Consider the following 115343-nt stretch of genomic DNA (forward strand, 5'->3'; position numbering starts at 1 on the left):
CGCCACCGCCGCCGCGGTTGAAATTACTGTTACCCTTGTTGTCGCGTCTTTCTGAATGTACAGGCAACTCAATTTTTCCGATCACTTTAGGACCGGTGAGTTTTTCGGCCTGTATATTTTCAATAACGGCTGTACCACCGTTATCCTCCTGGTCTGATGCAATGTCTGCTGCAACTTCGTCCATATGCTGTGCGGCCGGTTTCTGTGCGGTTTGTTCTTTCGCTTCTGCCGGTTCTTTGGTTTTTTCCTGAGCAGCTGCCGGTTTTTCGGCTGCCGGCGCTTGTTTCTCTTCCACAGCGGGGACAGCAGGTTTTTCAGCAGCAGGTGCCGTTGTTTTTACTTCTTGTACTGGTTGTTGTACGTTTTGTACTGGCTGAACGGGTTGCTGCGGTTTCGCTTCAGGCTGGGCAGGTTTGGCTGCTTCTACCGGAGGCTGTTGCTGCTGTGCAACGGGTTGCGGTTGTGCCTGCACTTGCGGAATAGCTTCTTTCGGCTGGTCCTTCTCGCTGGCGGTAGGTTCCGGTTGTTTTGCAACAACTGGTTTCTCCTCCTGTTCCGGCTTTTTGAATGATGCCGGTGGTGCAGGAGGTCTTTTAGGTTTATTCAGTGCATCCAGGTCGATAGTGGCCACGATTTTCGGACCATTGATCCTGGGCGCGTCTGTTTTTATAACTTCCGGAGCTTCCGGTTGTGTTTGCACAGGCGGCGTTTTCTCAGCAACAGGCTGTTGAGGAGCTACGACGGGTTCTTTAGGAGCCTCTTCTGTTTTGACAACAGGTTTTTCTTCCGCCACTGGTACCGGTTTAGGCTCGGGTTTAGGTTCAGGCTTAGGCTCCGGTTTTGGTTCGGGCTTAGGCTCTGCTTTTGGCTCAGGCCTTGGTTCTGGTTTTGGTTCGGGCTTAGGCGCTTCAACTGCGACCGCGGGTGTGGGTTCCTCTTTAGGAGTTGCTTCTTTCTTCTTGGCTGCTGCCTCTGCTTCTTCCTTCTCTTTCTTCTTCATTGCATCTAACACACTTCCTTTAGGCAGGGCTATCTGATCGCTTTTGCGTTTGTTAGCCTTGTCCTGCTGGAACTCGGACTGCAATGCTGCATACATCTGGGACGTAAGACGGGCATTGGGTGAGCCAAAGCCCCCCATGTCATAGCCCTTATTAGCAAGGAAATCGATCAACGTTTCCTTACCAATATTGAACTCCTTCGCTGCAGCCAGCAATCGTGGCGTGTTGTTTGTTACTTCAGGCATATTGTAATCTCGGGCCTCCCCATTTTTCCCGTTAGTTAAACGGGACTCCTTTTTAACAATTAACAATAACTAAAAATACTTTCTGTCGAGCAAGCCCACATCCCGGGGAAGTTGTGGTGTGAACCTACTCTTTATCAAATTCTTCCTGTAGTATTCTTCTTACCTCGCTTACAGTTTCCTCTTCAAGATCTGAGCGGCGTACCAGTTCCTCTACAGTCAGGTCAAGTACACTGCGGGCAGTGTCACAACCAATACGTTTGAGTTCATCCAGTACCCATTCTTCGATTTCATCGGAGAATTCTCCCAGGTCAATGTCATATTCAGCCTGTTCCTGTTCTTCGTCACGGAAGACATCAATCTCATAACCGGTCAATTCGCAGGCCAGTTTAATATTGACACCTTTTTTACCGATTGCCAGGGACACCTGATCTGCCTTGAGGAAAACAGAAGCATATTTATTCTCATTATCCACTTCCATACGGCTGATCCTTGCGGGCGTCAATGCACGCTGGATCAACAATTGTATATTAGAGGTATAGTTGATGATATCTATGTTTTCGTTACGCAGCTCCCGCACAATCCCATGAATACGACTTCCCTTCATACCAACGCAGGCGCCGACAGGGTCAATGCGGTCGTCATAGGATTCAACAGCCACTTTAGCTCTTTCTCCAGGTTCGCGTACGATTTTCTTGATTACGATTAGGCCGTCAAAGATCTCGGGAACTTCAATTTCCAGCAATTTAGCCAGGAAGGTCGGATGGGTGCGGGAAAGAATGATAAGCGGAGCATTATTCTTCATCTCCACTTTTTTCACTACTGCCCTTACATTTTCCCCTTTCTTGAAATAATCGGTAGGAATTTGTTCAGATTTAGGTAAAATTAACTCATTCCTTTCATCATCAAGCAATAAAACTTCTTTTTTCCATACCTGGTACACTTCACCCGTTACAATTTCCCCAACACGGTCAGCATATTTCTTTACAAGAATGTTCTTTTTAAGGTCGCCGATACGGGCGGAAAGCGTCTGCTTTGCAGCCAGGATGGCCCTGCGGCCGAAATCCATGATCTCCACTTCCTCATAAAGGTCTTCCCCTACCTGATAGTCTGGTTCAACTAAAATGGCTTCCGAATAAGCAATCTGGGCATTATCATCTTCCACCTCACCATCTGTTACAATGGTGCGGCGGCGTAAAATTTCCAAGTCACCTTTCTCAGTATTTACAATCACGTCAAAGTTCTCATCAGAGCCATACTTTTTACGGAGAAGAGTTTTGAACACGTCTTCCAACACTTTCATCAACGTCGGACGGTCAATGTTTTCCGCCTCCTTAAACTCCGTGAATGACTCAATCAGGTTAATACTAGCCATGTTTCGGTTATATTATTATATTTTAAAACACGATGCACACCTTCGTGTGCTTTATTTCATTTAAATTTATTTCAGTTGTTTTTTTCTCTTTTTTCTTGCCAATCAGCTCCTCAATCGTCACCTTTTCTTCCGTAACGGCCAGTAGGGTACCTTCTTTTTCGGAATTATCCAATAAAGTAACAGCAACTTTACGACCAATGTTCTTAACGTATTGACGGTGAAGTTTCAGCGGCTCGTCCAGTCCGGGAGAGGATACTTCCAGGGAAAAATCGTTGTCTGGGAACAAATTGGCACCTTCAAGCCTGGTGTACAGGTTCCGGTTAAATGCGACCAGTTTATCTACCGGTACGCCATTATCTCCGTCTACAAAGAGTTTTATGTTATTTGTGGGCTTTATCCGCACATCTACTACAAAGTACTCCGGATAAGGGGCAAGCATTTCTGCTGCCAGGTCCCGGATGTTTATTATTACTTGTTCATTTGCCATAAAAAAACGAGAAGGGGACCGCTCAGTCCCCTTCGTTAGTATCATTTTCCTATGCAAAATTAGGATTTTATTTTGATCCAAGAACATTTTCTTTAACTTGTATGAAATAATTTCAAGAGAGAAAACGCCCTGCCCGCACAGATTTCGAAAAATAATAATAACTGCACCCCTGATACGAAACATGCAAATTAAAGCATACATACAACAAGTTAATATAGAGCTGATCGTGTGGCCAACAGCCTTGTTGCTTCTTTTTTTTATGGATCCATATCAGGACGCCAAAGCAAGTTTCTGTATCTTGAAAAGAATGGGCATACCCTGGTGCCCGGGATGTGGCCTGGGACATTCTATTCATTTTCTGTTACACGGAGAATGGCGCGCCTCCCTGAAAAGCCATCCTCTGGGCCCGTTCGCTGTATTGATGTTTACATACCGGACTTTCCAGCTCGCCAGACTGCAATGGCAATCTTTTGCGGAACTTAAAAACCACTATACATGACAGATTTTATCAGCTTACCGGGTATTGAACAGGAAGAGCTTCTATGGCTGCAGGAACTTACCCGCGACTACTCCATTGAAACCCGTCAGCGTTTCCTGGCCATTTATGAAGGACGGAGAAAAGATCCCCAGGTTATCCTCATCTGCTGCCTCGTTGGATTGATCGGTCCCGCAGGTATTCACCGCTTCCTGATCAATCAGATAGGTATGGGAATATTATATATTTTGACTGTCGGCTTATGTTGGATCGGTACTATTGTTGATGCAGTCAATTATCGTAAATTGACCTGGGAGTATAACAAAAAGGCGGCCCTTGAGAGCGCGGCATTGTTAGGTCTATAACCAGGTTGATCTGCTTTTCCGGGCTGTTAAAGAAAACCTAAAGCCCGAATTTTCTCGGTCCTGAAAGCAGATTAACCGCTAAATTTGTTCCATGATACTGAAATACGCATTTTTAGCATTTGTGTTCTGGTTGCTGTACAAATTTGTATTTGACTTCATTGTGCCGGTATATCAGTCAACCAAACATGTACGCCGACAGATGGGAGATATCCAGGAGCATCTCCGCCGTCAATACCAGCAACAGGAACAAGCCCAGAAACAGGCTGCTCAGGCGCAACCGCACCGCACCGCTCCTAAAAAGGCGGACAAGGGAGATTACCTGGAGTTTGAGGAAATCAAATAGGCTTCACTGTTATCTGAAGATATCTGCCATCGTTTTAGGCGGCAGGAGATGGATTGTTTGTATGCCAACAGCTTTGGCCCCCTCAATGTTTGGAAGCGTATCATCTATAAATAATGTCTCGGCAGGATCCAGGCCATTCTCATCCAGCACAAACTGATATGCCTCCTTCTCAGGCTTGCGTAACCCGATCAGATGAGAATAATAAGCTTTATCAAAAAAAGATGCCAGCGAAGGAAGTCCCCTGCTGTCCTGTAATATTTTATTAAAGGCCTCCAGGTGGATAGCATTGGTATTACTTAACAGGTATAACCCGTAATGTTGTCTTAACTGTTGTAATATCTGCAGCCTGCGTAAAGGAAAGTCCAGCAGCATTGCATTCCATGCATCAATGATCTGCTGATGGGTAGTACCCGGCGTCGTATGTTGCTGCATCTCATTCAGAAATATTTCTGGTTCGATCTTGCCGGTCTCCAGGTCGTCAAACAGGGAGGTCAGCGTAAACTGGTTGTACAAACTGGTGAACTCTTTTACCCCAAGGTCCTCAAATGCCTTGTAAGTCAGTTGGTAATTGAGATTGATAATAACTCCGCCCAGATCGAAGATGATGTGTTTAATACCTTTCATGGTGTGAACTACTGAATAAGAAAGTGCAAAGTTATATGGCGGAAATAAAAAATTCAGGAATGATTGGATAATTGAATAAAAAATAATTAATTTTGCCCTCCCTGAAAAAGGGAACCCACGAGAAAGTTTCAAAATATTCGTTCTGCAAAGAACAGGTCCTATAGCTCAGTTGGTTAGAGCACCTGACTCATAATCAGGGGGTCCCAGGATCATGCCCTGGTGGGACCACGAAACAGAAAGGATTTCAGTGATAAACTGAAGTCCTTTTTTCATTTGCGCAGGATTTGCACAGAAAAAAGGGGATGGCGGGTCTATCCCATCCTCACAAAGAAATATAATATCGATCCCCAATAATGTTAAATTCAGAGAGATACGAAATCTGAATGTAGATTTAGCCAGTGTAAACCCAAACCAGAACAGCAAGGCCCCAGGCCATGTACCAGAAGCCTTTCCCTACGGTCCGTATTCGCTTGATTTATACTTAAGATTCGGTGGAAACTATAGCCTATAGGCTCTTTACTATAGCTTTATAGGCACTGTTCTATAGCCAACGCTATACAAAAGCTATTGTAATGCAGGACTAGAGAGCCTCCAGATAGAGGACTCCAGTACAATCGGAGCGAATACCGACTAAAGTGTAAGACCGGGAAGAGCCCTCTCCTGCCTCCCCCGGGAAATCTGGATAGCTCATCGGAAAGTGCCGGGAGGGAGATGGAATCCTCAAACCGCTGTAAAACAAGAAAGTACCCCGGTTTTTAAACGAGGTACTTTCTTATTTCACGGTTCTCTGTGTTCTATTACTTTGAATGGTTTACTTGCCTCCGTATACCTGTTGCAGGTATGCTTCCACGCTTCCACCCTTTCTGCCGATCAGCTTTTCCAGATCAGTGGAGATGTCTGCAAACTCCCCTTCTTTGGTTGCCCCGCTAAATCCTGCGAATAACCCGATATACTCTGCAGGTACACCTGCTTTTGTGAGTTCAGCTGCAAACACTTCCGGAGTTGGCGATACATAGGCAACATTCTTACCGGTAATAGCAGAGATCTTTGCTGCTATATCTGTATAAGATACTGCTTCCGGCCCGGTCAGGTCATAGCTGCGGTTCTCATGCCCCTGCCCTGTCAGTACTGCCACGCCTGCATCTGCCAGGTCGTTGCGCAGTATGAAAGCGGTTTTACCATCGCCAGCCGGCTGGAAGATAACCCCGGTTTCGAATATCTTATCTCCAATGAAGAGCGGTATCATCTCGGTATATATGCCATGTTTAAGGATGGTGTATTTCAGCCCGGATGCCTTCAACAGGTTTTCTGTCAGCAGGTGGGAGGAAGCAACAAAATAGATGGGAGAGGTAGTGGTTTCATTCTTCCGCTGGAAACTGGTATACACCACATGCCCTACTTTCGCTTCTACCGCTGCCTTTACTACATTTTCATGCTGCTGGCCACGTTTGGCAATATCACTGCCGGATACGAAATACAGCTTGTCAACGTCTTTGAAGGCGCTTACAAGGGATGCTTTATCATCATAAGTGCCTATTGCCACTTCTACACCCAGCTGTTTAAAAGGGGCCGCTTTTGCTTCGTCGCGCACTAATACCTTTACGTTGGACGCGGCTACTTTGCTGAGCAATTTGTCTAATACGATACGACCAAGAAGTCCTGTTACTCCGGTCACTAAGATTTTTCCCATTGTCCTTTAATTTACTGTATTGGTTACTTAATTACCTTTACTTACTTTTAGTAAGTCAAAAGTAAGGTGCCGCGAAATGACTGACAAGAAGGCACCGTTTGGTTTGATTGTTACCTGAAAGTGACTATTGTTGATTATCAATTTATTAAGATGATAGAAAGTTTAAAAAAATATCGTGATGGCGGGGGAAGTGCCTGTGCTGTGAGGAATGTATTGGACCGTTTAGGTGACAAATGGTCTATGCTGATCATTATCATCCTGGGGAAAGAAGGCACAATGCGGTTCAATCAACTGCATCATGGGATCGGGGATATTTCCCAGAAGATGCTGACTGTCACGCTCAAGATCCTGGAGGCCGACGGCTTGGTTATCCGTAAAGTATATGCGGAGATCCCTCCCAAAGTAGAATATAGCCTCACGGAAAGGGGATATTCCCTGTTGCCTCATTTAGAAGGGCTGACTGAATGGGCCGAGACACATATGAAGGGCATCTATGCCTCCCGCGAAAAATATGCTGGAGGAGCCTAGCTGGTTGTAGACGTTGAATTAGTGGTATCTTCGCAGATAGTTTTAACTGATTTTTAATGCAGAACAACAGCAGGTTTATTGCCATTGAAGGACTGGATGGGGCAGGTAAGTCTACCCAGATCGCTTTACTGACGGAGTATTTTAATAAGCAGGGAATAGAAACAAGGTTCGTACACTTCCCTATTGTACAGGAAGGCGTATTCGGGGACCTGATCGCTAAATTCCTGCGGGGTGAATTCGGAGACGTAAAAAATGTACATCCACAATTGGTGGCGCTGTTGTATGCCGAAGACAGAAAGGCATTTGCACACAATATCAATGAATGGCTGGCCAGCGGATATGTGGTACTGGCAGACCGCTATGTGCTGTCCAATATTGCTTTCCAGTGTGCCAAACTACAAACGGAAAAAGAGAAAAAAGAGCTGCGCGAATGGATCAACATGTTTGAATATGAGTACAACCGTATTCCCCAGCCGGATCTTTCTGTTTACCTGGATGTTCCTTTTTCTTTTACAGAGCAGGCCCTGACGCAGCGCCGCTCCGGAGAGGAAAGGAAATATCTGAATGGAAAAGAGGACATCCATGAGAAGGACTTTTCCCTTCAGCTGGCGGTGAAGCAGGAGTATGAAGTATTAGCAGATACTGACGCTTCCGTCACAAAGATCACCTGTTATGATGGTGATGGGAAGATGAAGTCTATCAGTGAGATCCATGCAGCCATTATACATAATATCACAAAATAATCAGGACTATGTCTATAACATCGAATGCGGACCTTTCGGGAATGCAGGCTGTGAGTGAGGCCGTTGGTATTACATTAAGGAAAATGAGGGAATATGCCTGTCCGGGTATGTCAGCGAAAGAGCTGGATGAATATGGCGGCAGACTACTGAATGAAATGGGTGCAAAGTCTGCACCAAAGCTGACCTACGGGTTCCCTGGCTGGACTTGTATCAGCCTGAATAATGAAGTGGCGCACGGTATTCCTTCCGGGAATAAAATACTGCAAGAGGGAGACCTCGTAAACATAGATGTATCTGCCGAACTGAATGGCTACTGGGGTGATAACGGCGGATCATTTGTATTGGGAAATGATATTTACAATCATAACCCGCTGGTGAATGCCTCAAAGCTGATATTGCAGAAGGCGATCAGTGAGATCAGGGGTGGTGTGAAGATCGCGGATGTAGGGCATCTCATAGAATCGACAGCAAAGAAAATGGGCTACAGGGTGATTAAAAACCTGGTGGGCCATGGCGTAGGCAGAAGCCTGCATGAAGAGCCTAAAGAGATCCCCAACTATTATGACCGCATGAACAAGAACCGTTTCCGGAAGAATAGTGTTGTTGCCATTGAGACATTCATCTCTACAAAAGCGTCTTACGCTTATGATATGGGAGATGGTTGGACACTGGTGACCAATGACGGTAGTTTTGTAGCACAGCATGAACATACGATCATTGTAACAGATGGACAGCCGGTGATCCTGACCGCTTCCAACCAGATCTGGGACTAAAGAACTTACTCAATAAAAAAGAGAGGGCCTCGTTCTGAAACGAGGCCCTCTCTTTTTTATTGGAAGGAATTGATCTTATGAACCGTAGCCTGTATTCTGAGGTCTCAGATTCGGGTTGTTACGCATTTCCTGTATTGGTAATGGGAACAACAGGTGTTTTTCTGCCAGTGCCGCACCGGAGTTTTTGTTGATGTGTCCTACGAAGTTATCGAAGCCATTATTGTCTTCATTGTATACTTTTCTCAGGCGCACCATATCAAACCAGGTGATACCTTCATAACAGAACTCATGCCAGCGCTCACGCCATACAGCTTCTTCAAAGGTGCCCTGAGCTAGCCCTGATAAAGGATCCAGGCCTGCCCTGCCACGTACGCGGTTCAATGCGGTGTAAGCATCGGCATTAGGACTACCATCTGCCCTGTTCTGCGCTTCCGCATAGATGAGCAGAGTTTCAGCAAAACGGATCTGAGGCATATTCAGGTTACTTCTACCGGTACCCGGAGCGCCTGGTTTACCATGACCCGCCACATCGAAGTGTTTGTAGATGTAAGGTCTGTCTAATTGGAATGTATCGCCTTTACCATCTACGAAATAGTAAGTAAAGAAGAATTGCTGCTGATTTGTACGTATGTCCTTAGGCTCAAACTTCTTGTATGAATCATAGAAAGAAGAGTTAGGAATAGAGCTACCTACACCACTACCAAAAGCAGAGATGTTTTTTAACAGGGAGTTGTTTGGCAGCATCAGTGACTGCATCGGGTTACCCTCGATATCAGCTAGGTATTGCACTTCAAACAGATGTTCTACCTTGTTGTTATTAGTTACATCATGCAGCTGGCTGTAAAAGTCGAACAGATTGATCTGACTTGTATTGGCTTTTGCATAGTCAATTACCTCCTTTGCCTTGTCTGCCGCCAGTCTGTAATATTCTGTACCTTTTTCCAGTGGATAGCCGGCCATAGTCAGATATACTTTTGCCAGTTCAGTTTTAATGGCAGCGAGACCTACCCTGCCGGAAGCGTCCATCCATGGCAGACCAGCCGCTTCAGCCATTTTCAGGTCTGCAACGATCTGAGCATATACGCTATCTGTACTTGTACGTGTAGGGTAGAAATCCGGAGAAGTAGGTGTTTGTGGTTTTGTTATCAAAGGAACATTACCCCAAAGTCTTACGACATAGAAGTAAGACCATGCACGCATGAATGCGGCTTCACCCATTGTCCTTTTTCTCGCCGCTTCATCCATATTGGGAATACCGGGAATCTTATCAAGCGCCATGTTGGCCTGTGCAATTACTCTATAGGCGCCAGTCCAGAATTGTCTGACATGTAGGTTATCTCCATCATATACAAGGCCAAGCAGGTTGTTCAGGTCGGAGTTCTGAGCAGTAGCTGTATTGGCAGTACCGGTAGGCGCATCCAGCATCTGGAAGTTGGCGGAAAAGATACCGGCGCCGCTACCAATGAAACGGGCGCGTGCATAAGCAGCGTATACCGCTGCGTCAGCATGTTCCGGTAATGTATAATAGCTGTCGGGCGACAGGTTGGATGGATCGCTTTCATCCAGGAATTTGTTGCAACCGGTAGCAAATAAGCTGCCACCGATCAATATGCTAAGTGCGGCTTTTTTAATATAGTTCTTCATGAGCATCTCTTTTTCTGATAAATGTTAGATTAGAAAGCAACGTTCGCACCAAGTTGGAACGTAGTTGGTTTCGGATAATCAAAGAATGTTTGTCCCTGTGCAAATGGCTGTGAATAAGTGCTTACCTCAGGATCGTTTCCACTGAACTTGGTGGCAAGGAAGAAGTTCTGTACGGAAGCATATACTCTCAGTTTGCTGAGATGCAGACGTTTCAGTTTTTCTGCAGAGAAGTTGTAACCCAAAGCCAGGTTCTTACCACGGAGGAATGAACCATCTTCTACCCAGCGGGTGTCCACGTTGGTAACATAACCTGCGCTCGGATTACGCGGAGCTGCGATATCAGTATTCTGATGTTCTGGTGTCCAGTAATTCAGTACAGACTTGAAGCTGTTAGCCAGACCGGTACGGTCTTCACCGGAGTGGTGTGTCATATTCAGTACATCATTACCATATACAAACTGGAGTTCAACAGTCAGGTCCAGGTTCTTGTATTTGAAAGTGTTGAAGAAACCTCCCCATCCGTCAGGGTTACCATTGCCGATGATCATACGGTCAGCATCGTTAATAGCATGGTCGCCATTTACATCGCGGTATTTGATATCGCCAGGCAAGATTGGTTTACCCCCACGGTAGTCTTTAAACAGCGCAGCTTCAGCCGCATCTTTGGTAGCCCAGGTACCCTCGCGAACCAGTCCCCAGAAGGATCCCACCGGCTCGCCTACACGGATGATGTTTGTCTGGTTGGTGAAGTTAGGACCACCTACGCCGAATATATCGGCCGGACTAGCCAACGCCAGTACTTTATTCTTGTTGAAGGAGATGTTAAAGGTAGTAGACCATGAGAAATTTTTGGTCTCAATATTTACAGTGTTCAGGCCGAGTTCCAGACCCTTATTTTCCATCGCACCAACGTTTCTGCTGATAATAGTGTAACCACTGGTGGTAGGTACAGGCGCATCCAGCAGCATGTCTGTTGTTTTCCTGTAGTAGAGATCAGCTTCCAGGGAGATCCTGTTCTTTAACAGACCCAGTTCGACACCAAAGTCATACTGTGCTGTTTTTTCCCATTTCAGGTCTTTGTTAGGTAGTCTGTTGGTACCTACACCCTGTACTTTCTGACCGTTCAGCGGGAAGGCGTATTCATTGCTTGCAGTCAATGAGTACAGAGAGCTGTAAGGAGCTATTTCGGAGTTACCTGTCAGACCATAGCTCGTACGCAGTTTCAGTGTAGAAATGGTTGGATTGTCTTTCAGGAAAGGCTCTTCAGATGCACGCCATGCCAACGCTGCGGAAGGGAAGAATGCATATTTGTTGTTAGGACCGAACTTGGAAGAACCATCCACACGGCCAGTGAAAGTAACCAGGTACTTATCTTTAAAGCCATAGTTCACACGGCCAAAGTAAGAGTTGAACGCAAAACCGAGGTTACGGGAACCAGCGCCTGAAGAAGGGATCAGCCCTGCGGAACCGATGCTGTTAGTTTCCAGGTAGTCGGTAGAGAAGTTCTCACCACGCACATTGAAACCGAAAAGGTTATCTTCCTGCCAACCTATACCCGCCAATGCATTGATGGAGTGTACCTTATTGAAACGTTTGTTGTATGTCAGGTAGTTTTCAAATGACCAGTATGTTTCCCTGTCGTTAGCTACGATCGCAATACCTTTCTGGGTAGCGGAGATGTCTATCAGGGAGCGGCCATTCCATTCGTTCCTGCCGCGGGTCACTACGTTAGCACCCACAACGCTGCGGAATTCCAGGCCTTTCGCCAGGGTGATGGTTGCATATGCGTTGCCCAGTACGTTCTGCGTCTGGAGGATATACTTACGGTCTGTCAGGATATGTACAGGGTTAGAACCACCTTCCGCACCAGGATACAGCTTGTTATTGCTGAAAGTACCGTTCGGCATTTTCACCGGCAGGAAAGGCAGGGCTTCCGTGATCATACGTACAGAGTTCAGACCACCGGTACCGATATCTACCAGGTTCTCACTCTGGTTGGTGTATCCTAATGATCCACCAACTTTCAGCCATGTTTTCATCTGACTGTCGAATGTGAAACGTGCTGAATATCTTTTCAGGTAGGAGTTCAGCAGCAGACCTTCATCGTCCCTGTAACCCAGGAACAAACCGAACTGGCTGTTTTCATCACCACCTGTAAAACCTAACTGGTGGCTGTGAGATACTTTATGCTGTACTGATTCTTTAAACCAGTCTGTATCATATTTTGGATTGCCATTGGCGTCAAACAGATCAGGATTGGTTCTCTTTAACTTTGGATCTTTAGATACATAAGTACCCTTGGCCCATTCTACAGGATCATAGATCTCTGCATTTTTCCATGCCAGGTCTTCTACCTGCATATATTCTTTCGCGTTGAGCATTTCAACACGTTTAGGACCGATGGTGTTATAAGCCAGGCCTACGTCATAAGTAACGCGGCTACCGCTGGCGTTACCTCTTTTAGTAGTAACGAGGATAACACCATTCGCACCTCTTGCACCATAGATCGCAGTAGAAGACGCGTCTTTCAGTACCTCTACGGATGCTATTTCATTCGGGTTTAAGAAGTCGATTGCATTACTGTTCTGTGTTTGTGCACCTACCGGAATTACCACTCCATCAATTACATAGAGTGGGTTGTTGGTAGTGTTGATAGAACTGAAACCACGGATACGTACATTGGTTTGACCGCCCGGACGACCGGAGTTGGTATTCACCTGTACCCCTGGGATCCTGCCTGCCAGCGCCTGGTTTACAGATGCAGCGGGCCTTTCTTCCAGTTGTGCAGTTTTAACAGATGCTACAGCACCAGTCAGGTCAGAACGTCTTGTAGCACCATAACCTACTACTACTACGTCCTGTAAAGATTTTACGTCAGAAGACATGCTGACGTTAATGGTAGCAGCGCCATTAACCACTTTTTCCTGACTCAGATAACCAATAAAAGAGAACACAAGGGTACTACCGGAAGCCGCATCAATGCTATACGTACCATCTGGTTTGGTTTGTGTTCCGCTACCAGTACCTTTAACTTGTACAGATACACCAGGGAGCGGGGAGTTGTCCCTGTTGTCGAGGACCCGGCCGGTGATTTTCCGGCTTTGTGAGAATGCGTGCAGCGTCATTAGCAACGCTAATGTGCCTTGCACCGCTATCCTCATGAAACGTGTGAATTTAGACTTCATATTCTGGAGGTTTTAGATAATAGAGTTCCGGGCTGCAAAATCATTCGATTGCAGCATGACAAGTACAGTTACTACTGTTACAGTTACATTTACATTACATCATTATTTTACGTGGCCTGTAATGAAAAAGAATAAAATAAAATGCTGATAGTTATCCTATGCGGATAAGAAAAAGCTACAAGTAATAATTAATGATTAATGATTCAAATAACGCTACGGAATTTCAGTTTTAGTTCAATACACATTAGTTCAATACACGGTTTTAATAACGATTTCGGCTTTTTGAATAAATATGGCAACTCCGGGTTAAAAGTATAATATTTTTCAAGTAAAGTAAAACGTTTTTGCAAAAAAGTTTTGAGCGGTGAGAAACTGCTATGGGAGAGGATAAGAAGGGGATTTCGGCAAATTGTATGTAAATCAGAAAAATGACATAAAATGACGAAACAGGAAAGTATTATTTTGGCGCACTTTCCTGTTTCGTATATTTTTCCTGGTAAAATAATATACTTTATTGTTTAACGTCGAAGATATAAAACTGCGTCTCTTCCCTCTTATCAAAATTATTGTCAACAACGAAAATGAGACTTCTATGTCCGTTAGGAAGAACGGGGCCAAAAGTCATTCCCTCTACATTATCAACAAAGGTATCCAGCTCATCAAAATTGAGGAGTAATGTCTTTTGTGCCGGTGTAAAATGTGTTGTTTCCTGCAGTGAATTAACCGTCTTAATATCAGTAGCTTCTTGAAGATCCACCTTGAATACACGAATAGTATTGTTTTTTACACCCGTTGAGAAGGAGCGTTCCATCACCAGTAACTGCGTTTCCGAGAGTACCAGTATATCAGAAACGCCGTTCACACGGAAAGCTGAATCGGGCACAGAGGGGTGCGCAACAGGCTCCAGCTTATAAGCATACTGGGTGATGGGTTGACGGGTAAGGAGGTCATATTTTATAATACGTATATAGGTCGTAGTATCCTTCAGATCAGCACGGGGACCATCTTCATACCTGGGCTCTTCCAGGCTCACAAACATATAACGGCCATCCGGAGTAAATCCAAGGCCCTCAAATACACCGTTACGCCTTGGGCCATTTTCCGTAGCCCGCATATGGAACTGCTCCGGTAAGGGATAATTGCTAAGAAAGTGTCCGCTGGTATCTACGTCATATACTCCGGGATCATTGATAATATTCCCCTGCCCGGCAATGATCCTCTCCCCTTCACTGCTCCATACCAGATGGCCGGTATGCGGGTTATAACGCATGGCCTCCGGATCGGGTGCAAAGACCTTCGCTGATGGATATACATTACCATCTGGCATTCTCAAATAAGCAACATGGATAAAACGAATACTGTCCCTGTCGTAATTGTTTTCCGGTATCTGAACTGTATAGAACCTGGCTGATTGTTTTTCCGAACGGTCATCACAGATCAGGTAATATACTTTCCGGGCGCTGTCATAGTCTATACCTGAAAGCCCTCCTACTGTGGTGCCGTTGAATGGCATATTGTAGGGAACAATGTATTTATGCAGTAGTGTCAGTGAGTGAATGGCAGGTATTGTGGTGTCTTTAACGCTGATTTTAGGAATGGTGGCACAAGCACTCAAAAGTATAACCAGCAGCATATATTTTCTCATATAAATATTTCTCTTCACAAAAGTAGTGAATGAAAAATATCCCTGGGGCTAAGTATAACAATACTCATACAATATATGAGTAAAGAGGGTGTTAGCAATGGCATTATTGAAAGGCTGGATTTGAAGAAAAATAAGGTAATCAGATCGTAGCAAAATAGTATATTGATTCTTGCTGCGACTGATTACCTTTTTTCACACAATGGAGCTTGGTTGCCTGACTTATACAGCCCGGCCGCGTATAATATTTACAAGAATAGCAATAACAGCTAATACCAACAGCACATGTATCAGACTGCCGGCGGAGTAAACAAACGCACCCAGAATCCATCCAATAATAAGGATCACTGCGATTAAATAAAGTAAGCCGCTCATGTCAATAAGATTTGGTTATAGTAATAGGTAGAAAATCTGTGCCAGATAGTGTTAATGAAGACAGATGCCGCTATTCTTCAATGTTAAAAAGGGGTACAGCGTATTCTTCCCTTTTTAAAACAATATATGCCAGTATTTTCAATGGACTTTTTTTTGTGGAGTGTATTCCCCAGCAAGGGCAAAATCTCCGCTAGGTGAGGGACTGAAATAGGCCACCACGCTTACCTGGTTGTAAGCGCAGAAACTGGTAACATTTTTGAATCTTACATATACTAATCATCATTGCATTAATCTAAAATTGACTATCATGCAACTAAATGAAAAATTGTTGGAAGCCCTGAGTGATCTGGTCAGGATCAATCAAGATCGTGTGGATGGATATAAAAAAGCAATAGAATTAACAGAAGATACCGACCTGAAGGCTTTGTTCCAGAGAATGGCAGACGAAAGCCATACTTATATTGACCAGTTAAACAACGTGTTATTGGACGGCGGCGGAGATGTAGCACAAGGCTCTTCCGTATATGGTAAACTCTACAGGACCTGGATGAACGTAAAAGCCACCTTTTCAGGGCGCGACCGTCAGGTATTACTATCTTCCTGCGAATATGCGGAAGATGCGACACAAAGATCTTACGAAGAGGTATTACGCTCCAGTACCCCGATGCCTTACAGCGTAAGGGAGCTGATCGCTAACCAGAAAGGTGCGCTCAGAGGCTCGCACGAGACTGTAAGAACTTATAGGGATCTGGAAAAGATCCCTCATTGACCGGAATGTGTTCATTTTGACGCCCGCTGTTCTTTTTGTTCATAATAGAAGGTAAAAGCGGTTGTTCATTATGTGCATCTTACATTTGGAATGTAAGATTAAGCGGCTACTTATCTCAATAAGTAACATTTTCAGTAATGGATTTAGGTAAATTTACAGCCCCGTAGGATGCGGGGCTGTTATTTTTTAATAATATGCTTTCAACTTCATCAATATCCCACATCCCAATCCTTCCATACAGGCTCATACCCCTGCGCCCGTAACATACCACTGATATTCGCCGGACTACGATCGTCTGATATCTCGAACTGTTCCAGAGAAGAGAGATCTGTCGCATATCCGCCCGGATTGGTCTTTGAACCCGCACTAAGCGCCGTAATGCCCAGTTTGATCACATTGTCCCTGAAGCGAGGTGTTTCTCTTGTGGAAAGGCTTAATTCTATTTCCTGGTCCAGTAGGCGATAGGCACAGATCAGTTGTACCAGCTCGCGGTCGTTCATTTCCACTTTAGGAGGAAGGCCGCCTGAACAGGGGCGCAAGCGAGGGAAGGAAATACTATATTTCGTCTGCCAATAGGTTTTTTCCAGGTACTGAAGATGCAGGGCTGTAAAAAAGCTATCCGTACGCCAGTCTTCCAGCCCTATTAGCACGCCCAACCCTATTTTATGGATACCTGCCCTGCCCAGCCTGTCCGGCGTGTCCAAACGGTACTCAAAATTGGATTTGCGCCCTTTGGGATGATGCAGTTTATAGTCTGCCTGATGATATGTTTCCTGGTAAACCAATACCGCATGCAGTCCGTGGGGAATCAGTTCCGCATAATCTGCTTCATCCATAGGTTGTACTTCCATGGAGATATTGGCAAAATGTGGCCGGATCACTTTCAGCGCTTCCCTGAAATAATCCACACCTACGGTCTGATTAGCCTCACCTGTGACCAGCAGCACATGCTCATACCCCATTGCCTTGATAACGGCCACTTCCCGGAGTATCTCCTCTTCGTTCAGTGTCTTCCGGGCGATCTTGTTATCCAGGCTGAAACCACAGTAAGTGCAGATATTCTGGCATTCATTACTGAGATACAGAGGGATGTACAACTGCATTGTGTTACCAAAACGCTGTTGTGTGAGCCGCCGGCTCAGCTGTGCCATCTGTTCAAGGTAAGGAGCCGCAGCCGGGGAGATCAATGCCTTAAAATCCTCCAGGGTGCGTTTGCTGCGGCTAAGCGCTGCCTCTACGTCACTGGCGGTTTTCGAATAAATGCCCGCCTTGACATCATCCCAGTTATATAGATCGAAAATGTTTTTAAAACCTGACATAGTCTGCTTGTTTAAACTTCATCAAGAAAGCCGATCAATGGACTGGAGGCCACTGCCTGGCGTTGCACGGAAGGCAATCCCGCTTCATATGCCTGCCTGCCGGCTATTACTGCCTGTCTGAATGCCTTCGCCATCATTACCGGGTCTTTCGCCACGGCGATAGCGGTGTTCACCAATACGGCATCTGCTCCTATTTCCATGGCTTTTGCCGCATCGGAAGGACTACCGATACCTGCATCCACTACCACAGGTACTTTACTCTGCCCGATGATAATCTCAAGGAAATCTATCGTCCGCAGGCCCTTGTTGCTGCCTATCGGGGCGCCAAGAGGCATCACGGCGGCAGTACCTGTTTCTTCCAGTCTTTTACATAGCACAGGGTCTGCATGCACATAAGGCAATACAATGAAACCGAGTTTTACCAGTTCTTCTGCAGCTTTCAGTGTCTCTATAGGGTCTGGCAGCAGGTAGCGTGGATCAGGATGTATTTCCAGCTTGAGCCAGTTCGTTTCCAGCGCTTCCCGGGCCAGTTGGGCCGCATATACCGCTTCTTTGGCGTTTCTTACGCCGGAGGTGTTAGGCAGTAATTTTAGCTGCGGATGATGTACGTGCTGCAACATATCATCCGATTCATTGTGAACGTCCACCCTTTTCAGCGCCACTGTGACCAGTTCTGAACCCGAAGCCAATAGGGCTTCCTCCATCAGAGGCAGTGAGGCGAACTTGCCTGTGCCGGTAAACAGGCGGGAAGAAAAGGAATGACCGGCTATTACGAGTGGTGTCATAGTGTAAGAGATGATACGGTTTGAAATTTGTTTTCTGCATGTGTGATAAGGCCACTTACCGCAATACCGTGAATGCCTGTCTGCATCAGTGCAGGCACGTCTTCTGCCAGTATACCACCGATGGCGATAACGGGAATATGAATACCCATATTCCTCAGCGCCTGCATGATAGCGGCAATGCCTTCCAGCCCGAGAATGGGGCTGAGCTTCTCTTTGGTAGTGGTAAAGCGGTAAGGTCCCAAACCAACATAGTTGGCGCCGTCTTTCACATGAACAAGAATATCCTCCAGCGTATTGGCAGTGCCGCCAATGATGAACTCATCGCCGGTGATGGCCCGGGCGCTGGTTACCGTCATATCCTGCTTGCCGACGTGTACACCGTGGGCGCCGACAGTCTTCGCAATATGCGGATGGTCATTAATGATGAGGGTAGCGTTGTAACGTGAGCAGATAGCCTTTGCCGATAGTGCGCTTGCCAGGATCTTGTCTTCGGGTTCATTCTTGATACGAAGCTGTATCCATCTGCAACCTGCCTCACAGGCAGCCAGGATATTGTCCAGGTGAGAGGCGGTTGCTGTTTGTTGTGATATATAATGCAATGAGCTGATCATGTAATGTGATAACCTAAAAGTGATGAATGACTGGCCAGGAACTTTTCTGTATAAAGTTTGGCCTTGATACAGGCGGCAGGCAATGAGTTGCCCGCTGCCAGTTGTGCGGTAATAGCAGCGCTGAGCACACAGCCGGAGCCATGTTTGGGAAAGACGGTTTCAGCGGCGGCAGGAATGTCGATAATATCGGTCTTGCCAATATACAGACTGTCTACTCCCTGTCTTTCCGGCCGGTGCCCTCCCTTTAGCAACACCGCAGCATAGGCTGCCAGAGCGCTTGCTGCAGTATGCCCATCTTCCTCCCCGCTCAGCAGGAGCGCTTCATGATAGTTGGGCGTCAGCAGATAGACCTGCTGCAATACCTGTTTCCAAACTGATAGCTGCGTGGTATCGTGAAACGTATACCCGGCGCTAGCTTTCACAACGGGGTCCAGTATGAAACGTATTTCCGGCTGTATGGTCCTGACAGACAGGATAATCTCCAGAATGGTAGGTGCATCCCGTACGATCCCGATCTTACAGTACTCTACTGGAAATGTTTCCAGCAGCGGTGTTGCCTGTGCAATGATCTGACCTGCGGACTGCCATTCCACCGAGAGGAAGCGGGTATCTGTCTGTACGGTGAGGGCCGTACAGACGCCCAGACCATAGGCGCCGAGCGCCTCAAAAGTTTTGATATCAGCCAGCAGGCCTGCTCCGGCGGAAGGGTCCAGACCGGCGAGGCTCATGACATAAGGGCGTCTGTTTTCCATATATCCCTGATGCGGCGGAAATTGCTGACGGCTGTAGCTGGTTCCTGCCAGATGGCGCCCAATAGGGCAATCCCGTCAAACTGCATGTCGCGGGCTTTTGCTGCTGTGGTATGATCGATCCCTCCCAACGCCAGTACCTGTCCGTTATAGCCGTCCTTTGAAAGGCGGAAACCTTCTCTGAACGTACTGGTATGCCCGGGTTTGGAGATGCTGTCAAACACGGGTGCCAGTAACAACTGGTCCCAGTTATCGCTGGCTATCTGCAATGTCTGGGCGGCATGTATGCTGGTGCTGAGCAGCCATCCTCTCTGCCGGTAGCCGGTGATCTGGTCACCGCTTACAAGCCCCCTGCCTGCTTCACTGAAGTGCACGCCCTGCAGGCCGTACTTTTCGCAAAGCGCAGGATGTCCGGCTATCATCAGCTTGTGGTAGCAGGAAGGGTCTGCATCCTGCAACAGCTGTTCATAATCTGTTTCCTGCCATCCAGGTTTGCGTACGAGGATGCTGTCTGCGCCTTCGGCAATCAGTTGCTGCCAGTAGATGGTTTCTTCCGGCAGGAATGTACTGTGTGTGATGATCTGTATCATGAGATGAGTATCAGAAGTAAACTTCTCCCCCTTGTTCCTTAAATGCGTGTGCCTGTTCTGCCATACCAGTTTCCAGGGCTATTGTTTCCTCTATCTGTTGGGTAGCGGCATAGTCCCGCACTTCCTGTGTGATCTTCATGGAGCAAAAATGAGGCCCGCACATAGAACAGAAGTGTGCTATCTTGGCGCCTTCTGCCGGCAGTGTTTCATCATGATAGGAACGGGCTGTGTCCGGATCGAGGGAAAGGTTAAACTGATCTTCCCAACGGAACTCGAAACGGGCCTTGCTCAGGGCATTATCACGGTGTTGTGCGCCCGGATGACCTTTGGCAAGATCCGCAGCATGAGCGGCTATTTTGTAGGTGATCACCCCTTGTCTTACGTCTTCTTTGTCAGGTAATCCCAGGTGTTCTTTAGGTGTCACATAACACAGCATGGCGGTACCGAACCAGCCGATCATGGCGGCGCCGATAGCTGATGTGATATGATCATAGCCCGGCGCAATATCAGTGGTCAATGGCCCGAGTGTATAGAAAGGTGCTTCTTTACAGTGTTCCAGCTGTTTATCCATATTGGCCTTGATGAGGTGCATCGGCACGTGTCCGGGACCTTCTATCATCGTCTGCACATCATGTTTCCAGGCATGGTGGGTCAGTTCTCCCAGCGTTTCCAGTTCTGCAAATTGTGCGGCATCATTTGCGTCTGCGATGCTTCCGGGACGAAGTCCATCCCCCAGGGAGAAGGCTACGTCATATGCTTTCATGATCTCGCAGATTTCTTCAAAGTGAGTATACAGGAAATTCTCCTTATGATGCGCCAGGCACCATTTCGCCATGATAGATCCTCCGCGGGATACAATACCTGTGGTACGTTTGGCCGTGAGTGGTACATAACGCAGCAGTACGCCTGCGTGAATGGTGAAATAGTCCACACCTTGTTCCGCCTGTTCTATAAGCGTATCCCGGAAGATGTCCCAGTTCAGCTCTTCAGCCTTGCCATTCACTTTCTCCAGCGCCTGGTAAATTGGTACGGTACCGATGGGAACGGGCGAATTACGGATGATCCATTCCCTTGTTTCATGAATATTTTTGCCGGTGCTGAGGTCCATAATGGTATCTGCTCCCCAGCGGCAGGCCCATACTGCTTTTTCGACTTCTTCTTCTATGCTGGAGGTAACAGCGGAGTTACCAATATTGGCGTTGATCTTCACCAGAAAGTTGCGGCCAATGATCATGGGCTCACTTTCCGGGTGATTGATATTATTGGGGATGATAGCGCGTCCGGCAGCTATCTCCTGCCTTACAAATTCAGGTGTGATGAATTTTAGCGGTGTATTAGCACCGAAGGACTGGCCTTTATGTTGCTGCCAGAGGGCATTATTTTCCTGGAATAACTTATCTACACATTGATTCTCGCGGGTGGCAATGTATTCCATTTCGCGGGTGATAATACCTTTCTTTGCATAATGCATCTGCGATACATTATGTCCAGCTTTCGCTTTCATCGGTGAATGCTGATAAGAGAAACGCAGGCCATCAAGGCGGCTGTCCGCCATTCTTTCCCGGCCATATGCAGAAGTAATGCCCGGCAACTGTTCAACATCATTACGGTCTTTGATCCAGCTCTCACGCAGCCTGGGAAGGCCTTTACGTACATCGATATCAATATTGGGATCAGTGTACGGGCCGCTGGTATCATAAACTACCACGGGGGAATTAGGTGCTTCAGCTCCTTTACTGCCATGGAGGCGTGTAGGAGTCAGCGTGATCTCTCTCATGGCAACGCCATCTACATAGATCTTTCTGGATGCCGGGAAGGGCGTACGGGAAATTGAATGCATAACTGATGATTGAATTAGGATTTATGAGTTGAGAAGACGGCGCACAGGGACACACCACGGCCTCACGGCTGTGCGCGTATCATTTGTTATTGTACACCGGTAAACGAGCCCTTATCCGCCCTGCGTGGCGCGGATGATCGTGACCTTATCTGCTGTCTGCAAAATTTGTTCGGGCCAGGAGGTTTTCGGAATAACCTGGCTGTTGATGGCGATAGCGACGCCTTTTTCTGAAGAAAGTTGAATAAACTGTAAGAGGGCAGCAACAGTGGTTCCTGGCTGCACCGCATAAAGTTTATTGTTTACAAGCACTTCCATGTTTGCAAGGAATTAAGTGAACAATAAACTTTAAGGATGGAAAGATGAAGAAGAGTTCAGCTACTTTTCCCTACGGCAGTATGAGCTGCGTCAGGTACTGAGGGTTTCATCTCAGCTTCCCGGAAGTATTTACAACCGGGAAACACCCCTAAAGTGCCTTAAAGGTAGTTAAATTTGTTAAACTAGTATTGCTATCTTTGGAACTATGAAAAAATGTCTGGTCCTGTCAGTGATCTGTACTGTTATTACCGCAGCATGTCAACAGCCGTCTCCGTCTTCAAAAACAAATACGCCCGAAGACAGCAGCCTGATTGATGTGAGGGATACAGTCACCCCGGAAACGATCGCTGATTCCGTAACGCTGGTGAAGGCGGATACGATATCCTATACTGAAGACCAGCTGTTGGGCAAATGGCTACAGCCTGTACGGGGAGTAGATAAGGCCACGCAGGGATTTCTGCTGAAGAAAAAAGGTGCCATTACCTCAATCAATACCTACTCGATGAAATATGACAAGTGGGGTGTGTCGCATGATACGCTGTTACTATGGAGCCATATAGAGGGCTCGCAGCAGAAAGATTCCGCCACTGTCATAGATACTACGCTTATCAAGTCACTAACCGATACTTCGTTAGTATTGTTTCCCATTAAAGCCGTAGAGGGATACCTCGAAGAATACAAAAAGATTAAAAGCAAAAAGAAATAGTTCCGTCCCATAGTCTACAGGCAACAGACAATTGCGATATATTGCCTGCTGCCTGCATTGCAGACTATAGTTGTCATGAACTAACTAATGATACATGTTCCACAAAGCTACTGCGCAGGCCACAACCGCCATGAAGATACCCGCTGTAGCTACTTGTGTGTCATCAATATTCTTGTGCGCTTTTAATACGGAAAGTCCGCCCAATACAATTGCTGCAATGCCTAATACCAGTGCGGTATTATGATTCCTTGACACGAAGGCATATATTGCTGCGAATATGCCCGCAAACATAGAAACGAAGCAGGCAATTTTAGTGGGGGTGGACGTGGTGTGCTGTTGCATATAAGTAAGAATTAAAATGAAAATGAAAAGTTCATAACCTGTTTATTGCTTTTGTTCTTCCCAGGGTACTTTCAACAGTGTCCCTATCTGCTGATATTGAGATTCCTGGTACTCATCCAGCCCGTAGCGTAGCCGTGTTACATCATTTACCACCACAAATGTGCCGAACAGGCGATCCCAGAACGAAAAGATATTTGCATAGTTGGAGTCAGTTTCCGGTTGATAATGACTATGATGCACCTTATGCATGTCAGGCGATACAATGACCCAGCTAAGGGCGATATCAAGCCATTTGGGCAACCGGATATTGGCGTGGTTAAACTGGGACATAAAAGCCGAAATGGTCTGGTATAACATTACCATCCAGATAGGCACTCCCATGGAAACAATGGCCAGTATAAGGGCTACCACCCGAAAAACAGATTCTACGGGATGATGCCGCAGGGCGGTAGTTGTATCAACGGCCGTATCGATGTGATGGATCTTATGGAAATGCCACATCCAGGCAATTTTATGCTGGATGAGATGCACCAGGTAAGCACCTATCAGATCCATCATCATAATGGCCAGCAGGCAATGGAGCCACACCGGCAACGCAACGAGGTATAAGAGGCCGAAATGGGCCTTTGCAGTCCATTCTGATGCGATAACGATTACGAATGCAAAACCAAGGTTAACAATAGCTGTTGTCAGCGTAAAGAACAGGTTGGTGCCCGCATGCTGGTACCGGTTTACCTTCAAGGAGAGGCGAGGTATAGCTCCTTCTATCATCCACAGCAGTAACAGTCCGCCTACAAGAAAAGCGGTACGATACCAGGATGGAATAGTATTGAAAAATTCTTCCATATGGGAATTCAAATTTTTGACATGATACCTTCATGCCCTTTATCAGTTCATCGTGAAATAGTGGTCATCAAACTGGGGTAATCAATTCGCTTACTGTCCTGTTTTACTGGTATTAATTTACGAACTTTTTAAATAACAATTCTTTTGAAAGTGGCTGTGGGTAAAGAAAAAAGCAATCTCCTTGTGAGAGATTGCTTTACAAATAAATATAAGTTATTAGTTGTTGTAGAACTGATTAGTTGTTCAGCATAAGTGGCATTACCAGCATCAGCAGGTCTTCATTTTCCTCTTTTTCAGAAGGCTTCAGAATACCAGCTTTAGTTGGAGTAGACAGTTCAATGGTGATCTCATCTCCTTCTGCGGCGTTCAGCATTTCAATGAGGAACTTCGCGTTGAAAGCAATTTGCATATCATCGCCGGTGTACTGGCAACTCATGCGTTCGTTACCTTCAAACGAGAAATCCACGTCCTGTGCAGAAAGCTGGAGCTCACTGCCGGTGATGTTCAGGGCTACCTGGTTGGTGCTCTTATTGGCGAACACGCTCACACGTTTCAGGGCGTTCTGGAAATCACTTTTTGCCAGGGTAAGGCGGTAAGGATTATCTTTTGGAATCACCACTTTATAGTCAGGGAACCTTGCGTCAATGAGGCGGCAGATCATCTGGGCGCCATCATGTGTTACAAAGAAATGGTTCTGGCTATAGGCGATCTTTATTTCGCTGTCATTGTCAGGTAATGCAGACTTCAGCAGGTTCAGCGGCTTTTTAGGCACAATGAAGGTTTCTGCTTTAGGGCATTCTACACCGGTCCTTACATACTTCACGAGACGGTGAGCATCGGTGGCTACGAATGTGAGGCTGGTGGGGGTCAATTCGAAGAACACACCTGTCATCGCCGGACGCAGGTCATCATTGCTTACGGCAAACAATGTTTTATTGATCGCTGTTACAAGTGCTGTAGATGTCAGCGTGAAAGAGGTAGTATCATCTGCTGTAGGCTCTTTGGGGAAATTCTCAGGATTTTCTCCCATCACCTTATACTTACCGTTGTCGGAAGTGATCTCTACAGCATAAGAATTAAGATCTATATGAAAAGTCAGCGGCTGATCGGGCAGATTCTTGAGTGAATCCATCAGGATCTTGGCGGGAATACAGATACGGCCATTTTCTTTGGCTTCAACCTCCAGCTTTACCTTCATGACAGTCTCAAGGTCTGTAGCCACTACGGTCAGCTCGTTCTTGTCGATCAGGAAAAGGAAATCTTCCAATATAGGCAACACCGTATTAGAGTTAATCACCCCGCTGATCTGCTGCAATTGTTTTAACAAAGTAGAGGAAGAAACGATAAACTTCATGTGATATATTGTTATTTACTTTTTGCTTTTTTATCAAAATCGGCCACTGTAAAGGATTTTGACATTGTTGGCCGTATTCTGGATTTGTTAACCGCACTAAAAATAAGGCTTTTTAAGAAAGCGGACAAAGATAGAAAGAATTGTCAAGTATCGTGCTATTTACAGATATTACCGGAAAATGCAATGTTAGACAAAGTGATGATTATGTCTTGTTTTATTGAAATAAATTCAATGAATGTCTAGTTTATTGTGATGTGGTGAAAAAATCTACTGTTTCTTTTAAATGATGTTCATATCCTTTAGCTTTGCGGGCGCAAAAAAATATTTTTAAAACTAAAAATTCTTTTGGGTTATGAAACTGTCTCATTTAGCCGAAACGTTGATCGGGTCTGAAATTATCAAGCTGGCCGGTGAGATAAAGGAGAAGCAGGCCAAGGGCGAGAAGATCTACAATTTTACCATTGGGGATTTTGACCCCAAGGTATTCCCAATTCCGGCTGAATTTGAGGAAGAGATCATAACGGCTTATAAGGAAGGATATACCAACTATCCTCCGGCTGACGGTATTCCCGAACTAAGGAAATCAGTGAGCGAGTTTATCGCTGAACATGAGAACCTGAACTACGATCCTGCCAAGGAAATCGTGATCTCCTGCGGCGGTCGTCCAATCATCTATGCAACTTTCAGAACAATTGTTGACAGGGGAGAAAAGGTAGTATATGCCACTCCATCCTGGAACAATAACCACTATACCCACTTCCTGGAAGCAGAGCACGTCGTACTGGAAACAAAGCCGGAGAACGACTTCATGCCAACTGCTGCTGAACTGAAACCGCTGCTGAAAGGAGCTACCCTCCTGGCGTTGTGTTCTCCGCAGAACCCTACAGGTACTGCTTTCGGTAAGCAACAGCTGGAAGAGATCTGCGACCTCGTAATTGCCGAAAACAAGAGCCGTAGCGCTGATCAGAAACCGCTATACATCCTGTTTGACCAGATGTACTGGGTACTGACCTTCGGCCAGACGCACCACTACACACCTGTTTCCCTCCGTCCGGAATTGCGCGATTATACCGTTTTCATCGACGGTATGAGTAAAGCTTTCGCTGCTACCGGCGTAAGGGTGGGCTGGGCTTTAGGACCTGCTCATGTAATTGGTAAAATGAAGTCCATCCTCTCTCACGTAGGCGCCTGGAGCCCGATGGCAGAGCAACATGCCGCTGCCCGCTACCTGCGTCGTAAGGATGAAGTGAACGTTTACCTGAAGAAATTCAAAGCAGAAGTAGAAGAGCGCCTGCAGAAGATCTACGAAGGTTTTGACAGCCTGAAAAAAGCCGGCCATCCTGTAGACGCTATCGCGCCACAGGCAGCTATCTACCTGACCCTGAAAATTGACCTGGTAGGTAAAAAGACCGCTGATGGTACTGTATTGCAGGACCAGGCAGCTGTTACCTCCTACATCCTGAACGAGGCTAAACTGGGTCTGGTGCCTTTCTATGCTTTCGGTTCTTCCAAAAACGCGCCATGGTACCGCCTCAGTGTTGGTACATGTAAGAAAGAGGAGATCCCGGCAATGATCGCCCAGTTGAAATCAGCATTGGAGAAACTGCAATAACAGATTATACTGGCAAGCTATAAGAAAAGAAAAGGCCGCCCGTCTTGAACGGAGCGGCCTTCTTCATTGAATAGGTGTGTGTGGCGTTGTGGAAAGAAGGGGATGTTTAGTGTTTGTCGTGACCCCTGCCCTGTTTTCCGTGACCCCGGTTATCTTTTTTCCACTGTTTGTGCTGTGGATGATCCCGGTTCACGAAGTATTTCTCTTCCCTGCTATCACGAATGGATACCTGATCATGTTTATTCCTGTAACCATAATACTCCTTACTATACTTGTTATGGTATAAATAAGGCCTGTTCACACCATTGATCACGACTTTATGTGCGTGGTACACATCGAAATTCGCATACCTGGCTGGCAGGACAGCTGACCTGCGCCAATCATTGCCATACCTGTAGATGTATACCCTATCTGGTACATAATAATATGTTTCGATATCGGGGAGATAATAATAATCAACATAGTCATAACCCACGGGTCCCCATACCGGTTGTCTTCCTAGATTTATACTCACATTGATCTGCTGGGCCATGGTTGTTACTGTAAAACCTGTTACAGCTAACAGAAGAAGCATTAACTTTTTCATAGCGCTTGATTTTACCTATGTAAGGCAAAAGCAATGCCCTAAAGTGCCAGGATCATTTTTTCTGAGATATAAAGTAAAAATTTGTCGGTTAAAACCCAGAATGTTGAGACCAGCTGGTAAGGAATCGATCGCATAATGTCCCCGATCTCATCCCCGAATATGAAAAATGCGCTTTATGTTATAATTAGCGTCGGATTAAGGTAGCACAAACGACGGCCAACTATAAGCGCCATAGTGCCCGTAACCTTTAAATAACCCCGTAATAGCCCGAATGTTTACTTTTCCCGGAGAATGCCTGGGAATGTTACCGATGGTCCTCCTCTGAGGAACAGGGCCAGAATTAGCTGTTCCCCAGGTTATTCCCCGGGGTTATAAACCCAGCGCCCTGGGAAGGGCTGAGGACATATTAGCCGTCTTAATGCTGATTTAAACAGGTACAAGCTTCGTTTCTCCTATGTCCAACTTACGTTCATCCTACGTCTTGGAACGTAAGATGAACGTAAGTTGGACATAGGAGAAACATGGTTAATACCTGGTTGTACCGGACACAGAAGTACACCGAACCAAGGAGTGAATAAGTATTAACATGGCATAGAAATTCGTTTGAGATAGCTTAATCCTTCCTTCTGAAGGGAAGATTAAGGGAGGATTAAGCTATCTCAAACGAATCTCCATCGAACTTCAATCGAACCTCAAAACCCAATATCCTTCTTTTAAAGAAGAAAAGAGAATGTATAATATATTGATTATTAATACAAAATAAGATTGACTTTTTGACTTTTCAACCTTTTGACTTTTGAAGTCGAAAAGTTAATCTATTGTTAAATGGTCAACTTGCTTCACTTTTCTCTGAATTCTTCCTATTTTTGACCCGTAAACTAAAAAAGTCAAAAAGTTAATGCTTGCTGAGAACAAAGATGAAATGAGGGATAAAATCCTGGAGGCGGCTTTGAAGCGGTTTATGCACTATGGTGCGTCTAAAACCACCATGAATGAGATTGCAGATGACCTGCGTTGCTCAAAGGCATCGTTGTACTATTACTTTTCCGATAAAAAGGCATTGCACAATGCCGTGTTGATGAAGATCGGGGAAACTTTCTTCGATGAACAGGAAGCAGAAGCCGATAAGGACATTTCGTCCGAGGAAATGTTTTCCAATATAATCACTATAAAAAAGCAGTTCGTTGAGCGTTATAGTCGCCTGGAACTGTTTAAGATCCTCAATGATAAATCAGAAGAGATACAACAGATCATCCGGTCTGTTCATGAGCGGGAGACAAAGATGCTCACCAAGATCATAGAAAAAGGCGTGGCCTCAGGAGAATTTGACGTTGATGATCCTGTAGCGATCGCACAATTATACAGGGACGCTATGGAAGGATTGCGGTTTGCCGGAATGAGCTGCATCCCCGATAATATCCCCGATTTAGATAAAGAAGCATTTGATAAGATAGTAGCACAGCAGAAATTGTTGACGGAAATATTCGTCAGAGGAATCAAGAAACAATAAACAGGAATAATGCCAGTCAGAGCGCGGATATTGGAAACAGCATCAAGGATGTTCAGGACGTATGGAATTAAGAGTGTTACAATGTTCGACATATCAAGGGAATGTGGAGTGTCAAAGAAAACGGTGTACGAACATTTCAGGGACAAGGAAGAACTGGTGCAGGATGGGGTGCGCTTTTTGCTGAACAGGCACGAGCAGCATCTGGAAGATTTTCGTCAACAATCTGCTAACGCTATTGAGGAACTGCTGAAAGAGGTGGAGTACATAGCACAGATGGGGAATACGATCAATCCCGTGATGCTATTTGAAATGGAGAAATACCTCCCCGATATCTGGAAAGATGTCGAAGTGTTCAAACAGGAGCGGCTGTTGCAGGCCATTACAGCCAACCTTGAACGGGGTATGCAGGAAGGGCTCTACCGCAAAGACCTTAAACTGAACATCATGGCACGTACGCGGCTGCTACAACTGGACATGGCTTTTGAACCAATGCAGTTTCCTGCTGCACAGTTCAATATGCACGAGGTAATGAGAGAGATCACCATACATTTTATACTGGGAGTGACAACAATGAAAGGACGTAAGCTGGCCGCTGAATACCTACAGATTAAAGAAGACTAATACTACCGCTTAAAACTATATCCGCCAACTAAAAAAATCAAAGTAAAACATACGGATGAAAAGGATAATGTTAACGCTTATTCTCTTAATGGGAATAGGGGGATATACCTCCTATGCGCAATCGGAACTGTCGTTGCAGGAGTGCCTGAAGTATGCACTCGCGAACAATCAGCAACTGGCACGTACCCGGCTGGAAGAAGATATGGGCCGTTTTAAAACCAGTGAAGTAAGAGCCAGGGCCTTACCCCAGGTAAACGCCCAGGGACAGTATACCAATAATATCAAGAAACAGGTGCTTGCCGTTCCCGGCGAAATTACGGGAGGAGCGCCCGGTACTACTACCCTGCTGCAGGCCGGCACTACACACAATGTGACCGCTTCAGGTACTGTAACACAGGAAGTATTCAACCAGTCAGTATTTACCGGTCTGAAAGCTGCAAAAGCTGGTGAAGAATACTACAAAATGCAGACTGTACAGAGTGAAGAGACTGTGATCTATAATGTAACACAGCTTTATTACAATACGTTGGTGTCCCGCGAGAAGATGATCGTACTGGATGCTAATATCGAAAAGCTCACCAAACTGGTAGAGACCACTTCCTCCCAGGTGCAGAACGGATTGGCACGTAAGATAGATCTTGACCGTATGCGTGTGAACCTTACCAATTATAAAACACAACGCACACAGGCACAGAACCAGTTCCTGGTACAGGCCAATCAACTGAAGCAGCAAATGGGGATGTCTATGAGCACCACCCTGAACCTGCCTCCCGCTTCATTCAGGGAAATAGAAAACAAAGCGACTGTAGCAGATTTTGGTGGTATGAACGTCGACAACAGGATCGAATACCGCCTACTAAAGAAACAGGAAGAGCTGCAGGAGTTCCAGAAAAAAGCCTACCGCGCGGAGTATTATCCCTCCCTGGCATTGTCTGGCAACTACTCCTATAATGGCATCAGCAATAAGTTTGACATGCTGAAATCCAAGTCAAATGGTTCTACTGCCAGCTGGTACGATATGGCGGCTGTAAGCCTTACGCTGAAGATCCCCATTTTCGATGGATGGGCGCGTCGCTCACGTGTAAGCCAGGCCAACGTGACCCTTAAGCAGCTGAGAAAAGACATGGAGGCTACTACCCTCTCCCTGAGTACGCAGTATGAAAACGCCAAGCTGCAGGTACAGAATAACCTGGCCACTATTAAGGAGCAGAAGGAGAACGTAGATCTGGCTAATGAAGTATACAACTCTACCCAGAACAACTATAACCTGGGCCTGGCCAACCTGACGGATCTGCTGGATGCTGAAACATCCCTCACTTCCGCACAGAACAACTACAACGAAGCCTTATTGCAATATAAGCTGGCAGAACTGGATATCATCAAATCCAATGGTAATCTGAAAAGCCTGTTGAACTAATTAAAACCGCTAAAAACCGCATACCAAACTATATGAAAAAGATTCTTATCTGGGGCACACTGACCATTGCAGCTGTTGTATTGATCATGTGGAAACTGGGCGCCAATAAAAAGGAAAATGAAGCCAAAACGGAATTTGTGAAGAAGAGTAACGCCGGCGATGTGCCCGTATTGGTAGAAAAGGTAGCAAAATCAGATTTTTCACAGGGCTTTCAGTCCAACGGTAACTTCACTCCTGTACGTGAACTGACTTATCTGGCGGAAACTGCCGGCCGTATCAATAAACTGCTGGTAGATGAAGGTAGTGTTGTACATGAGGGACAGATAATAGCGCATGTAGATGGCGAAATACTGGGTACTGATCTCTCTGCCGCCAAAACCAACCTGGAACAAATGAGAGTAGATAAAGAAAGATATGAAGCTGCTTTTAAAACAGGTGGTGTAACTAAGAAACAGGTGGATGATGTAACCCTGCAGTATGAACTCCAGAAAACAAAAGTTGAAGCCGCAAGCCGTCGTGTAGGTGATACTTATATCAAAGCTCCTATCAGTGGTGTGATCAACAAAAAATATATAGAGCAGGGTGCTTATCTCTCCGTGGGCAATAAGATGTTTGATATCGTAGATGTATCCCGCCTGAAACTGGCGGTATCTGTACCGGAATTTCAGGTGGTGAACCTGAAAGAAGGCGACAAAGTGAAAGTAACATCCAACGTGTTCCCTGAAATGAACTATGAGGGCCGTGTAACTTTCATTGCTGCCAAAGGTGACAATACGTTGAACTACCCAGTGGAAATGGAAGTGCTGAATAACACCGGTAAGCAACTGAGAGCCGGTATGTATGGTACCGCTCATTTCGAAATGATGGATGCATTGCCAACCATCCTGGTAGCACGTACCGCTTTCGTAGGTGGTGTAAACAGCAACCAGGTGTATGTAATGGAAAACAATACCGCGAAACTGCGTAAGGTAGTGGCTGGCCGTATTTATGGAGATAAAGTAGAGATCAGGGAAGGATTGAATGAAGGAGAAACTGTTATTACCAGCGGACAGATTAACCTGGTAGATGGTGTTAAGGTAACGGTCCAAAAATAATCAACTATGAAGATCACAGAAATATCCATAAAGCGGCCTACAATAGTGGTGGTGATATTCACCATTCTTACATTGCTGGGCGTGATGAGCTACCAATCGCTCAACTATGAGCTGTTGCCGAAGTTTGAGTCGCCGGTAGTGACCATCGCAACAGTATATCCGGGTGCATCTCCAAAAGAGGTGGAGAGCACCATTACAAAAAAGATAGAAGATGCGGTAGCATCAATGGAGAAGATAAAGAAGATCATGTCAAAATCTTCTGAGAGCTTGTCTACCGTTACCGTAGAATTGAATAACGACGCCAATGTTGATCTTGCTATGCAGGACGCTCAGCGTAAGGTGAACGCTATCCTGTCAGATCTGCCTTCAGATGCCAAGGCGCCATCGCTCACAAAATTCTCCCTGTCTGATTTACCTATCATGACCTTGTCTGCAACTGCCAATATGGACAGCAAGGAGTTCTATGACCTGGTAGATAAAAAGCTGCAGCCATTGTTATCCCGTTTACCGGGAGTGGCACAGATCTCCCTGATCGGTGGACAGGAACGTGAGATACAGGTGAACATCGACCCGAATAAACTGGAAGCATATAAACTGTCTATTAACCAGGTAAGACAGACAGTTACCAACGCTAACCTGGACTTCCCTACCGGTAAAGTGAAAACAGCAGATCAGCAGATACTGATCCGTCTGGCTGGTAAGTATAAAAATGTGGACCAGCTGCGTAACCTGGTGCTCTCAACAACCGCAGACGGTACACAGATCCGGCTGAGTGATGTGGCCGATGTGCAGGATGCTCAGAAGGACGTGGAACGTATGGCCCGTGTGGATGGTACAAGCGCAATTGCATTGCAGGTGCAGAAACAGACGGACGCCAACGCGGTGACCGTGAGTGAGGAAATGAAAAAAGCGATTGTACGCGTAGAAAAAGAGTATGCCGCTAATAACCTGAAGATCTTCATCGCGAATGACTCCTCAGACTTTACATTGGAATCTGCCGATTCTGTGATACATGACCTGATCATTGCGGTAGTACTGGTGGCAGCGGTAATGCTGTTGTTCCTCCACAGTATCAGGAGCGCGATCTTCGTAATGATCTCTATTCCTGCATCCCTGGTAGCTACATTTATCGGTATGAAGCTGTTCGGTTTCTCACTGAACCTGATGTCTCTGCTTGGTTTGTCTCTCGTGGTAGGTATCCTGGTGGACGACGCTATCGTGGTGTTGGAAAACATCTACCGGCATATGGAAATGGGTAAGAACAGGGTACGTGCGGCATTTGATGGTGTGAAAGAGATCGGTTTTACCGTTACTTCCATCACCCTGGTAATTGTGGTGGTGTTCCTGCCAATCTCTTTAACGAACGAATTGGTATCAAAGATCCTGAGAGAATTCTGTGTGGTGGTAATGATCTCTACGATGCTTAGTTTGTTATCGTCCTTTATGATCGTACCGTTGCTCTCCTCCCGTTTTGGAAAACTGGAGCATATCACCGGGAAGAACTTCTTTGAGAAATTCATTCTCTGGTTTGAAAGACAGCTGCAGAAGTTCACGGACTGGATGACAGGTATCCTGAAATGGGCGCTGAGCCACAAACTTATTACCCTGGTAGTGGCCATAGGTTTGCTATTCCTGTCTTTTATGCTGTTAGGTAAAGGGTACATCGGTGGTGAGTTCATTCCGAGAGGTGACCGTGGCCAGTTCATCCTGGTACTGGAAATGCCGAAAGATGCATCTGTAGAACAAACCAACCAGGCCACGCGTAAAGCGGAACAATATCTGTCAAAGAAACCTGAAGTAACCCGTCTGATCACCACTGTTGGTCAGACCAGTGAAGATGGTATGGGTACATCCCAGTCTACTGCGTACAAATCAGAGATTACGGTAATGCTGGTAGATCCTGAAAAACGTGCTGACGGTTCCGACATTTATGCTGCGAAAATGAAGGCACAGATAAGGGATATTCTGCCTGGTGTGAAAGTGAAAACCATGAATGTAAGTATCCTGGGGACTGCAGAAAATGCGCCTGTGGAGCTGGTTGTGATGGGTACAGAGCTGGATAGTGTAATGGCATATGCAAAAGAAGCAAGAAACGTATTGGCCAAAATAGACGGTACCAGCGATGCGAAATTATCCGTAGAGGAAGGTAATCCTGAGATCAACGTGCAGGTGGACCGCGATAAAATGTCCGCACTGGGTCTGACATTGGAAAATGTAGGAGGTACCATGCAGACTGCTTTCAGTGGAACTGCAGACGATTCTAAAATAAAATTCCGTCAGGGTGATTATGAGTATGCCATCAACCTTCGTTTTGATGACTTTAACCGTAAGAGCCTGCAGGACGTATCTAATATACAGTTCCTGAACAATCAGGGGCAGCTGATCCGTTTGTCGCAGTTTGCAACTGTAACGGAAGGTTCTGGTCCTAGCCGTCTGGAAAGAAGAGATAAAAACACTTCTGTGTCTGTAAAATGTCTGGTGATAGGACGGCCAAGTGGTAGTGTACAAACAGAATTTGCGACAGCGATTGAGAAACTTCGTAAACCTACTGGTATCTCTTATGTATGGGGAGGTGATGCGGAAAACCAGGGAGATTCATTTGGTGCGCTGGGAGCAGCCTTGCTGATCTCGATCGTAATGGTGTACCTGATCATGGTAGCGCTGTACGACAACTATATTTATCCATTTGTGGTATTGTTCTCCATCCCGCTGGCTATTATCGGCGCTTTGCTCGCGCTGGCGCTTACCAACAATACCCTGAATATCTTCACCATCCTGGGTATAATCATGTTGATAGGTCTGGTGGCCAAGAACGCTATCATCCTGGTTGACTTTGCCAACCAGATGAAAGAGCAGGGACAGAGCACCAATGAAGCGTTAATACATGCGAACAATGCCCGTCTGCGTCCAATCCTGATGACTACTATCGCCATGGTGATTGGTATGTTGCCTATCGCACTGGCAACCGGTGGTGTGTCTTCGATCAAGAACGGTCTGGCCTGGGTGATCATCGGAGGTCTGATCAGCTCCATGTTCCTGACCCTGATCATAGTGCCTGTAGTATACAGGATCGTGGACAGTGTGATGAACCGCTTCGGATGGAACAAACCTTCTGCAAAAAGATTAATCCGCCAAAGACTGGTGGCTCCTTATGCAGCAGAAATTGAAGAATCATCGTTGAATTGATCAATAAAAGATTTTAGTTACTAATAGTGTAACAGTTGTAGGTTTAGGCAACAGGCCGGAGTACTCTTACTCCGGCCTCTGTTTTTTATGAGCATAAAAAAAGCCGTCGCACAGGACGGCCGGTAAGGGGGACAAATGATGGCGACAAGTCAGATTGTTGCGTTCTTTCTTATCTGGTTAAATGTGTATGTTGTTTTGATCTCACCATTTTCAAAAACTGTAAGCAGCTGGTCTTTCAGTTCCGGTGCTTCGTTTTGAGGAAGGGATTTATAGGTACCATTATCCAGTACGAGTTTCTGTTTACCTGATTTGGATTTTTTGAAAGATACCCTGGTGTTACCATTGGCATCCAGTTCAAGAGGGTTCTTCTGTACATTGATAGCTACACCATTCACCTGTGCAAAGGAACATTTCAATGCAAATTCCTGCGTATCCCTGTTGACCCTTTGCAGTAAGGCGCCACCCATTCCCAATACAAGGTTTTCAGCACTGATGCCGGCCTGTTTTAACGCTTCAAAGATGGGAGGAATAGAAGAGTAACTGATGCCATCGCCTTGTATCACTCTGACCTGTGGAGGCAGTACTTTATAACCTTTTTCATTCAGGGTATAACCGAAGGTTTCCATCAGGATCTCAAATACTTTCAGGAGGGTCTGTACAGCATCTCCACTATCAGGACGGATCACCAGTGTGCCCTCCCGGCTGAGGATCTGTTCTTTCAGTTCAGTGCCCCAGTATTCTTTACATGCTCTGAAGATATTGTAAGAGTCAGAAACACAGGCAACAGTACCTGTAGGGAATGTATTCAGGATGTGACGGAAGATGTCTATCTCTCCTTCTTCGCCCAGCAGTGTCACGATAGAGTGCTCGGTGGCCGGAATAGATAATCCGGGAGCAACCGGTGCCTGGTAATATCTTTTGGCGAAAGTGGAACCAATCAGTGTATCGCTGCCGGAGAAGTTTATGAGGTGAGCGCTACCGCCGATACCGGCACTTTCTACGGAGCTGGCCCCACGGAAACCGAAGTCGTTCAGTACAAAGTCGATTCCTGCAAAAGCAGCTTCACTGGCTGTTTCTGTATAATATTTCTTCACTGTTTTTTTGATCTCTCTGGAGAGAGTGGCTACGGTACAAGGGTACCATACCTGCATAAGTAGTGTTTCCAGGAAATTGGTCAGCCAGTAACACTCAGGATCTGTATTCTCTATGCTCATTAATACGTTACGTACGCCTGTTACAGTACCTTCCGGAACCGCTTTGATACGTACAGGGAGGTGGCCTCCGTGTTTCTCGATGATATATTCGAAACGGCTGCGGTCAAACACATCATTGCGGCCAAATACTTCCAGCAAGGTGGCTTCCGCTTCGTCAATTTTTTCTTTGGTGATAACTGCACCCTGCAGGTATTCCATCAGGAAATACTGCAAGCCATAGAAAACGGTTTCTTCGAATTTGCCCCCGCGGCTTTCAAAATAGGAATAGATGTATTCAGTGCCTGGGATATAGAGTTTGTGGTGGGAATATTTATAGGCATCTGCTAATAAAATGAGGTTTTCCTTTGTCATGATTCTTCTATTTAGTCGTTAGTAGAATATTTTTCAGCTAATTTTTTCAGGAGAGGGATGTGAGTGCTAACTATTTCACCCTGTGCTATCAGTTCTGGGATTGCATTGATATTGATCCAGCGCATGGCGGCCAGGTCATCGTCGGCAGCAGGTTCACCAAATAGCAGGTCGGTACTGAAAAGGGTAGTGATGATCTTGTCCACTTCAGAGCGGTAGCGCCAGTCATCCATTTGCAGGGACATTTCATACTGCATAGGGCTTGTTTCTATCTGTCCGCATTCTTCCTGTAATTCTCTTGCAGCAGCGGCATCAAAGCTGACATCGTCAGGATCAGCAAAACCACCAGGCAATCGCCAGGCATTTTCGGCTGCTTTACGTCCTAAGAGCAGTTCCCGGCGGTTATTGCGGAACAGTGCGATGTCCACTGTAGGGTATACCTTAGGATAAAGATTATAGGTGCTATAGATGATGCCCGCCCGGAATTCTTCTGTATCAAATACTTTATCAGAAACAGCCTCTCTTTGTGCAGTAGCGTTAAAGTCTTGTACCGGTGGTAATGCCACAGTAGGGAAGCGGCCGGAATAGAAAGGGATGAAGCTATCACGACTGCCATACAGAATGAATGTTTCATTACCAAGGTTGTTTCCCAGTAGTTCATCCAGTTTGCGGGACCATACTTTATCTGAAGCCTGGTCGCTGAGTGGTAATACGATCACATCGGAGAAAAGCTGTTTCAGCATCCGTTCGCGTGTGTAATAGTCCAGCGGGTTCTTACGGCCGCCTTTGATCGGGCTGACACCCAGTATGATGATCAGGCGATTGTGTTTGGATTTTACCTCTCTGATCAGCTGTAAGTGCCCTTCATGTAGGGAGGGTGTCTGGAACCTTGCGATTATTACCCCTGTCGGCTTTTGCGTTGTCATTGATAACATGCTTTTGTGTATCTTCTACACAAATATATATAGGTTTAAACATATAAACAAAATATTTTCCGTAATAATTACACAAATAATGTCCTGATAACACTGAATTAAGAGGAATAAATTGAAATTGAATGTGTTGTGCTGGTCTGCGCCTCCGGGAAAAACTTTGCAATGAATCTCTTCAGGAAAGAAAGGATGGGTATGTGGTTTCAATACTTTAATGGCCATCAAAAGCAGGATCAGTAGCAGATCTGTAGGTGGTATTTCCCTGCGCCGGGCCCTGGTGGTATTTCAGTTTATTATTGTCCGGCTGCTGGTGATTGGTACGCGGGTAGTTATCAAACAGATGTAGTTTGTCAGGAATAAAATCATTGGGTTTTGAAAAGGTGTCTTTGTTCATAGCATGGCTGACGGTGGGATACAAGGCAGTGAGGGCAGCGATGGCGAACCCGGTTAAAGGCCTGAGAGCGGAATAAACGGAAACATAATATTATCACTAAATCCCCGCTTATGGCGGGGTTTTTTTATGTGTAGCTGTGAAGACGGCTTATAGTTCGATGACGAAAAAGATCAGATCTCGAATGTGATTCCTTCTTTCTTCAGTTGGAAGTAGCGCTCCTCGTTAAAGCTGTAGAGCTTTGCGGGCCTGCCGGCAGAAGGGTGTTTCTGTTTTTCATTATGCCCCGCCAGAATGCCGAGGTGATTGATCTTCTTCTGGAAATTACGGCGGTCAATAGGCCGGTCGAGGACCGTTTCATAGAGTTTCTCCAGGTCCGAGATCGGGAATTTCTGATCGAGGAGTTCAAACCCTATCGGTTCATACCTGATCTTGGCCCTTAACCGTTTTACAGCCGCTTCAACGATCGCGGAGTGATCAAACGCCAGGTCAGGAAGTTTCTTGATATCAAACCAGTTAGCATCTTCAGCATCTGAGCTGGCGGCTAGCTTGAAGTTGGTTGGGTTGACCAGGCCGAAATAAGCCACGGATATTATCCTGCCCCTGGGGTCACGTTCCGGCTGACCGAAGGTGTAGAGTTGTTCCAGGTAGTTAATGTGTACACCCGCTTCAGTTTGTAGCTCGCGGGTCACTGCTTCTTCCAGTGTTTCACCGTCGATTACGAAACCTCCGGGCAATGCCCAGCGGTGCATGAATGGGGGAATGGTACGTTTGATGAGTAATACAGAAATGCTCTCTTTGGCGGTGTATCCAAAGACTACCGCATCTACACAAAGTCTTATATTTTGCTTAGGTTCCAAATCCAGTTCTAAAGATTATGGCCGGTTTTGGTTGATTCCGGCATATACTCACTATTTAATGTATTGTTCCACCTGTGTAGTGTCTTTCTTCAGATTAATGAACAGGGGATTTTTCATCGGATCAAATGCAATGATCAGGTTTGCCTCCTGTGCGTTTGCCGGCGGCGGCAATTCTATAAACACTTCCTGTCTGTTATTCCGGCGAAAGAGAAGACTGTCTTTGCCAGCTACGTGACGTACAAAACCATGGCGCTCAAGATAACCTGTCAGTTCCTGTTTACGTTGCAGTATGGAGTCTACCTGTGGATCTCCGCTAACGGGTTTCACATTGCGTACCACATAGCTCTTTTCTGTAATGATGTCATAACCGGAAGTGTCTTCTCCCTTGTTACGTGCCTGATTACACGAAACACAAAAGAGGGTGGCACCTAATATGAACAAAACAGGCTTCATACAACGATATTAAGGGCTGCAAGATATTATAAAACGGTCAGAATTGGACATCAAATACTTTTTCGCTGTCTTCCCGCCTGACTTTCACGGTGGTTTTATCTCCTTTTTTGAAGGTTGAAAGCGCCTGCATATAATCTTCCAGGTTTATGATGGTGTGTGATCCCAGTTCAACGATCACGTCATTGGTCAGGATGCCTGCCTTACTTGCCGGCTTGTTATCAGACACGCCGTCTACTCTCACCCCTGATTTCTGCCAGGTATAATCAGGCATGATACCCAGTGTCACGGTAAACCGGGCGCTGGAGGGAGCGGCTGGCTGCTTATCGCGTGTGCGGGTGAAGGCCAGTTTATCCATATTGTTGGTTTTCTCCACAAGCGTATATACCAGCTTTATCACGCTTAATTCGCCTGCATAGTTGATCTTGGCTGCTTCATCAGATGGTTTGTGATAGTCGTTGTGTGTACCCGTGAAAAAGAATAGCACCGGGATATTTTTCAGGTAAAAAGAAGTATGGTCTGAGGGCCCGGTACCGGAGGAATCGTATGTGGTACGTATTTCCGCCGGGATGGCCTGTTGCAGCAGCGTGGGCCATGCCGGTGAGGTGCCTATCCCTCCTACCTGCAATCCTTTGGCAGGGTCCAGCCGTCCTACCATGTCCATGTTGATCATGTAGTTGAAGGTGCCGAGTGCGATGGAGCTATGTTCGGTAAAGTATTTGGAGCCGAACAGTCCCAGTTCTTCTCCTGAGAAAGCGACAAACAGGTAGTTGTATTTCTGCAGGCGGGAAGCTTTCAGCAGTTTGGCCAGTTCCAGTAAGGCAGCTGTTCCGCTGGCGTTATCATCGGCGCCGTGGTGGATGGTCTTATCATTGGGAGCTAATGAATTCTGATCTTCTCCATGTCCGAGGTGGTCAAAATGGGCGCCGATCACGATAGTGCTGGCAGCTTTGTTGTCTATATAACCAACCACGTTAGTGCCGGTACGCCTGCCGGCGGTAAAGGTCACCTGCATGTTTATCCGAAGATCTTCTGCTTCGGAAAGCAGCTTGCTGGTCTCGCTGTTCACCCACATTACAGGAATGGTGAGTGGATCGATAGCCGCGGATAGCCATTTCTGAACATCCTGCGGGGGCTCATCGCCATTATAGAAGATTACACCGGTCGCACCAGCCTTGGCCGCTTCCCGGGCATTTTGCCTGTATATCTCCAGGGGATCTGCATGTGGTTGCATTTCAAAATCCTTCACATTAAAGAGCCAGATATTTTCCGGTTCATTTACATCGCGCAGCACATCGCCTTTGGCGCTTTTCTGTGCGCTGAAAGGAAGGGGAATAAACTGTTCTCCCGGAGTGAAGGTGGTTTTATTGACGGTGAGGAGTGAAGAGGTGGCTATCAGTTTGCCTTCGCTTACTGGAAATGTCTGCAGATATCCACTGTCGCCTTTGGGAGTAAGGCCTGCCAGCTTCATCTGGGCAGATATATATTCTGCAGCCAGTTGCTCTCCCGGAGTGCCAGTGCGGCGGCCATCGAGTTTATCGCTTGCCAGGAAGGTAATATGGGCCTGAAGGTTACCCAGCGTCTTACGATCGGCTTTCTTTTGGGCGTTCAGCTCATGAGTAAAGGGTAATAACAGCGCCAACAGGCATATGGTATGCTTCACAGTTGTTGAGTTTTTAAAAAGTCTACTGAAAGAGCTGGCAGACCAGGTCTTTTCGTTGCAAAGATACGTATCTAAGTGGTTGATTAGCAATGAAAGTGCCGATTGCTAATAACAGTTTCATGCTCAAAGTTGTTCATATACCGTTGCAGGTAAGGATGATTCACTGGCGGTGCTCATCATTCCAGAAGGCAATTATTGCACCAAAATCACTATTTGACTGCTGAATTTGGAAAATCAGCCTATTTTTGCGGGGCTTAAACAAAACTTGAACCTAAAAACATACCCAAAACAGAACCGATCATTAAATTTATGAAGAACACACCATTTACACACAAGCACATAGCGCTGGGCGCTAAGATGGCTCCTTTTGCAGGGTATAACATGCCGATTTCCTATACGGGTATTAATGATGAGCACCTCGCTGTCAGGAATAATGCAGGGGTGTTTGATGTGAGCCACATGGGTGAATTCATTCTGAAGGGGGAGAATGCGCTGGACCTCATCCAACGTGTTACCAGCAATGATGCCTCCAAACTGACCGCAGGAAAGGCACAGTACAGCTCTCTGCCTAATGACGAAGGTGGCATTGTGGACGACCTGTTGGTATATTGTATCGAAGAAAACAAGGTATATATGCTGGTGGTAAATGCCAGCAATATAGAGAAGGACTGGAACTGGATCAGCAAGCATAACACCAAAGGTGTGGAAATGCACAACATTTCCGATAAAACCTGCCTGCTGGCAATCCAGGGACCTAATGCGGCCAGCATACTGCAGCCGCTGACCAGCATTGAACTGGTGAATCTGAAATATTACACCTTTGCCAAGGGCGAATTTGCCGGTGTGCCAAATGTACTGGTAAGCGCTACGGGTTATACCGGTGCAGGTGGTATTGAGATCTATTTTGAAGATAAAGATGGTGCTGCCGAGAAAATCTGGGATGCCATTTTCGAAGTAGGCGGTCCTAAAGGACTGAAACCGATCGGCCTGGGTGCACGTGATACCCTGCGACTGGAAATGGGTTTCTGCCTCTACGGAAACGATATTGACGATACTACTTCCCCACTGGAAGCAGGTTTGGGCTGGATTACAAAATTTACAAAAGAATTCACTTCCCGCAGTAAATTTGAACAGCAGAAAGCGGCAGGCGTGAGCAAAAAGCTGGTAGGCTTTGAAATGGTGGATAAAGGTATTCCCCGTCATGACTACGAGATCAAGGATGCCGCTGGCAAGGTAATAGGCAAAGTTACCTCTGGTACACAGTCGCCTTCCCTGCAGAAAGCAGTTGGCCTGGGATATGTAAATACCGCATTTACCGCCCAGGATTCAGAAATATTTATCGCAGTAAGGGACAAATTATTGAAAGCCAGAGTTGTAAAGGTGCCATTCTTAAGTTAAGTTAGCATATAATTGCAAAAACCATATCTATTCTATGCCTACAATTCATATCACAACCGTAATTCATGCTCCGCTGGAGCGGGTCTTTGACCTGAGCAGGAGCATTACACTGCATAAGCGCAGTATGGCGCATATGCATGAGGAAGCGATCAGCGGCCGTACCAACGGACTGATTGATCTGGATGAAACGGTAACCTGGCAGGCCAAACACCTGGGTAAGGTGAGGCAGCTGACCACCCGCATCACGGAAATGCGTAAAACAGAGTATTTCTGCGATGAGATGGTGGCAGGGGATTTTACCTATATGAAACATGAGCATCATTTTAAGGAAATAGGTAATGGTACCGTAGCAATTGATGTCATGGAGTTCGGAACACCTTATGGCTGGCTGGGCAGATTGTTTGAACGGTTTTACCTGTACAAATACATGACCAACCTGCTAATGTTGCGGAACCAGGTGATTAAAGATTATGCGGAGACCGAGAAGTGGAGAGTGATATTAGATTAATGAATAATCAGGATGAAGAACCGGGAATTGGGAATTGACATATAACATTGTTCAGTTCCCGGATCTTCATGTTGATATTTAAATAGGACAATGGAACAGCAGAAACCGACTTTAGAAGTATGTTTATCACCGGCATTGTTACACTTGTATGATGTGAAGAACAGTATCGTGGTGATCATTGATGTGTTGAGGGCTACATCCACGATTTGTACGGTATTGTATAACGGCGCCGCCAGGGTGATACCCGTAGCTTCTGTACCGGAATGTATCAGTATCGGCGAACGGCTGGGAGCGAATGCCATTACAGCCGGTGAACGGGATGGACAGATTGCGGAAGGTCTGCTGCATGGGAACTCCCCTTTTGAATATCCCCGTGAATTTATACAGGACAAGACACTGGTGCTGACCACTACAAATGGCACCAAGCTGTTGCATATGGCTAAAGATGCCATCCAGATCATTACAGGCTCATTTCCGAATCTTTCAGCTGTGTGTGACCACCTTGTAGCTCAGGGTAAACCGGTCATACTGGGATGTGCAGCCTGGAAAGACCGTGTTAATATGGAGGATACCCTGTTTGCAGGGGCTGTAGTAAACCGTATCAGGGAACACTTTACCGTGGATTGTGATTCTGCCATTGCCGCAGAGACCCTATATCAGGTATCAAAAGATAATATTCAGGAGATCATGAAACAGGCGTCCCATTATAAGCGCCTGGCGAAGTATGGTCTGGAGAAAGATATCCGGTATTGTCTCACACCTGATGGCGCCAACGTACTGCCCATATTTAGAGATGGAGAGCTTGTGGCTGCAGAATAGCTGCAAGATAAATTCTTTTTATAAAGTGTTTGTTTCTGGAAGTGATACATTGTAGCGCTAAGGCTACTCATGTTCTAGCTTTTTAGGATTTTTCTGCGTACTTTTGTGAATTGCCTTTTCATCAGCTGCTAAATATTTTAGCTTTTAACCCGGCTGGTTTATAAAGCAGGCAATTTGAAACTATGTCGCTGCCCCAGCTACTGAAATATGTATATAATAACGGAACCGATGAGGTGATCCGTAGGGGGAAGCGCATCTTTGCGACCGGAGGTGTGGAGTTGTTAGAAGCTGATCCTATTCTCAAATCAGCCACTTTCAGGGTAAAGAGCGATACCCATGCAAATTATTATCGCGTTTCCATCAATAAATATCATGAAACGGGCAATATGTCTGTCCGTTGCCAGTGTCCCTACAACCTTGGAGATATCTGCCGGCATGAAGCTGCTGCTATGTTCCAGTTGCAGGAAATGCTGGATAAGAATCATTTTGAAAGCTATGATACGCAATATAACCAGCAGCATACGCTGGTGAAAATGAAGTTCATAGACCAAAAATCGCTCAAACTGCTCACGTCTACTGAGATATTTGCGGAGGCTGAGAAAATATCAAAATCTGCAAAGAACTTTAAGATCACTGCTGCGAAAGATGAAAAAGTAGAGGCGACCCTTAAATACGAAGGACAGGAATACCCATTGATCATACAGCGCAACGAAGAGCGTTTCTTTGATACACATTGCACCTGCGATGAAACAGAACATGCTGTGTGTAAGCATAAGACCGCCCTGTTCCTGCATCTGCTGAATAGTCAGGGGCCATATTATTTTGACACATTGCGTAATTGGGATAAGGAAAAGAACAAACTCTTGTCCTTATACGGTTATTCGCTCGATGATAACCTGGAAGGGAAGTTCACTTTCTCCTACATGGAGGGTAAGCCTTTCCTGCGGGTGCTCGATCCCAGCATCAAAAGGGTTGACGGCGCCCTGGCCAGCAGGCAGCCAGTTCCTCCCCCGCCACCAGAAGTCGCTGCAGCTATCACCCAGCGCATAGGCGTTGTGTTTAATGCCAATGAGCAGTTGTATCCTTTCTTCCGGATAGACCTGGTAAGCGGTGAAGTAAATGAGGAACAGAGTGCTTTTGTCTCCCTGGTCAATAAACTGGATCTCTCCAAATACATAGACTTTTACCAGTATAAAGAAGCTGATCGTGACCTGATTACCCCAGTCCGCAAGGTTCAGGGAATGGAGGTCAGCAAGTTTCTGAGCAAGAACTCTCCTTTTGCGGGCATCTGGGAAAACATCACCCACGATGATAATGAGTCTGCCCTGCCAACGGAAACAAAGGAGCTGATGCTGGAATACCTGCATCCAAAACTGGCTAAACTGTTCCCGCAGATAGCGGCACATGGCCTGTTGTTCCTGTTACCTAACCGGCAGCAGTTCAAAACAAAGAATCTGCAGCCTGTCCATCTGGCGGGTGACAGGTTACAACCTATCTTCAAAACACACGCTTCCGCTGACGTTATTGAAGTGACCTGCCACGTCCTCATAGAAGGCGAGATGGTAAATGTATCTGATAATGAGTGGGATAGCTCTATATTGTTCCTTAAGAACAATGTGCTTTACCTGTTTGAAAATGCACAGGATGCCCTACACGTAGAATTGTTCCGCGAGAACGGACGTATCCGCATTCCTGCCGGCCAGTGGGGCACCTATTTGCAGGACTACCTACTGCCATTAAGCAAACAGTACCAGATACAGTTTGACAATTCATTGCTGGCGGAAGTGGATGATATCCTGCCGGAATGCCGGGTATTCCTGCGCGAGGTTGGTGAAACCTTCATTATTCAGCCGGGATTTGCCTATCATGGACAGGAAGTCGATTGGAATGATGATGGCAGGATAACGGTACAGGAGGGGAATAAGGTGCTGATCATCCACCGGAATAAAGAAGCAGAACAACAGTTTGTAGATAAACTGAGTACGCTGCATACCAATTTCTTCCAGCCTAACACAAATAATTACTTTTTCCTGAAGGCTAAAGAGGCACTGAAGAACAACTGGTTCTTCCTGTTCTTTGATACACTGAAGGAAATGAATGTACGGGTATTCGGTTTTGAGAACCTGAAGAACTTTAAGTTCAGCGCCCACAAACCGGTGACCAACCTTCAGATCAGCTCTGGTATTGACTGGTTTGACGCACAGATCGAAGTGACCTATGGTGATCAGAAGGTGAGCATACGGGATATCAAGCAGGCGCTGGCGGGTAAGCAGAATTATGTACAGCTGGCAGACGGTTCTCTGGGATTGCTGCCGGAAGAATGGTTAAAGAAATACTCCCTGCTGTTCAAGATTGGGGAGGAAAAAGATAAAGGCGCACTGAAGCTGAGCAAATACAATTTCAGTGTAATTGATGAGCTGTTTGAGTTCATTGATGATGATGCGATATTACTGGAGCTGGAACAGAAGCGCCGTAAACTGCTGCAGTTTGACGAGATCCGGAATATAGCCCTGCCGCATAACCTGCGGGCAACGTTGCGTCCTTACCAGGAAAGCGGCTTCCAATGGCTGAATTACCTGGACGAAGTGAAGTGGGGAGGTATCCTTGCAGATGATATGGGTCTTGGTAAGACTATCCAAGCACTGACATTTATCCAGCATTATAAGAATAAGCATGATGGTAAATGCCTTGCGCTGGTAGTATGTCCTACTACCTTGATCTATAACTGGGAAAATGAGATCAAGAAGTTCACGCCCAGTATGACCTATCATATCCATCACGGTCCTACCCGCCTGAAAACGGTGGAAGAGCTGCTGAAGTTTGATATCCTGATCACTACTTACGGTACTCTGAGAAGTGACGTTCAGACACTGATGAAGATGGATCTGGACTATGTGGTACTGGATGAATCGCAGGCTATCAAGAACCCGCAGAGTAAAGTGACTAAAGCGGCGCAACTGCTGAATACCAAGAATAAACTGGCATTGAGCGGTACGCCTATGCAGAATAACACATTTGATATCTATGCCCAGATGAACTTCCTGAATCCGGGTATGCTGGGAAGTGTCGACTTCTTCCGTAACGAGTTTGCCACACCGATAGACAAGTTTCAGGATGAAGAACGTAAAGACCATCTGCGTAAACTGATCTATCCGTTCATTCTGCGCCGTACCAAGGAGCAGGTAGCGAAAGAGCTGCCGGAGAAGATCGAAACTGTGATCTTCTGCGAGATGGATGCAGAGCAGCGGCATATTTACGATGCATACCGGAACTCTTACCGTTCAAAAATATTGGGTGTAATTGAAGATCAGGGGATGGAACGCTCTCAGTTGACCATCCTGCAAGGTCTGATGAAGCTCCGCCAGATATGCGACTCACCGGCTATCCTGAATGAGGCGGAACAATATCCGAACCATTCTGTGAAATTGCATGAGCTGACCCGTGAAATGTCTGAGAACATCAGTAATCATAAGGTGCTGATTTTCTCCCAGTTCCTGGGTATGCTCGGGTTGATCAGAGAGAAGCTGCAGCATATGAAGATACCGTTCGAATATTTCGACGGTAGCACCTCTGCAACGGAACGCGAACGCGCGATACAGAATTTCCAGTCCAACGATGACTGCAGGGTATTCCTGATCTCCCTCAAAGCGGGTGGTGTGGGTCTTAACCTGACAGCGGCTGATTATGTATATATCGTAGACCCTTGGTGGAACCCGGCGGTAGAACAGCAGGCCATCGACCGTACTCACCGTATTGGTCAGACGAAGAATATCTTCGCTTATCGTATGATTTGTAAGGATACTGTGGAAGAGAAGATCCTGCAATTACAGGAGCGGAAAAAATCACTGGTGAAGGAGATCATTGCAGATGATTCCGGATTTGTGAAGAAGCTCACCAAGGAAGATGTGCTTTACCTGTTCAGTTAATGCAAGACTTATTGATAAAAAGAAGGACGTACCAGTTAGCGGTACGTCCTTCTTTTTTTATGAGATTTACATCACCCGCGAAAAGAAATCAATGATCAGTATGGGTAATCCGAAGGCGATGCCCATTCCGTAGACCAGGTCAAGCCATATCAAAGAACCCATGGCGCCCGCATAGATCAGGCCTGTGATTGGAACGGTAATGATCTTTAGCCATAACGGTGTATCTTTTCCGTGCCAGATCGCTTCCCACATAACTTTGGCATCTGTGGTACTTGGGAAGGCATGCATAGCGATGGAGAGTCCCAGGTACAACAACAGGAAGTCGAAGAGTGAGCCATCATTGAACATGAATACAGGTATGGCCGCCGGGAAGGCAATTGCCAGCGCCAGTATGTTATTGACAATGAAAGGACCTACACTAATGAGCAGTTGGTGAATCGGTTTCTTTACTGGTTCATGCTGTACATATCCTACGGGATCAGCCAGCTGGAAGTATTTTACATCGAAGATCGCTACTCCGCAAAGGCGGCAAAAGAGCTGGTGGGCAAACTCGTGCACCACTACACCCGGAAAAGTGATTAAGGCCAGATAAACGCCAGGTATCCTGTTCATGTAGTTATTTTAGTCCCTGTAGGGAGTTTTATCGGTTATGATATTCTGCAGTTCTTCCAGCTGGCTGCTATCCTTAGCAGGCATGTTCTTCAGTTTTGCCAGAATGCGGTTGGATTCTTCCTGCTGGTGATTAAAGTGGCAGGCAAGGGAAAGAGTTGTGAGTGCTTCCGGAGTATCCGGCGCCAGATCAAATGCCTGCCGGGCAGAGATCAGGGCTTCCTTATCTTTTTTTAGCTTAAGCTGGAATGTAGTAAATATAACGAGGGCGGACAGGGATTCCTTGTTTTGCACGAGTAGTTGCTGTGAAAGATCAAGTCCCTCTTTATATTTTTTCTGCTCTTTTAAGGACGCCAGCATTATATAATATGGCGGCCTGAATAGCGGAGCATCATGTATTGCTTTTCTGCACAGGCTATCGACTCCCTTATAATTGTTGATATCAAGGTAAACGGATGCCAGTTTAGCCGCAGCTGCAAGGTCATGGGGGGCTTTAAGCAGATAATCTTCCAGTAATTTACGGCAGGCAGGGGTATCGGTCACCAATGTATTCAGCAAGCTGTCAATTGTATGGTCCTGAATATTGTAGTACTGACTATTATCTGTTATAACGCTAAGCTCTTCTATGAGGTCCGTATCATCTAAGTTTTTTGCCTTGTCTGTCAGTACGGCCAACAGGCTGTCTGCACGGGACAGGTCATCATTGAAATAAGCCGCAGTGATGAGGTGCACAACAGAGCTGGTATGTTCGGGATATTTCTGTAGTGTGGCGGTAAAGATCTTTTCAGCACTGGTGTATCTACGTTCTTTGGCAAATTGTACACCCTTCATATAATCGACCCCTGCTTTGAAGTAAGTGGGTAAACGGAATAAGGCAAGCAGCAATATAACGCTTACCCCTAATGCTCCCCAGATAACTTCTCTTGTAATGGGGTACCGGGACAATTCCCGCCGGCAGTTCTTGCAAAGCCGCACCTTATAGCCACGTTCATATTTGGGGTTGTGACATTTAGCACACCCTGTTGCACGCCGGTTTATGTGGTTACTGGATTCTTCCATAGGTTGTAACATATTATACAGCTGAAAGATATGTTTTTAGAACGGTATTCGGAAAGGGGGTAGATAGAGATACAAACAGGCGCTAATATTTTATAAATATTTTAACCCTTTGTTTTATTCCTATTCCATTAAATTTGCCTAATATTCTTTTTCAAGACTTTATACTTAAACATGAAGAAATTATTCTTTTCGCTGGGACTAATGGCGGCTTCTTTTGGCGTTTTTGCACAGGATGCCAAGAATGCGGTTGCTAATACAGCTATGGGAGCAGCCACACATTCCAAGGATTTCTTAGTGATTCAGTTGGGATATGTTGGATTGACTGGTACGGGAGCTAGTGGTATTAATACTGGTTTTAACCGCCAGCTCAATATTGCATTTATGTACGATATTCCTTTGCAGAAAACTAATTTCAGCCTTGCGGCAGGTTTGGGAATAGGGTCTGATCATTACCATCTGAGTAAAATGAGCCTGGACTTAAGAAATGCATCTACTGTTCCTGATTTCCAGGAAACTACTGCTTACAGCAAGTTCAAGCTGGCAGCTACTTACCTGGAAATACCATTGGAACTGCGCTATCGTCAGGTTCCTGAGAATGCAAACAAAGGCTTTAAAGTGGGTGTGGGTCTGAAATTAGGTAACCTGGTGAATGCACATACGCGTTCAGTGAGCAATGTAAATGGTTCAAAACTGATTGAAAAAGAAGCCAGCAAACGTCTCTTCAATACATGGCGTTTTGCAGGTACTGCAAGGGTTGGTTACGGTAACTTCGCATTATATGGTACTTATGCTTTGAATGGTATATTCAAGGATAACGGTACTTATGACGTGAATCCATATTCCTTCGGATTTATGCTCAGCGGCTTATAATCTGCCGAATAGAAATATTAAAAGCGGAAAGGGCGTCTCGTCAAAGAGGCGCCCTTTCCGCTTTTATTAACAGTGTGTTGTAATATGCGATCAGCTATGGAGCCGGCCGGCTTTAATTACCCTTGAAAACAGGTTTACGCTTCTCAAGGAAGGCCTGTATCCCTTCGGTGTTGTCGGCAGTATTGCCGGCAATTTCCTGGCAGTAAGCCTCATAATCTAGCACTGCGTCCAGGTTTTCGGTCATGCCTTTTGTCAGCATCTTTTTCAGCAGGGCAATAGCCTTGGTAGGCGCATTGGCGTAAAAAGATGCTTCTGCATGTACGGTGGCTTCCAGTTCTTCCGGTTTTACCACCTTATTGATAAAGCCTAGTTGCTGCGCTTCTGCTGCTGAGAGTTTCGTAGCCTTGGTGGCCAGCTCAAAAGCCTTGTGATAGCCGACAGTGCGTGGCAGGAAGTAGGATGATCCTGAGTCCAGCACCAGGGCAATATTGATGAATATTTCCACCATGGCTGCCGTTTCGCTGGCAATGATCATATCGCAGGCCAGGGCGATGGAACAACCTGCTCCGGCTGCAATGCCGTTCAACTGACAGATAACAGGTTTAGGCATATTCCGTATAGCCCTGATAATAGGATTATAGCGTTTATGCAACGATTCTCCCAGATCGCGTTTTCCGCCATTCCCATTTAAAGCAGCTTTCAGATCCTGCCCGCTGCTAAAGGCTTTATTACCGGCGCCGGTCAATACTACTACCCTGACGGCAGCATCTTTCTCTGCCTGTTTAAGGGCATCCTGTAATTCATAACTCAGCGGATCGTCAAACGCGTTATAGACATCCGGGCGATTGAGAGTGATAGTGGCAATGCCTTCGTGGACATTCAGCAAGAGAGAGGTGAACATAACTTTGGGGAATTTATAAATAATTTATCAATCAGGTATTAAGTACCAGCAATGCTGAACTGCTGGTACTTAATACGCTGTTATTTTTTACAGTGTTTCTTTCAGCCATTGGAAGAATTCCCTTTGCCATACCAGGGCATTCTGTGCTTTCAGCACCCAGTGATTTTCCTCAGGGAAATACAACAGTTTACTTTTGATGCCTTTCAGCTGTGCCAGCTGGAAGGCCTGCAAGCCCTGTTCAATGCCTACACGGAAGTCTGTTCCTCCCTGGATGATCAGGATAGGTGTGTTCCATTTATTGGCATATTCGCTGGGATTGAATTCTTTGTAAACTTTTGCGTTGGCTGCGTCCCAGTAAGCGCCGATATCCCAGTTAGCGAACCATAGTTCTTCAGTAGTGCCGTACCAGCTTTTCAGGTCAAAAAGACCATCATGTGCAATGAAAGATTTGAAGCGATTATTGTGTGTACCCGCCAGCATATATACAGAGTAGCCACCATAGCTGGCGCCTACTGCGCCGAGGCGGTTTTTATCTACATAGGGTTCCTGGCTTACAGCGTCAATGGCACTGAGGTAGTCGCGTATAGGTTGTCCTCCCCAGTCTTTACTGATAGCGGCATTCCATTCCACACCGTGTCCGGGCATACCGCGACGGTTAGGTGCGACCACAATGTAACCCTGTGAAGCTATCAGCTGGAAATTCCAGCGATAGGAATAGAACTGGGAAAGGGCAGACTGGGGGCCTCCCTGGCAGTATAATAATGTCGGGTATTTTTTAGCAGGATCGAAATCGGGTGGGAATATTACCCAGGCCAGCATCTCTTTGTTGTCTGTAGTTTTGATCCAGCGTTTTTCAATTTTACACATGCCGGTTTTGTCGTAGGTCTCTTTGTTCACCGTAGTGAGTGGCTGCAGGGTGCCTTTAGGCAGTTGCAGCGTAAAGAGTTCTGCAGCATGGTTCATATCAGTACGGGATACCACAAGTGTATTTCCAACCTGACCAATGATGCCGCTGATATCGAAGTCGCCTTCTGTTACCTGGCGGATATTTTTAGTGGTGGTGGCAGCTATATCTTTCTGCAGGGTGATCTCCAGTAATTGTTCCGTACCTTTTACCACTGCAAGAAAAAGCAGTTGCCTGCCTTCTTTGTTCCAATAAATGGAAGCAACCGTACCATCCCAGTCTTTGGTAAGATTGGTACGTTTACCGGTAGCACGATCCAGTACGATGATGTCGTTCTTATCTGCCTCAAAACCATCTTTTGCCATACCCAGCCAGGCCAGATATTTGCCATCGGGACTGAAGGAAGGAGCTACATCATAGCCGGCCAGTCCTTCAGAAAGGTTTTTGGTAGTGCGGGTTTCCAGGTTGTATTCGTAAATGTCAGTGTTGGTGCTGACAGCATATTCTTTACCGAATTTCTTTTTGACAACGTAGATGATGCTTTTGCCATCGGGACTCCAGATCATATCTTCTGAGCCGCCGAAGGGCATCTGCGGGCTGTCGTACAATTCACCTTCCATAATATCTACGGGACTGCCTATCTGACCATTCTCGTAGGTGGCATAAAATACATGCTGGTAGTTGCCGTCTTCCCAGGTATCCCAGTGGCGGTAATTGAGATTGTCGTATATCTGCACATTGGATTTAGGAAGATCAGGATAGAAATCGCTGCCAGCCACTTTTTTTAACTTCACTTCTTTAGAGAACAGAAGATGTTTACCATCAGGGGAAACGCGGATATTCTGTAATCCACTTTCAACATGAGTGATCTGGGCCGCTCCGGTGCCATCGGCATCGACTTCCCACAGCTGACCTTTATAGGAATATCTGATCTTTTGTCCGGCTATAGCGCTGACATCTCCCTCAGCACCGGGTTCCGTAGTGATCTGTTTAGCAGCGCCTCCTGTAAGGGGGATGGCGTAAAGGTTCTTTTCGCTTTTATTTTCCGCGATATTATACCGCGAAACGCCATAGATAACTGTTTTACCATCTGCCGTAATTGTTTCCCCGCTGACTCTGCCCAATTGCCAGAGCAGCTCAGGCGTCATTTTCTGCTGGGCCACTGCCATAGTTGATATAAAAAGTGATGTTAACAAAAGTGATTTATGCATGTTCAGATTTTGTTTGGATACTAAATGTAGGTAAAATAGTCACTTGTAGAGCCAGGGCCGGCTGATTATCGGCTATACCCTGCCGCTATGGGGCTATGGACTAATTCCATACCTTTGCAGTAAATTTTTATAAACTTTGATTGAGAAGAAACAAGTTGTACAACAGGAAGAGAGGGCGGTTATAGTGGGATTGATTCATAAGGAGCAGTCATCAGAGCGTCAGGTACAGGAGTACCTGGACGAATTGGTGTTCCTTGCGGAGACCGCCGGCGCTACTACTGTAAAGCGATTTACCCAGAAACTGTCTCATCCCGACAGGGCTACTTTTGTGGGAAAGGGTAAGCTGGAAGAGATTAAGGACTTTATTAACGGCAGAAATATCAACCTTGTCATATTTGACGATGAGCTGACGGGCTCCCAGATAGCCAACATAGAGAAGGTGCTGAATGTGAAGGTGATAGACCGTAGTGACCTGATCCTGGACATCTTCGCCCGCCGTGCCCGTACGGCTCAGGCGAAAGTACAGGTGGAACTGGCGCAGTATCAGTACATCCTGCCCCGCCTGAAAGGGATGTGGAGTCACCTGGAAAGACAGGGAGGTGGTATTGGTAGCCGTGGTCCGGGTGAAACGGAAATTGAAACGGACCGTCGTATCATCAAGGATAAAATATCCCTGTTGAGGAAACGTCTTGCTGAGATTGACAAACAGTCGCTTACCCAGCGCAAGGACCGCGGGGAATACATTCGTGTAGCCCTGGTAGGATATACAAACGTGGGAAAGAGTACTATCATGAACCTGCTGAGCAAGAGCGAGGTATTTGCCGAAAATAAACTGTTCGCTACACTGGATACTACTACCCGTAAGGTGGTGTTTGACCAGACAGCATTCCTGCTGAGCGATACTGTAGGGTTTATCCGCAAATTGCCCCACCACCTGGTAGAGAGTTTCAAATCTACACTGGATGAGGTAAGGGAAAGTGATATACTGCTGCATGTAGTAGATGTTTCCCATCCGCAGTATGAAGACCAGGTGGAAGTGGTGAACCGTACCCTGCATGATCTGAAGGCTTTCGACAAGCCCAGCATCATGATCTTTAACAAGATGGATCTGTATGAGCAGCAGACGTTTGACAAATGGCTGGCTGATGATATTAAACAGGACATCCTGAACCAGCTGAAAGAGAACTGGGAAACCAGGACACAGGGCAATTGTGTGTTCATATCCGCTTTAGAGCGTAAGAATATTGATGAACTACGTCAGACTATCATGGATAAAGTTGTGACCCTATACAGGGAACGTTACCCATACAAGAGCGAGTATTTTTATTAGACATGGCAAAACAATACAACTGGCATCGTTTATCAGACCTGTATGCAAGGGAGGGAGAGATAGGTGTAATAGAGGTCCACGGCAAAAAGATCTGTTATACCCTATATGAGCAGCAGATCTATGCATTTGCGTATAAATGTCCGCATGCAAGCGGTATCATGGCAGATGGTTTTATAGATGATGCCGGTAATGTTGTATGTCCGCTGCACAGGTACCGGTTTAACATTAAGAACGGATACAACAGCAGTGGGGAAGGTTTTTACCTGAAGACGTATCCGCTGGAGCAGCGGGAAGATGGTCTGTATATAGGATTCGAGAAGTCCAGTCTTTTCGGTTGGTAACCCTGTTAATTTTCGATTAAACTCCCCTTGGGCTTTGTGGAAGTGGCAGCAGTGCTGTAACTTTTGCGCATGTCACTATCTTCTGTTACAGAAAAGAAAGTCAGCCTGTGGATGATCGGGTTGCTGATCTTTGTACATATCAGCGGTCTGCCGGTTACTATTATGGAGCCTGATGGCGCTTTATATGCCGGCATTGCCAAACATATGGTGCAGCATCATGATTACCTGAACCTGTTTGTTGATGGCCAGGATTGGCTGGATAAGCCCCATTTCCCTTTCTGGATGGCGGCACTCTCCTATCATCTCTTTGGGTTTACGACCTTTGCTTACAAGTTTCCCGCTTTTTTATTCCTGATGTTGGGAGTAGCTTATACCTACCGTTTCGCGAAAGATCTTTACGGAGAGCAGGTAGCCCGCTGGTCAGTCTGTATTCTACTGACGGCTGAACATCTTGTTATATCCAGTACAGACGTTCGTGCAGAGCCTTACCTTACAGGGCTGATCATCGGAAGTGTATATCATCTGTACAAGCGGCAATTGCTCCCGGGGGCATTGCTGGCCGCCTTTGCCCTAATGACAAAGGGACCTTTTGCATTGGTGCCGATAGGATTTGCCCAGATAGGGCAATTTGTGTTCACAAAGCAGTGGAGGGAATTGTTTCACGTACGCTGGCTGATTGTAGCTATGCTGGTCTGTGTGTTCATTACGCCGGAGTTATATGCATTATACCAGCAATTTGATGCTCATCCGGAGAAGGTTGTTTTCGGACAGACCGGGGTATCGGGCATCCGCTTCTTTTTCTGGGATAGTCAGTTCGGGCGGTTCATGAACTCAGGACCTATCAAGGGCAGTGGTGATCCGTCATTCTTCCTGCATACTGTGCTCTGGGCCTTCCTGCCCTGGTCTATTTTCCTGTATGTGGCGGTGATCGCCTTTATCCGGAAAGGGCGTCAGGCACGGGAATATTATTGCATCAGCGGGGCGCTCATTACTTTTCTGTTGTTCTCATTGTCTAAATTCCAGTTGCCGCACTACCTGAATATTATTTTTCCTTTCTTTTCGATCCTGACAGTACAGTATATCCTGTCTATTAAAAAAGAAAAGGCCTTCCGTATTACACAGTATGTCATCATCGGTATAATAGCTGTTGCTATTCCTGGTTTATGGGCGCTTTACCGGCCTCAAATCAATTTTGTGGCAGTTGTATTGATCGTGATCGTAACAGGCGTTTTTATATGGCTGCCATTGAAAGGAATAGCGAGGGTGTTCTTCCGCACCTGCCTGGCGAGTGTAGCGCTGAATCTTTTTTTAAACGGGCTGTTCTATCCGGATGTGTTGCGTTACCAAAGTGGAAGCGCGGCTGCATTTTATGCGAATGAGCACCTTAAAGGAGGAGCAGTTGGGTTTTACCGGGCGCATTCCTATTCATTGGAGTATTATCTGGATGCTCCCCGGCTGATATATGACAGTTTACCTCCTGGTCCTTTGCTTGTTTACACTACTCCTCAGTATAAAGATTCACTGGTTGCCCTGGGGCATCGTTGTAAGGTATTGCAGGCCTTTCCTTACTTCCCGGTGACGAGACTTGACCTGCAATTTGTGAATTTTTATACCCGGGATTCCGCAGTGGATAGGCGTTTGCTGGTATTGGTGGATTCGTTTTGAAAAAAAATCTGAAAAGAATTTTGCAGAAATGAAAAATTGTCTATTTTTGCAATCCCGAAACGGGAAAAACACTCCTCCTTAGCTCAGTTGGTTAGAGCATCTGACTGTTAATCAGAGGGTCGCTGGTTCAAGTCCAGCAGGGGGAGCACTCAAAATAAAAGGTCTGCATTGCAGACCTTTTATTTTTATGTCATGTATCACGATCGGATATCTTTTGGATTAACTTATCATCCAAGAGATACAGTTTTCCACCCCTGTATGATCTGGCACAAGTGTTTGTAATGTGGTTGTCTTTAGCTGATTACAAAAATTCGCCCAAGTTGCTTCATCTTTGCTCGTGAGCCCTAAGTGATCTTCGATAGTACCTTTTTTCCAAATCCAAATATTTTGGGCAAGTAGTTTACCGTGAATATTGTCAATATTCTGAGAGACTGTAGGTTCTGCAGCCAATATCGAGAATCCCTGTGCGGCCGAAAGTGTAGAACTCTTTGCTGGTAAGTTGTCAGTACCAAGTGTAATTCCTTTTGCGACAGCTATATGACCCAAATGTTGAATACATGCAGTAATATCGGGATCACCAGCCGGTAGATGCCCGTTACTAATTCCCTGCTTAAAAGCGTAGTCTAGATCAACAATAGCTTTAGTTGGTAAAGCCATCGCATCAAGAACCCTAATAGATTTTTGAGTATTACCGCTGCCGTTCATTGGTACAAATGCCGTCTTGTGAAGCCCTAAAGTTTTACCAGTTACCTTTTCGGCGATCTTTGGAATCAGCCGTTGCTCGGTTTTACCTTCTGACAAAACTACTTTCTCAGAGAATAATATATTAGTCGAATTACTAAGAGCGAAGAGTAGTTGCATCTGACTGGGAGCATCTTGTACCACCTGCGGAATGGCTGCTTTTAGGGTTTGCTTTTTATGTGTTCCTTGTGCAAGATTTTTCCGTACTAAGATTGTATCAGCAACATCATCTTGAGTTATCATTACAGCAGAATGCGTAGAAAACACTACTTGGTAATTTTGGGTAGATAGCGATTTGAGAGCATCTCTTACAACTTCGATCGCTTGAGGATGAAGATAAAGTTCAGGTTCGTCGATTAGCAACAGAGTTGTACCCGCTTGTGCTTGACTGCCTCGTTTCAATTCTGCCAAATGTCTGATTAGTGCCATTTGTATCGAGCGCTGAGCACCATTTCCCAATGCTGATATATCTTTTCCAATCTGCGCTTGATTTTCGTAAACCCGAATTGTCCCCTTTCCAAATACCTCCTTTATTTCAGGTGTAGGGACATGAACTTTAATATTTACATCTGGGAAAAAAATATCAATTTTCCTATTTGCTTCTGTATCAAATTGCGTCAATTCGTTTGCGCGATTTACACCCTCCGCATCTAATAAGTCTTTTAAGCCGGCTAAATGTCCTAATATCTGAGCTCCATATTGAGTTTCAATAGGCCCAATTATCTCAGCCAATAATTTTCCAATTGTAGTGGTTGTTTTGGATTTGCTAATATCCTCTTCTGAGTTTTCCATTGCACCTATGTGTATTGGTTCAGGGAATAGTAGATTTATTGCGTTATCTATTCCGGTAGGATTTGATACCCATGGATCAGCGGGATCAGTAGCTGCTGGATTAAAGACCCATAATTTTACATCAGCCGAAGCTGCATTGGGTTGATTCTGAATGCGTTTAACTTGTAATTTGCCGTTGACAATATACTGTTGGATAGAAGTTCTATGATTTTGTGTTAGTTGTTGCAAGATATTATTATCAATATCCTCGATAGATCCTTCCATTTCAACAGGCAGGGCTGGATCATAAAAAGCTTCTGATGAGAGACTATTTTTCCTCAACAGCCATTTGATGGCGTTTAAAATGTTAGTCTTGCCTGCATTGTTATATCCGACAAGAGGGGTGTAATTCGAAAGCTCAAAAGTTTCTGCGACAATCGATTTGTAATTGACAATCTTAATTTGCGAAATTCTGTGTGCCATTGTAAAGTCTATTGTGGTGTTTTACAGAGCATCACACGTTGTCACCAAAAATACAATAAATTTATAAATTGCTGATTTTTAGTCTTTAAGTGAAGGGCTTTAATAGGATTATGGACAGTCTTGAGCAAAAAAACACTCAACTATCTCAATGCCGAATTGTCATTATGTTGGCACTGCTAAAGTGCTGAATGTAACCAAATCTTGCAGGATATTGTTAGATATCCGTAACTTTAGGGGAATAAAACAAAAAAGGCAATCAGAGATGATTGCCTTTTTTGTTTTATTCCACTTCAAGGCCTTAGACACGCATTATAGATTACGGTATCTCTCCTTCCTGTTAGCATTACTCACCTCCATGTTCGAAATTCAGGCAATTTTAAAACCCAGAAAGTCTTTTGGAACCTGGATTTGCCGCTAAATATCTATATCCCCCTTTTCTAAGCATCCCCTATTTGATTTAGCCTATTAAAAATTTTGAATTTTGGCTGCACATATTAATAAATGGGTGTTCATAAATCGGTATCTTTAATCATAATGAGGCTTTATAAACCAAATAAATGACAGATCTGGAGGAAATAACGGTATTACTGAAAAAGTTCAGGGACGAAAGGGATTGGGAGCAATTTCATAATGCAAAAGATCTTGCATTGGCTATTAGTATTGAATCGGGTGAGTTATTGGAGCAATTTCTCTGGAAGAATGCAGACGAAGCGGACCAGAATAAAATAAAAGAGGAGCTGGCGGACGTATTCATATTTGCCTTGTTGTTAGCGAATAACTATGCTTTTGATATAAAGCAGATCATTCTTGAGAAAGTAAAAATGAATGAGAAAAATTATCCTATTGATAAAGCAAAAGGGATAGCAAAGAAATATACTGATCTATGAATTTTTTTGTTTTTACGGCAGCTGAGAAGGATGCACAAAAACATTTTAGAGATACTGTATTAAATAGCGTTGATGTTGATATCCTGAGGAAACATTTAGCCCCGGAAGATTTTAATACACTATTTGGCCGGTCAGATGGAAGCGGTTTTTACTGTTGGGGATCCCGGCCGGGCCGTGGCATACTGTATTGGGAGAAAATGGAAGAGGGAGATCGTATCCTGACCTATTGGGACTTAAAAATTCATCATGTTGCCCGCATCATATTAAAAGTACGCAATAAACAACTAGCCAGAGCACTATGGGGAGAAAGTGCAGAGGGAGAACTATGGGAATACATGTATTTTTTCTCAAAACCTGAAATTATAGACCCTCCATTGCCCTTAAGTGATACAGAGGAATATTTACCAAAAAGATTTCAGGGCTTTACAAGAATTGCGGAAGCTAAAACCAAGCGGATCCTTGATGAATTCGGCTCACTGGAAAATTTTATAGCTACATATTCGGAAAATCATCAAAACTTAAGAAAAGCCGTGGTGAAAAATACTATGTCCAACCGGCAGATAATAGACCATGTTCATAACTATATCAAAGGTACAGGGTTTCAATATAAGACTGAGGAGATTGCTAATTTTTACCTCGCCTTACGGACGAAACCATTTGTGATATTGGCTGGTGTTTCAGGAACAGGTAAAACTCAGTTGCCCAGGAAGTTTGCCGCTGCTATTGGGTTAAAGGAAAATGTGATACAGGTATCTGTGAGGCCTGATTGGGCAGATGGCAGTGATCTGTTGGGCTATACCTCTTTGGACGGCAACTTTATCGCCAAGGATTTACTATTGGCAATACAGAAAGCTAAGGGAGATAAGAAGAAGCCATTTTTTTTCATTTTAGATGAAATGAACCTCGCAAGAGTAGAGCACTATTTTAGTGATTTCCTGAGTGTGATTGAAACAAGAGAATGGGATCAGAACGGGGAAATAATCACGGACCCCTTGTTAAGACATGAAATGTTAACAGGCGCCAGGAATAGAAAGGAGTTCGAAGTCTTAGGCTGGCCTGATAACCTATATCTTATCGGTACAGTTAATATGGATGAAACGACTCACACTTTTTCCAGGAAAGTGTTGGATAGGGCCAATACTATTGAAATGAACAGTATCGATCTGCTTTGGGGCGAAGATAATAACGTTCGATTGGAAGAGCTATCTGGTATCGAGAATGATTTCTTAAAAACTACTTATCTGCATGCTTCGGAATTGACGGCCGATGACAAGAAGAGTTTAACTAAGGATATGGGGTTGCTGATAGAGATAAATAACATACTTAAGGAGGGCGGTTTGCATTTTGCGTATAGGGTAAGGGATGAAATTGCATTCTACCTGCTTAATAATAAGAAAGATAAATTAGTTGATGATAGTACAGCATTTGATTTTCAATTAATGCAAAAAGTACTCCCACGTATAGAGGGTAGTTCAGAGAGAGTTCAGAGCATACTGAATAAATTGCTGAAGAAATTAGAAAACCAAAAGACCGAAGGTGAAAACCCAAAATATCCGTTGTCACTGGAAAAAATAAGATTTATGTTGAAACGGTTTGATGAAGATCGTATTACACACTTTTGGCCGTGAGCGATCATCAGATATATAAATTTGAAAATGAGGGCTGGGGTGTACTCAAACTGGAGATACTCAAGCCCCAATGGGATTTTTATCATCCAGATAATGGTCCGGATATCGCGTTTAGTTTAAAAGGATTTGGGAAAGAGCTAGAAGACGCCCCTTTTTATTTCTTTGAATGGCAAAAAATCCATTACTCTTACCACATTAACCAGGAGAGCAATTTTTCTGCACCATTTGAATTGCGAGTTAATAACCGGGGAATTAAAAAATCTTGGAAAAGTGGGTTAAGTCATTTGCTTACCGGCGAATTCGCTTTTGCAAATGAAGTAGGAGGAACAAAAATTGAATTATTAGATGCAAACGATAAGTCAATTTTTGAATTGGTGACGGAAGTTTTTCCCCAGAAGATGGACTACCGGTCGGATTACAAGGCTATGATGGCTGATATTTCCAGCATTGTTTATAATCTGGCATATGATTATCTAAAGGATACTTTTCGGAAAAGCAGGGCGAAAATAAAAGGCCAGCCGATTGAAAATGAATGGTGGAATATTTTGGACGCACTATTTGATCAATTGATTATTAGCCTTGAAGTTATTAAGCGTCAACCTAAACATCAAATAGAACGACCTGAACAGGTTCTGCCAGTTGAAAAAATAAAATCGGCTTCAAAAAGAAATTTAAACTGGCTAGTTAAAAATGGGAGGTATGCTAATAATCTTCAGAGAGGTATCAATGTATTCCCAGACAGAAGCTACTCGCATGCATTGTCATCCAATAAGCAAGTAACCTATAATACGTATGAAAACCGATTTATTGTCTCGGCGGTTACAGGGATTATAAAAAGATTAAAGGAATTTATAAAACATATAGAAAACGCTTCCCGATCAGGTAATCATGCCGCATTGGTTAAAAAAATGCAACGGAATCTGGGACGACTCCAGGGATTATTGCAAACCTCTCCTTATAAAGAAGCTGGTAAATTTGAAGAAAAGCCACATTCCTTAACAATGCTTACGAGAGGGGCTGGATACAGGGATTTTATGCATATATATATATTGCTGACAAGAGGGTTGGAATTGGATAACAGCGATATATTTAAGATTGATCCCAAGAACATTGATGTTTTATATGAATATTGGTGTTTTCTGAAGCTGGTGCAGATTCTAAAGGAGCAAAATACGGTTGAAATAGATTATCAAGACCTGATTAAAATAAAGGATGGTAAGTATAGTGTTAACTTAAAAAAAGGAGAAGAGTCGAGGGTTACGTTTAAAAAAGCTGATACAGGAGAAACAACGTCTATATACTTCCATAAGTCATTTAAAAAAGACAAGAAGAAAATTTTCACGTATAATCAATGTCCCGATTATTCCATAGAATTTACTAAGAGAAATTATGAAACGCCCTTTTGGTACCTGTTTGATGCAAAATACCGGTTTGATAGCAGTACCGATAAGGAGAAGGGGTGCTTCAATGCCCCGGAAGATTCAATAGGACAGTTACATCGTTATCGTGATGCGATTTTACATACAGAGCCAGCGGCTAGCTCTTCATACAAGAAAGCCACAAAAAACCTGGGAGGTATTATATTATATCCCTACCCGTTATCCGAAGAAAAGTTCAGAGAAAATATTTTCTTTAACAGCATTGAGGCAGTAAACATCGGGGCATTGCCGTTCCTCCCTAGTAAGTCCTCCCTGGTGAGCGAGTTTTTGAATAAGTTGATAAATAAGCATCAACCGGAGACACTTTTTGAACAATTTATTGGAATAGATGATACAGAGTATGTAAAAAATAAGGATGCTTGGACTGAATGGGTGACAATCGGTGTTATACAGAAAGCAAGCCAGCAGGAGCGAATTGATTTTTTAACGCAAAAACTTATTTATCATATTCCCTATAAGAAAAACATAAACTCTAAATTATTTTTGACGAAACGGATGCTTATTTGCAAAGCTGGCACTAAAGAGGCTTTTCTTTGTAATGTGGAGAAATGGGAAATAATGACAAAGAATGAACTTAGGAAGGTCGGTACCTCCTGGGATCATAGAGATGAGCAATATATTGTGTTTTCTTTGAGGGATATAGAATTAGTGTCGATGCCGGAGAAAATAACTCCTTTAAAGTTCAGATACACAACAAGGGTAGGCCTTAACCGATATTTACAAGCGCCACAGGCAGATAAATACTGTTTTTATCTGACTAATGCCAGCTCTGCAAGACTCTATCAGGAGCTTAAAACGTATGGCATTAAATTTAAAGTCAAATGGGTTGAGGGAGTCGATGACCCTTCTTTAGTTGAGTTCCACGCTAAAGGACTAAGAATTTTGTCATCAGATAAGTTCCCCGATCTGCATTATAAACAAAATAATTCGATACGATCGTTAAATGAAGTATTGGATCAATTGATAGCTATCGCGGGGACCATCACAGGCGCTGAAAATGCTAACGGGGAAAGTCGGCCTTTCCAATAGCCCTAACATTGCTGATTAATGTTTCGACAAATAGAGAGGCATAGTATTAAACGGGATAGGGAGTCAGCAAAAAGTGTACATTTTGACAGACTCATTGTATGGTCATAATACTTGACTATTTTTAAGTGGTGATGGCGATAATCATTCATCAACTGGCTAGATAATTGTCTAATTGCAGGATCAGCAAGAAAAGCCTCGATACTTCTTCACTGTTACGTACCTGATATTGTTTGTCTTTGTAGGTAAGTAACTTCTTATTTATTGCTTAACAGCTTCCAGTGGCCCTCGGATATGACCTCAATAGTGCCTTCGTTCACTTTAATGGCGGTCTGATCATCAATCGCATATGACGGTACGGATATCGTGGCTGCCAGCTTTTCAATGTTGTCCAGTGAATTCTCCGGAAACGACTCATGATCCAAATGAGGATGCAGTGCAAAATTGACCAGCCCCAGCGATTTATTGCTTTCCGCCGGCAGTGTATGGCCATTGTAGGTTGTTCCATACCGGGTCATCACCATACTCCCGGCGCTCAAGCCTACATAGACCATCTTATGCAGTAAGGACGGCAATAGATCTGCCAGACCGGACTGCTGCAGCCAGTAACACAAATACTGACAGTCGCCGCCACCGACCAACAAGGCGTCAGTTTGCTGAAGCATGGGAATCCAAAGGTTTTGATTAATGCTAGGCAGCGTAGTGAGCTCCAGCACGCCCAACGACTTCCAACCCAGATCGCAGAAAGGGTCGCCCATTGATCCGCAAATCACTTTTCGTGCGATGTCAGTACCATTGGGCAGAGCGTATATCGCCGTCGGTACGAAAAGGGCGCTTGCTTCGGCAACAGGTTTGCCCAAGAGGTCAACCAGCGCGTCGTGAATGCTCGGGTTGCTGATGCCGGCGGAAGTGAGGAGAAGTTTCATAATTTCTTTCTTTGATTATATTACTCTTCAGGAAAAAATAGAAATAATTGGTACAAATCAGTAAGGGCGCGGTCATCTATATCGCAACACTATACCCCACTTTCACTTTATCCATCACTACATGCGTGTAAAAATGCTTCACATTCGAATTATCCATTAGCCATTTCTTGGAAAACTCCTCATAATGTTTCATATCCGTTGCATTTACAATAAGCACAAAATCGTAGGCGCCAGTTACAAAATAACATTGCATTACCTCTGAGCATTGTTGCATGGTGGCTTTGAATGTATCTATTGCCTTTGAATTCCCTTCCTGCAATATTACTTCCACTATACAAGTGATGGAAATACCGGCAACAACAGGTGAGATGATGGCAACATCTGCTTCTATGATCTTTTCATCACGTAATCTTTTCAGCCTGCGTTGTACAGCGCTTGCGCTTAAATTTACCATGTTGGCCAGTTCGTCGGCTGTTGCTTTATTATTCTGTTGTAATTGCCGTAAAAGCATTTTGTCATATTCATCCAGCGCTTGCATTTTTTTCCTGTTTTTGGTCGGATAATTAGTTAAAAAGAGCTTCGGTTAGAGCTATTTGCACAAATTCTGCAGGTAGCCTTAGATACATTTGCAAGTATAATTTAAAAGAAAAAAATGGAAATATTTAAAGTTCAGGCAGCGAGTAGAAATGGAGTATTGCCGAATTCAGCAACATCAGCAAATCATAAATCTCAAATAATGAATAGAATTTTCTCAGACAAAGAAATTACTGCTTTCAGAGAGGATACTGACGGATGCAGCCAGGTTATTCATCTTAATAATGCAGGAGCAGGATTGATGCCTAATACTGTAACCCACGCAATTTTGGAACATATTAAACTGGAATCACAAATCGGTGGATACGAGGCATCGGCTTTACGCACCAATGCTATTCTGCAATTTTATGAACTGGCTGCAACACTTATCAACTGCAAACCATCAAACATTGCCTTTACCGCCAGCGCGACTGATTCATATACACGGGCACTTTCATCCATCCCCTTTTTGCAAGGGGATATTATTCTTACCGATAACGACGATTTTATTTCAAACCAGATACAGTTCCTATCGTGTAAAAAGCGATTTGGTATCGAAATCGTAAGAATAAAAAATGCACGGGGTGGAGGTGTTGACTTAGAGGACCTGGAACAAAAATTAATGAAGCTGCAACCTCGATTACTCGCCATTACACATATTCCAACCAACTCAGGGCTTGTTCAACCTGTTAATGAGATTGCAGAAATTTATAAACATTACACCCAGAAACATCCTGGTAAAACATGGTATATCCTTGATGCCTGCCAGTCGATAGGACAAATGAAAGTCGATGTACAGGAATTGCAATGTGATTTCCTGAGTGTAACCGGAAGGAAGTTTTTAAGGGGGCCGCGGGGCACCGGTTTCTTATACATATCTGATAAGGCACTTGAGCAGGGACTGGAACCGCTTTTCATTGACATGCGTGGTGCAGAATGGATTGAAAAAGATGAATACAAGCAACGGCCGGATGGAATGCGTTATGAAGACTGGGAATTTGCCTATGCGTTGATACTGGGCACCGCAAAAGCTATTGAGTATTGCTTAGCGATTGGAGAGGATAAAATATGGCAGGAAGTAAAAGGACTATCAACCTATATGCGTAATCAGTTAGCTGGCATTAATAAGATCAGCGTACTGGACAGAGGTCCCGAAGTGGGAGGATTAGTAACCTTTACCGTTGACGGCTTACAACCAAAAATAATTACCGATGCACTATTACAACGAAAAATAAACGTAGTGCCCAGCTATCGCAATTTTGCTGTTATCGATTTTGATGAAAAGCAAGTGCAGTGGGCCATTCGTGCATCACCACACTACTATAATACCATTGCAGAAATTGATGTATTCTTAGATGCAATGCGTGAAATTGTTAACTCAGAGTCCTAGATAGAGAATTATTGGACTAGGGAATAAAAGAAAAAGGCAACCAGTCTTGGTTGCCTTTTACAGATAAAACTAATTCGATACTATGGTATTTCGTTATAATTACTCCTCCGTCAGAATCGCACTCCATCCACCTCCGGGCTGCATATGAATAGACACCTCCTGCCCTTTTACCCACTCCGCATACGAAATCCGATAGTCCTCCCCGAACCTGTCAGCATTTATCCCATCGGAAAGCATTTTTACTTTATATTTCTTGTTTGGATCCAGGAAGTCTAGATGTAGCATCAGGTCCCGTGAACTCCAGTTTGTCATAGCGCCTATAAACCACTGATTCCCCTTTTTTCTGGCCACGGCCACATACTCTTTTATCGTCCCTGCCAGTGCAATTGTTGTATCCCACGTTGTCGGAAAAGTTGCTATATACCCGGTGCAGGCAGTGTCCCGTAAATAATTCGAAGGATTGTCGGCCAGCATTTGCAATGGGCTTTCATAAACGGTATACATGGCTACCTGATGTGCCCGCGTTCCCTGACTCATTGGGGCATCAAAATTAATGTGGAAATCCCTTTTGGTGGCATTACGCATCGCTCCCGGAGTGAAGTCCATTGCACCCAGCACCATTCTGGTAAACGGTAGGGTGACTTCATGGGGAGGCGTAGCTTCATCATCGCTCCACTTATAGTTTTCTAAACCTCTTACACCTTCATAGGACAGAATATTGGGATACCGTCTGTTCAAGCCGGTTGGCTTGTAGGCACCGTGGAGGTCTACCAGCAAATGGTGCCTGGCGGCATTTGCTGACAGTCGCTCATAGAAATTAACCATATATTGATCAGCGCGCGCCATAAAATCGACCTTAATACCTTTTACTCCCCACTGCGCATAAGTGGACAATACATTGTCCATGTCCTTATCCATAGGTTGCCAGAGGGTCCATAAAATGACACCGATATTCTTTGTTCTGCCGTAAGCTACCAATTCGGGAACATTGATCGAATCTCTGGGATGGGTAATGTCCCATGTCGATTTTGACCATCCTTCATCCAGGATAATGTATTGCAAACCGAATCTGGACGCAAAGTCGATATAATATTTGTAAGTCTGGTTGTTGATACCTGAACGGAAATCGACCCCGTAAATGTTATTGTCATTCCACCAATCCCAGGCCGCCTTGCCGGGAAGGATCCAATCGGTATTTTTAATGGTATTGGGGGATGCCAGTTGAAACACAAGATTGTTTTCAATTAATGCTTTGTCCTCATTAGCTACCATCACCAAACGCCACGGAAAAGACCGGGAACCATTCGTCCTGGCGATATAATTTGCGTTCTCTTCTATTTTGGTACCTCTGTCCCTGACCAGGCTTTCTTTAAGTATCACCTTAGGGAAGCCGCTGGTTATTTTGTTGCCGCCGGTACCGAAGAAGAACAGATTGGAATAATCCAGCAGGTCGGCTTCAGTAAGAAGCATCTTTGTTCCCGAAGCAGAAGATACATATAAAGGAAGGCCGCAGTGCTGCTCTTTTGAAAAAGAGGCTATAGTGCTATCCTTGAATAACAGCTCAAAATGTGACAAGAACTGTTTGTTTTCCTCGATGCCCCACAGCACCCGGTTATTATCCGGGAACACGTAGTCAACAATTTCGTTTTTTACGTTTATTGAATCTTTGAATTGAGTTTGCCACCTGTACGCAACACCATTATCATAAGCCCTGAAAATAATGGCATTGCCGCTTTTGAAGTTTATTCTCAGTTCATTATAAATATCTCTGATTGCCTTTTGTCTTATAGCAACTGTCGGGTAGATAACATCGTTTTTAGTAACCTTTTCAACAGACTTTATTTGTTCATTAAAGCCAATGTATGGTTTATTTTCAATGCCCAGGCCCGCTACAGCGTGGCTCAGCAAGGTTTCATTCCCTTTAATGAGCTTCCAGGACAAGCTGTCTTTTGTATTAACTTCAACAGTTAAGTTATTGCCCGGCGATTTAAGCAGAATGGAGGACTGCGAGAATGCATTAATAGAGAACAAACAGCATGCCCATACAAGCCATCCCTTTGCAGGTTTATTTTGAATCATTCTAAATAGTTCGGTTTAAAGATATTATAGTAATTCTTTTAGTATAAAAATAGTATCCATTCTTGCTATTATTTATGCGCATATTAACCTATGAAAAGCAAAAATTAACTCACTAACGGTGTTATCAGTAAAAGGAGTCAATATCTGAATATGTTTAGTTAAATAAGATGAAAAGTTGACCACTGATAGACGCTATCTTGGTATTGAACGAAACCATACTAATCATTAACCCAACTCAAAATGACTAAATTTATCCTATGCCTGGCTGTAGCTGCCAGTACAATTTTTTATTCCTGCAATAAAAAGGAATTTTCCGAACCTCCTGGTAAAGCGCTTGTTGCCAAATCACCTGGTGCACTTGCTGTTGCCAAGAAGGTTTATATTCCTAAAGTTATTTGGAACATTCCGAATAATAATGACTACAATAATGATGCAAGCCTTTACAGCAATACACGAAGAGCTGAGTCAGATGATTTTGTAGCTTTCTGGGCAAAAGACTTTGGCGCTACTCCTGCGACCAACACAGATCCTAATAAGAGATTTGATATAACCCGGATCCTTACAGAGTGTGGAAGATTCTTTCAATATTATAGAGACACATTAAAGTTTGTTGAAAAAGGAAGGTCTGTTTCTGATACGCTAAAGGCGCTGATTTATGTAACCAACTCCACTGACGGTACGGCTTATGGTGGTGGTGCAGAGAATAAGGTAGGTATCCTCTGGGTTACTCCTCCCCGTATTAATACAGAACCTTTCGGTGCTGTAGCTCATGAACTGGGGCACGTTTTCCAGTATTATGTGCATGCAGATGGTGCCTGGGGATATACTTCGTCTCCACAAGGAAGTAATGGTCAAACGATATTTGAAATGACTTCCCAATATATGCTTTGGCAGGTATACCCTACCTGGATGACTTTTGAGAATTACCATTTGCAGTCATTTATGCAGTATACCAACTATGCTTTTCTGCATGAGATCAACCAATATCACTCCCCTTATGTATTAGAGTATTGGTCTAATAAACGGGGAAAGGATTTTGTTGCAAAACTTTGGAAAGGTGCTACGCGTGGAGAAGATCCGGTTATGACGTATAAAAGGATCACTCAGACCGATCAGAAGACGTTCAATGATGAGATGTTCGACGCTTACAGGAAATTTGTTACCTGGGATATGCCGAGAATAGAAACTGTAGCAAAGCAGTATGCTAACAAGCATACATCCAAATTGAATGCCTCTACTGATGGATGGTATAGGATCAGCCCGGATGTATGTCCTCAGAACTATGGCTACAATGCTATCAGGTTGGATGTACCAACGGCAGGTACCAATGTCAGATTGCAGTTCAGAGGCATTGCCGGTGCGTCTGGATTCCGGAGTATAAAAGTTGATAAGGCTGGCTGGAGATACGGCTTTTTGGCTGTGAAAACAGATGGTTCGCGTGTGTACGGTGATACTTACAGCAGTTCAACCGGAGATCTGAATTTTGCTGTACCCGCCAATACTGCTTTTCTTTGGTTGGTAGTTAGTGGTGCACCGACTGAACACTGGGAACATTTAAATGACAATAGCGACACCAACGATGAACAATGGCCGTATGAAATCAAGCTGGAGGGAACAACTATTAATAAAGCGTTTATAAAATGATCTGAGTTTTCAAAATTGGTTTGAAATCTGAGAACCATGGGAACGGAAAAGGCTTGCAGCAATGCAGGCCTTTTTCCGTTTACTACTATTACCTTAATGCTCACTCACCTTTGCATACGTTGCCGGATACAACTTCCTGAACATCAAATAAGTCACTGTTATCATTACAAACGCCACCACGGCATCAGTTGCCGCCGCCGGATTGAGCACACTTAGCTTCGAGAAAAACGCAAAAATGATATCAAAGAAAATGCCTGCAAACACCCACTCTTTTAATCTAAGCAGTCTGTTCGGAGTTAAAAGAACGATTATGCCTGAAAGCTTGGCTACTCCCAGAATATAGATGAAATGCGGAGGATAACCCAGTTGTACTGTTATATCCCATACAATTGGATTTTTTGTCAGTTCAAAAAAGCCGCTTGCTCCAAACCATAATGAGATTAATATAGCGCCTGTCCAATAAATTGCTTTTGTTGTTTTTGTGTTCATGATCTTTGGTTTTAGTTGTTTTGTTTTGTGATACAAAGATGTCTCAAAACCAACGGCAACGGGAGTCGTATCTCCGGAAGCAGACAAAATAGGGGGCCAGCCAGCCAATTGCCGGCGCCATTTCTACCATGCCATCTTAATCTAGATTAAGATTTTCCTTTGCAGGGAGATTCTATTTGGAATGAACGTTCCATATGTTGTACTTTTGTATCGGAATGAACGTTCCGATAACTATCACACAAACTATTTTAAACATGAAAAAGTTACAAAATAAAACAGCCCTCATTACAGGCGGAAATAGCGGTATCGGCTTTGCCACTGCAAAAGAATTTATTCAACAGGGCGCTAAAGTGATCATCACCGGCCGTAATGCTGCCGCCCTGGAGGAAGCAAAACAGTCACTGGGAGAGAATGCATTTACATTGCTTTCCGACGCTTCCAATATGGAAGATGTGTTTAAACTGCAGCAGCAGGTAAAGACTATTTTTCCAAGTTTGGATGTACTGTTTATCAATGCAGGTATCGCCAAGCTGGCGCCTTTTGAAACGATGACAGAAGCACAATACGACGAGACATTTAACATCAATGTAAAGAGTGCTTACTTCACTATTCAACAGTTGCTGCCGTTGTTCAATGACGGAGGTTCTATTGTCCTTAATACGTCCATCAACAGCCATATAGGTATGGCTAATACTACACTGTATGCGGCCAGTAAGGGGGCATTAATAACCCTTGCACGTACGCTGTCGACCGAGCTATTGTCGCGTAAGATAAGAGTGAATGCTATTAGCCCTGGCCCTGTCAGAACGCCTCTTTATGATAAATTTGGTTTTGAGAAAGAACAGGCAGATGCTGTTCAGGCAAGTATAATAGGACAGGTACCAATGGGTAGGTTTGGTACGCCTGAAGAAATTGCCCGCATAGTTACCTTCTTTGCTTCTGAAGACAGCAGCTTTGTAATAGGTGCAGAGCTGATCGCTGACGGTGGAATGATCACATTATAGTTGCATAATATGGAGAATGCGGGCTCTAACCTGCATTCTCTATATTACACTGTTATAATGGTTTGCTTGATATAGTACGCCATATGGGCGCATGTCGCAAGTGCGCTTTGTAGAAATTAGCGGTAACTTTGGAACGATAATTCCAATTATACAAGATGCCGAAAGCAAAAAAATTTGATGAATTAGAGGTGCTGAAAAAGGCCGAGGAGGTATTCAATAAAAAAGGATATAACGGCACTTCCATGGATGATCTGGTTCAAGCAACGGGATTAAGTCGCAGCAGTATTTACGATACATTTGGCGATAAACATGGTTTATTCCTGAAAGCCCTTGGAAATTACCAGGATTCCCAGAACTCGGCAATGGAAGGCCTATTGGCTAAAACTGACAGTTACAAGAAAAAGATCCGTACCATATTTGATTATATGATAAACGATATTGTAACAGACAAGTCGCGGAAAGGCTGTATGATGGTAAATGCAAATATGGAACTGAACTACGTGGATAAAGAAGTGGCACAAATGGCCTTAACCACCATGGAGAATATGGAGCAGCAGTTCTATACGTGGATAAAAGAAGGGCAGGCTACAGGTGAAATCTCAAAGAAGTTTCCCGCCAAGGGCTTGGCCAGGAACCTGTATAACAATATCATGGGGCTCCGTGTAACCGGACGCAACCGTCCTGATTATGATACCCTCCGTGAAATAACAAAAATTAGCTTGTCTCTACTCGACCAATAATATCTTTCCCAATAGATTTTCCGCACCGGGAACATCGTATCATGTTCCGGGTAAGTTGCATACAACTAGCATACAACTAGCATCTTCCTCCGTCATTCCTCCGTTCTTCTTCCGTTCTTCCTCCGTTTTAAACGGAAGAAAGACGGAGGAAAATCCTGGTCATATGCTAGTCACATGCGGGTCAAATGGAGAGGCTGCCGCTACCATAGCATCCACGAAAGGGTTTTATAACGGGATTTAAGGGTAACTGCTATCTCTATTGGTGAGGACTATGGGGTGCGCAATTACGCTATGGAAAAGTGGGGCTATCATACGGTACTAATAAAAACCGCCTCATGCATTAATGAGACGGTTTCTATCAATATGCTGAATGTATCTTTACTTTTTTACCGGAATGCCTGATTCGTCAATGCTGCCAAATTTATAAATAGGCTGATGATAATAAACCTCCAGGGCGGCTATTTCTTCCTGACTTAACAGACGAACGGTGGATTTCAAATCTTGTGGCGTATAAGGATACCCCCTGCTGTAATCACGGATCTGTTTTATTTCGTAGAAGTGAGTATTGTTGTTGTCTCCGGTCTCTAACGCTTTATTGCTGTAGAAGATGATCTCAATGTAATCGTAGGGAAACTTACTGGAGACTTTAACAAGGATATTTCCCGGGCCACCATGAGTAATAAGACGACCACGGTTTACCATGTAAATAGTAGTATCCCCATTTTTGATGAAATTATAAATTTCCCCAACCGGATATTGCGCCAATCGCATTTGTGGGATCATATCGCTATCAAACTTGAACCAGGAACCATTGATAGGATGTTGGTAAAAATTACCACTCATGTTTTTATAGATCTTCTTCTTTTCGTCATAGTAGACCAGGAAGCGGTCATCATTTGGGAAATAAGAATTATAGTTGTCATATTTGGATGAGTACAGCGTATCTCTGCTCTTGCTGTTCACAGACTGTACGTCATATTTTACGGCAAAGCGGTTTTCTCCTTTTGTTACCAGGTAATAATTAGGCCGGGGATTGTCTGCCGGCCATCGGCTTACACGCATTATTAACTCAGGAGAGTCATAGATTGCCGGGTTCTCAAAAAGGATCCAGGCTGGATCTTTATAGAGGATCTCCTGCCCAATTTTTTTATGTATTTTATCCGCTTCCTTAATAGCTGGATTGTAATCTACCCTATATCGAAGGATATCTGCACTTACGCGAGTCACAATATAGCGACGAACGTTGTCAGGAATTTCATCAGCAGTATGCTGCCCATGTAGGTTGCCAGCTATAAGTATACCAATCAGCGCGGTTAAGAGTTGTTTCATTTTTTAATTAGTTTTCTTTTTCATGCAATCTGGATCATATTTCGCGTGCTCATTGCAGGTTGCAGCATCTTCGGGATTATTTGTTTCATGCCCATCGCCCGCACTACATAGGCTTTCTCCGAATTCCAGTTTATTCACATCCTTCTTATCACGAAGCACCATCCACTTCAATGTGGAAAAATAATGCCGGGAAGTGAAATATACGTGCATCATTTCATGTGCAGTAACCCCTGAAAATTTCACCTGGGAAACGCTTATTGCATTATAGTTAAGATAGATCTCTTTTTTGCTCGTCATTACATGGAAATATTTATCCACGATACTTATATCATCCGGAATCAACTCGTAGAAGGTTTTTAGCTTTTCTTCTGTTAACGTTCCATCAGTAACAAGTTTCTTCAGCTCAGTAGCCATATTTGGATCACTTTTGGCAATCCTTTGAATGATAGGATCGGCTGCTTTTTTCCCTAAATCGGTCGGCTCGGTAGATGCTTTTTTCAAAATAGCTACCTCATTTTTTTCAAGTTTCAATCCAACGAGGTCACTATCCGTCAGAGTTCCTTTCTTTATTTGGCTACTGATATAGGAGGCCTTTTCCTGATCTTTTTGAGCAAGAGTCTTCAGAATGGGGGCTGCAATGGACTTACCTTCGGCCGATGGATCTTTTGATGCATTCATTAATGCAACAGAATCATTACCATATATCCGCACTATCAGGGTTGCGTCCGTAACTATGTTCCCATCCTTTTTTATGTTAACGACATCAAGGAATTCATACCGGTAAGTTATTTCCGGATGTTTACTTGCGAAACCCAGCAGGATATCATTTTTGGATGGCAGAGTGAAGCTGGGATCAGTTGACGGACGCGCGTATGATTGAATCATTGCGTCGCTGCTGGCGAAATAGTTACTCAGATCGGGACTTTGGGTTTTGATTTCTGCTAATGCTTTTTCGAACTTTTTTCTCGCATCCTTCCTTTCGCTTTCTTTCTTTATAGCGTCCACATTTAACTTAGAAAATGCATAAACAATTTCCTGAGCTACAGGCTTTTCATAAGTGAATTTGATCGGTAGCAGATTCGCATCTGCGGATGATTTGACAAACACAGTATTATTCCCATCTATGATTGTTAAGGAATAGTGATCCGCTGGTGTCATGTTCACGTTGTCAGCAGTCCAGAATGCTCCATTGACAAGTACATCTCCATTATCTGTTTTTTTGTATAAGGATAGATTAACGGCATTTCCTACAGCTAACTTTCCGCCACCGTTCTCTGAACCGATATCTGTACCAATTTCCACGTCCACAGGTTTTTTCCCGTTTAATGCAACTTTCAGGAAATAATTTTCACTATTGTAGATGAATTTTATATCAAAGGTGCTTTTGATATTATTTTTTATATATTTTGCTCCGATATTCGCTGTTAGCTGTAATATGTTTTCTCCATCATTCAATTCAATTTCGGCCAAACCCAGTCTGGTCCCGATAGCTTTTGAATCGAGCTGTTTGGCATTCAGTTTCCATTCTTGTGTGGCATCGTCCAGAACGGAGATTCTAAATGAAGTGTCTTTAGTCCTTTTGAACGCATATTGTAAGACAGCATGGTAAAACTGCTTATCCTCTTTTTTTAGTGCATAGTCAATAGGCGCCAATTCAAGACTATTAATGCTCTTTATATTGGCCAGAACCGCTGCTCGCAAATCTTCCAGATACTTCTTATCAAATCCAGCAGCCGGATCTACATGTAAGTAGCCTTTATTCTCCGCTATAATCACCATTACAGGAAATCCCTTCGGATACACATCTTCCGCGATGCTTCCTTTGCCGCCTTCTTTCGCTATCGATGAAAGGAACGTGGCATAATCACTCAGATATTTGTCATTCTTTGTCAGAGTGTTATCTGTAAAATCAATATTCGCAGTAGGCGCATAGTTTTCAACAATATTTTTCACAGCAACACTTACCTCACTTCCAAAAAGAAACTTCCTGCCAGACAGATATTTCGGCTTCCCTGTTCGGTCCGTCGTCTTGGCGAAGTTGTCTACCACAAAAATAGCATGTGTATTATTCTTCAGCCTGCCGAAATCTATTTGTGCTTTGGCCTGCATCTCCATCTGCTGTGCCTCAAAAGCAGTCTGTAAAGCTTTCTCATCATTTGCCGCCTGTTCCTCAGGCAATTGCTGAACGGGAGTATTACCGGCTATAGGCTCTCCAGGTGGCATTAGAAGGGAGAAAGTCGGCATGTAAACAATCTTAAAGGCAGACTGATTTGCCTTTAACTGGGTGTCGGCATTCTTTATACTATTCGCTGAAAATGGAGTGGAGGAACCGTTAACGACCAACACTTGTCCTGCTGCAACTTTGAACAGCAGTGAGCAAACAATCAATAGGGATAATCTCATAAATAAAGGGATACAGGTAACAAATATAGAATAAATATTTATATGTATCAGGGCCAAACAATGCGTTTGAAGAAAAACTTAACAGCCCCTGCTTGCAAGGGGCCACTGTTTCCCGCCAGGGGGCAGGTCAAAAAAGAAGGAGCACCCCAGCCACAGCGCCGTTGTGCTCCTATCTGTTACACAGCTAAAACTCTCTCCTGTCGTTTCTTAAAATCCGTAAAATTATACCCCGTCTCTTTCTTAAATAATTTGCTGAAATAACAGATGTCCGTGAAACCTAAATCCCACGCAACCTCTTTCATGCTGCTATCTGAATAGGCAGCATACCTTTTGGCTTCCAGTATGACACGTTGCCGGATATGGTGACCAGCGGTATATCCCGTGGTCTTCTTTATAGCCTCGTTCAGGTAACTGGGAGTAACGCACATGATATCTGCAAATTCAGAAACCTTCTTATGTGCTTTGAAGTGCTGATCAATTAACTGAATGAACCGCTTTGCCTGCCTGACGTTATGATTTTGCTGACTGGAAGGGGCGGTACGCGATTGCCTGGACATGTGAATGAACAGGATGTTCAGGTACCGGCTTAATATATCTGAGCTGTAGATCTGTTGCTGTGAATACTCCTGGATCAGCTTATCCATGATTGTCTTCATCTCATGACGAATCTCCTCACTATAGCTGACATTCGCTGACTGGATCAATACCAGGAGCAGGTCTGCATGGTAAACAGAGTTATACTCCTGCAGGAAGAGCTCATTAAAACGGATGATATACCCGTGAGCATCACTATCTGCAGTAAACTGATGTAATTGATTGGGCATGATGCCGAATACCTGGTCTCCTTTGGGAGAATAAGTTTGCATGTCGACCTTCAGTGTACAGTCACCGGAAACCGCCCAGATGATCTCAATAAGATCATGCGCATGCGGAGCGGAGTTATTGAATTGACGATTGCCTGCAACCTGGTCAAAAGTATGTATCTCAAAAAATGGCTTGGTGGTATTCATGACATCAATATTTAAGCGTACTTATTAATAACTCTACAGAGGCAAAAGGATCGCCCTGGTAATGATCGCGGGCTGCATTGAATATAGGATGTAGCATAACTGGTTGATTTGGATTTTTCGAAATGGATCTGTTATCGTCGCTGATATAAAACTACCCCAATTGAAAGGCGGAAGGAAGTACCGTTCGCCAAACGGGCAAAAACTGTCGCCATGAGGGGGGACTTCGCGCAAAAAAAAGGAGCAGTCACCGACTGCTCCTTTTAAATAACCGGGTTAACATTACACCTGTGAAAAAAAATCTTCCGCCTCCCGGAGGGCATTATCTGTAAATGATTTCAACATATCGATATGTATAAGTAAGGGAGGAGCGATCTCTGTAGCTGATTCCAGTTCGTCCAGCGTGGGAAATAAACGCTCCGTCAGTCCCATAATTGAAATGGTCGTCTTCATATTATGAGCTGTACTTCTTAATGTTTCAATATCGTTGTTGTGAAAGGCTGATTCGAGTAATGAAATCTCCTGGGGCATTGCGTCAATGAACTGCCTGGTCACTTTTTTCTCATACACTTTATTGCCCCGGCTGATCTCCTTCATATAATCCAGGTTGATGTACTGGTAATCCGGAGTTGCGGCTTTAGCTTGCACATACTGTCGCTCCTTAAGAGTAGAAATAGAAGCAAACCGGTTGATCAGCTGATATAATTCCTTTTCATTGATCGGCTTCGAAATATATTCATTCATTCCACTGCTGAGACATTTTTCCCGTTCCCCTGCCAGGGCATGCGCCGTCATGGCAACTATCGGAACATCCAGTAGTAGTTCTCTCCGGATGAGACGGGTGGCGGTATATCCATCTATCTCCGGCATCTGGATATCCATCAATACGAGGTCATACCTGTCTTTTTTCAGATAATCGATGGCCTCTGTTCCGTTGCTGGCCATATCAAAAGACAGGTCCCACTCTGTAAGGAGATGTCTCATCAGGCTGCGGTTCATCTCATTATCATCTACCACTAAAATTTTTACGGAACGGTTTGCAGTAATTTTGAACTGGCTGATGTCTACCGTCTCGGGTACCGGTACCTGCCTGGAGGCAATGGCATAAGGAATGAAGAATCGGAAAGTTGTACCTTTTCCTGGCTGACTTTCAACACTGATATCTCCTCCCTGCAACATGACAAGGTCTTTTACAATGGAAAGTCCCAATCCGGTACCACCGTACTTGCGGGTGATAGAATCTTCTGCCTGGTGAAATCGGTCAAATATGGAAGAGAGCTTGGACGGTTCAATTCCGATCCCGGTGTCTGTAATAGTAAATCCAAGCTGTATAATATTGTTGTCACTCTGTTTATTATCTACGGAAATAACGATGCCTCCTTTTTCCGTAAACTTGAGCGCATTCCCTATCAGGTTGACAAGTATCTGCGTCAGGCGGGTGGCGTCACCTATCAGGGTGTCTGGCACTGAAGGGGATATTTCTCCCTGTAACACCAGTTTCTTTTCTTTTACTTTCTCGCTAAAAAGCGTCTGAATGGAATGGAGTAATCCTCTTACACTGAAAGGATTGGCCTCAATCCTGACCATACCGGCTTCGATCTTGGACAGGTCAAGAATATCGTTAATGATAGTGAGCAGGTTCTCCCCTGCTTTCTGTATGGAATTAACGAACTCTGTAGAACCTTCGTCCAGTTTTCTGGACTTCAGCAGATTGGTGAAGCCCAGTATCGCATTTAAAGGCGTCCTGATTTCGTGACTCATATTGGTCATGAAGTTCTCCTTGATCATGGCGATTTCCCGCACTTTCTTTTCTGACTTGTCCAGCTCGAGGATCAGTTGCTGTTGCTGACGTATCCTGGTTATAACGAACCATAATACTCCTCCGGCGGTCAGTAGTATCAGGCAGATGAGGATGATGCCCCAGTTCCTGGCTTTCCGGCTGCTCTCATTGATATTGTTACTGAGAGATGTCATAATAGTCTGCCGGCTATCGTAGATCTTGCGGGTGATAGTGCTGATCTCATTTGAGATCTCCCTGGCACGTGGATTGGCGATCAGGCTGGTGTCGTCCATTCTGCCTGTCCGGAAAAACTCGTGCATCAGCTGGTTCTTATTGTGAAGCTTCTGGCCGGCCAGGTATTCCAGCCTTTTGATATACATTGCGGCGCTGTCGTCCTTGTTTATCTGTTTCAGCGTATCGACGAAGGCTTCTACTTCGGCAATTTTGGCGTCCACTCCCTCTATATGTGAGGTGTCATCAGTAGCAATAGCGGCACGGATACGGCTTTCTACCCAAATGATGTCCCTCTCCAGTTCACGTAACTTATTGCCTGTCTGTAGTTCCTTGAGTAGCTTTTGGTTGCCCGTGATCAGCTGATCGATGTTCCTGGAGGAATTGTATTGCACAAATGCCAGCACGAGGGTACCGGCAAGAAAGGCAATCAGGATCAGGTATGTAAAGCGATTGTTATTCATTATCAATCAGTAAAAGTCTTTTGCCGCCATCACATCCGTCGATTACTTTCGCCAGGAAGGCAAAAACGATAGCTGGATGCCCCTTAAAAAGGGTGGAAATCAGAGCACGTTCATCCGCTTGTTGAGTATTTTGCGGTAAGCATCAGCTACCGGAAGTGACTTGTCTCCTATCAGCACGGCCCCATCCTGCAGGGTGTCTATTTTGTCGATCGCTACCATATAGGACCGGTGTATCCTTAAAAAGCGGGCTGCAGGTAGTCTTTCTTCCAATACCCGCAGAGAAACGTGGATGGCGAAAAACTTCTTTGCTGTGAAGATCTTTACATAATCCCCCATGGCCTCAGCATACAGGATCTCTTCCAGCTTCAGTCTTCTTACAATATTGGAATCGCGGATAAATATGAATTCATCGTTTTCCCAGCGCATCTCCTCTTTGTTGCTGTCCAGGATCTGACGGACCTTTTCTATGGCCTGAATAAATCTGCCGGGAGTAATGGGCTTTACGAGATAATCTGCTACATTCAGCTCAAAGGCCTCTACAGCATACTCTTTTTTAGAAGTGGTAAAAATGATGACCGGTCTTTTATTACCGAGATTCTTTATCAATTCAAGCCCTGACATGCCTGGCATTTCAATGTCCAGTAACAGGAGGTCTACAGGGTTGTCCTGGAGATAATTGTAGGCATCAAGCGCACTTCCGCATTCACAGGCAACAACAACGCCTTTGATCTGGCTGGTCAGCTCCAGAAGTGTGCTACGTGCAATGGCATTGTCGTCAATAATAAGTGTGATCATATAGGTTGATAAAGCTAATTTTTGTGGAGTCAAAAGTCCTTAATTCCGTGCCAATTGATAATTCGTTGAATATTAATTGAATGTAATTTTTTAGACAAAATGAAATGACGATATATCGTTATTTCGCCAACATGATAGCTATTTTGCTGTTTATAAAGCAGTTATATTTGATAATCGATGAAATGTCCCAACGCTGGCCCTATGCTTTTAATGTTGCTACCTGAACACCAAACTTATGTTTTCCCGGGAAACATTACAAACCATTAATTTTTTACTTTTCTTTTATGAGATCACTTAGGTAAGGGGATAAAAGACACGCTTAAATATGCTACAATATAAGTTAAAGGAAGCATTCCTTTTTAAGATATTGTTGTACCTGTAAATGAATGAACCATTCATATCAGGAAAGTGGAACAAGGAATATTATGGGTGGACAGGATCCGGAACCAGAAGATCAAAAGAACCGGGTATCAAAGGGGCATATGATTAAATAAAAAGACACTATTGCCAACGCAATGCAAAGGATTAGCTGTATTCATCAGCCAATTGTTCATTGCATTGAACAATTTCTCTCTAATCATCCCTTTCAATCTCTGGTAAGGCCCTCACTCCCGCTATTATCGTCTCGCCGGCATTATCAACAAGACCTGCACCCCGGTACATTCTTGTTGCGACCATCACAGTTTCTTGAAAACCGGAGATGAGTGCTGTGTTGGCAATATTGTTGTCTCTTGTCAGTTCAGTGGCCCGCAGGCTGTTTACATAAACCATACAATTAAAATTTTTTAATGAACTATTTTATTCGCGCAGGAAGTACTCGCAAATGCATATGGCTTTGCCCGGAAGGTGAAGCCCATACCCATGATGTATCCCATTGCTTCTTTTAATGCATCATTACTCCTGAAGTTAGGATTGGTGTTGATATCCGCATGTACTTCCATATCTACATTGTACCTGGTAAAGATGTTGCACAGGGAATAGGCAACTTCAATACTCCTGCCCACCTCTTCAAGCATCCGTTCTTTGATACTCATTTTGCGCAGTGTGCTGTCGGCGTGGATGTACATGAAACCGCCCTTACCTTTCCGGATAAAAACGATCACGGTAGCGAATTCGGTCACGCTACCCTTTACCTGGCTATCGGTTCCGATACATACCTTCAGGTCATTGCCTGCTTCTTTTTCTGCTGACAGCATATTGCTGATTTCATCGGCTATCGGCATGTTGATCTTTTCACCACTCAACCTTCTCCATTTGTTGATCTGTTGCATTGTTATGTCATGTTTTTACTGATACCATTTATTTAAAATAGCTTGTGATGCCAGGGGGGATCGAACCCTCCAACTCCAGGGCCTTATGAGAGCCCCGGCGTTTTACCGTTGAACTATGGCACGTTTGGTTTCCAAGCTCAGATTCGAACTGAGAACATCACAGTCAAAGTGTGATATGTTGACCATTACACCACCTGGAAAATTGTCGACCTGACCGGATTTGAACCGGTAACCTGCTGCGTATAAGGCAGTCGCTCTCACCATTGAGCTACAGGTCAATATGGGTAACAAACAATAAAAAACCCGGTCGCGATAAACGACCGGGTTTATATGTAACTGATATAAGCGTACGCTACCTCAGACTATAATTGGGTCGTTGAAAAACAGGGTATAGATCATTGCCTGGATACATCCACACATAGCTATGGCCGGTGCCCGATAATGGTCGTGCACTGATCTGTTTAAATCGTATGGATGATATTTGTATTTGCTGCATAGCGTAATTTCAGGTAAAAGAAAAAGCCCCGCAATTGCTTGCGGGGCCTGTGTTATATTGAATCAGTTATTATCAACTATTCTGTAGCATAACATGCCCCGCAAGCGCTATTGCCATCAATCTGGCAATAAAAACTTTCTGGTTTTGAATGTAGCTGTATGCGTAACATGATATTGTTTGTATTTTTGTTTTGACGATGCAAAGATGAAACTATTTTTCCGATAATAACAAATTCCGGAATAAGTTTTTTCATGAATTTTATGTTACGTTGAATTATAACCCTATATACAATGAATGATATTATCATTGAGAAATTGCTAACGATAGAGAAGGAAAAGAATGTAAAGATACTCTATGCCTGTGAGTCCGGAAGCCGTGCCTGGGGCTTCGCATCGCCTGATAGTGACTATGATGTAAGATTCATTTACGCACAACCTGCTGATAATTATCTCAGTATTGAGGATCGGAAAGATGTGATAGAATTACCCGTAAATGAAGTGTTGGATATCGGTGGATGGGATATACGAAAAGTATTACAGCTGTTCCTGAAATCGAATCCGCCCTTATATGAATGGTTGCAATCACCTATTGTTTATAAAGAACAAGGTGGTTTTAAAGATGAATTATTGCAATTGGCCGGGAAATATTTCTCCGGCCGTGCAGGCTGTCATCACTATATTTCCATGGCAAGGAATACCTTTGAGTATGATTTGCAGGGAGAACAGGTGAGGATCAAGAAATACTTCTATGCATTACGTCCTGTATTGGCAGCCCTGTGGATCATTGAGAATAAGACAGTGCCTCCTATCACATTTAATGAGTTGAGAGTGCTCATCAACGATAAGGCCTGGAATGAGGCTACGGATGATCTGCTCGAACGCAAGAAAGTATCTGATGAGAAGACAACCATCACGCCGGTGCCCCTGCTGCAGGATTGGATTGAAAAGACGATCGCAGACTGCAAAGAGCAGGCATCACTGCTACCGGCAGTACAATATAACACCACTGAACTGAATATACTGTTCAGAAAATATATCAATGACCAATGACTTTAGAAGAATTGCAATCCGGTACCCAACACCTGCTGTTGAAATGCATCAGCGGAAGCAGGGCGCAGCAGTTACACTCCCCTACTTCTGACACAGATATTAAGGGAATCTTTGTACTGCCCCCCGGGGAGTTGTATGGATTGACCTATACCCCGCAAATTTCAAACAGCTCGAATGATGAGGTCTATTTTGAAATAGGCAGATTTATTGACCTGTTGAGTAAGAATAACCCTAATATTATTGAACTGCTAAGCACCCCGTCCGATTGTATATTATTCCGTCATGCCCTGATGGACCAGATCCGGCCGGAGGACTTCCTGTCGAAATTATGTAAAGACACTTTCGCCGGTTATGCAGCTTCACAAATAAAAAAGGCCAGAGGTCTGAATAAAAAGATTCATCGTCCCTTAGATGAAAGGCGTAAATCGGTACTGGATTTCTGCTACGTTATTGCCGGCAACGGCAGTATTCCCCTTCAACAATGGTTGGACACCCAGGGCTATTCACAGGAGGATTGTGGCCTGACCCAGGTGCCTCATTTCCGGGATGTTTATCTGTTGTTCCATCAACATCAGGTAACGGATAATACCTTCCTGAAAGGCATCATTTCCGGCGAAGCCGCCAATGATGTACAATTAAGTTCAATTCCTGCAGGTATATCTCACCTGGCTGTCATGAACTTCAATAAGGACGGTTATTCTGTTTATTGCCGGGAATATCTCGAATACTGGGAATGGGTGGAAAAACGTAATGACACCAGGTACCAGAATACCCTGACCCATGGCAAGAATTACGATGCGAAGAACATGATGCATACCTTTCGCCTCTTAAGTATGGCGGAAGAGATAGCAGTTGAACGGAAAGTGATCGTACAAAGAAAGGACAGGGAATTTCTGCTGAAGATCAAAAGTGGTGAGTTCGAATACGATGACCTGTTGAAAATGGTAGATGAGAAGCTGGAGAAGATGGATGATCTGTACGATCGCTCGGGCTTGCCGGAAACACCAGATGTAAATAAAGCGGAGGCCATTCTCGTAAATATAAGAGAACAGTTCTACAAACAGAACATATGAACGGAAGGGTATATCAGCAGGAAATAGCTGCAAATGGATTTTCAGTAATAGAGAATGTCTTTACAGATGCGGAAGTCGACTCACTAATCGGACTTATTCAACAGGCCGACAGCTCTAATGAAACCTTCCGTAAAACGAAAGACCTTTTTGCTATCAGGCAGTTCCTGAAAGAAGTGCCTGACGTGGTGCCTGCTATCTTTACGCCAGGTTTGAATGCAACGGTCAATGAACTTTTCGGGACAGGCTACCAGGTGGTAAAATCCATCTATTTTGATAAACCTGGTGATTCCAACTGGTTTGTGTCCTACCACCAGGACCTCACTATTTCAGTAAAAGATAAAGCTGATGTTCCTGGCTTTGGTCCCTGGACAGTAAAGCAACAGCAGTTTGCGGTACAGCCGCCATTAACAGTACTGGAAAATAACTTCACCATCCGTATCCATCTGGATGATACAGGTGAGCATAACGGTGCTTTAAGGGTGATCCCCGGTTCTCATCTCAAAGGCATTTATCGTCCTGAGACGATTGACTGGGCGAAGGAAACGGAAGTGTCATGTAATGTGCGTAAAGGAGGAATAATGATAATGCGTCCGCTACTGCTACATGCTTCCAGCCGAACCACCAATAGTCATAAACGCAGGGTGATCCATATAGAATTCAGCAATCAGGAGTTGCCGGCACCTCTGCAGTGGTCAGAACTGCTGCAATAACTAGGCTTTTACTTCGGATCTGTATTTCCTGATAAAATAAACGATACTGACAATAGTGCCAATAATACCTGCACATCCTGTTATCAGTACCAGCTGTGTATAGAACTCCAGCCAGTTTGCCTGGATGCGGAACAGCGATTTTGTCAGTAATACGCCCACACTTCCCAGGTAGCCAAAAGAATCTGCCAGGTAAATGAGGAAGCCAACATTGCCGGAAAAGCGGAATGTAGCAATAAAACGGTCAAACAATATACTGTTGAACGGAATATAGACCATAAACAAGCCTAATCCCACTAATATCATCCACAGATATAATGATAATCCTGACTGAAGGTAGAATACTGTAGCTACCAGTGAAATAATAAATCCCAGCAGCATGATGACCTGCGTCAGGATAAAGGTGCTGTAATTATTCTGAAGGAATATCATGGCGGCGATCATTACCAGTATGATCAGGGATATGATAGTTTCCGTCCGGGTAAATACGCTGGCATCAAATGGCTCGCCGGAGGCCCGCCACATATCAGCCATAAAGCTGTCTCTTACTTCTCTTAGTATGGTGACGAGAATGTAAATGATAATGAGCATCACCAGGCCGGGAAGGAACCTGGCCAACAGTTTTTTCCTTTCTTCTGCGGACATCGGTAGCCGGTGCATACGTAATGCTTTGTCTTCTGCATCAGGGGGCGGAATCTTTTCCAGCAGATATACAAACAGCAATAGCGGCAGGATGAACAGGGCGCCGACTATAAACGGCATCCGGAACTCATTTACTCCGAGTGATTCCATGACCCATTGTGCGGTAAATTTGGCCAGTCCCGAAGCAAAGATAAAACTGACTGCCAGGGCTGCACTGATAAGGTCTGTTGTGCGCCGGCCTTCCACATAGGAAAATACAATACCCCATATCATGCCAAGAGGAAAACCATTGAAGAAAAGACACCAGAAATTATAAGGTGGAGGTATCAGGGCAAACAGCAGCCATGCCGCCCAGGATAATCCTACCAGTATCAGTATCAACCGGCCCCTTCCTACCCTTTCCATTTCTGAGATAAACCGTATACCATAGAACTTACTGCTCATATATCCCAATACCTGGGTAATGACCAGTACAATCTTATAATCCAGTCCCAGAACGGTATGGCCTTCGTAGGCTGCTACATTAAAGGCTTTACGGAAAGCAAAGATGCAGGTATATGCAGCAAAGGTGATCAGTGCAGAAAAGGAGGCTACACCAAGCTGGCGGGAAGAGAAACGATTAGATATTGGCTGACGCAAATGAACAGGTTGATGGTACCTGCTAAAAATAGTAATTAATTGCGCTCGAGGAACAATGCTTTTTCCTGAATTTTTATTTGCTTACGGAACGAAGATTTGTAAGAGCCTGCCACAATATCTCCCATAATGGTCACCAGGTAACGCTTTGTGTGGGAATGACTGGTATTGAAGGTGAAGGTGAAATGTTGGTCTTCGGTCAATGGCTGCAGCATTTTAGCCTTGCAGGGCAGTTTCTCGTAAGAGGTAGCCTCACACTTTCCCACACCATTCCTGACAGCAACAGGCAAGAGTGGTGTGGCATTGGCCGGGGAAAGATTTATTTCGAGATTATGGAGGTACACTGTATCCCTGATATCCTCAAAGTTAAGAACCACGTTGAGTTCGTTATCGCCGTTGATAAGAAATTCGGGTACTGCTGAAAGGTAGGGGCTGATTGAAGTATAGGCTGCCGCACGATCATACAACACAACTGTATCCAGTTTGTACGCAAATAGGAAATAACCGCAGATAGCGGCGGCGGTTACAATAAAGATGGTAATGCTGTACTTAAGCATGTGATAAAAATAGGGCGCATCGGGAAAAAAGAGAATCCCTGAAAACAGGGGTTTTATAAACGAAGAAGGGATGACCTTTTATCACCCCTTCTTTGTTGGTACGAATATTTGCTTTAGCTGCCCAACTATGTCTCCGCCACCGCTTAGCGTAATGTTGCTGATCTTGTCTGCTATCTTTTCCACATATTCCATCTCCTTCAACTTGAACAGCATTTCATTTTCTTCCATCAGTTTCGCTGTATTCAACAGGCTACGCGTGCTCGCTGTTTCTTCTCTTCGCATGATGCTGTTGGCTTGCGCCTTCTTTTCAGCTATCAATACCTGGTTCATGATCTCCTTCACATCACCTGGCAATATGATATCGCGAATACCGCAGTCCAGGAGTTGTACACCCAGGAGTAGCGCCTTTTCTGTTACTGTATTCATGACCATTGGAGAGATCTCGTCTCTTTTGTCCAGCAGTTCATCCAGTGTATACACTGCCACCTGTTCCCGCAGGGCCAGCTGCAGTAATACATACAGTTGCTTATCATATTCCTTGTTTTCCACCAGCTTGTAAATGTCTGTCACATTATAGCGTACAGTGAAATTGATACGGATATTGGCCTTGTCCTTCGTCAGGATCTCCTGTCCGTTGATCTCCATCTGTAACTGGCGGATATCTGTCTTGTATACCGTCAGTGCAATTGGGTTCTTCCAGAAGTAGTGTATACCTGGTTCAAGCGCCTTGTTGAACTTCCCGTCTACGTACAGCAATCCCTTTTCATAGGATTCTATAGTGTAGAACCTTACATAAGGCTGCAATTCCGGTCTTACGAGGATGGCGCGTTCCACTTGTTCAGTGATCTCATACTTTGAAAGATCTATAAGCGTAACGCTGTATTCCGCAACCCCCTTCCAGTAGGCGTGCTTTCCCGGCGTTAATACAGACTTGAATAGCCCATTCTCGTACAGCAGAGCAATTTCCTGCTGCTTTACAGTGATCACTTGCAGTGCTTCCGCCAGATCTGCATATTGTAATAGTATATTCAGGTCCACAGAAGGTTGGAATGGCTTCGCCATATCATAAAGCATCACCTGTTCGTTGGACTTCACCCAGTGAGTTCCTTCCTGCAGCGTCTTCATGTAGCGATTGTTTCGGAACACCAACGCCTTGGTGTATGCTGCTACTTTTGTACGTGATATCATAAATTTATTGTTTTCGGTTTAGGGATTAGTAATTATCATATATATAGACTCCCTGAGGAGTTGTGTGTCTGTAGGGTAGCTACCATTTCTGTTACCTGCGGAAGCGGGCTTGAGTTGTTGTTGGTGAAACATGTTCCCGGCCATAGCGCCCGGCGGGCTAACAATGGTATAGGGATACCGGGTATAGGGATAAACCAGGCGCCCGGCCAGAGAGCAGTTGCACGTTCAACAGCGGTATCTGCCTTTTTCAAGGCGGTTGCAGATGGAAGGGAAAGCCTTTTGCCTTCCTGCCGGGCTGCTACCCTGTCTTAGTTAGAGGCGACAATTGTTAAAGCAGTTTGTCGCTGCTGGAGTTTGGATTTCAAGTCCATGTTTGAACCTTTAAAGGGTTCTAAGTCTATTGCTCTACCTATCTGAGCTATCCTTTTTCAGAGGAGCGGGAATCGAACCCACGACCCATAGAGTCACAGTAACAAACACTTGCAGCAGCAGCATATTACCAGCGATTCGTGGCAATACTACGGGGCCATTCAGAAACCCTCATCCGGTCCGCCGCAGCCTTTTGTAACTGTATCATCAACGATGACAAAACAAAGGTGAAAGTCAAGTGCGCACTTTTTTTGCGCATTAGAATATTTTTTTTACTTTTTGAAAAAATATCCTGATGCCCGTTAATAAGAATGCCCTTATCCGTTACAGAACTATAGATTCCTGTCTCCGGAACCGTTTGCGGAAATGGACATTACAAGACCTTATTAACGCAGTAGGAGATGCATTGTATGAATACGAGGGGGTTGAAAAAGGTATTAGTCGGCGGGCCATTCAGATGGACCTGCAGGCCATGCGGAGTGACAAATTGGGGTATAGTGCGCCGATCATTGTCGTAGACAAGAAATATTACACGTATGAAGATTCGGATTATAGTATCACTAAAATTCCTTTGAACGACGTTGACCTGAGCCGTATGAATGAGGCGGTGGAAGTGCTTAAACAATTCAAAGGGTTCTCTCATTTCAGTAGTCTGAACGAAGTAGTGCAGAAACTGGAGGATCATGTATATGCCGCCTCCCACAATACACGGTCAGTAATTGATTTTGAAAAAAACGAGCGGCTGAAAGGACTGGAACACCTGGAGCTGCTATATCAGTCTGTCATACAAAGAAAAGCCGTTAAGATCAGTTATCAGTCTTTCCGTGCGAAGAGTGGCAATACTTTTGAATACCATGTCTGGTGGCTGAAAGAGTTTAAAAACAGGTGGTTTGCAGTGGGGGTAAAAGGAAAAGGTATGGTGGTCACCCACCTGGCCCTGGACAGGATACAGGAACTGGAGTTATTAGATAACAGTTTATACATCGAGAATGATGATGCGGAGCCGGCAGTCTATTATAAAGATGTGGTAGGTGTAACAGTTTCCACTAATCTGCGGGCTCAGAACGTAAAAATACTTGTCAGTCATGAACATGCGCCATACATTCTCACGAAACCGATGCATCACTCCCAGGAACTCATAGAGACCCGGGAGGATGGCATTATTATTAACCTGAAGGTCCAACTGAATTTTGAGCTGGAAAGGGAGATCCTCGGGTATGGAGATGGGATGATCGTTCTGTCTCCCGCAAGCCTGGCAGCCAGAATGCATAAAAAAATGCAGCAGGGAGTAATTAATTACAGCGACCCGCTACTATTCCACAAAACTGAAAAATGAAATCGAAGCTTATTTGTTTGTTATTGCTAGTTGCATGTAAAACGTCATTCGCCGGTTCTGCCCAGGATAGTTTATTGGATAAGCTGAACCTGACAATTGAAAATGCGCATGTATATGATGCAGAGAAACTGAAACAGATCAATACCCTGAGGCAGGCATTTACTGCTGCGAGGCATTTACCGCTGCAGCAGCAGTTTGAGATCTGTCAGCAGTTATATGAACAGTTTAAGGTTTTTAAATATGATTCAGCCTTTGCTTATGCCCGTAAACTGCAGGAACTGGCCCGTGAAATGAATGACTCGCAGCGGATCAATTATGCCGGCGTTAAGCTGGGGTTCGTGTTGCTTTCTTCTGGTATGTTCCGGGAGGCTGGTGATTACCTGCTGACTGTAAATGTCAATTCCCTGCCAGATACTGCCAGGGCGGAATACTACTCATTAAAGGGACGTTATTACTATGACATGTCCGATTACAGTAGTGATACTTACTTTGCACCTGCCTATACCCGCCAGGGGAATATATACATTGATTCTGCTCTGATGTTATATAAACCACATTCCTTCAATTATGACTATAGTTATGGTTTAATGTATCAGAAAAAGCAGATGATGGACAGTGCGAAATACTATTATACGCTGACGGTCGCCCATCAGGATATAACTACGCACCAGCAGGCGATAGCTACTTCCTCGCTTGGGAATATCTATGTAAAATTAGGCAAGCAGGACAGTGCGATCATTATGATGACAAGAGCTGCCATGGCTGATATCATGTCCTGTACAAAGGAAACAACGGCCATGTTCATTCTGGCAGAACTGCTTTTTAAAGAACGGGACGTTAAACATGCATCCCGGTATATAGAATATGCTGTAGCTGACGCCTCATTTTACGGGGCGCGTTTGCGGAAAGTGCAGGTTAGCGCCATCCTGCCTATCATCGAAGTGGAAAAGATTAATACAGTAGAGGCACAGAAAAAGCTGTTGTTTGTTTATTCCACTATTGCCACCCTCCTGTTACTGGCACTGATCTGGTTGTCAGTGATCATCTTCCGGCAGTATAAAAAACTGCAGGCTGCTCAGCAGGTAATTACTTCCGCCCATGCATTGCAACAGGAGATCAATTATAAATTGATGGAGGCCAATAAAATCAAAGAGGAATACATTGGATATTGTTTTCAGATAAACTCATCTTACCTGGACAAGATCAAGAAATTCAAGAAATTGGCTGATCAGAAATTAACTGATAATAAATATGCCGAAGTCAGGTATCTTGTTAATAATATAGATCTTAAAGAGGAGCGGGATGAATTGTTCAGAAATTTTGACCGCATCTTCCTGAAAATATTTCCCAACTTTGTAACAGTTTTTAACTCATTTTTCAAAGAAGAAGACCGGATCAGGTTAAAAGACAACGAACTATTGAACACAGACCTCCGGATTTTCGCCCTGATAAGGATAGGTATCAGTGACAATGTAAAAATTGCCCAGATCCTTGAATATTCAGTGAACACTATTTACACTTATAAAACCAAGATCAAAAACAAAGCAATCATTCCAAAGGAGGAGTTTGAAGAGCGGCTTATGGACATTAAAGCGCTTTAAAACAGGTCTTTAAATGATAAGAAAACCCGGTTATTATCATTATATATCAATAATGATAATATAATATTAATAAATTGATAATCAATAAATTGCCGCTTATGAGAACATCTTTTGACCCAATATTTTCTATATAACGATCATATAAATTGTTAACCTGTGTCAGGCAGGTTTACTTTGACCTATCGACCGCATCAGTGAAACTATCCGTTGCAGGGAAGAACCAGTGAGACCACGTTACGATAATGTCAAAAATCCAGTTATGAAACAAACGTTCACGAGCCCTAATTAGAGTTTAGTCAGGACTTATTGTAGTGACATTAATCACGTTGTGAAGACAATCGGTGCAGGGTTAATTATTCCACGTTTGGCGAGCTGCCAGGCTTGCCAGACCCATTCATTTAGGCATCAATATTCCACAAACCAATAAAAACTGATCTATGACCAATCTTCTATTTCGCAAGGTGCGTCTGTTATGCTCGTTGCTACTGCTAGTAGCAGGCTTAGCCAGCGCGCAGACCAAACCCGTGACCGGTAAGATCACGGACGAAAATGGTAACCCTGTTCCCGGCGCGACTGTACAGGTAAAAGGTACAAACACGGGTACCGCTACTACTGCAGATGGCACATTCAAGTTGAACGTACCGGCAAATGCTACCTCACTGGTAGTTTCTTTTGTTGGATATGTACAGCAGGAAATTGCTATCGCAGGCAAGGCTGATTTCTCTATTTCATTGGTGCCAACCAGCACTACCCTGACGGACGTGGTCGTGGTGGGTTATGGTACTACCCGGAAGAAGGACCTCACCGGCTCCGTGGTATCCATTAAATCAGCCGACTTTAACAAAGGTATCGTGACCGCCCCCGATCAGCTGATCCAGGGTAAGGTGGCCGGTCTGATGGTGGTAGCCAACAGCGGGGCACCAGGTGGTGCTACAACGGTAAGGATCAGGGGTAACTCTTCCGTAAGAACGGGTAACCAGCCACTGTACGTAGTGGATGGAATGCCTTTGGATGGCCGTACTGCCAAACCTTCTGTAAGTGCCAATGGTCTGGGCCAGACTCCGGATGCCAACCCGTTGAACTTTATCAATTCCTTTGACATCCTCTCTATGGATGTATTGAAAGACGCGTCTGCCACCGCTATTTATGGTGCCAGGGGCGCGAACGGCGTAGTGATCATTACTACCAAGAAAGGTGCAGTGGGAAATCCCCGCCTGGATGTAAACTACTCTGCTGGTATGAGTAAGATCCTGAAAAAACTGGACGTACTGGATGCTGCCGGTTACAGAAGCGCACTCAAACAGTACAACCTGGCCGGTGGTGACGAAGGTTCAAGTGTAGACGCGATGCAGAGCATTCTTCGCACAGGCGTTACGCACAATGTAAACGTCGGTATCAGCGGAGGTGGCGAATCAGGTGTCTACAGAGCTTCTTTCGGTATGCTGGATCAACAGGGGATCATAAAGAAAACCGGGTTGAAGAAATATACAGCTAACCTGAATGGTCAATATAAACTGCTTGACAATAAGAGGCTGGGTGTGGATTATTATATCCAGGCAGCACATACCACTGAGCAGATTGCTCCTATTACCAGCAATGCTGGTTTTACTGGTAGTTTGATCGGTCAGGCGCTGCAATGGAACCCTACCCTGGCATTACGCAAGCCTGATGGCTCATTTAACGTGTTAGGTGTTGGTTCTGCAATCAATCCGGAAGCCATGTCTGCAGCCTACGATGATAAAGTGAACATTAACAGCATCCTGGCGAGTGTGTCTCCTTCCTATAAGTTCACCGATGAACTTGAATATCGTTTTAACTATAGCATCAATCACCAGGTAGGCGAAAGGGAAACACAGATTGCTTCTTTTATTAATATAGACCAGGTGTTTGGTAACGGTCAGGCCTATTATGGCAGCAACACGCTGACTTCTCAACTGATGACACATACCCTGAACTTTAACAAGCAGATCACGCCAGCGCTCTTCCTCGGTGCCGTGATCGGGTATGAACGTCAGAAATTTGATTATAAAGGCAGATCTGTAGGAGGTCTTGGATTTACTACGGATGAGTTGAAATACACAGACATCCTCCAGAACCCTACACAGACTAATACATTCCTGAGCTCCTTCCGCAATCCGAAGTCTGAACTGCAATCCTATTTCGGTAGGGCGAACCTGAACTTCCTGGATAAATACCTGCTGACCGCTACTTTGAGGGCAGATGGCTCAAGTAAGTTCGGTTCTAACAATAAGTATGGTTATTTCCCTTCATTTGCAGCCAAATGGAACCTGAGCAACGAGGCTTTCCTGAAGGATAATAAAACCATCAACCAGTTAGCATTACGTGTTGGCTGGGGTATTACAGGTAACCAGGAGTTCCCGGCAGGTGCTGCCCAGGAACAATACACGCTTAATTCAAATGGCGGCGCCAGCCTTAGCAATGTGGCAAACCCCAACCTGAAATGGGAGAGCTCCAAACAGCTGAACGCCGGTATTGACTATACTTTCTTCGGCGGCAGATTATACGGTAGTATAGATTACTTTCATAAGAACACCTCCGACCTGCTTTTCAACTTCCCTGCTATCCAGCCTGCACCAGCTTCCAATTACTGGATCAACCTGCCGGCTAACGTGATCAACAAAGGGGTGGAAATAGTATTAAGAGGAGATGTGGTAGCTACCAAGAACTTTACATGGAACCTCGGTGTGAATGCTACTTTCCTGAAGAACAGACTGGAAAACTATGACGGTCCTCCGGTACTGACAGGTTCCATCAGCGGACAGGGTGTATCTGACGCATATGCACAGCGCCTCACCAACAATCAGCCTTTGAACTCTTTCTACCTGAGAAAATTTGAAGGTTTTGATGACAATGGTCAGGGTAAATACACCGATGGTGGTAACAGCCTGTTCTACCTGGGAGATCCTAACCCTAAAACAATGCTGGGTATTATCACTGCTGTAAACTACAAACATTGGTCATTGAACATCAGTATGCACGGCGCTTATGGTTTCGACCTTTATAACAATACCGCCAATACTGTACTACCTATCAACAACCTGGGCTCCAGGAATATTGCCGCTGACCTGGTGGGAACAAAGGAAAGTCTTTCCAACCCTATCACGGTGTCCAGCCGTTATCTGGAAAAAGGCAATTTCATGAAAATGGATAATGCCACTATCAGTTATAGTATCGGGAATATCGGAAAGGTGATCAAGAATGCATCTGTATACATCACCGGACAAAACCTCTTCATCATTACGAAGTATTCCGGTTTTGATCCTGAAGTAAATACAGATAAGAGTATCAATGGTGTGACCTCTCTGGGTATTGAGTATTCACCGTATCCGACAGCCAGGAACTTTCTGGCCGGCATCAATTTCTCGTTATAATTCACTGATCTAAAAAACTACTACTATGCGATTGAATAAAGCATTCATCATATTATCACTTGTGTTCGGATGTGGAATGGCATCCTGCTCTCTCGATGAAGAGCTGGGCTCCACGCTGACGCGTGAACAGGCAGATTCATTGATCAAGGTCCCCGCACTGTTGATCTCCGCTTATAATGGTCTGCAATTGCCTTTTCAGGACCAATCCAACTTTTGGGCATTGCAGGAAATGACTGCAGACGAAGCCGTAGCTCCTACCCGTGGGGGTGACTGGGATGACAATGGCGTATGGCGTGCGCTGAAACTGCACAACTGGACACCAGATCATACGTATATCAGCAATACGTTCTCCAATATCCTGCAACTGCAGTTCCTGGCATCCAATGTGCTGAGTTTTAACCCTACTGCACAACAGGCAGGTGAAGCCCGCTTCCTGCGTGCTTTTGCGATGTTCTCCATCCTTGATGGCTGGGGACAGGTGCCGTTCCGTAATCCCGGCGATACCCTGTTGAATGCGCCGAGGGTGATGCAACCGGCAGAAGCTACAGCATATCTCATTAGTGAACTGACAGAGGTCATTAACACACTGGATGAGAATGTACCAGCTTATACAGCTAATAAAAATGCCGCCAGAGCGCTGCTGATGAAAGTGTATCTTAACAAAGGCGCCTGGGCCAATAGGGCAGCTCCCACATTTGACGCGGCAGATATGCAGAAGGTGATCGAACTTGCAGATGCTATTACAGCAAGTGGCAAATATAACCTGACCAATTACTTTGACAACTTCGCGTATAACAATGATGCTATCTCAAAGGAAAACATCTTTACCCAGCGTAATGGTCCCGGCTTCAGTACTGTAAGAAGCGGAAACGCCGTGTTCTGTCATTGGGCGCCTACCCTGCACTACAACCAGGATCCCAGTGGATGGAATGGATATGCAACCATCTCAGATTTCTATGACAAATTTGAAGCAACTGATGTGCGCCGCGGAGGATCTTATCCGGGTGTGACGGAAAAAAGCGGGCTGAAAGTTGGCTTCCTGGTGGGACAGCAGTATAATGCTGCAGGTACTGCGCTGAAAGACAGAAAGGGGAATCTGCTGAGCTTCACAAGAGAACTGAAATTACAGGAAACAGATCCGAACACACTGGAAGTAACAGGTATCAGGGTAGTAAAATATCCGCCTGATATGACATCCAATGAAACCAAGAGCAGTAATAACGCTAACAATGACTATGTATTCCTGCGTTATGCAGACGTACTGCTGATGAAAGCCGAAGCGCTGCTGCGTACAAACAATGCCGCTACTGCCCTGACGATTGTTAACCAGATCAGGACTAACCGCCTGGCCAGCGCCTGGGTTACCATAGATCTCGCCAAACTGCTTGATGAGAGAGGTCGTGAGCTCTATTGGGAGGGATGGCGCAGGCAGGACCTGATCCGCTTTGGTAAGTTCCTGGATGTATGGCAGCTGAAACCTTCCGATAATCCGAAGAATTTGTTATTCCCAATACCTACCAGCGATCTTGCTGTTAATAAGAATCTCAAACAGAACGACGGTTATTAATAATCTTCAGAAGAGACTGCACTATGCAGTCTCTTCTGATCATTTCCACATACTTATTTACAAAGATGATTGCCCTGCAGATCTTACGCAGGTGATCATATAGGGAGTGATTTGTCCTGAGATGCAGCGTATGAGCATAAATGGCCTTTTAACACAAGATACCTATGCATTGAAATTTACATCTTACACTGATGCAATGTAGCGGGAGCTGCTATTGCGATCATGCAGTTACACAGGGGGGATATGCTGTAACCGTTATAGACCTGGCGGGAAGCATAAAGATAGTGCAGAGTGGAATGGTGGTGGAATTTTGATGCAGCTTATTACCCGGTTGGGGGTAGAGATTGGTTACCTCCACCGGGAATAGGCATATAGAAATGTTATCCCTGATAATCCTTCGCGCAGATGCTTATCTGCTTGTTCTTCCTGATATCTTCACTATCGTTATTACTATTTTATTATCATCTTTCCCGCTCTACAATTTTTTTTCTTTATAGCCTGATTTCTGCAAAAACTGAATAAAATGAATGGTATCAGTTTAATGAATGTAATGATACAAGGTTAATCGGATAAGCCGTTTTACTTTTGTCCTGTTGTCGCAAACGCCAATAGCATTTTAATAAAACAGCTTTAGTTAATCCATATACCTATACGAAAATGATACAATGCAAATACTTAATGAAGAATGGAAAATATTATTCTGTTGATATGTTATTAAGAGGGGATAGAACACAACATCACGCAAGCTATGATTAGTGTCCTGGAAGATGGACGCGTAGCTCATATTGCCTTTGTTTTCCGGCTATTTAGTAATTAGGGTTTAACAAACAATGTAGGATACCTGGGTATCAATCCTGATACCTGGCATTTCTTTGACTATTAAATGTATTCAGTAAGCAAATTACTGTTAAGGCAGTCTATTGCTCTGATTTAAATGATAGGGGTTTGTTACGTTGATGTAACGTAATAACAAACAATTCATCTCAACCCGGGTACTATTCCTGGTACCCGGTTTAATTATACACAGGTGATGTATGAAGTGGAGAGTGCAAGAGTATATGTATTGGGTATTGAGTATCGAGGAATGATTAGGTGATGAATAACCGGAATGAAATTGATAGCAGGGGTAGTAGTGGTAATAGTTGCTGTAGTGATAGTAGTGATGGCAGTTGTAGTTGTTGTGGCCCTGGTAATAGTTGTTGTAGGGGGACTGTCAGGCCGGAGCCTGCCAACACTATATGTAGTTATCAGTAGAGGAAGGATACTTAGTAGTTGTGATGATTAATGAAAATAAAATACTGGTTAATAATAGATAGCAAAAGCACATGTTGGGAACAAAATGTGACGCTGATTGCATTATGGTGAGAACTGGTGAAAGGCGCCGCATCTTTTTGAGAGCACTTCATTTAGGGGTTTTCAATTTGTTAACCGGAGGCTATTCATGGCTTCCGGGACTTTTTACTATAACCGAAGATATTTTAAACTGGGAATATTGTCTCAATCGCATAATAGATGATTAGGTCTGAGCCGGGCGCCATTCCTGGTGCCTGGCAATAGTTACCATAGGTTTTACTTATCGTTTCGCGTGAAAACGGGTATTAGTTCTGATACCTGAAACTTATTACGAAGATTAGATTCATTAGTGACATGGGGTTAAGTTCGAAGTACCGGGGATCATTCCTGATCCCCGGGTATATTTTAGATAGAAGTCAGTAGTACTACCGATCGTTTTTTGAGTCTGTTGAATACCAGTAGCAGACTGTAAACTATGATATATGCTGACTACTATACACTTGCTTTTTTAAGCGTGTCCAGTACAGTTGTATTTACACTTCCGAACAAGGATACGCCGGCAGCACCGTTCTGTAATGCAAGGCGGATACCTTTTTCAAGATCATCCATATTGCCGTTGAAGTCTGGCAGATATAATCCTGCATACAAAGGGAACTTTCCATGAAGACCATTTACCCCTTCTGCTACCGCTTCACCTATCCAGTTTACATCTTCTTTATAGAAACCATGATAGATCATCGGATTAACTGAGTCAAGTGGCCAGTTTGTCCAGTCTTGCCTTACAATACGTTTTGCAATATCAGGAGTTGGGAATACAGCTGCTGTGATAGGCTTTTTATGTTGTTTTGCTACCTGTGCGAGGTTGGTAACCACATTGGTGATACGGTCATACCTGAACTTCCTCCAGGAAGGACTCTGGTCAGGGTGCTCCATTTCCAGGGGATCTATTCCCTTTTTCTCTTTATACTTCTCCCTGCAGGTTTCACAATAACAGAAATCATACTCCGGCAACTCTTTGGATTGATCGATGCCATAATTGCTCCACAGGTTGACAGGAAGAACAACATCGCAGTAGCGGACGTAATCCAGATGAAGGCCATCGACATAGTCTTTTGAGAGTGCGGCCTCGGCTTGTTCTTTCAGATAGTTGACAACTTCCGGTTTACTGGGACATAGCCAGCGGTAGTATGCAACATAAGGTGGATTTGTTACGCAGGATTCTCCTTTTCTGTTTTTGGCATACCACTCAGGATGGCTGGCCAGCAGTTCCTTCTCGCCACGATTCATTGTCCAGATCCATCTATGCGCCTTAATGCCATTCTCCTTCGCTGTTCTGAAATGCTTCTCGCTATCTGCTTCGAAGAAGATATCACCTATGCCGGCTTTTTTGTAAGCAGCATAACGTTGCTGCAGGTCGGCAACGGTATCTTTTTCGTCAGGATTTATCCATACACGGTGTCTGGCTGCTTTAGCCGGCTTGGATGGCGTTTTCGCGGAAGCAGATAAAGTCGGGATAGATGGTTGCATGATAGCCAGGCTGCCAAGGCCAACCGATTTCAGGAAGTTGCGTTTATTCATTTGACGAGTTTTGAGAAATTTTCCCTTCTTGATTAATGGAACAGCGTTCTTTTGAGTTTTTATTCAACAGGGTGGCCGTGAATTGGTCTGTAATACCCTCCATTTGTAATGTGTAAGTTGATCCCTGCTCCGTGATAGTGGTGGCTGATATACCAAGTGCACTCAGTGTAGGCGCATAGCGGCCGTTCTTGCTGCGGTATTGCAGTTGTCTGGCATATACATCCCAGAGATATTCCTTAGCTGCTTCGATGGCAGGCAGCGGCAAGTTAACAGGAGCACTTCCAGCCGATTTCGCAACAAAAGACAGGTAACCCCACTTTTCAGGTGCATGCATATTAATGATTCCCTGAGGAGACCATACCCAGTTATGCTCAGGCAATGATCTGCCGGTTTTGGGGTCTTTCCGCTTGATATACTGACCATTCACAATATCGGTATCCCATTCAACACGGGAAAAATTAATTCTCCAGCGAGCCCCGTCCTTAGGAGTCAGGCCCTGGTTAAAGAAAGCAAAGGCGTTGAAAGGGATGGCCATTTCCACGGTCCATTTTTTATCCTTATCCTGAGGATTGTTTAAGGTACCGTCTATCTGAACAGCCGTCCGGATACCCCTGGTATCCCAGGTCATCAGGGCATCTCCACCCACGCGATAGGCTTTTGACATGAAGAGGTCCATAACGGTATTATGGGCATTGATCTCTATTTCAAAATACTTTTCACCATCTCCATCCGGATCCACGAATACTTCAAAGTCATTATCCTGGAAGATAATAGTATCGTGCTGGTGTAATGTCGCCCATATATGGGGATCTTCCAGTTCAGCAAGGATGTAAAGATTTTGATTATCCCACAGCATTTTCAGGCGGGTGCGCATGGCTGGCACTGGCTGTTTGTCGCCTTCGATATCTGTAAAATCTTCACTCCATGTAGCTTTGGACCATGCATTTTCATCTGCTATCCCATCTATTTTGATGGGGGCATCAGTCTGATAGGAGTGATATTGCCTGGGAGGCACATAGGCCGGCTTTTGTTGTGCGTAAGATGGAAGGTACAGGCATACCATTCCCAATCCTGTAATCACATGACGAATAAGTTGAGACATGAGCTAAATATAAGAAAGATGGAGGCTTTATTTATGTTTTTTCAATGAATGGCTTAATTGATGGTTAAAATGCAAAAAAAAGGGCATAATTCTAAATTATACCCTTTCTGAAAACTTATTGAACATTATGTTACTGAATCCGGCAAGATGTACTCCTACACTCCATTTGCAGACATTTACCTATGAGCCGCCATTAGGGGATCTCTGTGCTCAGGGAATCAGAACAGCCACTGCGATAGAAAGCTGCCACTACCTGTGAGCCGCCATCAAAGTGGTGATCTCTGCTCGCTGGTAATCCGGACAGCCACCATGATATGAAGCTACCACAGCGCCAAGCGCGCATGAAAAGGAAAGCGTATCGAAAGGATCGTATTTTTTAATGGTGCTATATAGAAAACCAGCGAGAAACGCATCTCCACTACCAATTGTATCCGCAACCTTCACACGATAGCCTGGGTGCTGATAGAACTTGCCCCCTTTAAATAAGGCAGCACCCTTCTCTCCCAACGTAATAATAATGGTGGGAATAGTGTACTGAGTGCTCAGTGCTTTTGCCTGTGCTTCCATATTATCCGGCCATTGGTGCCAGCCGCCAATTGTGGAGAGTTCTGTCTCATTCAGTTTTAATATATGACAATGATGCAACAGCTCTACCAGCAGCTCCTGGTCAAAATGAGGAGGACGCAGGTTAATGTCCAGTACAAATGTGCGGTTTCCTTTTAATAAGGACAGCAATGTTTGCCGGCTGTCTATATTCCTGCTGGCCAGGCTACCGAAAACGAGGAAAGTGTCTCCCGGTTGCTGTGCCAATTCCCGGAGGGCAGGTGTAAAAGAAATATAATCCCAGGCTACAGGCTGCACAATTTCATATTTCATCTCCAGCGGATTTTCTGCTGAGGGACGGGCATATACTTTGCCTGTTTCATGATTGGGATCGGTCTGAATATACTCGGTCGTCAACTGATATTGCTTCATTATTTCCAGCAATGTCTGTCCAGGTTCGTCATTCCCTATGCTGGATACCATGGCCACAGGTATGGATAGTTTCTGAAGATGATAGGCCACATTCATTGGTGCTCCTCCCGGAAGGGCCTTATCCGGTAAAATATCCCAGAGCACTTCTCCAAAACAAGCTACTTGATATTGCGTCATAGTTAAATGTATTTGCGCTCAGTAATTATATTTTGATTACATAATAATACTCTTTTCCTGTTAACCTCTTATAGAAACCGACAGCTCTGCCCTGCAGTCATGGGGCATGAGTCAACTCTTGTGCTGTCATAAACCAACTTCCGTACTATACAGAGATTATTCGCTGATAGAGAATAAGTTAAAGATCGGAGCGTTGGATTGCCCCATGAGTCAACTCCTGTGCTGTCACAAGCCAACTTCCGTACTATACAGAGATTATTCACTGATAGAGAATAGGTTAAAGATCGGAGCATTGGATTGCCCCATGAGTCAACTCCTGCGGTGTCACAAGCCCACTTCCGTACTATACAGAGATTATTCACTGATAGAGAATAGGTTAAAGATCGGAGCGTTGGAATGCCCCCCATGAGTCAACTCCTGCACCATCCTAAACCAACTCCTGTATTTTATGAAGAGATTATCTCCTGACAGAGAATAAGTTAATAACCAGAGCGCTGGACAGCGCTCCGGGTTACACATCTATTTTATCAACCTTGGTGTGTATAAAAAAGTACAGACCCCCGTCCAGGGCATTATAAAGAATTACAACGCCTTAGATACAAGCAATGGATGTACTTCGCCGGCTATGGCGACGTCAAAACTCAAAGCGGTAAGACGAGCCAATGCCTTATGGCGAATGGTAAGTAAAATGGAAATCAGCCCGGATCGGACGGAACGATTGAATCCGGTATCGTTTTCAGATAATGGATATGGATAGCTATAGAGATATGTTTAGACCAGAAAATAAATATAGGAACAGGTATAAATATAGCGATAGGTATAAAGATAAGCCTGAATGAGCCCTATTAATGGATATAGGCAAACGGCTTGATAAACAATAGTTTCTTAAAGTATAGTACATAATAATGTATTGGTTCTGGATAAAGAATGAATGGTTTGTTCAGCAGAAATGGACTCACTTAGCAATAGAAATAGCATGACTTACAGATTGAATCGGGACAACAATTTTTTTAACGGATCAAAAGTAAAATGAAAATCTGGGACTCAATGTGTCCATTATGTTCATTTTGAAATGGTTAGTTCGTTCTGTTCACTCCCTCTGGAAGCCCCCCTGCCTTTGAAAGAGTGTTAAAAAACTCTAATATGTCTAGCTGCCGACCTGACTAAAATTAACCCTGTAGGGATAATATCCTTAAAAACAGCTTAAAAATGTATTTAAACTTACCAAGATTTAAACAGTCGTTTGATTAAATTAAATGTTTGTTTAACTTTGTGCCCACAATTCGATTTACACATGGAATACAATCAAAAGCAATTATCAATCCTCGAGGCTGCCGAGAAGTTATTCGCTTCCCACGGTTTTCATGCTACTTCGGTGAGGGATATTGCTCATGAGGCTGATGTGAACATCGCAATGATATCTTACTACTTTGGCTCAAAAGAGAAATTAATTGAGGCCATCTTCCTGAAGAGGATCATCGCCTGGAAAATGACGCTGACCGAGATGCTTAGTAATAATGGGCGTTCATATGTTGAAAGATTTGATGCATTGGTGGAAACATACGTTAACCGGGTAATGAGCAACCCATGTTTCAATCTGATGATGATAAGGGCGCAGATCCAGGAAGATATTGCAGTGAACGAACTTATTCACGAGAATAAAAAGGAAGCATACGAAGTGATCAAATCCTTCATTAATGAAGGGCAGGAAAACGGGGTATTTAGCGGCGATGTGGATATCATGATGATGGTGTATACCCTTGTAGGTACGACTAACCATGTTATGTCTACCCGGCACCATTTCCAGCGCATGAGTAATCTTGAACATCTTACAGACAGCCAACTTCAGGAATATCTAATCAGTCATACAAGCAATCATTTGAAAAATTTGTTTAAAGCCATTCTAATCCATGAAGCTTAATAGCACATACAGGCGGTTATGGTCTCTGACAGTGTGCGCCATCTTGCTGATTTTACCATATCTCAGCAGTCAGGCGCAGGACAAGAAGAGCCTGTCTTTGAAGGAAGCCATAACGCTTAGTATACAAAACAGTAAAGAACTCAAACTCAGCAAGACCAAAATTGATGCAGCACTTGCATCAGTTAAGACCGCCAACAATTCGCAATTACCAGACGTAAGCGTTTCTGCTTCTTATCTCCGTATCAACGAGCCGAATGTAGATCTCAAACTGAAGCTGGGAGGTAGCGACAGTTCAGGTGGAGGTTCATCTCCTAAAGTGAATTCAGTAGCTTATGCCATGGCTTCTGTTTCCCTGCCGATCTTTTCAGGATTTATTATCCAAAGTCAGAAGGAATCAGCAAGATATCTGGCAGAAGCAGCAAAGCTGGACGCTGACAAAGACCGCGAAGCCGTGATCCAGAATACGATCAACGCTTATAGCAATCTTTATAAGGCGCAACAGGCAGTAACACTCGTACAGGAAAACCTGAAACAGCAGCAGCAGCGGGTGGCGGATTTTACCAATCTTGAAAAGAATGGTATTGTAGCGCGCAACGACTTATTAAAAGTACAGCTGCAACAGTCCAATGTAGAAGTATCGCTGGTGGAAGCAGAAAGCAATCTCAAACTGGCCAATATTGCCATGGACTTATTACTGGGATTGCCGGAAACCACAGTACTGAACGCTGATACTACCACCTTCGAACAGATACCAGCCGGCACAAAAGCTGCTGTTGAATGGGAACAGATAGCCCTGCAGAACCGTAAAGACGCCGCAGCACTCTCTGCCCGTGAAAAGGCCGCAAACGCAGGTATCAAAGCTGCTAAAGGTGAATATTATCCTTCTGTGGCGCTGACCGGCGGATATGTTGCCCTGACAGTACCTAATGCCCTGACAGTGACTAACGCGCTGAATGCCGGTATCGGTGTAAAGTACTCCCCTTCTTCCCTCTGGAAAGCAGGATCAAAAGTAACTGAAGCGAAAATAAGAATGCAGGAAGTACAGGTGAATGAGGAGTTGCTGGTAGATAATATCCATCTTTCTATCAATAGAGCATACCAGGATTATCTGGTGAATCAGAAGAAGATAGAAGCTTACATGAAAGCAATCGATCAGGCAAGTGAGAATTATAAGATAGTAAAAAATAAACAGGAGAATAATCTGGCTACAACTACAGATCTGCTGGAAGCTGACGTAGCGAATGTACAGGCAAGACTGAACTATGCTTTTGCAAAAGCCGATGCGATAGTTGCCTATACTAAACTACTTGAAACCGCAGGTGTTTTAAATGAGACAGGTGCAGAGGCCGGGAAATAATCAATCAGGATTTTAATAAAGTAATAATCATATATATACTATATGGAAACGCAAACAGCTACAACTAATAATAAAGGTTCCCAACATGCTCATGAGGCTCCTAAAAAGAGGAACTATCGTTTCATCATCGTTTTGGCTATCCTTGTTATCGGTGGTGGTGCATTCGGTATCACTAAATATATACATGCGCAGCATCACGAAGAAACCGATAACGCGCAGATAGAAGCAAACGTAAGCCCTGTAATCCCAAGAGTAACGGGTTATGTGAAAGAGGTGCGTGTGAAAGATAACCAACGTGTAAAAAAGGGTGATACCCTGGTAATCCTCGATGACAGGGACCTGCAGATAAAAGTATCACAGGCAGAAGCTGCGCTGGCCGCTGCTGAGGCTAATGTACAGGTAGCAGTTGCGACTACTACAGCAGCCCGCTCAAACGTTTCTTCTTCCCAGGCGAATATATCTGCAGTAGATGCGCAGATCGAAGCAGCCAAAGTAAATGTATGGCGCGCTAATCTGGACTACGAACGTTATAACAACCTTATTAAGGATCACTCTATTACCCAGCAGCAATATGAGCAGGCACTGGCAACAAAACAAACTGCAGAGCGTCAGCTGAATGTACTGGAAGAACAGAAAAAGGTAGCTGCCCGTCAGACGAGCGCAGTTTCTACACAAAGTGATGCTACTGCTGAACAGATCAATGCTGCCAAAGCCGTGATCAAGGAACGTCAGGCAGAAGTAGATAACGCCAAACTCGTGGCGAGTTATGCTATCATTACCGCTCCTGAAGATGGAGAAGTATCTAAGATATATGTACAGCCAGGACAGCTGGTGCAGGCCGGTCAGTCAATCTTCAGCGTAGTTTTATCCAACGATATATGGGTAGTAGCCAACTTTAAGGAAACACAGCTCGACAAAATGAAACTGGGGCAGAAAGTAAGTGTGCATGTGGATGCGTTCCCCGGCAAATCTATCGAGGGTAAAGTAACATCCTTCTCTCCTGCTACAGGTGCGCGTTTTGCCTTACTGCCTCCTGATAATGCTTCAGGTAACTTCGTAAAGGTTGTACAACGTCTGCCGGTAAAGATCGAATTCAATGATCTGAACCAGGCTGAAGTAAAACAACTCCGTCCAGGTATGAACGTAGTTGTGGACGTACATCTTGATTAATGTCAGTCACGAATGGCCCCGCTTGGGTGGTGCGGGTGAAATCATAAATAGGAATTATTCTCAGTCTGGTCTTATATACAATAGCGTATTTCGTGTCACCAGGCGGGGACATTCGGTAACTGATCTTTATACAACTAATTGATAAACGCGATGCAACAAGAATCATTGGTAGAATATGGAGCCCGGCGGGTGATCATTACAATTACTGCCATCTTTTGCGCCTTGCTGGAGATCGTGGATACAACCATCGTGAACGTGGCATTGAATGATATGCGCGGAAACATGGGCGCTACGCTGAGCGAGATAGGTTGGGTAATCACAGCTTATGCTATCGGTAATGTAATTATAGTACCGATGACGACCTGGTTATCACAGCAGTTCGGACGTCGTAATTACTTCGCAGTTTCCATCATCATATTTACTATATCCTCCTTCCTTTGCGGAAATGCCACTTCGATGTGGGAACTCGTATTATTCCGCTTTATACAGGGTTTGGGCGGTGGAGCGCTGCTGGTAACTTCGCAGACTATCATTACTGAAAGCTATCCGCCGGAAAAACGAGGAATGGCACAGGCAATCTATGGTTTGGGTGTGATTATCGGTCCTACATTGGGCCCTCCCCTAGGTGGTTATATAGTAGATCATTACGCATGGCCTTACATTTTTTATATAAACATTCCTATCGGTGTAATAGCAACGCTGCTTACACTGCAATTCGTAAGAAGCCCAAAATATGGTGAGAAAAAATCAGCGAGTGAAGTCGACTGGTTGGGAATTGGACTCCTGGCTCTAGGGGTGGGATCACTTCAGTACGTCTTAGAACGTGGACAGGAAGATGACTGGTTTAATGACTCGACAATATTGGTATTAGGAATTGCTGCAGTACTGGGCTTCTTCTTTTTTATCTGGAGAGAACTCTCGTATAAGAGTCCGATAGTGGAACTGAGGGTGCTTGGGAATGGGAATCTCCGGGTAGGTACAATGCTATCCTTCCTGATGGGCTTTGGGTTATATGGATCGACTTTCATTATCCCTTTGTATACCCAGAGTACACTAGGCTGGACGGCTACACAATCAGGTATGCTGATGATACCTGCGGCCCTGACCACCGCATTTATGATGCCTTTTATAGGTAAAATGCTGGAAAAAGGAGTACCGCAGCAGTATCTGGTGGCATTGGGAATGTTCCTGTTCTTTGTCTTCTGTTTTTGGGGATATAAGATCATTTCACCGGATACAGGCTCAGAGGCCTTTTTCTGGATGCTGATTGTGAGAGGGGTCGGAATGGGTATGTTGTTCATTCCAATTACAACACTTTCATTATCTACACTGAAAGGTCAGCAGATAGGACAAGGTGCGGCATTCACAGGTATGATGCGTCAGTTGGGAGGTTCCTTTGGAGTGGCGCTGATCACAACATTTGTTTCCCGTCGCAATGAACTGCATCGGGTAGACCTGGTGAGTAAGCTGGACACTAACAATCCTTCAGTGATGAACAGGGTATCCGGAATGACAGCCAGCTTCGCATCAAAAGGAATGGATGCAAAGAAAGCCATAGGAAGTGCCTATCAGTCATTGGAATACAGCGTGATGAAACAGGCTGTGGTGATGTCATATATGGACGTATTCCTTTACCTGGGCTTAATGTTCCTGATCTGTGTGCCATTTGTGCTGATGGTAAAGGGCAGCAAAAAAACAAAACTGGATCCAAGTGCTATGCACTAAAAGATATTAAAGATATGTTACTAACAGTGTAACAGTTGTAGGTTTAGGTAATGAGCCGGAATAATCTTATTCCGGCTTTTGTTTTTATGTTACCGCCCCTGCTTGTTCTCTGCTTGTTCTCTGCTTATTCTCTCATTTCTTTTAGTTAAAATAGCATGAGGGGCCCTGATATTTTTTATACCAGATTACCCCAATTTTAGTTCGACGCTTCTTCGTCACTTCTTCGTTGCTTATTCGAATGCTCTTTGAATAGAGGTATTGTGTTAAAATAATATCAGATCTGTTTTTGGGGACCTGTGTTCTATTCCCCGGGGGTACATCCTGGGCTACAAACACACGACTCCAGAGGTGATCGAATGACCGGGATACGGCACATCTCCATTAATCCGCACATATCAATCGTTTTGTGCGGCTTCGGAGGAGCGTTGCGGTTATAGCCCCCGGGGTGCAAACCCAGGGAGAAGCAGAACAAAACCCCCGGCCTGGAAAAGCCGCTGGGTGCTATATTCCCTCAAATTAATCCATACCGGTCGAGTCATGATAATAGATGACCGGTAAGCACTTTATAATCATAAAACTGGAAAATTGTCCGATTATCGTTTTGGTAGTTATTCACAACATATAGTAGTTAATTTCTATGCCTGTAACGGGCTCCCGCAGTGGTGTATTAATAAAGTATGATAAAATTAGGGTAAAAAAGTTTATAAATGATGCATTTATGTAAGAATTATCAATATGATACGTGTTATTTCAATACGGAATATTGTTGATATCTTAAGCATGCAGTTATTCACATTTTCATAGTTTTTAATAAATGTGGAAAACTATCTACGTGAAAAATCAGACTGATAGTAACTTTGCGTTACGGACGCCATAACATTTTGTTTGCCCCCTGAACAGTAGGACTTAACCAACAGAAAAAACGGACAAAAAAAGATCAATTAATTCGAGAAGAATAACGGATCCCAAAACGTACCCTTTATGAAGAGAATTGCATTCGCCTTTGGGCTTTTAGGAACAGTGCTGGCTGTTTTAGCACAGTATGCTATTATCAACGACTGGACTTTGTTCCGGTTATTTCACACGCTCGGCTTTATCGGATATATACTGATCATTAGTGCCGCAGCTTCTCTCTCTTTGTTATTCATTCATGAGTTATCGAGAGAGGAAAAAATGCGTATCCGGAATAAGAGCTTTGAATAATATATCTTTACCTGCTAATTTAGTGCGCTATGGAAGGTTTGGACGAACCATTTATACTAAAGTTCGAATATAGGGAGAAGCCCCATATCCTGGAAGTACGCCCATGGATACAGCAGTATAAGATTAGTTACAAGGTAACTGTCGAAGAATGTGAGATCACCTTTGAAGAAGATGAGGAAGGACAGCTGAGAGCTATTGGCGATAAGCATGTGCATGCAGGCCATAGCATTGACCCGCAGCTGCTGGAAGACATAGCCCGCCGGATACAGGAAGCTGTAAGCGGGCAGTAGCCTTAATCCTGATTTGCCTCATCGATAAGCGATTGCTCATCCCATCCCTGGGCAGAAGGATTCCATTTGGTTACCCTTTCATTGGACATCAGTTTTTCAAGTTCTTCAATACGTTGTTTGACAGTATTGATGTAGAGCTTTTTGTCATTTCTGATGGCAGACAGGCCTTTCAGCGCTTTTTCGTCCTGCTTTCTGAAGGTACTGATATTACGATGTGCATGATAAGCTCTTATACCCAACATCTGAAGGGCGTCTGCTCCCATGCGCAATGACGTGTCCAGCGTTTCACGATAGATATGTAATACGCCAAGGTCCATCAGCTCGTAGGTATCGGGAATATGCTCAGCTTTCACCAGCATTTGCAGGTGAGGGAAGTGTTTACGTACGATCTTCACAACATCAAGCGTTTGCTCCACTGTGTCCATAGCAACGATAATGATCTTCGCATCAGCAGCACCGGCGGCCTCCAGCAGATCGCGACGGGAAGCATCTCCGTAATATACCTTGACACCCAGGTTATGTAGTGCATCTACCCTGTCTGAATCAAGGTCCAGGATGGTTGCCTTTACACCGTTCACTCTGAGAAAACGTCCCACAATGTTGCCGAAACGTCCAAACCCTGCGATGATGATAGGATGCTTCTCCTGGATTTCATCTGCCTCACGGGTATTGGTCCCGGCGCCGGCCTGATTGAACCTGGGCTGAATAATACGTTCGTATATGAGTAGTAACAATGGCGTCAGTGCCATGCTGAGTGCTACCACGGCAGTCATGATACTAACCATCCGGGGAGCGAGTATATTATTCTGTTGGGTAAAGGCCAGCAGTACAAACGCAAATTCCCCTACCTGGGAAAGCGCCATACCAAAGAGAAGGTTTTGTTCTATACTGATGCGGAACACCTTGCCAAGTATCAATAGTATGACCATTTTCAGGATCATTAAAGATACCACCAGCCCAAGTATCACCCATGGCATCGACAGCACCAGCTTGAAGTCGATCGACGCTCCCACTGCCATAAAGAACAGGCCTAATAGCAGGCCTTTAAAAGGTTCTATATCACTCTCCAGCTCATGCTTGTATTCACTGTTGGCCAATACTACTCCTCCCAGAAAAGCGCCCAATGCCGGACTTAATCCAACAAGGCTCATAAGTACGGATATAGCTACAACAAGTAATAATGCAAAAGCTGTAAACAGTTCCCTTACACGTGTTCTGGCCACCATCCTCAGTAGAGGACGGACCAGATATTGTCCTGCAATTATGATCACTATTACAGCGCCAAGTACTACGAGGGTCTGCATCCAGGCAGGCAGATTGTCTCTGAATGTGGTCGTGTGGTCTGTAGCACTGCTTGCATCCGGACCTGCCAGTAAGGGAAAGATTGCCAGCATCGGAATGACGGCAATATCCTGAAAAAGCAGTACCGAAAAAGCGCTCTGGCCCGCTGCAGATGATAGCTGTCCTTTCTCTTTCAGGCTTTGCAACACAATGGCGGTAGATGACAGGGAAAGCGTCATGCCCAGCGCCAGTGATGCATTCAGGGGCTGACCGAGCAAGAGGGCCAGTCCGGCAATTGCGGCCGCTGTAATGAGTACCTGTAATCCGCCAAGCCCCAGGATAGGCGCCCGCAGACTCCACAATAATGCCGGTTCCAGTTCAATACCGATCAGGAACAACATCATTACTACGCCAAATTCCGCAAAGTGCATAATATCCTGTCCCTCATGTCCTATAAAGCCCAGAAGGGATGGACCTATTACGATGCCAGCCAGCAGGTACCCCAGCACTGAACCTAAACCGAGTTTTTTGGCTACCGGGATGAAGATCACCGCAGCAGCCAGGTATATCATTGCTATAAAGAAGTAAGAATGTTCCATGTCATTGAATTTTTGGTTGTCCGTCCCGTAATCTTTCCAGCATTTGCTTATAGGCGACTGCCTGTTCCAGAATGCTTGTATAGGAAAGCCGGTGTGTACCGTAGATAACAAAAGGTTCGAGATACTGCATGTTACACAATACCGCTGTTTGCCTGAATGGCAAAAGGAAATCATTGATGGTATAATGATGCCATCCCTCTTTGCTGTATGTTCCTTCCTGCGCGCCGGCTGAGATGACATTGCCCGCCATTTTGCCCCGTAATGCGGTACCTGTGCGCCCATAAGCCCAACCATGTTCCAGGACGAGGTCCTGCCATTGCTTGATCATGGCAGGAGCACTGTACCAGTATAAGGGATGCTGGAACAATATGATGTCGTGCTGCAGGAGTAAGGATTGCTCATGCCTTACATCAATATTCATGTCAGGATACACCTCATAAAGGTCATGCAGGGTCACTCCCTGCATACCGCGTATGGCAGTCACTAATTGGGAATGCACCCTGGATTTTTCAAATGCAGGATGCGCAAATAAGATCAGAATTTTGGCCATAAACCGGATTAAATTTCAAGCATGATCCAACGGATAAGATCATGAATACTCCTGCAATAATAATCTATATTGATTAAGTATACCTGATTTGGAGACAAAGCCTACCAGCTTGCCATCATCAGTGACCGGAAGATTCCAGGTATGTACCTCGTCAAATTTATTGATCGCGTCTGCTACATTATCCTGAATATCAATTACAGCAAGAGGCGGTTTCATTAATTGTCTGATGGTTACTGTATCATATAGGGATGGATTGAACATGATCTGCCGTATATCGTCCAGCGTGATAATACCATCCAGCCGGCCGTCGGGACCTGTCACACCAATTACATTACGATGTCCCTGTTTTATCAGTTCGACCAGCTGCCCGAGTGTCTCATCGGAAGATATCCGCTGGAAGTCTTTCTCTACCAATTCTTCCAGTTTCAGGAGGGACAGGATATTTTTATCGTGCGCTTTGGTGAAGATCTTTCCTGTATCCGCCAGATGTTTTAACTCGGGAGAGATAGGAGAAAACCATTTCGCCAGCAGGAATGAAGTGGTTGATACGATCATCAGCGGGATAAAAAGGTCATACCCGGAGCTGGCTTCTGCAATGAGGAAAATAGCGGTCAGCGGTGCATACATTACGCCACTCATAACGCCCGCCATGCCTACGATTACCAGGTTGGTGAAAGGAACATTGTTAAATCCCAGGTGAGTACATAGCAGTGCGAAGAAGTATCCCAGAAAGCCGCCGGCAAAGAGAGAGGGAGCAAAATTACCGCCATTACCACCGCTATGAATGGTAAAGGCGGTCGCAAATACCTTCAGCAAGCAGATGCAGCCGGTGAACAATAATAGTATCCAGCTTTGTGCAGGAATATATCTGAAAAAACTATTTTGAATGATCTCATCGGAATACCCTCCTGCAAGTAATTTTACGCTGGTGTAACCTTCTCCGAATAAGGGTGGCATCAGTACGCATAAAACAGATACTATCAGGCCTCCCAAAATGGCTTTCTGCAAGGCCGACCATTTCAGACCTTTAATGAAATGTTCAATACGCTGCGATATGACAATAAAATAACGCGCATAAAATGCGGATAACAATCCTAACCCAATATAGTAGGGAACATTGTAATAATTGAATGGCTGCCTGGTTTCAAAATGAAATAGTACTTCTTCCTGCAGAATGATCTTTGACAATAAGCTACCACAGACTGCAGCTAATATCAGTGGGATGAAGTCTGAGAATACAACACCTGTCAACAGGATCTCGAAGGCAAACATTACTCCTGCAATAGGCGCATTGAAGGCTGCTGCAATACCGGAAGTGGCACCGGCCGCTAATAGCAATGTTCTTTCCTTGTATCCCAGGTTATAGTTGCGTGCGTAGTTGCTGCCAATGGCGGCGCCTGTCACTGCAATAGGACTTTCCAATCCGGCGGAGCCTCCCAGTCCTACGGTGATGGCGCTCTGCATGATCTGGGAATACATTTTTACCGGCGGAATAAGACTGGAATTCTGTGCAATTTCATAGAGAATAAGACCAATGCCCTTTCTGGACTGGCCCTTGAATCCCCAGATCACCAGTACAGTGGTCAGCACGATACCCAGGAACGGAAAGAGAACGTAAAAAATGACCTGTGTGCTGAAGTGCACCTTATGAGTAATAAAATAGTGTATATAGTGTACAAGCACCTTTAGTACTACTCCTGCCATTCCGGCTCCGAGACCAACAAGGATACCTGATAGTATAAGGAACTGACTTCTGCTTAATACCTTGTGCAGCCAGTGAATAATAATCTCGTAACTCCTGACCTTCCTTAAACTATATCGCTCAAAATCACGCCTAAACCTGAAGAAAGAGTGATACTTCTTTATCGTTTTGAATTGGCTCATTACTAATGCTTTCTTTGTATCATAATTCAATCAACGCATAAACCCTGTCGTTCATATACTTGCCACCTGGATGACGGGCAGTATAATCAAGGTTTATCCAGTATTCGCCTTTCATCTCGTGATAGTGGATCTCCTTCACAGGAGGTTGTGGAAACAAAGTAACAATTGCCTGTTTTATGATCTCAAAGTCCTCTTTACTGCCGCAATAGAGTTCCGGATAGGCATGTCCCTGTATGAGTACAATGCGGCAACGCGCCCCGATAGATTGCAGACAGGAGGCCATCAGGATGGAGTGATCATCACAATCACCACCCAAACCATTCTGGATGGTTTCCATGGGAGTAGCAAAATATTCGTCACGGTGCGTATCAGGTACATATTTGAAATGCCGGTTCACATAATGGAACAATGCAAGATAACGGGATACCTTCCCGTATTTTGGAAAGTACTCGTCAAAATCTTCCACAGAGTGTGCCACGGAAAAATTGCGGACAATAGAATCCTTGTAATTGACCTTATCCCGTATGCCTCTTACCGTTTTGTCACGATAAGTTTCCACACGTCTGGGGTAAAGACTGAGAATGTCGAATTGTTTGTTGTTCTTGGCGCCCCAGTTACCCTGTACCATCCCCTTATAATCATTCAATACATTGCTAAACGAATAATTATCCGTGAAGTAATTGAGAGACAAGATGCCGCATACAAGCACAAAAGCCGGGATGATCAATGGTTTAAAGATCCATAACAGCAAACGGGTGAACAGCAAGGCGATCAGCACAGCCACAAACATATCCATATGCCATCCTTGTGTAACTAATGGAGGAATATACCGGTTAAGGTAAGGTGCTAATGGTATAATGGTCAACAGGCTCAGGAGATTGAGCAGGAATTGTTGGAATGTAGAGTATTTACTTTCATCAATGGCCATTATGGTATGCAATAACGCAAAATTATGCCAGATGAATTGCAAAAAATGTAGTTCAGCTGTAAACAGCGCTCTTTTTATAGCTAAATTTTTCTATAAGCTATTGATTTGTAGTTAATTGATTTGCGTGACAGCGACCAGTACCTTATCGAAATGTTTAAAAGAGGTGCTTTTATTGATCAGTGTCATTTGTTGCTGGGCCTGATTATATTGTTTGTCGAAGCGAACCTGCGAATACATTTTACTAAGTAGTCTGAACCCTGTCAGCAGTAATAATTTGAGATCCATCTTCTGAGAGATCTCAATAGCCGCTTCCGCTGTACGGATGGCCCTGTTTAATTCCTTTTCCTTAAAATATACTTCCGCCAGGATCATTTTTTGTAATACTTCAATATGGCGTCCGTTGGTGAAGTCGAAAGAATATGTTTTTACCAGCTTGTCAGTGTGCTGGCATATTTTG

At 44.5% G+C, this 115343-nt stretch carries 96 protein-coding genes, 5 tRNA genes and 1 riboswitch (2 of these 102 cut by a window edge); of the genes, 44 read left to right on the top strand and 57 right to left on the bottom strand.

The window, feature by feature from the left end; all coding sequences use genetic code 11:
* From infB to rimP, 3 genes are all read right to left on the bottom strand, one after another.
* A protein-coding gene (gene infB / locus F3I09_RS06240) for a translation initiation factor IF-2 (protein ID WP_149694185.1) crosses the window boundary here: on the bottom strand, positions 1 to 1243 show its start. It extends 2342 nt beyond the left edge of the window; only the first 1243 of its 3585 coding nucleotides appear in the window; its start codon is at positions 1241 to 1243; its stop codon lies beyond the left edge, outside the window.
* Positions 1244 to 1367: 124 nt separating this feature from the next.
* A complete protein-coding gene (gene nusA, locus F3I09_RS06245) occupies positions 1368 to 2615 on the bottom strand; it encodes a transcription termination factor NusA (RefSeq protein WP_149694186.1) in 1248 nt (415 codons plus the stop codon).
* A 22-nt stretch (positions 2616 to 2637) separates the two neighbouring features.
* Positions 2638 to 3102 (bottom strand): ribosome maturation factor RimP, encoded by a 465-nt coding sequence (rimP, locus tag F3I09_RS06250; RefSeq protein WP_223233150.1) that lies wholly within the window; start codon positions 3100 to 3102, stop codon positions 2638 to 2640.
* A 259-nt stretch (positions 3103 to 3361) separates the two neighbouring features.
* On the opposite strand from rimP, the gene F3I09_RS34715 reads away from it, so the two are divergent.
* The 3 genes from F3I09_RS34715 (at position 3362) to F3I09_RS06265 (ending at position 4285) form a co-directional block, all read left to right on the top strand.
* Positions 3362 to 3601, top strand: a complete 240-nt coding sequence (locus F3I09_RS34715; protein WP_188133708.1) for a DUF2752 domain-containing protein — start codon at positions 3362 to 3364, stop codon at positions 3599 to 3601.
* Positions 3598 to 3942, top strand: a complete 345-nt coding sequence (locus tag F3I09_RS06260) for an NINE protein (RefSeq protein ID WP_149694189.1) — start codon at positions 3598 to 3600, stop codon at positions 3940 to 3942. Before F3I09_RS34715 ends, F3I09_RS06260 begins: the two co-directional genes overlap by 4 nt.
* Before the next feature lie 91 nt (positions 3943 to 4033).
* Complete coding sequence (locus F3I09_RS06265; protein ID WP_149694190.1) at positions 4034 to 4285, top strand: DUF4834 family protein; 252 nt, start codon at positions 4034 to 4036, stop codon at positions 4283 to 4285.
* Between the two features lie 9 nt (positions 4286 to 4294).
* On the opposite strand, the gene F3I09_RS06270 is transcribed toward F3I09_RS06265, so the two are convergent.
* Positions 4295 to 4909, bottom strand: coding sequence for an HAD family phosphatase (locus F3I09_RS06270; protein WP_149694191.1), 615 nt, complete (start codon positions 4907 to 4909; stop codon positions 4295 to 4297).
* Between the two features lie 154 nt (positions 4910 to 5063).
* Here F3I09_RS06270 and F3I09_RS06275 point away from each other — a divergent pair.
* Positions 5064 to 5137 (top strand) — tRNA-Ile (locus tag F3I09_RS06275).
* Positions 5138 to 5720: 583 nt separating this feature from the next.
* Here F3I09_RS06275 and F3I09_RS06280 read toward each other — a convergent pair.
* Complete coding sequence (locus F3I09_RS06280) at positions 5721 to 6599, bottom strand: SDR family oxidoreductase (RefSeq protein ID WP_149694192.1); 879 nt, start codon at positions 6597 to 6599, stop codon at positions 5721 to 5723.
* A 150-nt stretch (positions 6600 to 6749) separates the two neighbouring features.
* On the opposite strand from F3I09_RS06280, the gene F3I09_RS06285 reads away from it, so the two are divergent.
* From F3I09_RS06285 to map, 3 genes are read left to right on the top strand one after another with little or no spacing between them, the layout of a single operon-like run.
* Positions 6750 to 7127, top strand: coding sequence for a helix-turn-helix domain-containing protein (locus F3I09_RS06285; protein ID WP_149694193.1), 378 nt, complete (start codon positions 6750 to 6752; stop codon positions 7125 to 7127).
* A 56-nt stretch (positions 7128 to 7183) separates the two neighbouring features.
* On the top strand, positions 7184 to 7870 hold the full coding sequence (gene tmk, locus F3I09_RS06290) for a dTMP kinase (RefSeq protein WP_149694194.1): 687 nt from the start codon (positions 7184 to 7186) through the stop codon (positions 7868 to 7870).
* Between the two features lie 8 nt (positions 7871 to 7878).
* Positions 7879 to 8643, top strand: a complete 765-nt coding sequence (map, locus tag F3I09_RS06295; protein WP_149694195.1) for a type I methionyl aminopeptidase — start codon at positions 7879 to 7881, stop codon at positions 8641 to 8643.
* 75 nt (positions 8644 to 8718) lie between these two features.
* Here map and F3I09_RS06300 read toward each other — a convergent pair whose 3' ends face one another.
* The 4 genes from F3I09_RS06300 to F3I09_RS06315 form a co-directional block, all read right to left on the bottom strand.
* Positions 8719 to 10287 (bottom strand): RagB/SusD family nutrient uptake outer membrane protein, encoded by a 1569-nt coding sequence (locus F3I09_RS06300; RefSeq protein WP_149694196.1) that lies wholly within the window; start codon positions 10285 to 10287, stop codon positions 8719 to 8721.
* Between the two features lie 29 nt (positions 10288 to 10316).
* Complete coding sequence (locus F3I09_RS06305; RefSeq protein ID WP_149694197.1) at positions 10317 to 13472, bottom strand: TonB-dependent receptor; 3156 nt, start codon at positions 13470 to 13472, stop codon at positions 10317 to 10319.
* Between the two features lie 511 nt (positions 13473 to 13983).
* A complete protein-coding gene (locus F3I09_RS06310; RefSeq protein ID WP_149694198.1) occupies positions 13984 to 15117 on the bottom strand; it encodes an esterase-like activity of phytase family protein in 1134 nt (377 codons plus the stop codon).
* A 219-nt stretch (positions 15118 to 15336) separates the two neighbouring features.
* Positions 15337 to 15489 carry a lmo0937 family membrane protein gene (locus tag F3I09_RS06315; protein WP_106600019.1) on the bottom strand — a complete coding sequence of 51 codons (153 nt, stop codon included), beginning with the start codon at positions 15487 to 15489 and terminating at the stop codon, positions 15337 to 15339.
* A gap of 307 nt (positions 15490 to 15796) precedes the next feature.
* On the opposite strand from F3I09_RS06315, the gene F3I09_RS06320 reads away from it, so the two are divergent.
* Positions 15797 to 16258, top strand: a complete 462-nt coding sequence (locus F3I09_RS06320; protein WP_149694199.1) for a PA2169 family four-helix-bundle protein — start codon at positions 15797 to 15799, stop codon at positions 16256 to 16258.
* A gap of 209 nt (positions 16259 to 16467) precedes the next feature.
* Here the strand turns inward: F3I09_RS06320 and thiH are convergent, their stop codons facing one another.
* The 7 genes from thiH to thiS form a co-directional block, all read right to left on the bottom strand.
* The gene (gene thiH / locus F3I09_RS06325) at positions 16468 to 17577 is read right to left on the bottom strand and encodes a 2-iminoacetate synthase ThiH (RefSeq protein WP_149694200.1); all 1110 of its coding nucleotides are present in this window, start codon (positions 17575 to 17577) and stop codon (positions 16468 to 16470) included.
* Positions 17578 to 17588: 11 nt separating this feature from the next.
* Positions 17589 to 18362: a thiazole synthase gene (locus F3I09_RS06330; protein WP_149694201.1), complete on the bottom strand. Its 774-nt coding sequence runs from the start codon at positions 18360 to 18362 to the stop codon at positions 17589 to 17591.
* On the bottom strand, positions 18359 to 18973 hold the full coding sequence (locus F3I09_RS06335; RefSeq protein WP_149694202.1) for a thiamine phosphate synthase: 615 nt from the start codon (positions 18971 to 18973) through the stop codon (positions 18359 to 18361). The genes F3I09_RS06330 and F3I09_RS06335 overlap by 4 nt, the downstream gene beginning before the upstream one ends.
* Complete coding sequence (locus F3I09_RS06340) at positions 18970 to 19725, bottom strand: hydroxymethylpyrimidine/phosphomethylpyrimidine kinase (RefSeq protein ID WP_149694203.1); 756 nt, start codon at positions 19723 to 19725, stop codon at positions 18970 to 18972. The genes F3I09_RS06335 and F3I09_RS06340 overlap by 4 nt, the downstream gene beginning before the upstream one ends.
* Positions 19698 to 20312 (bottom strand): thiamine phosphate synthase, encoded by a 615-nt coding sequence (locus F3I09_RS06345; protein ID WP_149694204.1) that lies wholly within the window; start codon positions 20310 to 20312, stop codon positions 19698 to 19700. The genes F3I09_RS06340 and F3I09_RS06345 overlap by 28 nt, the downstream gene beginning before the upstream one ends.
* Positions 20313 to 20322: 10 nt before the next feature.
* The gene (gene thiC / locus F3I09_RS06350; protein ID WP_149694205.1) at positions 20323 to 22152 is read right to left on the bottom strand and encodes a phosphomethylpyrimidine synthase ThiC; all 1830 of its coding nucleotides are present in this window, start codon (positions 22150 to 22152) and stop codon (positions 20323 to 20325) included.
* A gap of 111 nt (positions 22153 to 22263) precedes the next feature.
* Positions 22264 to 22467, bottom strand: a complete 204-nt coding sequence (gene thiS / locus F3I09_RS06355; protein ID WP_089829296.1) for a sulfur carrier protein ThiS — start codon at positions 22465 to 22467, stop codon at positions 22264 to 22266.
* A 50-nt stretch (positions 22468 to 22517) separates the two neighbouring features.
* A riboswitch (TPP riboswitch) is annotated at positions 22518 to 22627 on the bottom strand.
* Between the two features lie 45 nt (positions 22628 to 22672).
* Between thiS and F3I09_RS06360 the strand changes: the two genes are divergently transcribed.
* Positions 22673 to 23173, top strand: a complete 501-nt coding sequence (locus F3I09_RS06360) for a lipocalin family protein (RefSeq protein WP_149694206.1) — start codon at positions 22673 to 22675, stop codon at positions 23171 to 23173.
* An 84-nt stretch (positions 23174 to 23257) separates the two neighbouring features.
* Here the strand turns inward: F3I09_RS06360 and F3I09_RS06365 are convergent, their stop codons facing one another.
* From F3I09_RS06365 to dnaN, 3 genes are all read right to left on the bottom strand, one after another.
* Positions 23258 to 23515, bottom strand: coding sequence for a hypothetical protein (locus F3I09_RS06365; RefSeq protein WP_149694207.1), 258 nt, complete (start codon positions 23513 to 23515; stop codon positions 23258 to 23260).
* A gap of 42 nt (positions 23516 to 23557) precedes the next feature.
* Complete coding sequence (locus F3I09_RS06370; protein WP_149694208.1) at positions 23558 to 24361, bottom strand: sterol desaturase family protein; 804 nt, start codon at positions 24359 to 24361, stop codon at positions 23558 to 23560.
* A 235-nt stretch (positions 24362 to 24596) separates the two neighbouring features.
* Positions 24597 to 25715: a DNA polymerase III subunit beta gene (gene dnaN, locus F3I09_RS06375; protein WP_149694209.1), complete on the bottom strand. Its 1119-nt coding sequence runs from the start codon at positions 25713 to 25715 to the stop codon at positions 24597 to 24599.
* A gap of 352 nt (positions 25716 to 26067) precedes the next feature.
* Here dnaN and F3I09_RS06380 point away from each other — a divergent pair, with 352 nt between their 5' ends.
* Positions 26068 to 27327, top strand: a complete 1260-nt coding sequence (locus tag F3I09_RS06380) for a pyridoxal phosphate-dependent aminotransferase (protein WP_149694210.1) — start codon at positions 26068 to 26070, stop codon at positions 27325 to 27327.
* A gap of 106 nt (positions 27328 to 27433) precedes the next feature.
* Here F3I09_RS06380 and F3I09_RS06385 read toward each other — a convergent pair whose 3' ends face one another.
* Complete coding sequence (locus F3I09_RS06385) at positions 27434 to 27913, bottom strand: hypothetical protein (RefSeq protein WP_149694211.1); 480 nt, start codon at positions 27911 to 27913, stop codon at positions 27434 to 27436.
* Between the two features lie 898 nt (positions 27914 to 28811).
* Between F3I09_RS06385 and F3I09_RS06390 the strand changes: the two genes are divergently transcribed.
* From F3I09_RS06390 to F3I09_RS06410, 5 genes are read left to right on the top strand one after another with little or no spacing between them, the layout of a single operon-like run.
* A complete protein-coding gene (locus F3I09_RS06390) occupies positions 28812 to 29423 on the top strand; it encodes a TetR/AcrR family transcriptional regulator (protein ID WP_149694212.1) in 612 nt (203 codons plus the stop codon).
* A 9-nt stretch (positions 29424 to 29432) separates the two neighbouring features.
* A complete protein-coding gene (locus F3I09_RS06395) occupies positions 29433 to 30044 on the top strand; it encodes a TetR/AcrR family transcriptional regulator (protein WP_149694213.1) in 612 nt (203 codons plus the stop codon).
* A gap of 55 nt (positions 30045 to 30099) precedes the next feature.
* A complete protein-coding gene (locus F3I09_RS06400) occupies positions 30100 to 31461 on the top strand; it encodes a TolC family protein (protein WP_149694214.1) in 1362 nt (453 codons plus the stop codon).
* A gap of 32 nt (positions 31462 to 31493) precedes the next feature.
* The gene (locus F3I09_RS06405) at positions 31494 to 32555 is read left to right on the top strand and encodes an efflux RND transporter periplasmic adaptor subunit (protein ID WP_149694215.1); all 1062 of its coding nucleotides are present in this window, start codon (positions 31494 to 31496) and stop codon (positions 32553 to 32555) included.
* Between the two features lie 6 nt (positions 32556 to 32561).
* Complete coding sequence (locus F3I09_RS06410) at positions 32562 to 35741, top strand: efflux RND transporter permease subunit (RefSeq protein WP_149694216.1); 3180 nt, start codon at positions 32562 to 32564, stop codon at positions 35739 to 35741.
* A 149-nt stretch (positions 35742 to 35890) separates the two neighbouring features.
* Here F3I09_RS06410 and F3I09_RS06415 read toward each other — a convergent pair whose 3' ends face one another.
* The 6 genes from F3I09_RS06415 to F3I09_RS06435 form a co-directional block, all read right to left on the bottom strand.
* The gene (locus F3I09_RS06415) at positions 35891 to 37306 is read right to left on the bottom strand and encodes a nicotinate phosphoribosyltransferase (protein ID WP_149694217.1); all 1416 of its coding nucleotides are present in this window, start codon (positions 37304 to 37306) and stop codon (positions 35891 to 35893) included.
* Between the two features lie 11 nt (positions 37307 to 37317).
* Entirely contained in the window at positions 37318 to 38229 is a 912-nt protein-coding gene (locus F3I09_RS06420; protein ID WP_149694218.1) for an NUDIX domain-containing protein, read from the bottom strand.
* Between the two features lie 217 nt (positions 38230 to 38446).
* The gene (locus F3I09_RS33990; RefSeq protein ID WP_188133709.1) at positions 38447 to 38629 is read right to left on the bottom strand and encodes a hypothetical protein; all 183 of its coding nucleotides are present in this window, start codon (positions 38627 to 38629) and stop codon (positions 38447 to 38449) included.
* Between the two features lie 170 nt (positions 38630 to 38799).
* A complete protein-coding gene (locus tag F3I09_RS06425; RefSeq protein ID WP_149694219.1) occupies positions 38800 to 39486 on the bottom strand; it encodes an NUDIX domain-containing protein in 687 nt (228 codons plus the stop codon).
* Between the two features lie 51 nt (positions 39487 to 39537).
* A complete protein-coding gene (locus F3I09_RS06430; RefSeq protein WP_149694220.1) occupies positions 39538 to 39939 on the bottom strand; it encodes a hypothetical protein in 402 nt (133 codons plus the stop codon).
* A 37-nt stretch (positions 39940 to 39976) separates the two neighbouring features.
* Positions 39977 to 41599, bottom strand: a complete 1623-nt coding sequence (locus F3I09_RS06435) for a M20/M25/M40 family metallo-hydrolase (RefSeq protein ID WP_149694221.1) — start codon at positions 41597 to 41599, stop codon at positions 39977 to 39979.
* A gap of 309 nt (positions 41600 to 41908) precedes the next feature.
* Between F3I09_RS06435 and gcvT the strand changes: the two genes are divergently transcribed.
* The 4 genes from gcvT (at position 41909) to F3I09_RS06455 (ending at position 48250) form a co-directional block, all read left to right on the top strand.
* The gene (gcvT, locus tag F3I09_RS06440; RefSeq protein WP_149694222.1) at positions 41909 to 42997 is read left to right on the top strand and encodes a glycine cleavage system aminomethyltransferase GcvT; all 1089 of its coding nucleotides are present in this window, start codon (positions 41909 to 41911) and stop codon (positions 42995 to 42997) included.
* Positions 42998 to 43031: 34 nt separating this feature from the next.
* On the top strand, positions 43032 to 43505 hold the full coding sequence (locus F3I09_RS06445; RefSeq protein WP_149694223.1) for an SRPBCC family protein: 474 nt from the start codon (positions 43032 to 43034) through the stop codon (positions 43503 to 43505).
* A 90-nt stretch (positions 43506 to 43595) separates the two neighbouring features.
* Entirely contained in the window at positions 43596 to 44324 is a 729-nt protein-coding gene (locus F3I09_RS06450) for a 2-phosphosulfolactate phosphatase (protein ID WP_149694224.1), read from the top strand.
* 182 nt (positions 44325 to 44506) lie between these two features.
* Positions 44507 to 48250, top strand: coding sequence for a DEAD/DEAH box helicase (locus F3I09_RS06455; protein ID WP_149694225.1), 3744 nt, complete (start codon positions 44507 to 44509; stop codon positions 48248 to 48250).
* Positions 48251 to 48316: 66 nt separating this feature from the next.
* Here the strand turns inward: F3I09_RS06455 and F3I09_RS06460 are convergent, their stop codons facing one another.
* Positions 48317 to 48862: a metalloprotease family protein gene (locus tag F3I09_RS06460; protein WP_149694226.1), complete on the bottom strand. Its 546-nt coding sequence runs from the start codon at positions 48860 to 48862 to the stop codon at positions 48317 to 48319.
* A 9-nt stretch (positions 48863 to 48871) separates the two neighbouring features.
* Complete coding sequence (locus F3I09_RS06465; RefSeq protein WP_149694227.1) at positions 48872 to 49918, bottom strand: hypothetical protein; 1047 nt, start codon at positions 49916 to 49918, stop codon at positions 48872 to 48874.
* 171 nt (positions 49919 to 50089) lie between these two features.
* On the opposite strand from F3I09_RS06465, the gene F3I09_RS06470 reads away from it, so the two are divergent.
* Positions 50090 to 50788: an outer membrane beta-barrel protein gene (locus tag F3I09_RS06470; RefSeq protein WP_149694228.1), complete on the top strand. Its 699-nt coding sequence runs from the start codon at positions 50090 to 50092 to the stop codon at positions 50786 to 50788.
* A 112-nt stretch (positions 50789 to 50900) separates the two neighbouring features.
* Here the strand turns inward: F3I09_RS06470 and F3I09_RS06475 are convergent, their stop codons facing one another.
* Both F3I09_RS06475 and F3I09_RS06480 read right to left on the bottom strand, forming a co-directional pair.
* Positions 50901 to 51689: an enoyl-CoA hydratase-related protein gene (locus F3I09_RS06475; protein ID WP_149694229.1), complete on the bottom strand. Its 789-nt coding sequence runs from the start codon at positions 51687 to 51689 to the stop codon at positions 50901 to 50903.
* Between the two features lie 87 nt (positions 51690 to 51776).
* A complete protein-coding gene (locus tag F3I09_RS06480; RefSeq protein ID WP_149694230.1) occupies positions 51777 to 53804 on the bottom strand; it encodes a S9 family peptidase in 2028 nt (675 codons plus the stop codon).
* Between the two features lie 136 nt (positions 53805 to 53940).
* Here F3I09_RS06480 and hflX point away from each other — a divergent pair, with 136 nt between their 5' ends.
* The 4 genes from hflX to F3I09_RS06500 all read left to right on the top strand — a co-directional run bounded on the left by hflX (position 53941) and on the right by F3I09_RS06500 (position 57286).
* The gene (gene hflX, locus F3I09_RS06485; protein ID WP_149694231.1) at positions 53941 to 55134 is read left to right on the top strand and encodes a GTPase HflX; all 1194 of its coding nucleotides are present in this window, start codon (positions 53941 to 53943) and stop codon (positions 55132 to 55134) included.
* A 2-nt stretch (positions 55135 to 55136) separates the two neighbouring features.
* Complete coding sequence (locus tag F3I09_RS06490; RefSeq protein WP_149694232.1) at positions 55137 to 55475, top strand: Rieske 2Fe-2S domain-containing protein; 339 nt, start codon at positions 55137 to 55139, stop codon at positions 55473 to 55475.
* 69 nt (positions 55476 to 55544) lie between these two features.
* Positions 55545 to 57140 (top strand): glycosyltransferase family 39 protein, encoded by a 1596-nt coding sequence (locus tag F3I09_RS06495; RefSeq protein WP_223233151.1) that lies wholly within the window; start codon positions 55545 to 55547, stop codon positions 57138 to 57140.
* A gap of 72 nt (positions 57141 to 57212) precedes the next feature.
* Positions 57213 to 57286: transfer RNA gene (locus F3I09_RS06500), tRNA-Asn, on the top strand.
* Between the two features lie 73 nt (positions 57287 to 57359).
* On the opposite strand, the gene F3I09_RS06505 is transcribed toward F3I09_RS06500, so the two are convergent.
* On the bottom strand, positions 57360 to 59135 hold the full coding sequence (locus tag F3I09_RS06505) for an ATP-dependent endonuclease (protein ID WP_149694233.1): 1776 nt from the start codon (positions 59133 to 59135) through the stop codon (positions 57360 to 57362).
* 557 nt (positions 59136 to 59692) lie between these two features.
* On the opposite strand from F3I09_RS06505, the gene F3I09_RS06510 reads away from it, so the two are divergent.
* The 3 genes from F3I09_RS06510 to F3I09_RS06520 are packed head-to-tail and all read left to right on the top strand — an operon-like array spanning position 59693 to position 64118.
* Positions 59693 to 60022, top strand: a complete 330-nt coding sequence (locus F3I09_RS06510; protein ID WP_149694234.1) for a nucleotide pyrophosphohydrolase — start codon at positions 59693 to 59695, stop codon at positions 60020 to 60022.
* Positions 60019 to 61650 (top strand): McrB family protein, encoded by a 1632-nt coding sequence (locus F3I09_RS06515; protein ID WP_149694235.1) that lies wholly within the window; start codon positions 60019 to 60021, stop codon positions 61648 to 61650. Before F3I09_RS06510 ends, F3I09_RS06515 begins: the two co-directional genes overlap by 4 nt.
* Positions 61647 to 64118 (top strand): DUF2357 domain-containing protein, encoded by a 2472-nt coding sequence (locus tag F3I09_RS06520; RefSeq protein WP_188133710.1) that lies wholly within the window; start codon positions 61647 to 61649, stop codon positions 64116 to 64118. The genes F3I09_RS06515 and F3I09_RS06520 overlap by 4 nt, the downstream gene beginning before the upstream one ends.
* A 254-nt stretch (positions 64119 to 64372) precedes the next feature.
* Here F3I09_RS06520 and F3I09_RS06525 read toward each other — a convergent pair whose 3' ends face one another.
* Both F3I09_RS06525 and F3I09_RS06530 read right to left on the bottom strand, forming a co-directional pair.
* A complete protein-coding gene (locus F3I09_RS06525; protein ID WP_149694237.1) occupies positions 64373 to 65041 on the bottom strand; it encodes a Type 1 glutamine amidotransferase-like domain-containing protein in 669 nt (222 codons plus the stop codon).
* Between the two features lie 76 nt (positions 65042 to 65117).
* Entirely contained in the window at positions 65118 to 65579 is a 462-nt protein-coding gene (locus F3I09_RS06530) for an Lrp/AsnC family transcriptional regulator (RefSeq protein ID WP_149694238.1), read from the bottom strand.
* A gap of 114 nt (positions 65580 to 65693) precedes the next feature.
* On the opposite strand from F3I09_RS06530, the gene F3I09_RS06535 reads away from it, so the two are divergent.
* Positions 65694 to 67004: an aminotransferase class V-fold PLP-dependent enzyme gene (locus F3I09_RS06535; protein WP_223233152.1), complete on the top strand. Its 1311-nt coding sequence runs from the start codon at positions 65694 to 65696 to the stop codon at positions 67002 to 67004.
* 99 nt (positions 67005 to 67103) lie between these two features.
* Here the strand turns inward: F3I09_RS06535 and F3I09_RS06540 are convergent, their stop codons facing one another.
* On the bottom strand, positions 67104 to 69083 hold the full coding sequence (locus F3I09_RS06540) for a glycoside hydrolase family 97 protein (RefSeq protein WP_149694239.1): 1980 nt from the start codon (positions 69081 to 69083) through the stop codon (positions 67104 to 67106).
* Positions 69084 to 69323: 240 nt separating this feature from the next.
* Between F3I09_RS06540 and F3I09_RS06545 the strand changes: the two genes are divergently transcribed.
* The gene (locus tag F3I09_RS06545) at positions 69324 to 70727 is read left to right on the top strand and encodes a DUF6055 domain-containing protein (protein WP_149694240.1); all 1404 of its coding nucleotides are present in this window, start codon (positions 69324 to 69326) and stop codon (positions 70725 to 70727) included.
* Positions 70728 to 70820: 93 nt separating this feature from the next.
* On the opposite strand, the gene F3I09_RS06550 is transcribed toward F3I09_RS06545, so the two are convergent.
* Positions 70821 to 71216 carry a DoxX family protein gene (locus tag F3I09_RS06550; RefSeq protein ID WP_149694241.1) on the bottom strand — a complete coding sequence of 132 codons (396 nt, stop codon included), beginning with the start codon at positions 71214 to 71216 and terminating at the stop codon, positions 70821 to 70823.
* A 254-nt stretch (positions 71217 to 71470) separates the two neighbouring features.
* Between F3I09_RS06550 and F3I09_RS06555 the strand changes: the two genes are divergently transcribed.
* Positions 71471 to 72220: an SDR family oxidoreductase gene (locus F3I09_RS06555; RefSeq protein ID WP_149694242.1), complete on the top strand. Its 750-nt coding sequence runs from the start codon at positions 71471 to 71473 to the stop codon at positions 72218 to 72220.
* A 155-nt stretch (positions 72221 to 72375) separates the two neighbouring features.
* Positions 72376 to 72960: a TetR/AcrR family transcriptional regulator gene (locus F3I09_RS06560; protein WP_149694243.1), complete on the top strand. Its 585-nt coding sequence runs from the start codon at positions 72376 to 72378 to the stop codon at positions 72958 to 72960.
* Positions 72961 to 73338: 378 nt separating this feature from the next.
* On the opposite strand, the gene F3I09_RS06565 is transcribed toward F3I09_RS06560, so the two are convergent.
* The 11 genes from F3I09_RS06565 to F3I09_RS33995 form a co-directional block, all read right to left on the bottom strand.
* Complete coding sequence (locus F3I09_RS06565) at positions 73339 to 74289, bottom strand: hypothetical protein (protein ID WP_149694244.1); 951 nt, start codon at positions 74287 to 74289, stop codon at positions 73339 to 73341.
* A 3-nt stretch (positions 74290 to 74292) separates the two neighbouring features.
* Complete coding sequence (locus F3I09_RS06570; protein WP_149694245.1) at positions 74293 to 76692, bottom strand: hypothetical protein; 2400 nt, start codon at positions 76690 to 76692, stop codon at positions 74293 to 74295.
* A gap of 176 nt (positions 76693 to 76868) precedes the next feature.
* The gene (locus tag F3I09_RS06575) at positions 76869 to 77702 is read right to left on the bottom strand and encodes a helix-turn-helix domain-containing protein (protein ID WP_149694246.1); all 834 of its coding nucleotides are present in this window, start codon (positions 77700 to 77702) and stop codon (positions 76869 to 76871) included.
* 279 nt (positions 77703 to 77981) lie between these two features.
* Positions 77982 to 80174 carry an ATP-binding protein gene (locus F3I09_RS06580; RefSeq protein ID WP_149694247.1) on the bottom strand — a complete coding sequence of 731 codons (2193 nt, stop codon included), beginning with the start codon at positions 80172 to 80174 and terminating at the stop codon, positions 77982 to 77984.
* Positions 80175 to 80273: 99 nt separating this feature from the next.
* The gene (locus F3I09_RS06585) at positions 80274 to 80969 is read right to left on the bottom strand and encodes a LytTR family DNA-binding domain-containing protein (RefSeq protein WP_149694248.1); all 696 of its coding nucleotides are present in this window, start codon (positions 80967 to 80969) and stop codon (positions 80274 to 80276) included.
* A 573-nt stretch (positions 80970 to 81542) separates the two neighbouring features.
* A complete protein-coding gene (locus F3I09_RS06590) occupies positions 81543 to 81740 on the bottom strand; it encodes a hypothetical protein (protein WP_149694249.1) in 198 nt (65 codons plus the stop codon).
* A 14-nt stretch (positions 81741 to 81754) separates the two neighbouring features.
* A complete protein-coding gene (locus F3I09_RS06595; protein ID WP_149694250.1) occupies positions 81755 to 82240 on the bottom strand; it encodes a ribonuclease H-like YkuK family protein in 486 nt (161 codons plus the stop codon).
* A 45-nt stretch (positions 82241 to 82285) separates the two neighbouring features.
* Positions 82286 to 82362, bottom strand: a tRNA-OTHER gene (locus F3I09_RS06600).
* A gap of 3 nt (positions 82363 to 82365) precedes the next feature.
* Positions 82366 to 82440, bottom strand: a tRNA-Gln gene (locus tag F3I09_RS06605).
* A 5-nt stretch (positions 82441 to 82445) separates the two neighbouring features.
* Positions 82446 to 82518: transfer RNA gene (locus F3I09_RS06610), tRNA-Ile, on the bottom strand.
* Between the two features lie 294 nt (positions 82519 to 82812).
* Positions 82813 to 82989 carry a hypothetical protein gene (locus F3I09_RS33995; protein WP_188133711.1) on the bottom strand — a complete coding sequence of 59 codons (177 nt, stop codon included), beginning with the start codon at positions 82987 to 82989 and terminating at the stop codon, positions 82813 to 82815.
* Between the two features lie 37 nt (positions 82990 to 83026).
* Here F3I09_RS33995 and F3I09_RS06615 point away from each other — a divergent pair, with 37 nt between their 5' ends.
* The 3 genes from F3I09_RS06615 to F3I09_RS06625 are packed head-to-tail and all read left to right on the top strand — an operon-like array spanning position 83027 to position 85568.
* Positions 83027 to 83785, top strand: coding sequence for a nucleotidyltransferase domain-containing protein (locus F3I09_RS06615; RefSeq protein WP_149694251.1), 759 nt, complete (start codon positions 83027 to 83029; stop codon positions 83783 to 83785).
* Positions 83782 to 84858, top strand: coding sequence for a DNA polymerase beta superfamily protein (locus tag F3I09_RS06620; protein WP_149694252.1), 1077 nt, complete (start codon positions 83782 to 83784; stop codon positions 84856 to 84858). The genes F3I09_RS06615 and F3I09_RS06620 overlap by 4 nt, the downstream gene beginning before the upstream one ends.
* A complete protein-coding gene (locus F3I09_RS06625) occupies positions 84855 to 85568 on the top strand; it encodes a phytanoyl-CoA dioxygenase family protein (protein WP_149694253.1) in 714 nt (237 codons plus the stop codon). The genes F3I09_RS06620 and F3I09_RS06625 overlap by 4 nt, the downstream gene beginning before the upstream one ends.
* Here the strand turns inward: F3I09_RS06625 and F3I09_RS06630 are convergent, their stop codons facing one another.
* The 3 genes from F3I09_RS06630 to F3I09_RS06640 form a co-directional block, all read right to left on the bottom strand.
* Complete coding sequence (locus tag F3I09_RS06630) at positions 85569 to 86846, bottom strand: DUF5690 family protein (protein WP_223233153.1); 1278 nt, start codon at positions 86844 to 86846, stop codon at positions 85569 to 85571.
* 35 nt (positions 86847 to 86881) lie between these two features.
* Complete coding sequence (locus F3I09_RS06635; protein ID WP_149694254.1) at positions 86882 to 87400, bottom strand: hypothetical protein; 519 nt, start codon at positions 87398 to 87400, stop codon at positions 86882 to 86884.
* 81 nt (positions 87401 to 87481) lie between these two features.
* On the bottom strand, positions 87482 to 88588 hold the full coding sequence (locus F3I09_RS06640) for a slipin family protein (RefSeq protein ID WP_149694255.1): 1107 nt from the start codon (positions 88586 to 88588) through the stop codon (positions 87482 to 87484).
* 664 nt (positions 88589 to 89252) lie between these two features.
* Here F3I09_RS06640 and F3I09_RS06650 point away from each other — a divergent pair.
* The 4 genes from F3I09_RS06650 (at position 89253) to F3I09_RS06665 (ending at position 96853) form a co-directional block, all read left to right on the top strand.
* Positions 89253 to 90293: a YafY family protein gene (locus F3I09_RS06650; RefSeq protein WP_149694257.1), complete on the top strand. Its 1041-nt coding sequence runs from the start codon at positions 89253 to 89255 to the stop codon at positions 90291 to 90293.
* The gene (locus tag F3I09_RS06655; protein ID WP_149694258.1) at positions 90290 to 91894 is read left to right on the top strand and encodes a DUF6377 domain-containing protein; all 1605 of its coding nucleotides are present in this window, start codon (positions 90290 to 90292) and stop codon (positions 91892 to 91894) included. Before F3I09_RS06650 ends, F3I09_RS06655 begins: the two co-directional genes overlap by 4 nt.
* 437 nt (positions 91895 to 92331) lie before the next feature.
* Positions 92332 to 95286 (top strand): SusC/RagA family TonB-linked outer membrane protein, encoded by a 2955-nt coding sequence (locus F3I09_RS06660; protein ID WP_149694259.1) that lies wholly within the window; start codon positions 92332 to 92334, stop codon positions 95284 to 95286.
* Between the two features lie 25 nt (positions 95287 to 95311).
* Complete coding sequence (locus F3I09_RS06665) at positions 95312 to 96853, top strand: RagB/SusD family nutrient uptake outer membrane protein (RefSeq protein WP_149694260.1); 1542 nt, start codon at positions 95312 to 95314, stop codon at positions 96851 to 96853.
* Positions 96854 to 98638: 1785 nt separating this feature from the next.
* Here F3I09_RS06665 and F3I09_RS06670 read toward each other — a convergent pair.
* The 3 genes from F3I09_RS06670 to F3I09_RS06680 form a co-directional block, all read right to left on the bottom strand.
* Positions 98639 to 99724 carry a family 10 glycosylhydrolase gene (locus tag F3I09_RS06670; RefSeq protein WP_149694261.1) on the bottom strand — a complete coding sequence of 362 codons (1086 nt, stop codon included), beginning with the start codon at positions 99722 to 99724 and terminating at the stop codon, positions 98639 to 98641.
* Positions 99717 to 100826: a carbohydrate-binding family 9-like protein gene (locus tag F3I09_RS06675; protein WP_149694262.1), complete on the bottom strand. Its 1110-nt coding sequence runs from the start codon at positions 100824 to 100826 to the stop codon at positions 99717 to 99719. Before F3I09_RS06675 ends, F3I09_RS06670 begins: the two co-directional genes overlap by 8 nt.
* Positions 100827 to 101075: 249 nt before the next feature.
* A complete protein-coding gene (locus F3I09_RS06680; protein ID WP_149694263.1) occupies positions 101076 to 101978 on the bottom strand; it encodes a carbohydrate kinase in 903 nt (300 codons plus the stop codon).
* A 1294-nt stretch (positions 101979 to 103272) separates the two neighbouring features.
* Between F3I09_RS06680 and F3I09_RS06685 the strand changes: the two genes are divergently transcribed.
* From F3I09_RS06685 to F3I09_RS06710, 6 genes are all read left to right on the top strand, one after another.
* A complete protein-coding gene (locus F3I09_RS06685; RefSeq protein ID WP_149694264.1) occupies positions 103273 to 103899 on the top strand; it encodes a TetR/AcrR family transcriptional regulator in 627 nt (208 codons plus the stop codon).
* The gene (locus F3I09_RS06690) at positions 103889 to 105256 is read left to right on the top strand and encodes a TolC family protein (RefSeq protein ID WP_149694265.1); all 1368 of its coding nucleotides are present in this window, start codon (positions 103889 to 103891) and stop codon (positions 105254 to 105256) included. The genes F3I09_RS06685 and F3I09_RS06690 overlap by 11 nt, the downstream gene beginning before the upstream one ends.
* Positions 105257 to 105298: 42 nt before the next feature.
* Entirely contained in the window at positions 105299 to 106426 is a 1128-nt protein-coding gene (locus tag F3I09_RS06695; RefSeq protein ID WP_149694266.1) for an HlyD family secretion protein, read from the top strand.
* Positions 106427 to 106576: 150 nt separating this feature from the next.
* The gene (locus tag F3I09_RS06700) at positions 106577 to 108151 is read left to right on the top strand and encodes a DHA2 family efflux MFS transporter permease subunit (protein WP_149694267.1); all 1575 of its coding nucleotides are present in this window, start codon (positions 106577 to 106579) and stop codon (positions 108149 to 108151) included.
* Between the two features lie 981 nt (positions 108152 to 109132).
* Positions 109133 to 109354: a hypothetical protein gene (locus tag F3I09_RS06705; RefSeq protein ID WP_149694268.1), complete on the top strand. Its 222-nt coding sequence runs from the start codon at positions 109133 to 109135 to the stop codon at positions 109352 to 109354.
* Positions 109355 to 109383: 29 nt separating this feature from the next.
* Positions 109384 to 109644: a hypothetical protein gene (locus tag F3I09_RS06710; RefSeq protein ID WP_149694269.1), complete on the top strand. Its 261-nt coding sequence runs from the start codon at positions 109384 to 109386 to the stop codon at positions 109642 to 109644.
* Positions 109645 to 109646: 2 nt separating this feature from the next.
* On the opposite strand, the gene F3I09_RS06715 is transcribed toward F3I09_RS06710, so the two are convergent.
* The 5 genes from F3I09_RS06715 to F3I09_RS06735 form a co-directional block, all read right to left on the bottom strand.
* The gene (locus F3I09_RS06715) at positions 109647 to 111524 is read right to left on the bottom strand and encodes a monovalent cation:proton antiporter-2 (CPA2) family protein (RefSeq protein ID WP_149694270.1); all 1878 of its coding nucleotides are present in this window, start codon (positions 111522 to 111524) and stop codon (positions 109647 to 109649) included.
* Between the two features lies 1 nt (position 111525).
* Complete coding sequence (locus tag F3I09_RS06720; protein WP_149694271.1) at positions 111526 to 112074, bottom strand: NAD(P)H-dependent oxidoreductase; 549 nt, start codon at positions 112072 to 112074, stop codon at positions 111526 to 111528.
* Positions 112075 to 112113: 39 nt separating this feature from the next.
* Positions 112114 to 113958: a chloride channel protein gene (locus F3I09_RS06725; RefSeq protein WP_149694272.1), complete on the bottom strand. Its 1845-nt coding sequence runs from the start codon at positions 113956 to 113958 to the stop codon at positions 112114 to 112116.
* A 19-nt stretch (positions 113959 to 113977) separates the two neighbouring features.
* The gene (locus tag F3I09_RS06730; protein WP_149694273.1) at positions 113978 to 114886 is read right to left on the bottom strand and encodes a transglutaminase family protein; all 909 of its coding nucleotides are present in this window, start codon (positions 114884 to 114886) and stop codon (positions 113978 to 113980) included.
* A gap of 111 nt (positions 114887 to 114997) precedes the next feature.
* Positions 114998 to 115343: the 3' portion of a hypothetical protein gene (locus F3I09_RS06735; protein WP_149694274.1), read on the bottom strand. It continues 2234 nt past the right edge of the window; the window shows 346 of its 2580 coding nt (coding positions 2235–2580); its start codon lies beyond the right edge, outside the window — the gene reads right to left on this strand; it ends in the stop codon at positions 114998 to 115000.

The organism is Chitinophaga sp. CF418, assembly GCF_900142925.1.
Lineage (GTDB): Bacteria > Bacteroidota > Bacteroidia > Chitinophagales > Chitinophagaceae > Chitinophaga.

Bases quoted from the DNA above. Each gene is read 5' to 3' on its own strand.
- F3I09_RS06390 (WP_149694212.1), top strand. From the start codon at position 28,812: ATGCTTGCTGAGAACAAAGATGAAATGAGGGATAAAATCCTGGAGGCG.
- F3I09_RS06560 (WP_149694243.1), top strand. From the start codon at position 72,376: ATGCCGAAAGCAAAAAAATTTGATGAATTAGAGGTGCTGAAAAAGGCC.
- F3I09_RS06495 (WP_223233151.1), top strand. From the start codon at position 55,545: ATGTCACTATCTTCTGTTACAGAAAAGAAAGTCAGCCTGTGGATGATC.
- F3I09_RS06395 (WP_149694213.1), top strand. From the start codon at position 29,433: ATGCCAGTCAGAGCGCGGATATTGGAAACAGCATCAAGGATGTTCAGG.
- F3I09_RS06635 (WP_149694254.1), bottom strand. From the start codon at position 87,400: ATGCTTAAGTACAGCATTACCATCTTTATTGTAACCGCCGCCGCTATC.
- F3I09_RS06510 (WP_149694234.1), top strand. From the start codon at position 59,693: ATGACAGATCTGGAGGAAATAACGGTATTACTGAAAAAGTTCAGGGAC.
- F3I09_RS06665 (WP_149694260.1), top strand. From the start codon at position 95,312: ATGCGATTGAATAAAGCATTCATCATATTATCACTTGTGTTCGGATGT.
- F3I09_RS06710 (WP_149694269.1), top strand. From the start codon at position 109,384: ATGGAAGGTTTGGACGAACCATTTATACTAAAGTTCGAATATAGGGAG.
- F3I09_RS06405 (WP_149694215.1), top strand. From the start codon at position 31,494: ATGAAAAAGATTCTTATCTGGGGCACACTGACCATTGCAGCTGTTGTA.
- F3I09_RS06370 (WP_149694208.1), bottom strand. From the start codon at position 24,361: ATGGAAGAATTTTTCAATACTATTCCATCCTGGTATCGTACCGCTTTT.
- F3I09_RS06365 (WP_149694207.1), bottom strand. From the start codon at position 23,515: ATGCAACAGCACACCACGTCCACCCCCACTAAAATTGCCTGCTTCGTT.
- F3I09_RS06675 (WP_149694262.1), bottom strand. From the start codon at position 100,826: ATGTCTCAACTTATTCGTCATGTGATTACAGGATTGGGAATGGTATGC.
- F3I09_RS06530 (WP_149694238.1), bottom strand. From the start codon at position 65,579: ATGCAAGCGCTGGATGAATATGACAAAATGCTTTTACGGCAATTACAA.
- F3I09_RS06285 (WP_149694193.1), top strand. From the start codon at position 6,750: ATGATAGAAAGTTTAAAAAAATATCGTGATGGCGGGGGAAGTGCCTGT.
- F3I09_RS06570 (WP_149694245.1), bottom strand. From the start codon at position 76,692: ATGAGATTATCCCTATTGATTGTTTGCTCACTGCTGTTCAAAGTTGCA.
- rimP (WP_223233150.1), bottom strand. From the start codon at position 3,102: ATGGCAAATGAACAAGTAATAATAAACATCCGGGACCTGGCAGCAGAA.
- F3I09_RS06460 (WP_149694226.1), bottom strand. From the start codon at position 48,862: ATGAACAGGATACCTGGCGTTTATCTGGCCTTAATCACTTTTCCGGGT.
- F3I09_RS06620 (WP_149694252.1), top strand. From the start codon at position 83,782: ATGACTTTAGAAGAATTGCAATCCGGTACCCAACACCTGCTGTTGAAA.
- F3I09_RS06385 (WP_149694211.1), bottom strand. From the start codon at position 27,913: ATGAAAAAGTTAATGCTTCTTCTGTTAGCTGTAACAGGTTTTACAGTA.
- F3I09_RS06260 (WP_149694189.1), top strand. From the start codon at position 3,598: ATGACAGATTTTATCAGCTTACCGGGTATTGAACAGGAAGAGCTTCTA.
- F3I09_RS06430 (WP_149694220.1), bottom strand. From the start codon at position 39,939: ATGAAGCCTGTTTTGTTCATATTAGGTGCCACCCTCTTTTGTGTTTCG.
- F3I09_RS06725 (WP_149694272.1), bottom strand. From the start codon at position 113,958: ATGAGCCAATTCAAAACGATAAAGAAGTATCACTCTTTCTTCAGGTTT.
- F3I09_RS06555 (WP_149694242.1), top strand. From the start codon at position 71,471: ATGAAAAAGTTACAAAATAAAACAGCCCTCATTACAGGCGGAAATAGC.
- F3I09_RS06730 (WP_149694273.1), bottom strand. From the start codon at position 114,886: ATGGCCATTGATGAAAGTAAATACTCTACATTCCAACAATTCCTGCTC.
- F3I09_RS06310 (WP_149694198.1), bottom strand. From the start codon at position 15,117: ATGAGAAAATATATGCTGCTGGTTATACTTTTGAGTGCTTGTGCCACC.
- F3I09_RS06515 (WP_149694235.1), top strand. From the start codon at position 60,019: ATGAATTTTTTTGTTTTTACGGCAGCTGAGAAGGATGCACAAAAACAT.
- map (WP_149694195.1), top strand. From the start codon at position 7,879: ATGTCTATAACATCGAATGCGGACCTTTCGGGAATGCAGGCTGTGAGT.
- F3I09_RS06690 (WP_149694265.1), top strand. From the start codon at position 103,889: ATGAAGCTTAATAGCACATACAGGCGGTTATGGTCTCTGACAGTGTGC.
- F3I09_RS06660 (WP_149694259.1), top strand. From the start codon at position 92,332: ATGACCAATCTTCTATTTCGCAAGGTGCGTCTGTTATGCTCGTTGCTA.
- F3I09_RS33990 (WP_188133709.1), bottom strand. From the start codon at position 38,629: ATGAACAAAGACACCTTTTCAAAACCCAATGATTTTATTCCTGACAAA.
- F3I09_RS06300 (WP_149694196.1), bottom strand. From the start codon at position 10,287: ATGAAGAACTATATTAAAAAAGCCGCACTTAGCATATTGATCGGTGGC.
- F3I09_RS06505 (WP_149694233.1), bottom strand. From the start codon at position 59,135: ATGGCACACAGAATTTCGCAAATTAAGATTGTCAATTACAAATCGATT.
- F3I09_RS06565 (WP_149694244.1), bottom strand. From the start codon at position 74,289: ATGAAACAACTCTTAACCGCGCTGATTGGTATACTTATAGCTGGCAAC.
- F3I09_RS06540 (WP_149694239.1), bottom strand. From the start codon at position 69,083: ATGATTCAAAATAAACCTGCAAAGGGATGGCTTGTATGGGCATGCTGT.
- F3I09_RS06525 (WP_149694237.1), bottom strand. From the start codon at position 65,041: ATGAAACTTCTCCTCACTTCCGCCGGCATCAGCAACCCGAGCATTCAC.
- F3I09_RS06305 (WP_149694197.1), bottom strand. From the start codon at position 13,472: ATGAAGTCTAAATTCACACGTTTCATGAGGATAGCGGTGCAAGGCACA.
- F3I09_RS06695 (WP_149694266.1), top strand. From the start codon at position 105,299: ATGGAAACGCAAACAGCTACAACTAATAATAAAGGTTCCCAACATGCT.
- thiC (WP_149694205.1), bottom strand. From the start codon at position 22,152: ATGCATTCAATTTCCCGTACGCCCTTCCCGGCATCCAGAAAGATCTAT.
- F3I09_RS06345 (WP_149694204.1), bottom strand. From the start codon at position 20,312: ATGATACAGATCATCACACACAGTACATTCCTGCCGGAAGAAACCATC.
- F3I09_RS06640 (WP_149694255.1), bottom strand. From the start codon at position 88,588: ATGATATCACGTACAAAAGTAGCAGCATACACCAAGGCGTTGGTGTTC.
- F3I09_RS06410 (WP_149694216.1), top strand. From the start codon at position 32,562: ATGAAGATCACAGAAATATCCATAAAGCGGCCTACAATAGTGGTGGTG.
- F3I09_RS06360 (WP_149694206.1), top strand. From the start codon at position 22,673: ATGAAAAAATGTCTGGTCCTGTCAGTGATCTGTACTGTTATTACCGCA.
- F3I09_RS06320 (WP_149694199.1), top strand. From the start codon at position 15,797: ATGCAACTAAATGAAAAATTGTTGGAAGCCCTGAGTGATCTGGTCAGG.
- F3I09_RS06545 (WP_149694240.1), top strand. From the start codon at position 69,324: ATGACTAAATTTATCCTATGCCTGGCTGTAGCTGCCAGTACAATTTTT.
- F3I09_RS06650 (WP_149694257.1), top strand. From the start codon at position 89,253: ATGCCCGTTAATAAGAATGCCCTTATCCGTTACAGAACTATAGATTCC.
- F3I09_RS06550 (WP_149694241.1), bottom strand. From the start codon at position 71,216: ATGAACACAAAAACAACAAAAGCAATTTATTGGACAGGCGCTATATTA.
- F3I09_RS06315 (WP_106600019.1), bottom strand. From the start codon at position 15,489: ATGAGCGGCTTACTTTATTTAATCGCAGTGATCCTTATTATTGGATGG.
- F3I09_RS06380 (WP_149694210.1), top strand. From the start codon at position 26,068: ATGAAACTGTCTCATTTAGCCGAAACGTTGATCGGGTCTGAAATTATC.
- F3I09_RS06685 (WP_149694264.1), top strand. From the start codon at position 103,273: ATGGAATACAATCAAAAGCAATTATCAATCCTCGAGGCTGCCGAGAAG.
- F3I09_RS06720 (WP_149694271.1), bottom strand. From the start codon at position 112,074: ATGGCCAAAATTCTGATCTTATTTGCGCATCCTGCATTTGAAAAATCC.
- F3I09_RS06615 (WP_149694251.1), top strand. From the start codon at position 83,027: ATGAATGATATTATCATTGAGAAATTGCTAACGATAGAGAAGGAAAAG.
- F3I09_RS06585 (WP_149694248.1), bottom strand. From the start codon at position 80,969: ATGATCACACTTATTATTGACGACAATGCCATTGCACGTAGCACACTT.
- nusA (WP_149694186.1), bottom strand. From the start codon at position 2,615: ATGGCTAGTATTAACCTGATTGAGTCATTCACGGAGTTTAAGGAGGCG.
- F3I09_RS06445 (WP_149694223.1), top strand. From the start codon at position 43,032: ATGCCTACAATTCATATCACAACCGTAATTCATGCTCCGCTGGAGCGG.
- tmk (WP_149694194.1), top strand. From the start codon at position 7,184: ATGCAGAACAACAGCAGGTTTATTGCCATTGAAGGACTGGATGGGGCA.
- thiS (WP_089829296.1), bottom strand. From the start codon at position 22,467: ATGGAAGTGCTTGTAAACAATAAACTTTATGCGGTGCAGCCAGGAACC.
- F3I09_RS06270 (WP_149694191.1), bottom strand. From the start codon at position 4,909: ATGAAAGGTATTAAACACATCATCTTCGATCTGGGCGGAGTTATTATC.
- F3I09_RS06680 (WP_149694263.1), bottom strand. From the start codon at position 101,978: ATGACGCAATATCAAGTAGCTTGTTTTGGAGAAGTGCTCTGGGATATT.
- F3I09_RS06340 (WP_149694203.1), bottom strand. From the start codon at position 19,725: ATGGAAAACAGACGCCCTTATGTCATGAGCCTCGCCGGTCTGGACCCT.
- F3I09_RS06490 (WP_149694232.1), top strand. From the start codon at position 55,137: ATGGCAAAACAATACAACTGGCATCGTTTATCAGACCTGTATGCAAGG.
- F3I09_RS06400 (WP_149694214.1), top strand. From the start codon at position 30,100: ATGAAAAGGATAATGTTAACGCTTATTCTCTTAATGGGAATAGGGGGA.
- F3I09_RS06535 (WP_223233152.1), top strand. From the start codon at position 65,694: ATGGAAATATTTAAAGTTCAGGCAGCGAGTAGAAATGGAGTATTGCCG.
- F3I09_RS06470 (WP_149694228.1), top strand. From the start codon at position 50,090: ATGAAGAAATTATTCTTTTCGCTGGGACTAATGGCGGCTTCTTTTGGC.
- F3I09_RS06590 (WP_149694249.1), bottom strand. From the start codon at position 81,740: ATGGTTTATGTAAACAGCCTGCGGGCCACTGAACTGACAAGAGACAAC.
- thiH (WP_149694200.1), bottom strand. From the start codon at position 17,577: ATGTCAGGTTTTAAAAACATTTTCGATCTATATAACTGGGATGATGTC.
- F3I09_RS06655 (WP_149694258.1), top strand. From the start codon at position 90,290: ATGAAATCGAAGCTTATTTGTTTGTTATTGCTAGTTGCATGTAAAACG.
- F3I09_RS06670 (WP_149694261.1), bottom strand. From the start codon at position 99,724: ATGAATAAACGCAACTTCCTGAAATCGGTTGGCCTTGGCAGCCTGGCT.
- F3I09_RS06420 (WP_149694218.1), bottom strand. From the start codon at position 38,229: ATGACAACGCAAAAGCCGACAGGGGTAATAATCGCAAGGTTCCAGACA.
- F3I09_RS06480 (WP_149694230.1), bottom strand. From the start codon at position 53,804: ATGCATAAATCACTTTTGTTAACATCACTTTTTATATCAACTATGGCA.
- F3I09_RS06595 (WP_149694250.1), bottom strand. From the start codon at position 82,240: ATGCAACAGATCAACAAATGGAGAAGGTTGAGTGGTGAAAAGATCAAC.
- F3I09_RS06715 (WP_149694270.1), bottom strand. From the start codon at position 111,524: ATGGAACATTCTTACTTCTTTATAGCAATGATATACCTGGCTGCTGCG.
- F3I09_RS06700 (WP_149694267.1), top strand. From the start codon at position 106,577: ATGCAACAAGAATCATTGGTAGAATATGGAGCCCGGCGGGTGATCATT.
- F3I09_RS06465 (WP_149694227.1), bottom strand. From the start codon at position 49,918: ATGGAAGAATCCAGTAACCACATAAACCGGCGTGCAACAGGGTGTGCT.
- F3I09_RS06280 (WP_149694192.1), bottom strand. From the start codon at position 6,599: ATGGGAAAAATCTTAGTGACCGGAGTAACAGGACTTCTTGGTCGTATC.
- F3I09_RS06455 (WP_149694225.1), top strand. From the start codon at position 44,507: ATGTCGCTGCCCCAGCTACTGAAATATGTATATAATAACGGAACCGAT.
- dnaN (WP_149694209.1), bottom strand. From the start codon at position 25,715: ATGAAGTTTATCGTTTCTTCCTCTACTTTGTTAAAACAATTGCAGCAG.
- F3I09_RS06705 (WP_149694268.1), top strand. From the start codon at position 109,133: ATGAAGAGAATTGCATTCGCCTTTGGGCTTTTAGGAACAGTGCTGGCT.
- F3I09_RS06450 (WP_149694224.1), top strand. From the start codon at position 43,596: ATGGAACAGCAGAAACCGACTTTAGAAGTATGTTTATCACCGGCATTG.
- F3I09_RS06575 (WP_149694246.1), bottom strand. From the start codon at position 77,702: ATGAATACCACCAAGCCATTTTTTGAGATACATACTTTTGACCAGGTT.
- F3I09_RS33995 (WP_188133711.1), bottom strand. From the start codon at position 82,989: ATGAAAAAACTTATTCCGGAATTTGTTATTATCGGAAAAATAGTTTCA.
- F3I09_RS34715 (WP_188133708.1), top strand. From the start codon at position 3,362: ATGGATCCATATCAGGACGCCAAAGCAAGTTTCTGTATCTTGAAAAGA.
- F3I09_RS06330 (WP_149694201.1), bottom strand. From the start codon at position 18,362: ATGACACCACTCGTAATAGCCGGTCATTCCTTTTCTTCCCGCCTGTTT.
- F3I09_RS06625 (WP_149694253.1), top strand. From the start codon at position 84,855: ATGAACGGAAGGGTATATCAGCAGGAAATAGCTGCAAATGGATTTTCA.
- F3I09_RS06415 (WP_149694217.1), bottom strand. From the start codon at position 37,306: ATGACAAAGGAAAACCTCATTTTATTAGCAGATGCCTATAAATATTCC.
- F3I09_RS06335 (WP_149694202.1), bottom strand. From the start codon at position 18,973: ATGATCAGCTCATTGCATTATATATCACAACAAACAGCAACCGCCTCT.
- F3I09_RS06580 (WP_149694247.1), bottom strand. From the start codon at position 80,174: ATGAATAACAATCGCTTTACATACCTGATCCTGATTGCCTTTCTTGCC.
- F3I09_RS06265 (WP_149694190.1), top strand. From the start codon at position 4,034: ATGATACTGAAATACGCATTTTTAGCATTTGTGTTCTGGTTGCTGTAC.
- F3I09_RS06475 (WP_149694229.1), bottom strand. From the start codon at position 51,689: ATGTTCACCTCTCTCTTGCTGAATGTCCACGAAGGCATTGCCACTATC.
- gcvT (WP_149694222.1), top strand. From the start codon at position 41,909: ATGAAGAACACACCATTTACACACAAGCACATAGCGCTGGGCGCTAAG.